Here is a 114,489-nt window from a genome sequence, read left to right as displayed (position 1 = left end):
CGGCCACGGATGCGCTCGCCGTCCTCGGGAGTGCCGGACCAGCCGTTGCCGATGCCCTCCTTCAGGGCACCCGCGGTGTTCTGCCACCCGAAGCTGAAGTTGCTGCCGTGCCGCAGGGTGATGTGGAAGTAGATGCTCACGGTGCCGCCGGAGCCTCCGCCGGTACGCAGGTTCATCTGCCCGGGCTGCGGGCTGGAACCCGGAGTGAGGGATGTGCCGGACGGGAAGAGCGCCGCGTCGCGCGGGTCGACGAGGATCTCGGTACGCGGTGGCGGGTACTGCGGGTCCTGCGGCACCGCGACCGAGTGCAGGTGCCGGAAGGCCACCACCTGGGCGTAGGGTTCGAGCACGTCGAGCCGGATCATCTCGGTGCCGGGAACGGAGTCGGCGCTGGTGACCGGCACGGTCCGGAGGACGGCGTCGGCGGGGATCCGGGTCTTCTGATCAGCGTTGACCAGCGGGTCAGCCTTCAGCCGGGCGAAGTCGGCGGCCAGCACGGCACAGGTCTCCTCCGAGGCGTAGATCGTCGCCCCGGTCATCGCCGCGATGTACGCCGCGTTGTCGGCGTGGTCGCCATGCCCATGACCGAGCAGGATGGCGTCCGGGCGGGCATCGATGAGGTCGGCGATCACCAGCGGCGTCCGGCCCCGTTCCACCTCCAGCCGGCTGATGAACGTGTCGAGGTAGACGAGCCGTCCGCCGACCGCCACGGCGAACGACGAGTTGGACAGCCAGGATGTGATGACGCGTTCCTGGGGAAAGGCGCCGGTCCGAGGATCGACGTTCTCCGGGCCGAACAGCCGCAACCGGGCGGCGATGCCGGCATCCGAGAGGCGTCTGCCGCCCTTCAGCGGTGCCCAACTGGTACCGAGGTGGGAGGCGAAACCCGGGGCGGCGGCGACTGTCGAACCGATGGCGACGCCGGACACCGCGGTGGCCGAGGCGAGGAACAACCTTCGTTTCATTGCTTCTCCTCATTGCCTGGTGCAGGCACGGAGTAGGGACGGGGAAGGTGAGGGTGCTCGCGGGTGGGGCTGAGATCGACTCACTCAACCAATGTGATCGCCGCCACGTCCAAGACCGGTGTCCTCTGGACGCGATAGCGCGCTCCTATGAGTCGTCGCGTCGCGCCTGATCAGCCGCGACGCTCGCAGCTACAGCACCGCCCGCCGACGTCACCCGGTGAGATGGTCCCGAGCGATCCGTCGTCCGATCTCGGTGAGCAGCTCGGCGGCGTTCGACTGGCATCGGTGGACGTCCGGTTCGACGCTGGTGAGCAGGTAGACACCGGCGAAGCCGGCGGCGGCGAGTTCGGCGGCGTCGAGCGTCGACTGACCGGCCACCGCGACGACCGGCACACCCGCGGAGCGTGCCGCGGCGGCCACCCCGACGGGAGCCTTGCCGGCGAGGCTCTGCCGGTCGAGCTGACCCTCGCCGGTGATCACGAGCCGTGCGGTGGCCAGGGCCGGGGCGAAGTCGGTCAACTCCAGGAGAAGCTCGATACCCGAGCGGACGCTCGCGCCGAGGGCCAGGGCGGCGAATCCGACCCCACCGGCGGCGCCGGCCGAGGGCGACGAGGCCAGTCGCGTACCGGTGCTCTGCTCCACCACGGTCGCCCACCGGGTCAGGGCGTGTTCGAGGTGGTGGACCTGCGCGGGGTCGGCACCCTTCTGCGGACCGTACGTCGCGGCTGCGCCCCGGGCACCGAGCAACGGGTTGTCCACGTCGGCGGCCACCGTCACGGAGACGCCCTGGAGCAGTTCGCGGGCCGGGTCCAGGTCGACGGAGGAGACGTCGGCGAGCCAGCGACCACCGCGCCGGACCTCCCGCTGATCGCCGTCGAGCAGCCGGGCGCCCAGTGCCTGGAGCAGGCCGGCGCCGCCGTCGGTGCTGGCGCTGCCCCCCAGACCGATGACGAGTTCCCGGCAGCCGTTGCGCACCGCTGCGGCGACGACCTGCCCGAGCCCGTACGACGAGGCGTCCAACGGCGCGGGAACGTTGTCGGGTAGCCGGCTGAGCCCGCATGTGTTGGCGAGTTCGACCACCGCGGTCGTGTCACGGGCCGCGTAGCTTGTCTGCACGGTGCAGCCGGTTGGCCCGTCGACCGTGACCGGGATCCGCTCGAAGCCGGCGGCAGTCAGGACCGCGAGTGTGCCATCCCCACCGTCGGCCATCGGCCGGCATCCGACGTCGAGTTCCGGACGTACGTCCTGCAGCCCGGCTCGTAGAGCCTGCGCGACCCCTGTCGCGTCCAGGGAGCCCTTGAACTTGTCCGGTGCCACAAGACATGTTGTCCTGCTGGTGGGCACGGTGCCTCCCGGGGTTGCTGCTGCACGATGGGCTGCCGGATCGGTAGCCCCATCAACCTTGGGTTGGCCCCGGTACGGCGTCCAACACGCTGGGTCTACCACTCCCATAGGTGGGGCCTATCGGACTGGCTCCGGCGAGATGGACCGGAGTCGGGTCGATTTGGTACGCGACCGACGAGGCCCGGCCCGGGTGCCGATCCGGTCTGTCAGGCGACCGGCCGATCACGTCTCTCGGCGCGGTACGCCTGGGCGACGTCGATGAACGCTCGGGCGGCGGGCGTCAGCTGGGTGCGGCGACTGACCATGACGACCCGGAGATGCGCCGTGGGGCGAATTGGCAGCACGTCAGCGCCAGCCCTGATGGCCAGATCTTTCCAGGCGGCGGGCAGGATCGCGTCGGCCACCCCGGCAAGGACGAGTGGCAGGATCGACGTACGGTGGGCGACCTCGGCGACCAGCCGGGCCTGGCTGCCCTGGGCCAGGATGTGATCGACGAGCTGCCGCATGAGGGAACCGGGCTGCGAAGCGATGAGCCGGTGACCGTCGAGATCGTCGGCGGTGACATGGTCACGCCCGTGAAAGGGGCCACCGGGAGCGGTGAAGAGCATCAGCGGCTGGTCCTCCAGGGCCACGATGTCGAGCTCCGCGACCCGGACGAGGTCAGGCGCACCGAGCAGGCCGATCTCGACGGCCCCGGTCCGCACGGCGTCGATGACCTCGTCGGGTACGAAGGCGGCGTTGACACTGACGGTGACGTCTGGATGGGCGGCGGCGAATCGTTGCATGATCGGTGCCAGCGGCTGGATGCCTGCGGAGGGCATCGAGGTGATCTCGACCCGGCCTCGGGCGACTCCCTTGATGGCGTCGATGGTCGCCTGGGCCGTGGCCAGGTCCCGGATGACCTGTCGGGCCGGGCCGATCAGTTGCTTGCCGGCGTCGCTGAGTACCACGCCGCGGCCGACCCGGTGGAACAGGGCAACGCCCAGCTCGCGTTCGAGGCCGGCGATGGCCTGCGACAGTGACGGTTGCGCGATGTAGAGCCGTTCGGCGGCCTTGCCGAAGCCCTCGGCATCGACGACGGCGAGAAAGTAGCGCAGCTGGCGGGCGTCCATCGCCGGTCAGTGCCGGGCACCGCTACGACGCCGCAGTGGTCGGTGGCGGCCGTCGTCGGATACAGCCATGGTGAACCTGCGGTGTGTCATGCGCGCACACCTTTCGCCGAAGTTCATGATCAGATCTTCCTGACCTGCCGACATGCAACCAGGCTGACGCCGATAGGTCCAGTGCCGGTTCGCGAGGGATCACATAGGTGACGCCTACTGGCGAGGATTCCTCGGCCGGACGGCTCTGCATCACCGACGTACGGACGAGTGGGCGCCCTCGGGTGGGCGTCAGCCCCGCAACTATAGGCACGACCTATCGGTTGGATCGATGCAGCGTCTTGGACGTCACTATGACCGCCGAGTTAACTGTTGTGCTGCAGGACACAGTCAGCTTGGAGACAGCAGATGCCGCGATCCCCGCCACCCCCACTGGACCTGTCGAAATGCAGGGCGACGTGCGAGCGTCAGGTGCCCTGAAGGTTGGATCGCCATGACCGGCTCGCTCCCGTGCCCGTCCGGTCGGTGACTCCGACGCAGCACGGCGTCGTCCGCGGAACCTGCGGCTAGGACGCAAGCGGCGCGAGACCTGTCCAGGTCGGCCCCGACTGGCGTGTCAGCGCGCCGACGAACGGACCCGACCGTTCCAACACCACGGCCACCAACCGGAGCCAGTCGCCTAGCCGACGAGTCCAAGGGAGTCCCTGCATGGTTCAACCGTCCCCGCCGCGTACCGAGCCGGAACGGAGCGTGCCGCACCCCGGCGAGCGACCGGACACGCTGCTCCGCGTGTCTCACGCGTCGATCGGCTATCGGGTCAACGGCGCCTTCACCCGAGCCGTGGCAGACGTGAGTTTCGACGTCGCCGCCGGCGAAACGATCATGTTGATCGGCCCGTCCGGATGCGGAAAGTCGACCCTCCTCAAGACCATCGCGGGATTCCTGGACCTCGCCGACGGCACGATCACCGTCGCCGGGCGACGCACACTCGCTCCCGGGCCGGACCGCGCGGTCGTGTTTCAGGAGTTCGACCAGCTGTTTCCCTGGCGTGACGTACTGGACAACGTGGCGTACCCGTTGCGCCGCAACGGCCGCACAAAGGCCGAAGCGGAGCAACAGGCTCGTCGCTATCTGGAGATGATGGGGCTGAGCCGTGCTCTCGACCGCCACCCGCACCAGCTCTCGGGTGGCATGAAGCAGCGGGTGGCGATCGCGCGTGCGTTCGCGCTGGAGCCCGTCATGCTGCTGATGGACGAGCCGTTCGGCGCCCTGGACGCCCTCACCCGCGCCCGCCTCCAGGCCGAACTCAACGCCATCGCGAAGCGTACCGGGGTGACCATCCTGTTCGTCACCCACAGTATCGAAGAGGCCATCGTCCTCGGCGATCGCGTGGTCGTGCTGACCGACCCGCCCTCGGTCGTCCGCGAGGTTGTGACGATCACCGAGGAGGCGAAGGTGGTCGGTTCAGAGCAGTACCGAAGCGTGCGGACACACTTGGGCAGCCTGCTGCACCGGGATGGTAAGGAGGCAGACGAGGATGTCGCTGAGTTCACCGACTGAACAACAGACGATCGCGCCGGCCGGGGGGACTCCGGCGCCGCCGACGACCACCACCGACGCCGCGCCGCGGCGGGTGCGGGACTGGCGGTGGGGATCGATGCCGGTATGGCTGCGACGGGTGCTCGTTGTCGTCCTGCTGCTGACCGGTTGGCAGCTCTACGTCACGGTGTCGGGCGTCAACCCCCTGCTGTTCTCCTCGCCCGCGGACGTGGGCAAGGCCCTGGTCGCCGGATTCCAGAACGGCGAGCTGCTCCGATCGACCGGCACCACGATGCGGGTCCTGCTGCTCGGCATGCTCTTCGGCAGTCTGATCGCGGTCGTGCTGACCACTCTCGCAGTGTGGACGCGTTTCGGGGAGGACGTGCTCGTCGTCTTCTCCTCGATGCTGAATCCATTGCCATCGATCGCTGTGCTGCCGCTGGCTATCCTGTGGTTCGGGCTGAGTGAAACGGCGCTGGTCTTCGTGGTCGCCAACGCGGTCATCTGGCCGATTGCCATCAATGTCAATACCGGTTTTCGGACGGCGAACCGCACGATTCTGGCGGTGGGGCGCAACATCGGCCTCAAGCGCTGGCGCATGATTTCCGAGGTGCTCTTTCCCGCCGCTCTCCCGCACACCATCTCGGGGGTGAAGACCGCCTGGGCGTTCGGCTGGCGCACCATCGTCGCCTCCGAACTCGTGTTCGGCGTTGCTGGCGGTGGGGGCGGCCTCGGCTACTTCATCAACAACAGCCGTTACTACCTCGACATCCCCGACGTTTTCGCCGGCCTGGTGACGATCGCTGTCATCGGTCTCCTGATTGACATGGTGTTCATTCTCATCGAGCGGCGTACCGTCGTGCGATGGGGCATGAAGACGTAGCCGGCTCGCCGACCCGTCGGCCTTCCGGTGACCACCACCGCAGGTGGAACGCAACTGTCCACCGCACACCCCCGTCCACTACCAGCAAGACAAGGTGGGGTTCACTTCATGACTTCAACCAAGCCTCGAACCGCTCGGCGATCCCGTTTCACCGCCGTCGCCGCACTTGCCGCGCTCCTGCTGACCTCGACCGCGTGCGGTTCGGACGAAGCCACCGAGCAGGCCAGTGACGGTATGCCGGCCAAGGTCACCATCGCGTACCAGCCGGGCCTGTCATACGCTCCGCTCATCCTGCTCAAGCAGAGCGGCACCCTGGAGAAGGAATTCCCCAACACAACGTTCGAGTGGACGGAGTTGTCGTCCAGCGCCGCAGTGCAGGACGGCATGATCTCCGGCGACATCCAGGTCGGCGCGGGTAGCGCGGCGCAGATGATTCTGGCCTGGGACAAGGGCGTCGACTGGCGGTACCTCGCCTCACTCAACGACGCGGAGCTGTGGCTGATGGCCAAGGACGAGCGTCTCAAGTCTCTCAGTGACTTCACCGGCTCCGACAAGATCGCAATGCCCTCGTTGACGTCTATCCAGGCGCTGGTCCTCCGCAAGGGAGCCCAGGCGCAGCTCGGTGACGCCAAGGCGCTCGACACCAACATCGTGCCGATGTCTCACCCGGACGGCTTGCAGAATCTGGTCAGTGGCCAGATCGCCGGGCACCTGACCTCACCGCCGTTCCAGTTCGACGAGCAGGATCAGGGCATGCGCGTCGTCCTGAAGAGCAGTGACCTCTTCGGGCCGATCATGTTCAACGGCGTGTTCATGATGAACGAGTACTACGAGCAGAACACCGAGTTCTCGACGAAGTTCTATTCGATCCTGGAGAAGCAGATCGGCGCGCTCGCGGACAACCCGGCCGCGGCGGCGAACGACCTCTCGACGAACTCCGGCGGAAAGACCTCGCCGGAGAGCTTCGAGAAGTACCTCACCAATCCGGCGATCACCTACACGACCGAACCGCACGGTCTCCAGGACATCGCCGGTTTCATGAAGGAGATCGGAATGATCTCGAAGACCCCGGGCAGCTGGAAGGACCTCACCTTCCCCACCGTCCACGAGAGTGCTGGCAGCTGACAGCACGACCCGTATATCCCGCGCGGTGACCTCGCCGTCGGCGGTCGCTTCCGGCGACCGCCGACGGCTCGTCGTGCCCCAGTGACCGGCAACGGACGGCGCTGCGGTCAGCGGCGCTCGTCGCGGTCCCGGCGGACGGTGGCCTTGCGACCCTTGATGGTGCTTCCCCGCAGCCCGGCGATGACCTCGTCGGCGACAGTGACAGGCACCTCCACCAGGGAGAATCGATCGGCGATCTCGATCGAGCCGATGTCCCGGCCCCGGACCCCGGTCTCCCCGGTGATCGCGCCCACCAGATCCTGCGGGCGCACCCCGGCCCGCCGGCCCACCCCGATGAAGACCTGGGTGGTGCCGGCGGTGCGGGGCCGCGCCGGTCGGCGCTCGCCCCGGCCCTCGTACCCCGCCGACCGGCCCTCCCGAGGCGGGCGGACCGCGACCTGCGGGATCTCCTCCTCGGCCTCGTCGGAACCGGGCAGCGTCGCCTCGTGGGCCAGCTTCACGGCGGCGAGCGCCACCTCCATCAGGTCGAACTCGTCGCTGAGCGTCTCGACGATCACCCGGAATGGGTCCAGGTCGTCCTCCAGCAGGCTTTCCCGCAGCGCGGCCTGGGTCAGCTCCAGCCGACGGGTCCGAAGATCGGCGACCGTGGGGATCTTGTCGATGGTGATCCGCTGCCCGGTGACCCGCTCGATGGTCTTGAGCATCCGGTGTTCCCGGGGCTCGGCCAGGGTGATCGCCACCCCCTCCCGGCCGGCTCGGCCCACCCGACCGATGCGGTGCACGTACGACTCAGGTGCCGACGGCACGTCGAAGTTGACCACGTGGCTGAGCTGCTCGACGTCGAGCCCACGGGCCGCCACGTCGGTGGCGACCAGCAGATCGGCGGTGCCGGCGCGCAGCCGCCCCATCACCCGGTCCCGCTGCTCCTGGCTCATGCCGCCGTGCAGCGCCTCCGCCCGGTAACCGCGACCGTTCATCGTCTCGGTGAGCCGGTCCACCTCCTCCCGGCTGCGGCAGAACACGATCGCCGCGGTGGGCGACTCGACGTCCAGCACCCGCCCCAGCGCCGCTGGTTTGTGCGCCCGCGCCACCAGGTACGCGCTCTGCCGTACCCGGGGCGCCTCACCGGCCACCGGCTGCTCGCGGGCGATCAGGATGCGCACCGGATCGGTCAGGTGCGCTCGGGCCATCCCGTCGATACGCGCCGGCATGGTGGCCGAGAACAGCACCGTCTGCCGCTGCTCGGGGGTGTGTTCCAGGATCGCCTCGATGTCCTCGGCGAAGCCCATGTCGAGCATCTCGTCGGCCTCGTCCAGCACGACCGTGGCGAGATTGCCCAGCCGCAGCGTGCCCCGGGCGATGTGGTCCAGAGCGCGACCGGGAGTGGCCACCACGACGTCGATGCCGGCGTCCAGCGCCCGCAACTGTCGACCGATCGGCTGCCCACCGTAGATAGGTAACACCCGCGCACCGAGGTCCTTGCCGTAGCGGTGGAACGCCTCGGAGACCTGCACCGCGAGTTCCCGGGTCGGCACCAGCACCAGCGCGTGCGGGTCGTCCCCCGCCCGGTCGTCGGGCATCCGCTGCAACAGCGGCAGGGCGAACGCCGCCGTCTTGCCCGTTCCCGTCGCCGCCTGCCCGAGCAGATCCCGGCCGCTCAGCAGCGGTGGGATTGCCTCCCGTTGGATCGGCGTGGGCTCCTCGTACCCGAGCCCGGCGAGCGCGGCGAGCAGTTCGGGTCGTAGGCCGAGTTCCGTGAAGGCGGGCGGCTCGGCGGACGGGTCGGGCAGTACGGACGTGGAACTCATGGGTCAAGCCTTTCATCACGCCCACCGGTCCGCTGCGGCGACCACCCGAAGATGTGCGCGGGGCCGCCGACGGCGGCCCCGCGCACCCGCCCGGTCCCCGTCACCCGGTGAGCAGCGCGAGCATGATGGTGATGCCCAACACGGCGTCGATGACCGCACAGCACTCGGCGTAGGCTCGCGGCACCACCTGCCGGGCGCGGTGATGGAGCAGGTCCCAGCCGGCGTGGGCCAACCAACCGAGCGCCACGAGCCAGTGCCCCACCGTGCCGCCCGCCAGCACGGCGACCAGGGCCAGGGCGGACCAGCCCGCCAGGCCGGCGAGTTGGAGCCGGAGGTTGCCGGGCACCCCCCACTGGCGGCGGACCGTCCCGATGACCAGGTAGCCCACCGGCAGCACCAGCAGCGTGTACGCGCCCAGCAGGGTCGGCGAGGCCCAGTTGTCGGCGGTGAGCAGCAACGCCAGCCCCGCGGGCCAGCGGTGTGCCAGCACCCGTGCCAGCGGGTGCCCAGCGGCAGGTCGGCCGTTCGGGTGCCGGGCGTACTCGGTGGGTCGTCGTAGCATCGCCGCCGTCATCGCCGGCACCATCAACAGGTGTGCGCCGACCAGCAGGAGGTCCGCGTCGAGCAGTCCGGCCCGGTGACCGACCAGCAGGAGCAGCACCGGCGCGTACATGGCCAGCACCATCTCGCCGATCGCGGCGGGGGAGTGCCCTCGGTACACCATCCACGCGGCCATGCCGATGCTCATGTCGGTGGCCATGAGCAGCGCACCGGCCCCCGGGGAGGCTGGGGCGAGCCCGAGCACCGTGCCGAGGGCGGCTCGCGCCGGACCGAGCACCAGCATGCCGGCCACCATGGCCAGCACCATCTCCAGCAGGTGCCGGGCCAGCGGCCGCAACCGCGCGGCACGACCCGGCCCGGTCGGTCGCCGGGACGCCGTGGTCTCGAAGGAGTCGGATTCAGGGATCGTCGATGTCGCCGCGGTGCTGAGCTCTGCCATGTCACCGAGCCTGGTGGCGGCGGTGCGGGGCAACCATCCCCGAGATGTCACCGGTCGGCCGGGTGGAACGCCCGGCAGACCCGGGCGGACCGGCGGGTCCACCGCTGCGGCGCAGCGCTCTACCCTGGCGACCGTGGTGACCGAGGTGTTGCTTGCGGGCGGCGGGCGGACGCTGTCCCGCGCCCGGGCCGCGACCCTGGCGTCGCTCACCTCGGGTATGGCCGCCACCCTGCTCCTGCCGGCGGTCGGGCTGACCAGGGAACCGGACGCCTGGCGGGCGGCGGCGGGCACGGTTGGGCTGTCCGCGTTCGCGCTGGTGCTGGCGGTGGCGCTGTACGCGGCGGTCACCCCGGCGCCGTCCGTCCGGCTGCGCCGGTGGTTGCTGGCCGGGTACGCCGCGGTGGCGGTGCTCAGCGTGCCGCTCGTCGCGCCGGTCGCCGGTGCCGCGTGGCCCACCTGGGCGTGGCTGGGCGCGGCGGTCGTCGGCGGGCTCGCGTTGCTCGCACCGCTACGGTCGGTACTGCCGGCGGCGTTGGCCATCGTGGCGATGTCCGGGGCGGTGGCCGTGTTCACCGGCACGTCCGTCGGCCGCTCGGCGCTGCTCACCGGCTCTGTCGGCGTCGGCATCGCGCTGGTGAACGGCTTCCAGGTCTGGTTCTGGCGGCTGCTGGTGCAGGCCGAACAGGGACGGGCGGCGCAGGCCCGGCTGGTCGCCGCGCAGGAGCGGTTGCGCTTCGCCGCCGACGTGCACGACCTGCTCGGACATCACCTGACCGTGATCGCCCTCAAGTCCGAGCTGGCCGCCCGGCTCGCGTCGGACGACCCGGTGCGCGCGGGCCGGGCGGCGGGCGAGGCGCAGCGGTTGGCCGCCACCGCCCTCAGCGAGCTGCGTCGTACGGTGCACGGCTACCGTCGGATCGACCTGACCGAGCAGCTCACCGCCGTGGCGGAGGTGCTGCGCTCGTCCGGGGTGCGGTGCACCGTCGTACCACCCGCCGGTGAGCTGCCGTCGGAGGTGGCGACCCAGCTCGCGGCGGTGCTTCGGGAGGCCGGCACCAATGTGCTCAGACACAGCCGGGCGGGCTGGTGCCGGATCGAGTTCACTCAGGAGGACCAGGTGACGCGGATGATCGTGACCAACGACGGTGCGCCCGACACGGCGACGTCGGACCGGCACAGCCACGGGCTCCGCGGGCTGGCCGAGCGACTGACCGGCACCGGTGGGCAGTTGCGTACCCGGTGCGCAGACGGTGTGTTCACCGTCGAGGCGACCGTACCGACCGTCGCATGATCCGGGTCCTGCTGGCCGACGACGAGGAGCTGATCCGCACCGCTCTCGCCGCGCTGCTCGATCTCGAAGAGGATCTGTCGGTTGTCGCCCAGGCGGCCGACGGAGAGGCGGCGGTGACCGCCGCTCTCGCCCATCGACCCGACGTGGCGGTGATCGACCTGACCATGCCCCGGCGGGACGGGTTCCAGGTCGCCACCGAGCTGGCCCGGGCGCTACCGGCGTGTGCGGTGGTCATCCTCACCGGCCAGGGCCGGCCGGCGCACCTGACCCGGGCGCTCGGCGCGGGCGCCCGGGGCTACCTGCCCAAGGGTGCGCCGGGTGGCGCGCTGGCAGACGTGATCCGTCGGGTGCATGCGGGCGGCCGGTACGTGGACCCGGCTCTCGCCGCCGACGCGCTCACCATTCCGCCCTGCCCGCTGACCCCGCGGGAACTGGAGACGCTGCGGCTCTCCGGCGACGACGCCCCGGTCGCCGCGATCGCCCGGCGGGCGCACCTGTCGCCCGGGACGGTGCGCAACTACCTGGCCCTGGCGGTGCAGAAGCTCGACGCGGGAAGCCGGGCGGAGGCGCTACGGATCGCGCGGGACAACGGCTGGTTGTGACCAGCCCGCCGGTGCTGGTCCGGAGCGGTGGATCGGCGCTGACCTAGCATCGGGTGGTGACAGTCACGGTGCCGGCCGGCGGTCCGCAGGAGGCTCTCCTGCAGCGGGTGATCGCGTACTTCGCGGCCAACGGCGTCGGCGACACGAGCCTGCGTACGCTCGCCGCGGAGATCGGCACCAGCCACCGGATGTTGATCTACCACTTCGGCTCCCGGGAGGGGCTGCTCACCGCGATGGTCGAGGCCGTCTGGCGGACCCAGCAGGAACTGCTCGAATCGCTGCTCCGCGAGGCGATGGACGATCCGTACGACGGTGCCTGGCGGTTCTGGGTCCGGCTCGCCGACGACCGGGCCTTCGCGCCGCTGTTCTTCGAGATGTCGGCGGCGGCGATGCAGGGGCACGGGTGGGCCGGTGCGCTGCGCACCTGGATCGCCGTCTGGACCGACCGGCTCGGTCGGTTCTTCGAGCGGGTGGGCCACCCGCCCGGGCGGGCACGGACGCAGGCGCGGATGGCGATGGCGATGACCCGGGGCGTGCTGTTCGAGTTGGCGCTCACCGGTGACCGGGCCACAGCCGACGCCACCATGGCGGCCTTCCTAAAGTCCACGCGTCCGACCAGCCGAGGCGGGTGACCTCTCGCCGCGGCCGGTGACCCGGTGACGCGTTCGGTCGCGGGCGGGCTCAGCGGCGCGGGCGGGGCAGCTCGGTGGTGACGAACCGGGCGAGTTCCGCCGCGAGCCGGCGAGGCTGGTCCTCGGGGATCAGCGTGTAACTGTCGTCGATCTCGACCAGCCGGCCCTGCCGAAACAGCGCCGCCAGCCGAGGCCCGTGCGACCGGGGCATGAGCCTGTCCTCGCGGGCCCAGACCACGAGGACCGGCCGGTCGAACGACGCCATCCGGCGCGTCAGGGCCCGCAGTTCCACCTTCGACGGGGTGGACAGCGCGAAGGTGCGCAGGTCCCGTCGGATCGCCCGGTCCTGCTGCGCGGGCCGGAACCAGGCGTCCATCACCTCGTCGGGAATCGGGTACTTGCTCATCCATCCCCAGGCACCGGGGGCGCGGCGGAACCAGCCGAACCGTTGCAGGTGCATCGACAGCCAGAGCGCACCGGGCAGTCGCGCGCTCATCGCCACCGCCTTGCCGGGTCTTCCCGGTGGGAAGTTGTCGAACGCCTCGCAGGCGACCAGCGCCAGAGCGGCGATCCGGTCGGTCGGACCGTCGGCCACGAGGAACTGCACGCCACCCCAGTCGTTGGCGACCAGGGTCACCTCGCGCAGGTCCAGCGCGTCGAGCAGTTCTCCCACGAGCGCGGCGACGCCGCGATGGGTGACCAGCTCCGGTCGGGCCATCGGTCGCCGGTGGCTGCCGAGCGGCAGCGTGGGACAGACGCAGCGCACGGTGGGACCGAGCTCGGCGACGACCCGACGCCACAGGCTCGCGTCCATGTTCACCCCGTGCAGCAGCACCAGCACCGGTCCGTCACCGCCGGTGTCGGTGTAGTCGATCGTCCCGGCGGTCAGGGTGATGGTCGGCATCGACCGGGCCTCCTGTCGATCGGCCGCACCGGCGCGGCACGGTCATGTACCGGATGGTACATGCCTGTGGTTGGTCGGGTCCGTTCTGTCCGACGCCGAGGCGGTGCCCGCCCGTCGGCGTGCTCTGCCACGCCTTAGGGGGATACGGGAGTATTGCTCGTACTCATCCGGATCGGTGACGTTACTTTGTGTTACGAGCGATCATCGCGGCGGCAGAGAGGACCGATCATGCGAGTGCCCAGCCGAAGCCCGGGACACTGGCCCGGTCCTGCCGTCACTCCGGCTCGCCGTCGCCCCCGGGGCGTCGTGCGCCCGCTCAGCGCGGCCCCGCCCGACCTGGCGGCCTACCGCGACGCCGTGGCCGAGCTGCTGGTCGAGGTGAGCGCGCTGGCCGGAGAGGGCAGCGCGAAAGCCCGTCAGGTGCTGATCGACCAGCGACTACGGGAGCCGGCCATCGTGCGGGTGCTCGACGCCACCTCCCAGGGCCTGATCGGAGCCCGCGAGACCCTGCTGCTGGAGATGGCCCGCTACCAGCCGAACGAGCGCAGCTCCGCCGCCGACCTGGCCACCCTCGTGCGGATCTACCTGCTGTCTCGGATCGACGTGATGTGGTGGCGCGACGCCGCCACGTTCCTCACCGACACGCAGGTGAACCACAGCACTGAGCTGGTGGACCTGGAATGGCTGCGGCGCCGGGGCCTGCTGCGCTTCCAGTACACCGAGCAGCCCCGCACGATCGTCGGCCGGGGCGTGCGAGCACTACGTCGCCGGGTGCTGCCCGACGCCACACCGCGTACCGCCGGGCTGTTGTTCCGCCGGGCCCGCCGCGAGGTGATCGCGCTGCTCAACGACATCGGGCGGGAGTTCGCCGCCGCCACCCCGGCGGGCGTCCCGCCGCTGTGGGTGACCAGCCTGGTCCGCAGCGCCGAACACCAGTACCGGTTGCGGCGCCTCGGGTACGCCGCGATGGTGCCCAGCGGCCACTGCCTGGGCTGGGCGGTGGACGTGGAGATGGACTGGTACCGCCGCTTCGGCGTGCGCGAGACCCTGGCCGGGCTGCTGCTGAACCGGCAGCGGGCCGGCGAGATCAACGTGGTCGACGAGGGGCAGGCGTGGCACATCTGCCTCGCGCCGTCGGCGGCGCTGCGGTTGCGCCGCGCGTACGAGGCCGAGATGGGGATCTGAGGATGTGCGGGATCATGCTCAGCATCGGCCCGGAGGCCGATCCGGCCATCTTCCGGCGGATGCTCGGCACGCTCGCGCCGCGGGGCGAGGTGACCGAGACCCGGCACGAGAGCGGACTGCTCGCCGGAACGCGGCGGCTGCGGGTGGTGGACCGGGAGCGCGCGGTGCAGCCCTGGGTCTCCGCCGACGAGCGTTGGCTGCTCTGTTACAACGGCGAGGTCTTCAACCACCACGAGCTGCGGACCGAGCTGACCGCTCTCGGCCACCGGTTCCGCAGTGCCAGCGACACCGAGGTGGTGCTCGCCGCGTTCGAACACTGGGGCGAGCGGATGGTGACCCGGTTGCGCGGCGAGTACGCCTTCGTCGTGGTGGAACGGGCCACCGGGCGCGCGTACCTGGTCCGGGATCCGCTCGGGGTCAAGCCGCTGTACTGGGCGCGGACACCGGGCTGCCTGCACCTCGCCAGTGAGATCAAGGCGCTGGTCCGGCTGGGCGCGCCGGTGGCCGAGGTGCCGCCGGGGCACCATGGCTGGGCCGACGTCGACGGTCGGGTTCAGCTACGACCGTACGTGGATCTGCTCGCCCTCGGTGCGGGCCGGCCGGTGGTGGCGGACCCGGACGAGGCCGCCCTGCTCGTCCGTGCCGCCCTCACCGACAGCCTCCGGGTGCGATTGGACACCGACCTCACGGTCGGTGTGGTGCTCTCCGGGGGCCTGGACAGCTCGCTGGCGCTGCTGCACGCGGCGCAACTGCACCCGGACTGCGTCGCGGTCACCGTCGGGGTGCCGGAGAGCCCGGACCTGGCGTACGCACGGCGGCTGGCGAAGGATCTCGGCGTCGCGCACGAGGTGGTGGAACTGCGCCCGCGCGACATCCGGCTGGCCGACGTGCGGGAGGCGATCCGGATCTCCGAGCTGACCGAGTACGGCGACATCATCAACGCGGTCGTCTCGGTGCCGATCTTCCGGCGGCTGCGGGAACTCGGCGTCAAGGTGGTGCTCACCGGCGACGGCTCGGACGAGCTGTTCGGTGGCTACCCCATGTACCACGAGGTCGGTCCGCAGGAGTCCCGGAGACTGTTCCTGCACAAGATCCGCAACCTGTGTCGGACCGAGTTGCAGCGGGTCGACCGGACCAGCATGGCCTTCGGTGTCGAGGCCCGGGTGCCCTTCCTCGACCTCGCGCTCGTCGAGTTGGCGATGCGGTTGCCGATCGAGTTGAAGATGCGTGACGGCCAGGAGAAGTGGATCGTCCGTCGGGCGTTCGCCGACGTGCTGCCCGACTACATCCGGCGTCGGCCGAAGAACCCCATGTCGTATTCCTCCGGGCTGCACGAGCGGGCCCGGCTGTACAAGCCGCTCTTCTCCCGGCTGCACCGCTCGTTCGGCTACCACCTGCTGGAGCCGGTCCGCCGCGACTTCGACAGCGTGCTGACGCGCTGCGGCAACGACCTGGACGCCGCGCTCGCCGCCGGCCGGGCGAGACCCGACTACACGGTGCTCGAACACGCCCGCGACCTGGTCGGCGCGGCGAAGTGGAACGCCACCCCGATCATGCGCCGGCTGGTGTCCCCACGACGTAACCGTGGCGACGAGGCCCCACTGCCCGGCTGAGCCGTTGCCAGCGTCCGGTGGCCCAGGCTTGACTCTGACACGGTGTCAGCGCCGACCGTGGAGGTGCCATGTTGACCATCGGAGACTTCGCCACCCTGGGCCGCGTGTCGGTACGGATGCTGCGGCACTACGACAGCCTCGGGCTGCTACCGCCGGCCGCCGTCGATCCGCACAGCGGCTACCGCTACTACACCGCCGCCCAGTTGGGTCGGCTCAACCGGGTGATCGCGCTGAAGGACCTCGGGCTGACCCTGGCCCAGGTGCGGGCGATCCTCGACGAGACCGTCGACCTCGGTGAGCTGCGGGGCATGCTCCGGCTGCGCCGGGCCCAGTTGGCGGCCCAGTTGGCGGCGGACACGGCGCGGCTGTCGAGCGTCGAGGCGAGGCTCCACATGATCGAGACGGAGGGTCGGATGACCAACCAGGATGTCGTGCTCAAGCAGGTGCCGCCGATCCGGGTCGCGGAGCTGAGTGCCGTCGCCCGCAGCTACGAGCCCGCGGACATCGGTCCGGTACTGACGCCGCTCTACCCGGAGCTGTTCCGCCGGCTGGAGGAGGCCGGGGTGAACCCGGTCGGACCGTCGGTGGCCTGGTACGACCAGGCCGCCGACGGTGAGAGCGTCGTCGTCCATGCCGGGGTGGGGATCGAAAGCGGAACGGCGACCGGTGGCGTCGCCGTGGTGGAGCTGCCGGCGATCACGGCGGCGACGACGATCCACCACGGCCCGATGGACACGGCCGACCGCAGCATGCAGGTGCTGGCCCGCTGGATCGAGGAGAACGACTGGCGGCCGGACGGCTACGCGCGCGAGTTCTACGTGGAGTACTGGCCGGAGGAGGCCGACAAGGGGGTCACCGAGCTGCAGCTACCGGTGCGTCGGGCCTGAACCGGGCGGCGACCGGCCGTCCGCCAGTCGCCCGCCGTCGATCGGGGGTGGGCCGGGTGCGGCGACGTCACCGTTGCCCGGCCCGAGGCGGTGACGGCGGGCACGGCCGGCGGTGACGGCGGAGCCACGACGGCGGCCTGCCGACCGCACCCGGAGTGGATGGTGTCGGCAGGCCGCCGCCGGTGTGGCCCGCTCAGCCGGCAGGCGGGTACGGGTCGTCCTGGTAGGTGTACTCGGTCTCGATCTTCCCGTCGGCGGTGTGCACGACGAGCTGGCTGGGCTCGTTGCCGTGCGCCGTCTCGCGCCCGACCTCGACCGCCCGCTGCTTCGTGTCGTACGTCCCGACGACGGTGCTGCCCTGCTCGACCTTCCAGCCGGTGCCGTCGGGCACCACGTGGTACTCGTTGCGCGTCATCTCCCACCCCTTCCCTGCGTGCCGGACGAGGTACCCGGGACGGGCGGGAGAAAACGTGACCGCTGTTGCGGCTGGTGGACGCGGTGCTGAACGGACCGGGCCCGGCCACCCCCGCGCGGGGGCGACCGGGCCCGGTCGGTGTGCCTGTCCTACCAGCTCAGGTAGCTGGGCTGGGTTTGCACGTTCAGCTCGCGGAAGTAGGCCAGCTTGGCCGTCCACGTCCGCCAGTCCTTGAGCTCGAGCACGTCGAGCCCCTTCTGGATGTCGGAGGAGTAGATGTGCCCGTTGTAGTAGTAGGCCGACCAGGAGCCGCCGATGATGAGCTGGCTGTCCGACAGCGGGCCGCGCTCCCAGTAGCCGATCTCCTTGGGCTTGCGGGAGTTGGTGAAGTCCCACACCGAGACGCCGCCCTGGTACCAGGCCTGGACCATGATGTCCTTGCCGAGCACCGGGATGAGCGAGCCGTTGTGGGCCACGCAGTTCTCGGTGTCGCCGTTGGTCCGCGGGATCTTGTAGTAGCTGCGGAACTCCAGCTCGCGCGCGTCACCCCGACCGGTGATGTCGTAGATGGCGTTGGCGCCGCGCTCCGGGCCCACGGCCTCGTTGCAGGTGGCGCCGCCGCCACCGCCCAGTTCGTCGGTGAAGACGACCTTGGTGCCGCGGTTGTTGAAGGTGGCCGAGTGCCAGAACGCGAAGTTGGTGGTGTCCCGCACGGTGTGCAGCACCCGGGGCGCCTCCCGCTTGCTGATGTCCAGCAGCACCCCGTCACCCATGCAGGCACCGGCGGCGAGGTCCTTGGACGGGTAGGCGGTGATGTCGTGGCAGCCGGAGGTCGCCGAGCCGCCGGTGCGACCCTCGTAGCCGCCGTCGGGGAAGAGGTTCGGCGTGGCGACCACGGCCGCGTCGGTCGGCTTCTTCAGCGGCACCTTGACGATGCTGATCGAGTCGTGCGGCGGCTGGCAGTCCGGGAAGGCGCCATTCGGGCTGTACGAGGAGACGTACAGGTAGACCGACTTCCGGTCCTTCGCCGGTACCAGCGTGTGGGTGTGCGAGCCGCAGGCCGTCTCGACCGCCTTGATGTACCGCGGGCTGGCCTTGTGACTGATGTCGAAGATCTTGATGCCCTCCCACGATTCCTTGATCGTGGCGGACTGGGAGGTGCTGCTGCACGAGTCGTCGTTGCGGGACGAGTCCGTCGACAGGAAGAGCAGGTCACCGTAGACGGAGACGTCGTTCTGCGCGCCCGGGCAGAGCACCTGCGAGACGATCGTCGGTCTGCTCGGCTTGGACACGTCGTAGATGACGAAGCCGTCGTAGTTGCCGACGAAGGCGTACCTGCCCTGGAAGGCGATGTCGGTGCCGAGCGCCGCGGTGGTGTTGAACGGCGCCTGCTTCGGCAGATTGGCGATCAGTTTGAGGTTGGGGCTGCTGGCAATCTCGTCGACACCGAGCGGTGCCTCGACGGCCGCGGCGGGTTCGTTTGCCGCTGACGAGACCGTCTGCGCGTTGCCGGGTGAGGCAACGGCGATGCTGGCGAGGAGGAGCCCGGTGGCGGCCACACTGACGATGCGCAGTTGCCGCCCCCGTGGCAGGGTCGATCCGACCATCGGCGACGCCCTTCGAAAGGGTAGTGACGTTGGTCGTACCCTACTCGCGGATGAGATCCGTCTATGTGATCCAGCTCACATTTGGCGTCCAATGTGAATGGGTGCGGTCGCGGCGACCTCGACTCGGGGAAGGTGGGGCATGACCGCCCGACGTGGACGCTCGCTCGCCACCGTCACATCAGAGGCGTTCCACGGTGGGGCCGGCGCAGCGGTTGCGGGTGTCGAAGACGTATCGGGCGTGGCGGACCACGAGGTCGTAGTCGAACACGTCGTGGTCGGTGACCACCACGACCCCGTCGGCCTCGCGCAGCTCATGCTCGGTCAGACTCACCGTCAGCACCCCGTCGGGCAGGTGGTGCGGCTCGGCGTACGGCTCGACCGCCCGGACCTCGGCGCCGAGTTCCCGTAGCCGCCGGGCCACCTCGACGGCCGGCGAGTCGCGCATGTCACCGGTGTTGCGCTTGTACGCCAACCCGAGCAGCAGCAGCCGGGCGTCCCGGACCGCCCGTCCGGACCGGTTCAATCCGGCCATCACCCGCTGGGCCACGTGCTCGGGCATCTCGTGGTTGACGTCATTCGCCAGTTCGATGAACCGGAACTGCCGGCCGAGCCGGCGCTTGACCTGCCAGGAGAGGTAGCAGGGGTCGATCGGCAGGCAGTGTCCGCCGACGCCGGGCCCGGGCCGGAACGGCATGAATCCGAACGGCTTCGTCTCGGCCGCCTCGATGGCCTGCCACACGTCGATGTCCAACTGGTGCGAGAGCATCGTCAGCTCGTTGACCAGAGCTATGTTGACCTGCCGGAAGGTGTTCTCGATGAGCTTGGTCAACTCGGCGACCCGGGTCGAGTCCACCGGCACCGTCCGCTGGACCAGCCGTCGGTAGAACGAGTCGACCCGCGCCAGCGCGGCGGCGTTTACCCCGGACACCACCTTCGGCGTGTTCGCCAGCTGCCACGTCGGGTTGCCGGGATCGATGCGTTCGGGGCTGTACCCGAGGTGGTAGTCCCCGGGACTGCGCAGCCCACTGGCCGCCTCCAACAGCGGGCGGAGCAGCTCCTCCGTGGTGCCGGGGTAGGTGGTCGACTCCAGGACCACCGTGCAGCCGGGCCGCAGGTACGGTCCGATCCCCGTACCGGCCTGTTCCACGAAGCTCAGGTCGGGGGTGCCGTCGCGCAGCGGAGTGGGCACGGTGATGACGCAGACGTCGAAGTCCTTCGCGTCGGCGTACTCGGTGCTGGGGTGGTAGCGACCGCTGGCCAGGGCCCGGCCGAGCCGGTCGGCCGGGATGTCCGACACGAACGACTCACCGGAGGCGAGTCGCTTGATCCGGTCGGCGTCGACGTCGAGGCCGACCACGTCCATGCCGGCTTCGACGGCCTGCATGGCCAGGGGCAGACCGACGTAACCCTGGCCGATGACGACCAACTTCTCCACGCTCACCCGAACTCCCGCACCGTAGGGGATAACTGCTGGTGAGGAGCCTAGAGCGCGGTGTGGTGCCGTACGTCCGTTTCGGGGATTTCGGGGCGGTTGAGGCCGGTGAGGTCAGCCCCCCTCGCCCTCGCCGGTGCCCGGCGGCTCCCCGGCGGCAGGCGTGGTGGGCGTGGACGGTGTGGTGGGCGTCGATGGTGCCGGGCTGCTGGGCGTATCCGTCGGCTCCGGATCGGGGCTGGAGCCCGTGGGATCCGGCGAGGCGGGCTCGCTCGGCTCGCTGGGCTGCGGGGAGGACGGCGAGGGCGACGGGGACTCGGTCGCCTGGGTCGTCGAGTTGGCCGGACGCAGCGACGGCACCTGCGCCGGCGCGCTCTCCTGCGGGCTCGGCGGTGCCTCGTTCTCGGCGCTGGACTCGACAGTCGGCGCGGTGGTCGGCAGCTTGACCGCCGGGGTGTTCGCCTCCTGCGTGGCGCCGAGCGCCGCACCGAGCGCCGTCATCCCGACAAGCACGGCGGTCAGCGCGCCAACCAGCTTGCCGCGCCGTCGTCGGCCCGGTGGCGGTGCGTCGAACACCGGGTTTCCGGTGCGGGTGTCCGGTCCCGCGTCGCGCAGCGCCGGGCCCATCGGGGTCACCGTGGTCGGCAGGCTGCCCTCCGAAACGGCGGCCCGGGCCGCCTCCGCCATCGCCGCACCGCTGCTGAACCGGTCGGCCGGATCCTTGGCGAGCGCCCGGTCGACAAGCACCCGGACCGCTTCGGGTATGTCGTGCGGCAGTTCTGGTGGCGGGTCGTCGAGATGCCGGACGGCGACCTGGAGGGGGTTGTCGCCGGTGAACGGCGGACTGCCGGTCAGGCAGCAGTAGGCGACCGCGCCGAGCGCGTACAGGTCGGTCGCCCCGGAGACCGGTCGCCCGGCGGCCTGCTCGGGAGCCATGTAGAGGGCGGTGCCCGGGACGGCGTTCGTGCTGGTGATGCTCGTGACGTTCGTCGAGCGGGCCACCCCGAAGTCGACCAGGACGACCGTGCCGTCCTCCTGCATCAGCAGGTTGCTCGGTTTGACGTCGCGGTGCACGATCCCGCCGAGGTGCGCGGCGTGCAACGCCTGCGCCGCCTGGGCCACCACCGACATGGCCACGCCCACGTCCAGGCGGCCCTCGGCCTCGATCCGCTTGGACAGCGGTTGACCGGTGACGAACTCCATGACCAGGTAGTCGGCTCGGCCACCGCCGGGCAGATCGTCCTCACCGCAGTCGTAGACCTGCACGATCCCCGGGTGCCGCAGCGCCGCCATGATCCGCGCCTCGGCGCGGAACCGGGCGATGAAGTCGGGATCGGAGACGAGCGCGGGTAGCAGCACCTTGACCGCGACCTGCCGGCCGAGGATCAAGTCGGTTGCCCGCCAGACGTCGCCCATGCCGCCAGTGGCGACACGCTCGTCCAAGCGGTACCGACCGCTGAGTACGACCTCCGAAGACAACACGGCACCACCGTACCCACCGCGGGCTCGACCGGCGCGTCGGCGGGTCGGGCCGTCCCGGTGTCGTGACCGACAGAGCCACCGGTGCCGCGCCACGGCCATCCCAGCTGGTGACCGCACCGGCACCGCGCGCCACATTGTCGTTCCGGCCGTCCGGTACGTCCGGGCCGACGGTGTCCCCGTAGCGTCGACGCCTTCCGCCGCGTTACGGCGAACCGCGGCGGCACGGGTAGACAATTCTCACTGCGGGTGCGCTCGTCGCCTCCGGCCCGGCGGCGCCCGCGGTCCCGACCCCGGCCCGGTTCCGGCCGTCCGCGAGCGCCGTGCGGTCAGGTTGTGGTCCTCGGCGATGTCGGCGAGAATCCGCTACCGGGCCGAACCGGCCCGGTTGATTCGGGCGTACGGGGTGGGGTGCGGATCCAGGTTCGGCGCGCGCAGCGGGCCGAGCCGCCGCGTGCCCCCGCCCGGCGGGCGTCGGGTCAGCGGCCGGCGGGTCGGCGGCGGTGCGACCGTGCCCGGTGAGCTGGACCAGCTGGTATCGGCCGCCCGGGCCGGTGACGAGGACGCCTTCCGGCACCTCTACCGCACCCTGCAACCGGGGTTGCTGCGCTATCTGACCGCCCTGGTCGGTGCGGACGCCGAAGACGTCGCGTCGGAGACCTGGTTGCAGGTCGCCCGCGATCTGCCCACCTTCACCGGGGGAGAGTTCCGGGCCTGGGCCGTCACCATCGCCAGGAACCGGGCCATGGATCACCTGCGCCGGCAGCGCCGTCGCCCCGCACTGTCAGTGCCGGTGCAGGAACTGAGCGAGTTGGCCGGAGACGCGGACACCGCCGAGCGGGCGGGGGAGACCCTCGGTACCGAGGCGGCACTCGCGCTGATCGCCAGCCTGCCGCCCCGGGAGGCCGAGGCGGTCCTGCTGCGTGCCGTGATCGGGCTCGACGCGGAGACCGCCGGACGCGTGCTCGGCCGTCGGGCCGGTGCGGTGCGTACCGCCGCCCACCGCGGCCTGCGCCGACTGGCCGTCCTACTCGACCAGCGAGGAGCGACCCCCGCCCCGGACGATGCCCGGACCGACACCCGGCCGCCCCGGCGCGCCGGCCTTCCGCCGCAGGCCGAACCGGTGGACGGCTGACATGCGCGGACTGCTGGTGATGCTGCGCCGATCGCGACGTGCCGACCACGAGCGGCTGCTGGACGCCGCCCCGGACACCCGGCCCACCCGGGCGGCGCCGGGCCCGACCGGCCCGCTGGCGGACCTGTTGCGGGCCGCCGCGGCTCCGGCCCGGGAGCGGGAACTGGCCGGCGAGGAGGCCGCCGTCGCGGCGTTCCGGGCCGCCCGCCAACCGGATGCGGCGGTACCGGCGGCCCGGCGACCACGGCACCGGTTCACCGCCGGGGCCGTGGTCTGGATCGCCGGGGTGGTGGCCACCGCCACCGCGGGCGCCGCCCTGGCCGGGGTCGGCCTGGACCGCGCCGGTCCGGACACGTCACCGATGGTCACCAGCCCGACCGCGCCGGCACCCCGCACCGACGACCGCGCGCCCACCGGCGAGGACACCGCGAGCCCGACCGGCGCGCCCACCGACACGGCGACGTCCGTGCCCGCTCGACCGCCGAGCGCCTCGGTGCCACCGCCGAGCGCCTCGGCGACGCCGAGCCCCGAGACCAGCGGGTACGTCGGTCCCGGCAACTCGGAGAACACCACGGACCGGGCGGGCCTCTGCCGGGCCTACCTGGCCAAGCCGGAACGGCAGCGGGAGAAGGCACTGCGCACGCCCGCGTTCAACGAACTGGTGGTCGCGGCCGGCGGCGCGGAACACGTCGAGGAGTACTGCCGGGAGCGGCCCGGTGCCGACGCGGAGCCGACCGCGAGCCCCGGCGGCTGAATCCGGCCGGACAGCCGCACGATTCCCACCCGGACCGAATGTGGCCGAGTCGTGAAATCCTTTCGACGCACGGTGTGCCCCTGCTACACAGATGGTGGCGACATCGTCCGGGCCGACATCGGACGAAGTTGCCTCGTCCCCTGCCACTCACGGCGACGTGCCGGGCGTTCGGGACCCGGCGCCGACCTCGTGTGGTTCAGGTTCAGCTGGGTTCGATGTCACCGGGGTGGGCTACCGTGGCGGCGGATCCGATCGGGAAGGGAGCCACGCATGGTGATGTCACCGGAGGTGGACCGGATCCCGGTGCTGCGGGACCGCGCCGCTGCTGCCCGGCACCTCGCCCGGATCTGCTTCAAAACCGGTCCACCCACCCTCACCGGGGTCGAGCTGGAATGGACGGTCCACGACGCCGTCGATCCGGCCCGCCCGGTCGACGCCGCGCGGCTGCGCGCGGCGCTGGGGCCTTACGCCCCCACCACGCTGGACCCGACCAGCCCGGCCCTGCGCCTGCTCCAGGGCGGCGCGATGACCGTCGAGCCGGGCGGACAACTGGAGATCTCCACCCCACCGCGAGCCCGCGTCACCGCGTTGATCGACGCCACCCAGTCCGACGTGGCGCAGGCAACCAGACTGTTGGACGCCGCCGGCCTTGCCCTCGGCCGGTCCGGCATCGATCCGTACCGACCTCCCCGGCCGGTGATCGACACCCCCCGCTACCGGGCGATGCGCCAGGTCTTCGACCGTCGCGGCCCGGACGGGCGGACGATGATGTACAGCACGGCCGGCCTGCAGATCTGCCTCGACGTCGGGCAGCCCGAGCACCTGCTGGCCCGGTGGCAACTGGTACACGCGGCCGGCCCACCCCTGCTCGCCACCTTCGCCAATGCCGGCCGGCACGCCGGCCGGGACACCGGCTGGGCGTCGGCCCGGATGGGCGCGTGGTGGCGCATCGACCCCGCCCGCACCGCCCCGGTCTGGACGCCCGCCCGGGCCGACCGGGATCCGGTGGCCGCCTGGACGGCCTACGTGCTGGCCGCGCCGCTGCTCTGCGTGCGGGGTGACGGTCCGGACTGGACCGCACCGCCGGATGTGACGTTCGCCGACTGGATCGACGGGGCGCTGCACCGGCCGCCCCGCGTCGACGACCTGGAGTACCACGTCAGCACGCTCTTCCCGCCGGTGCGTCCCCGGGGCTACCTGGAGATCCGATACCTCGACGCGCAACCGGGGCGGGGCTGGATCCTGCCGTTGGCGGTGTTCAGCGCGTTGCTCAGCGGCCCCGACACGATCGACGCGGCGATGGCGGTGACCGCGCCCGCCGCCGACGGCTGGCACCGCGCCGCGCGGTACGGCCTGCGGGACGCGACCCTGGCCCGCGCCGCCACCGGGCTGCTCGACCTGGCCCGGAGCGCGCTTCCGAGGCTGGAGCTGCCGCCGGCCCTGCACCGGGAGATCGACCACGGACTACGACGGCGGTGTGCCGCCGCGGAGAGGAGTCAGCCGTGACCGACACCAGCACCGACCGCGACACCGAGGGGTTGCGCGACCGGATCGCGGCGGAACTCGCCCGTACCCGTGCCCGGACCGCCCTGCTGACCGAGGCGGTGGACGACGCCGATCTGATGCGCCAGCACTCACCGCTGATGTCCCCGCTGGTCTGGGACCTGGCGCACGTGGGCAACCAGGAGGAGCTGTGGCTGGTGCGCGACGTCGGCGGGCGGGAGGCCGTCCGGTGCGACATCGACGACCTGTACGACGCGTTCAAGCAACCGCGTCGGGACCGCCCGTCGTTGCCGCTGCTGCCCCCGGCGGAGGCCCGGGCGTACGTGGCCACGGTTCGGGAGAAGGTCTACGACCTGCTGGACCGCGTCACCTTCGACAGTTCTCGGCTGGTCGCCGACGGGTTCGCCTTCGGCATGATCGTGCAGCACGAGCAGCAGCACGACGAGACCATGCTCGCCACCCACCAGTTGCGGTCCGGCCCGGTGGCGCTGCACGCGCCGCCGCCACCCGAGCCGACCGTACGGGTGCCCGCCGAGGTGCTGGTGCCCGCCGGTCCCTTCGTGATGGGCACCGACACGGACCCCTGGGCCCTGGACAACGAGCGGCCGGCCCACCGGGTGGAGCTGCCCGCGTACGTCATCGACGCCGCACCGGTGACCAACGGTGCGTACCGCGCCTTCATCGCCGACGGGGGATACGACGACCCGCGCTGGTGGACCGAGGCGGGCTGGCGGCATCGCCGGCAGGCCGGGTTGGTCGCGCCGATGCACTGGCGGCGGGACGGCGACGGCTGGTCCTACCTGCGCTTCGGCCGTTGGGACCGGGTCCGCGACGACGAGCCGGTGGTGCACGTCTGCTTTCACGAGGCGCAGGCGTACGCCACCTGGGCGGGCAAGCGGCTGCCCACCGAGGCGGAGTGGGAGAAGGCCGCCCGGTGGGATCCGGCGACCGGCCGGTCCCGACGCTATCCGTGGGGCGACGACGACCCCACCTCCGCGCACGCCAACCTGGGCCAACGGCACCTGTCGCCGGCACCGGTGGGCGCCTATCCGGCAGGCGTCTCGCCGCTGGGCGTGCATCAGCTCATCGGTGACGTGTGGGAATGGACCGCCACCCCCTTCCGGGGCTACCCGGGCTTCGCGGCCTTCCCCTACCGGGAGTACTCCGAGGTCTTCTTCGGCGACGACTACCAGGTGCTGCGGGGCGGTTCGTTCGGCACCGACCGGGCGGCCTGCCGCGGCACGTTCCGCAACTGGGACTATCCCATCCGGCGGCAGATCTTCAGCGGCTTCCGGTGCGCTCGCGACGCCCGGCCCGACGAGGCGCACCGGTGAGGGTCGGAAAGCCGGTCGTCTGATGTGCCGACACCTGGCCTATCTGGGGCCGCCGGTGACCCTGCGGGAACTGCTGTTCGACCCGCCGCACTCACTGCTGCGCCAGTCCTGGGCCCCACGCGACATGCGCGGCGGCGGGACGATCAACGCCGACGGCTTCGGCATCGGGTGGTACCCGGACGGCGCCGCGCCGGTGCGGTACCGCCGGGCACAGCCGATCTGGAGCGACCCGACCATCGCCGAGCTGGCGGCGGTCACCTCCGCCGGCGCGGTGCTGGCCGCCGTCCGCTCGGCCACGGTCGGCATGGCGATCGTCGACACCGCCGCCGCGCCCTTCACCGAGGGGCGGTGGCTGTTCAGCCACAACGGGGTGGTGCGCGGCTGGCCCGACTCGATGGTTCCGCTCGCCGCCGAGCTACCCGTGCGGGACCTGCTCACCCTGGACGCGACGACCGACTCGGCGCTGCTGTGGGCGCTGGTCCGTGACCGGTTGCGCGCCGGTGTCGCGCCGGCCCGGGCGGTCGCCGAGACGGTCACCTCGGTGGCCGCGGCGGCACCCGGCTCACGGCTCAACGTGCTGCTCACCGACGGGCACACGGTGGTCGCCAGCGCGGCCGGGCACGCCCTGTCGTTGCGGGCCACACCCGCGTCGGTGCTGCTGGTCTCCGAGCCGCACGACGACGAACCGGGGTGGCGCGAGGTGCCCGACGGGCAGCTCGTGCAGGCCACCGCGACCGAGCTACGCCAGCAGGCACTGGCCGCGTGGTGAGGCGGGCCGACGAGGCACCACCGGGCGTGCGCGGGATTGCACGCACCTGTCAGACACGACGGAAGGGGACAGCAGATGGGCGCTGAGCCGCTCGAGATCCACCTCGACGACCGGGACCTCAGCCGTAGCCTGCGACGGGACGTCCGCATCGGGTTGACCGCGGCGGCCAAGTGGCTGCCGCCGAAGTGGTTCTACGACGCCCGGGGCAGCGAACTCTTCGACGAGATCACCCGACTGCCCGAGTACTACCCGACCCGGGCCGAGCGGGCCGTGCTGGCCGAGCGGGCGGTGGAGATCGCCGAACTGACCGGCGCGAAGACCCTCATCGAGCTGGGTTCCGGTTCCTCGGAGAAGACCCGCCTGCTGCTGGACGCCTTCACCCGGCGCGGCGGTCTCGGCACCTTCGTGCCACTGGACGTCTCGGTCAGCGCGCTGGCCGGCTCCACGGCCGCCCTCGCCGCCGACTACCCGGGGCTGCGGGTGCGCGGCATCGTCGGGGACTTCACCCGCCACCTGGATCGACTGCCGACCGGCGGGCGGCGGCTGGTCATCTTCCTCGGTGGCACGATCGGCAACCTGCTGCCTGTCGAACGGGCCGAGTTCGTCGCCGCGATGCGCGCCGCGCTGGAGGCGGGCGACTGGCTGCTGGTCGGCACCGACCTGGTCAAGGACCCGGCGGTGATCGTGCCCGCGTACGACGACGCGGCCGGGGTGACCGCCGAGTTCAACCGCAACGTGCTGCGGGTGCTCAACCGGGAACTCGACGCCGACTTCGACCCGGCGGGGTTCGCTCATGTCGCGCTCTGGAACCCGGAGCAGGAGTGGATCGAGATGCGGCTGCGGGCGCGACGGTCGATGCGGGTGACGGTGCTCGACCTGGACGTCGACTTCGCCGCCGGTGAGGACCTGCGGACCGAGGTGTCGGCGAAGTTCCGCCCGGAAGGCATCTCGGGCGAACTGGCCGCCGCGGGTCTCCGGACCGAGCGGTTCTGGACCGACCCGGACGGCCTGTTCGGGGTGACCCTGGCCCGCGCCGTGTGAGCGGTCGTCGGCCGACCCGGATGATCCGCCGCCGGACGATCGGCTAGGCTGGGCGCAGCGAAGGGGAGTAGCCCATAACGTCGTGGTCGACATACTGGCGCGTCACGCGCCCGGCCACCCGGCCTCGTTCGGCGAGGCGGGCGAGACCTTCGACCCAGGCTGTTGCGGCCGGGTCGAGGGCGTCCCCACACCTTCCCCCGGCCTGATCCGGGAAGGACATCATGGACGGGTTCCTCGCCGCGCTGGTGATCAGCTTCGGTGTCATCTTCGTGGCCGAACTGGGAGACAAGTCCCAGCTCATGGCGCTGGCCTTCGCCACGAGGTACCGCACGTTGCCGGTGCTGATCGGCATCACCGTCGCCACCACCCTGGTGCACCTCGCCTCGGTGGCGATCGGCCACGGCCTCGGCGCGACCCTGCCGACCGGCTGGATCTCGCTGCTGGCGGGTCTGGCCTTCCTCGGCTTCGGCGCGTGGACGCTGCGGGGCGACCGGCTCACCGCCGACGACGAGCGTCGCGCCGCCCGCGGCGGCAGGTCGGCCGTGCTCACCGTCGGCGTCGCGTTCTTCCTCGCCGAACTGGGTGACAAGACGATGCTCGCCACCATCACGCTGGCCACCCAGTACGGCTGGTTCGGCACCTGGATCGGCTCGACCGTCGGCATGGTCGCGGCCGACGCGTTGGCGATCGTCGCCGGCCGGCTGCTCGGCCGGAAACTGCCGGAACGAACCATCAGGTACGGCGCCGCCACGCTCTTCGCCGTCAGCGGTGTCTGGCTCATCGTCGACGCGTTGATCCAGCTGCGCTGAGCGCCGTCGACACCCGCGCCGCGACCGCGCTGACCGGGTTCACTCGTGCGCCCCGGGCGTCGACTACCCGGATCCAGGCCGGGTAAGGCGCCGGGGTGGACGTCGAGGTCATCCTCCAACGGGGCCACCAGCTGCTGGTGACCGGGGTCGAGTTGGTGGGCGCGTTCGTCATCGTCGTCGGTGCGGCCCTGGCCGCGCTGCGGTTCGTGGTCGACGGGCTGCGCCACCGCGACGCCGCCGTGTTCACCCGGATCCGGCTGTCCCTGGGGCGGTTCCTGACCCTCGGCCTGGAGTTCCAGTTGGCGGCGGACATCCTGCGTACCGCGTTGTCGCCGACCTTCGCGCAGATCGGCCAACTGGCCGCCATCGCCGCCATCCGGACGGTGTTGAACTACGTGCTGGACCGGGAGATCGAACACGAGCAGCGGCAGGTCGACGACCGATGAGATCGCTGCTGTCCGCGCTCATCACGGCCTTCGGCGTGCTCGGCGCGACCGTGGCGCTGCTGACCACCGGCTCCCGCGCGACGGCCCTGGGGGTGCTGCTCGACATGCTGCTCGCCGCCGGCCTGCTGCGGCTGGCCGGGGAGCAGTCCTGGACGGAGATCGCCGTGCTGGTGGCGATCGTGGCGCTGCGCCTGCTGGTGCGTACCGCGCTGACTGCGGATTTCCGCCGGCGGTCGCGAGACGGGAAACGCCCGGCCGAGCGGGTCGACCGGGCGTTTCCCAGGTGAGTGAGCGGGCGCGGTCAGCCGGCCGGTTTCTGGTAGACGTCCGGCACGCCGTCCTGGTCCTGGTCGACCTGCTCCTTGAGGGCGATGGCCCGGTACACCTTGTTGCGCCGCCGTAGCACCACGGTGGCCAGCAGCGCCGAGATCAACGAGCCGGCCAGCACCGCCGCCTTGACGTTGTCGCCCTCGGTGCCGGCGGAGCCGAAGGCCAGCTCGCCGATGAGCAGCGACACGGTGAAGCCGATACCGGCCAGGAACGACACGCCGAGCAGGTCCGACCAGCTGATGTCCTCGTCCAGGCTGGCCCGGGTGAACCGGGCCAGCAGGAAGGTGGAGCCGAGGATGCCGACGCACTTGCCGACGACCAGGCCGAGGACGATGCCGAGGACGATCGGGTCGGTGACCACCGCGGCGAGGTCCGCGCCGCGCAGCGAGACGCCGGCGGCGAAGAACGCGAAGACCGGCACCGCGAAGCCGGCCGAGACCGGTCGCCACACGTGCTCCAGGTGCTCGGCGAGACCGGGCATCGGGCGACGTGCGTCGCCGCCCTTGCCGGCGAGCACCGGCACGGTGAAGCCCAGCAGTACGCCGGCCACGGTGGCGTGCACGCCGGAGGAGTGCACCAGGGTCCAGGCCACCACGGCGAGCGGGATGAGCGCCCACCACCAGGTGCGGCGGCGCTGCACCAGCAGGCCGAACAGGGCGATCGGCACCAGCGCGCCGAGCAGCGGGAGCACCGAGAAGTCGTCGGTGTAGAACACCGCGATGATGGTGATGGCCAGCAGGTCGTCGACCACTGCCAGGGTGAGCAGGAAGGCCCGCAGCCCCTGCGGGAGGTAGGCCCCGATCACGGCCAGCACCGCCAGCGCGAACGCGATGTCGGTGGCGGTGGGGATCGCCCAACCGCGCAGTCCGTCACCACCACCGGCGACGTTGACGGCCACGAAGATCAGCGCCGGCACGACCATTCCGCCGACCGCCGCCACCACAGGCAGCGCAGCCCGCCGCGGGTCACGCAATTCACCGGCGACGAACTCGCGCTTGAGCTCCAGCCCGACCACGAAGAAGAAGATGGCCAGCAGGCCGTCGGCGGCCCAGGTGGCGAGGTCGAGGTCGAGGTGCAGCGCCTCGCCGCCCGACCAGGGCACCCACCGCCCCAGCGCCGCGTAGGCGTCACCCCATGGTGAGTTCGCCCAGACCAGCGCGATCACGGCACCGAAGAGGAGCAGGGCGCCACCGACTGTCTCGGTGCGCAGCACGTCGGCCAGGAAGCGCGCCTCCGGCCAGGAGGTACGGGCGAACAGGCGGCTCACGCCGCGGCGCTCAGGGCGCGGGTTCTGGTCGGTCATACGTGGGGTCCACCTCGTCCGTCGGAGGGCAGCACGGCACCATCGCCGACCAGGCTTCCCGGCACACCCGTGCAAGACCCTATCCAGAGCCGACGGCCGTCGCGAGCGGAGCCGACGCGACTCTTCCCACAGGACGGAGCCGAGCCGCCCGGAGCGCTCGGCGACGACATCGCATTTTTTCCGGATCGGAGCGATTCCGACGGACCGTCGGTCCGGTTGGTCACTGCGGACGAGATCGGCTATTCAGAAAATACCTAACTCCGGACATAAGCCGCATGAGCCGCTTTAATGGTTTCACGAGATTGAGTCGACCTTGGGGGTTTTCGTGAAGTTCTTTGGCGTTACCGGCCCGGTACGGAGGCCCGCCTGATGGACCTGTACCGCCAACTACGCCTGGTGCGCCGGCACTGGTGGATCGTCCTGGTCACCCTCATGGTGGCGCTGGGCGTGACCGCGCTGGTCACCGTGCGGGCCCAGCCTCGTTACGTCGCTTCGGTCACCTTCTTCGTCACCACGCCGAGCCAGGGCGTCACCGACGCCTACCAGGGCGGGCTCTTCCTCCAGCAGCGGGTGAAGTCGTACGCGGAGCTGCTGACCAGTGACCGGTTGGCGCAGGCCGCGGTCTCCGACAGCCAGCTCGGGTTGACCGCCGAGGAGATTCAGCGCCGGGTCAGCACCTCCACCGAGACCGGTACCGTGCTGCTGCGGGCGTCGGTGACCGACACCGACCAGACCCGGGCGTTGCGGGTGACCGAGGCGCTCTCGGCGAAGTTCGTCGAACTCGTGCAGAAGGTCGAGACGCGACCGGACGGCAGCCCCGGGCCGATCAAGATCGAAGTGGTGAGTGGACCGCGGGTGACCCCCACGCCGGTGTCGCCGCAGCCGGTGCGCAACACCGCGATCGGCGCCCTGCTCGGCCTGCTGGGCGGCATCGGCCTGGCGCTCCTGCGCGGCATGGCCGACGTCCGGCTGCGCGACGCGGCCGGGCTGCAGCGGGTGACCGGCAGTCCGCTGCTCGGTGAGATCCCGATCGACACCAGCGCCCGGTCGGCCCCGCTGATCGTCGGCGAGGCCGCCACCTCGGCGCGCGCCGAGGCCATCCGCAAGCTGCGCACGAACCTGCGCTTCGTCGACGTGCACGAGCCGGCCCGGGTCATCGCCGTCACCAGTGCCCTGCAGGGCGAGGGCAAGACCACCCTGTCGTGCAACCTGGCGATCGCCCTGGCCGAGGCGGGTTGGCGGGTCCTGCTCGTCGACGCCGACCTGCGCCGACCGAAGGTCGGCGACTACCTGGGCATCGACCGGGGCGTGGGGCTCACCGACGTGCTCGTCGGCGACGTGCAGGTGGGCGACGTGGTCCAGCGCTGGGGGGACAAGTCGCTGCTCGTGCTGCCCAGCGGCTCCGCGCCACCCAACCCGAGCGAACTGCTCGGCTCCAAGGCCATGTCGGACCTGCTGCTCGCCCTTCGGGAGTCCGCCGACATCGTCATCATCGACACCGCGCCGCTGCTCGCGGTCACCGACGGTGTGGTGGTCGCGGTGCAGGCCGACGGCGCACTGCTGGTCACCCAGCAGGGACGCACCTCGCGCGCCCAGGTCGCCGCGGCCGCCCGGGCCCTGCACTCGGTGTCGGTGCGGCTGCTCGGCTGCGTGCTGAACATGGCCCGGGTGCCCAAGGCCGAGGCGTACCAGTACGAGGCGTACCGGGTGGTGGCCGCCGCGAGTGGTGGTCAGTCGGTGCCGACCGACCGGAGCAGGGCCGGCCGGCATGCCGAGCGGGCCCACGCCGGCGAGGTGAGCGACCACACGCAGGAACTCACCCGGCTGTCCCGATGAGCGTCGCCAGTGGCCGCAGCGCCCGGTCGATCTCCTCCGCGCAGCGGCGGAAGTCCTCCGGGGTGCCGCCCACCGGGTCCTGGAGTCGTCGGCGTCCCCGGGGCGGGTTGCAACCGTCCCCGGGCCAGGGCCGCGGCGGCCACCGCGGCCCGGACCGGATCGTCCTGCTCGGTCCCCGCCGGCTCGGCCGCCGCGGCGAGCCGGCCGAACTGGCGCAGCGTGAACGTCCGATGCAGCGCGGCCGGTGCCAGCGCGGTGCAGATCGAGCGCTGGCGCCGGGTGGCGGTGCACCAGCACCGCCCCGGTGAGGTGTTCCGGCAGCAGCCGTCGGCTGCGGAACGACGTCGGGTCGTCACCGGTCTCGGCGGCGATCGCCGCCGCGTACGGGTGCATGGCCAGGCCCTCGACGGCGTCGGTGCCGGCGCTGGCCACCGTCACCGGTTGCCCGGCGAGCAGGCGACGCGCGGCGAACTCGGCCATCGGTGACCGGCACAGGTTGGCGTGGCAGACGAACAGCACCCCGCTGAGCATGTGGAACCCCCTGGACGACGCGGTCGCGGGCGGTGGCGCCGCGACGACGGGCGGTCGCCGGCGGCGTCCACCCGATGAGGGGTTGCCGAGATCGTACGCAGTCGTCGCGTCCCCGGTCCCGGGCGGCGCGCCGAACCGGTACGCGGAGACGGGGGTGTCCCGGTGCGAATCGGGATCGTGACGTACCACTTCCCACCGGAGCCGGCGTTCATTCCCGGCAGCCTCGCCGAGGAACTGGCCGCGCGGGGACACGAGGTACGGGTGCTGACCGGCTTCCCCGACTATCCGGGCGGGCACGTCTACCCGGGCTGGCGGCAGCGCTGGCACCACGAGACCCGCAGCCGGGGGCTGACCGTGCGGCGGGTGCCCCGGTACAGCACCGGCGACGTCACGGTACGGGGCCGGATGGCCTCCTGGCTCACCTTCGCCGGCAGCGCGGCGCTCGTCGGCCGGCGCTTCCTGGCCGGAGTGGACGTGCTGTACGTGCATCAGCCGCCGGCCGCCGTTCGCCTCGGCGGCGCTGCTCCGCCTGCTCGGCCCGGTGCCGCTGGTGCTGCACGTGCCGGACGTCTGGGCCGAACAGCTCCCCGACTCCGTCGACGACGGCAGGTGGGCGGCGCGGGTCCGGGCGGCCACGCTCCGGACCGGCCGCCCGCCGGGTCGCAGTGACCTCCCCTCGCTGCGGGACGCGGTGCTGGCGGACGGGATCGACCCGGCGCGGATCGGGTGGTGCTCAACTGGACCGACGAGCGGCCTTCCGTCCGGTGCCGGCCAGTCCGGCCGCCCGACGGCTGGTCCGCCGGGACGAGCGAGTGCGTCGTGATGCACGCCGGCACCATCGGCGCGCGGCAGGGGCTGGACACGGCGGTACGGGCGGCGGCTGCCCTGGGCGACACCGTGGACCTGGTCCTGGTGGGCTCGGGTGCCGAGGAGCGGCGGGTCCGCGGCCTCGCCGCCGAACTGCGGGCCGACAACGTCCGGTTCGTGGACCGGCGCTCCCCGTTGGACATGCCGGAGCTGTACGCCGCCGCCGACTACCAGCTGGTGATGGTGCGTGATCTGCCGGAGTTGCGCGGCAGCGTGCCGGCCAAGCTCCAGGCGGTGCTGTCGTGCGGGGCACCGGTGGTCGTCTCGGCCGGCGGCGACACCGCGGCCCTCGTCGAACGGGCTCGGGCGGGGCTGTCCTGCCCGCCGGAGGACTGGGCCAGCCTGGCGGACCGGTTCTGGCTGGCGGCGCAGATCCCCGTGCCGGCGCGGGTCGAGATGGGGCGGCGTGGTCGGGAGGCATACCTGCGGGAGATGTCGCTGCCGTCGGGCGTCGACCGGATCGAGGAACTGCTGCGCGAGGCGGCGGCCGGCGACACCGGGCACGACACGAGAGCCGAGCGGATCTCTCGTAACGCCTGATTCCGTCATTAACGCACCCGAATCTCCGTTAGGTGCTAGGAACAATGTGGTCTTCTGTCCGTTTCGAGAAGGGGTATGACGTGACGCAGAGCGAGAGCCCTCGTCGGCGGCGTGGTCGGTCCCGCCGTCGTCGGCGCGCCCGACTGCGTCGCGTCCTGCTGACCACGTTGGTGGTCGGCTCGCTGCTGCTGGGCCTCGCCGGCTGGGTCGGCTTCCGGGGCTGGCAGGCCCGCGCCCACCTGGTCAACGCCGCCGGTCTGGCCGGTGAGCTGAGCGCCCATCTGGTCGGTGGCGACACCGCCGCGCCCAGCGGACCCTCGCCGCCCTGCAGGAGCGGTCCGGGGCGGCGCGGCGGGCCACCGCGGATCGGATGGTGGCTCGGCCGGCAGGCCCCGGTCGCCGGGGCGAACCTCACCGCGGTTCGGCAGATCGCCGTCGCCATCGACGACCTGGCGCGCCAGGCGTTCCGGCGTGCTGCGCGTCGACCTCGGCGGGCTGGTGCCGCAGGAGGGTCGGCTGGACCTGACCGGCCTGCGTGCCGTCACCGACGATCTGGTCGCGGTGCACGCCGAGGTGCAGCGGACCCGCACGGAACTGGCCGAGGTCTCCGACGACCGGCTGGTCGGGCAGGTCCGGCGCGCCCTGGCGGAGCTGCGCGGCGAGATCGACCGGTTGGCCGCGATGACCTCGGCGGCGGACCGGGCGAGCCGCCTGTTGCCGCCGCTGCTCGGCGTGGACGGGCCACGACGTTACCTGCTGGTGTCGCAGAACTCCGCGGAGCTGCGCGCGACCGGCGGCATGTTCGGCGCGTACGCGGTGATCGAGGCGAACAAGGGCCGGGTCAAGATGGGTGCCCAGGGCAGCAGCTCGAGCCTCGGCCGGTTCGCCGAGCCGCTGAAGATCCCGGCGGAGGTGCGTGCCCTCTGGGGTGAGCTACCCGGCATCTACCCGGCGGACGTCAACCTCAGTCCGCACTTTCCGACCGCCGCCGCGCTGTACCGGGAGATGTACCGGCGGCACACCGGGGAGAAGGTGGACGGCGTCCTCGCCGTCGACCCGGTGGTGCTGTCGTACCTGCTCAAGGCCACCGGGCCGGTGCGGGTGCCGGGCGGGGTGGCGTTGAGCGCGGAGAACGCGGTCCGGACCCTGCTCAGCGACACCTACCAGCGGATGAGCCCGGGAGAGCAGGACGGCTTCTTTGCCGGGGCGGCGGCCACGGTGTTCGACACGCTTTTCGCCCGTAACATCCATCCGAATGGGTTGTTGTCCGCATTCGACCGCTCTGTACAAGAACGTCGGATACTGTTCTGGAGTGCCCGACCGGAGGAACAACGGACACTCGGCGACAGCCGGATGGCCGGGGCGCTTCCGGAACAGGACAGCGTGCCGACTGTCGGCGTGTTCCTCAACGACGGCAGCGGCGCGAAGCTCGGCTACTACCTGCGGCAGACCGCCGACCTGAGGGTCGGCGACTGCCACGCCGACGGCCGCCGCGAGTTGAGCCTCCGGGTGACGCTCCGGTCCACCGCACCGGCCTCGGGGCTCAGCGAGTCGGTTCTCGGTCTCGGTCAGGCCGGGGATCCGTACACCGTCCGGACCCTGGTGTCGGTGTACGGCCCCACCGGCGGGGCGGTGCTCGACACCCGACTCGACGGTGCCGAGACCTCGGTGGGCAACGGCACCGAGCGGCGGCGGCAGGTCGCCACCGTGAACGTCGAGGTCGGACCGGGCGGGACCCGCACGTTGGAGGTCTCGCTGCTGACCGGCAAGACGGACCACGGTACGGCCGAGCTGTGGCTGACCCCGACCGCCACCCCATGGACCACCCATGTTGTCACCGCACCAAGCTGTTCTCAGTAGGAGGGAACGAACCATGCGGCTATCCCGCATCATCATGGCGCTCACGGTCGGTCTGGCCGTGGTGGCCGTGCCGGCTGCGGCGGGGGCGGCGCAACCGCAGCCGCAGCCGTCGCCGACAGTCACCGATCCGCCCCAGCCACCGCCGTATCCGCCGGTGCTGGCGTCGCTGACGGTGAGTCGACCCACCGTCTTCATCGGTGAGACCGTCATCCTCACCGGCCGCAACTTCGGGCCGAACGAGACGGTGGACATCGTCGTCTCGGTGTCGCCGCTGGCCGCGCCGGCCGCGGGTACGGCACGGCGCAGCGACGGCAGCACCGTCGCCATGGCACCGGTGGCCTTCCAGGCCAGCGCGCCGTTGAGCTTCACCGCCCGGACCAACTCCGACGGGGTCTTCACCCGGCGGTACACGCCCTCGGTGACCGGTCTGCTCACCTTCACCGCGACCGGCCGCGAATCCGGCCGTACCGCCTCGACCCAGCTGCGGGTGCTGCCCAAGAAGAAGCCGCATCTGCCGGTCACCGGCAGCAGCCTGGACACGCCGATGAAGGTCGGCGGCGGGCTCGTCGCCGCCGGTGCCGTTCTGCTGCTCGGCACGCTGGCCTGGCGGCGGCGCAACCGCTTCGGTGCGGGTGGCGCGAGCTGACCCACCATTCCGGGCAGGGCCCGGAGACCAAGGTACCGGTGCCCGCCGCTCCCTCCGACGGGCACCGGTACCGTTGCGCCCTCCAGGCTGTGCGCCAGCACCGCCTCGGAGACCCGGCGGAACCCGTCGATCTCCGCCCCGGCCCGGGTCTCGGTGGCGCCGCGCGCCCTCGGATACGGTCCGTCACCACCGTCCGGTGCACCGCGGTTCGTCGCCAGCTCGGGCCCGGGTTCGACGCCCGGTCGACTGATCCGTCCCGCCTCCTGGCGCGTACCCCTCGGTAGGGGACCGTGAAAGGGGAGACCGATGGCCGGATCGGTGCGGAACGGACAGGATCGAACACCAGCCGGGTCAACCCCGGTGTCGCAGGTCGAGGTGTCACCGCCGACGCCCGCCGACGTTCAAACGGCACCACCGAATCGGCCGAGCTGGTCGCCGGCTGCCCGGCTGCTGGTCGCCGCCGCGGTACTGGTGGTGGGTCTGGGAGCGGTCGCGGTCGTGGCGATCCTCTCCGACCCGCACCGGCTCGGCCTGGTCTTCTCCGGTGGAACGAACCCGGTGGCCGGCGCGACCGCCGCGCCGGACGACGCCAGCGGACTGGGCGGTGCCGCCCGGGCCGCGCGGGAAAGCCCCGAGCAGGTGCGGACCGCACCGTTGCACGATCGACGGCGGGCCAGCTTCGAGCTGGTCGACGGGCTGGACCGCGTCGACCTGCGGGTCATCGAGTTGGGGGAGGAGCTGTACCGCGTGGTCAGCCCCGCCGGGTCCGGCGCGCGGGCCCGTCCGGAACTGGTGGGCGATCGGATGGCACTGCGGATGGAGCGGGTCGGCGAGCAGCCGGGCACGGTCGAGGTGCTGCTCAACGCCCGGGTGTCCTGGCACCTGCGGCTCACCGGCGGGGCCGCCGAGCGACGAGTGGACCTGCGTGCCGCCCGGCTGTCCGGACTGGAGCTGGTGGGTGGTGCGACCCGGACCGACCTTCGACTGCCCAGCGTCGACGGACCGCTCGTGGTGCGGGTCACCGGTGGGGTCAACCAGCTCGACGTCACGGTCACCGACGGCGTGCCGGTACGCGTCCGGGCCGGCTCCGGTGCCGGAGCCGTCGAGGTGTACGGCGAGCGTCGCGACGGCGTCGCCCCGGGTACGGTGCTCGGCTCGGCGGGCTGGGACCGGGCCGCCGGACGGATCTTCCTGGACCTGGTGGCCGGTGCCAACGTGGTGACCGTACGCGGCGGCTGAGCCTGCTCTCCCGGGTGCGCCCGCTCGCCGACGAGCGGGCGGGCGACCGGGTCGGGCGTAGAGTCGAGTCGTGGAGCGTGCCGAAGCGATGCCAGCGCAGACCCGACCACCCGGCGTGGCGACGGTCGATCCCGGCAGCGTGTTGCTGCCCGGCCACGACGTGCCGCTGGGCCGCTACACCACGGTGCGCCGGCTCCTGCCGCAGCGCACCCGCCGGCTGGTCGGGGCCTGGTGCTTCGTCGACCATTTCGGACCCGACGACGTGGCCGAGCGGCCCGGCATGGAGGTGCCGCCGCACCCGCACACCGGCCTGCAGACCGTGACCTGGCTGCTCGACGGCGAGATCCTGCACCGCGACAGCCTCGGTAACCAGCAGCCGATCCGTCCCGGTCAACTGAACGTGATGACCTCGGGTCACGGCATCGCCCACTCCGAACGCTCACCGGTGCGGCATCCGCCCCTGATGCACGGGGTGCAGTTGTGGGTGGCGCTGCCGGACGGGGCCCGGGCCGGCGCTCCCGACTTCGCCCACCACGCCGAGCTGCCCCGGTGGCGCGACGGGGACCTCGACGTCACCCTGCTGGTCGGGGAACTCGCTGGGGAACGCTCACCGGCGCGGGTGCACACCCCGCTGCTCGGCGCGCAACTGGAACTGGCCGGGCCGGCGCCCGCCGGACTGCCGCTGCGGCGTGACTTCGAGTACGCGCTGCTGGTCCTCGACGGTGCCGGCGAGGTCGACGGCCTGCCGCTGAGCCCCGGTGCGCTGCTCTGGCTCGGCTCGGGACGGGACTCGCTGAGCCTGCGTGGTGAGCCGGGCAGCCGGTTGATGCTGCTCGGTGGCACACCGTTCGAGGAGCCGCTGGTGATGTGGTGGAACTTCGTCGGTCGGGACCACGACGAGATCGTCGCCGCCCGCGAGGACTGGATGGCCGGCCGGCGGTTCGGGGTCGTCGCCGACGACCCGGACCCGCCGCTGCCCGCACCGGCGCTGCCCACCGTCCGGCTCAAGGCCCGCGACCGTTCCGGCGGCTTCCACGGCTAGTGCGGTGTCAGCTCAGGCGGGGTGCTCGAGGTCGCGAACCAGGGGTGCGAGCAGCCTTTCGACGGACATCCGGGCGACGAGCCCGTTGCGGAGGCCCGCGAGCGTGCTGGACGAGGTGAAGAGCGCCCGGGCGAACTGCCGTGACTGCCGCTGTGCTCGCTCGACCCGCCGCTTCCGCCGCCGCTCGTAGAGGCGCAGCGCGGTGGGCACGTGGCCGGCGTCGCACCGGCTGAGCTCGTCGGCCGGTGCCGCCGCCGACTCCAGTGCCATCGAGGCACCCATTCCGGCGGTCGGCAGAAAGGCCGCGGCGGCGTCCCCGACCAGCGCCACCCGGCCGCGCACCCACCCGGTGGAGCGCACGTCGGTCATGGGCCACAGCCGACGCTCGTGATCCGCGCCGGGCAGCAGCCGGTCGGCGGGCAGGCCCGCTCCGGTGAGGGTCCGGTGCAGCCATGCCCTGGCCTGCGGGCCCCGCACGGTGTCCGAGGGGCCGCCGACGATCAGGCACACCCGACCCTGGCACGGGTAGCAGCCGACGAAGCTGCCGGCTCCCCAGAACTCCAGCGTCTCACCGGCGGTGCCCGGGTGGTCTGCCGACTCGATCCACCAGGTCGCGCAGGTCCATCCCGTGTCGTGCCGGGGCTGGGGCCCGAGGAGCGCGGTGCGCACCGCGGATCCGATGCCGTCGGCACCCACCAACAGGTCGGCCCCGATGGTGGTTCCGTCGTCGAGACGAGCATCGACGCCGGTGCGGCGCTGCTCCAGAGCCACGACGCGACCCGTTCGGTGCTCCACCTGATCGCAGACCGTGGCCAGCATCGCGACGAGGTCGCCGCGGGGCAGGATGCCCAGGTATCCGTGGCGGGCGATGCGGGGAGGCGGCCCGGAGGTGGTGAGCAGGGCCCCGGACCCCGACCGCGCCGTGTAGCGCCGCATCGGAAGCCCCCGCTCGACCAGCCGGTCGTGGACGCCGACCGCGTGTAGCACCCGGGTCCCGTGCGGCCACAGTGCGAGCGCGAAGCCGTCGTCGCCGCCGTGACCGGGATCGACCACGGTGATCTGGTGGCCCCGGGGACGCAGCAGCGCCGCGAGTGTCAGCCCGGCGACACCGCCGCCGGCGATCAGCACCTTCACGACGCCTCCAGGTGACGATCGCTGGGCCGGGCAAACGCCTCCGCCCGGCGCACCTCCGGTGGCGACGGGACGGCACCCGCTGATCGGCCGGTCGAGGTCCCTCCCGCTGCCACGCCGATGACGGCCAGCAGCGCGTCCAGGGTGTCCAGGACAGCGGTCAGCCGCCAGGAGGAGACGATGTCGAACGCGTGCTGGCCGCCGGGCAGTTCGAGGTGGACCACCGGCTGCGACGACTCGGCCCGCAGCTTCCCCGCCAGGGCACGCGCCGTGCCGGCGGAGGTGTAGTTGTCCAGGCTTCCGTGCGCGATCAGAAAAGGCGGTGCCTCGGATGCCGGCAGCGCGAACGGGGTCGACGTGACCGCCTCGTCGGCGCCGCGGCCGTAGTAACGGCCGTAGTAGCCGTAGAGGCAGACCGCCGCGGCAGGCCGTTCTTCGGGCTTCGCGCGCAGCGCGTAGAGAGAGGTCAGATGGGCCCCTGCGGAGCTACCCGCCAGCACGACCGTCGTAGCGTCCGCGCCGTGCTCTCCGGCGTGCGTACGCGCCCAGGCCATCGCGGCCTCGGCGTCGGCGAGGTGCTCCTCGAAACCCGCCCCGGGGCGCAGCCGGTACGTCGCGCTCACGCACACCCAGCCGCGTGCGGCGAGGTGGTGCAGCAGGCCTCGAGCCTCCCAGTTCTTGCTGCCCGAGAAGTAGCCGCCGCCGTGGAAGTAGACCAGAACCGGGCCACCCGTGGGTCGGTCCCGGCGGCGCAGGACGTCGAGGCGCTGACGCCGGTGGTCGCCGTAGCGCAGGTTGCGCAGGCGCCGCACGGAACGGGGTCGGATCGGAAGCGGGGTGAGGGCGGTCCGCCACCAGCTTCGCCGAGCCGGTGCGCGGTCCATGCCGGCCGCTCGCAGTGCGGCCTCGGCGACGGACCTCGAACGGGCGGCCCGGCGGGTCAACAGGATCAGCATCACCGCGGTCGCCACCGCGCCCGCCAGCAGGACGCCCGACAGCACGTCGGTGCGCAGGTCTCCGCTCCAGATCGCCGCGGCCGTCGAGGCCGCGAGCAGCGCCAGGACCAGGTGCGGCACCTCGTTCACGACCATCCCGGCCAGGAAGGCGGCCCGCGCCAGCAGCCGTGGTCGAGCGGGTGGGACCAACGCGGCGGTGGTGGCCAGGCCGAGCACGAGGACGTGCACCAGGTAGTCGTTCGACACAGGCTCCTCCTCTACAGATGTCGAGGCCTGCTACTCTACACCTGTAGAGCAACAGGAGGGGAAGCCCATGGTGACCGAGCGTCGGACCGTGATCGCGGATGCGGCGATCACCACGCTGGCCAGGGCAGGTGGACGTGGACTCACCCACCGGGCCGTGGACCGGCAGGCGGGGCTTCCGATGGGCTCCACCTCCTACTACTTCCGTACCCGGGCGGACCTGCTCCGGGCGGCCGTCGATCGGCTGGCCGAGCTGGACGAGGCGGCCATCGCCCCCGCCACGGCCGGTACGCTCGCCGCAGACCTCGCGCGCGTGCTCGACCGGCTGCTCGGTGCCGACCGGGAGCGGCTCCTCGCCCGCTACGAACTGGCACTCGAATCCGTACGACGCCCCGAGCTGCGTGGGTTCCTGGCGGCCGGCACGCACCGGGTGCGTGGTGCCGTCGAGCAGCGACTCCGCGAGCGGGGCGTGACGAGCCCACGGGAGGTGGCTGACGCCGCGCTCGCGCTCATCGACGGACTGCTCCTCGCCGAACTCACCGCGACCGAGGGACAGCAACGCGGCCGCGCCGAGCTGGAAGGCACCCTCGCGAGGCTGGTGGGCGCCGAGTGACCCCAGGCCGACCGGACCAGCCGACGACCACCGATTCGACAGTCGAGAATTCTGTACTGGAGGGCCCATGCGCCGACTCACCTACTACGTCGCGAGCACCCTCGACGGCTTCATCGCCGGCCCGGACGGCGGTGACCCGAGCGGGCAGAGCTACTTCCCGGTGCCAGCCGACCTGATCGACTACATGGTGACGAATTTTCCGGAGACGTTGCCCGCGCCCGCCCGTGCCGCACTGGGCGTCGAGGGGCCGGCGAAGGTCTTCGACACCGTGCTCGAGGGCCGGGCGTCCTATCAGCTCGGCTTGGACGCCGGGCTGGACGACGTCTACCCGCACCTGCGCCACCTGGTGTTCTCGACGACCCTGCCGGTGACCGAGGGCACCGCCGTCGAGATGGTCCGCACCGACGCCCTCGACCGGGTCCGCAGCCTCAAACAGGACGGCAGTGCGCTGGACATCTGGCTGGTCGGTGGCGGGACGTTGGCCCACAGTCTGCTGCCCGAGATCGACCGGCTCATCATCAAGCAGCACCCGTCCGTGATCGGGTCAGGCATCCCGATGTTCGCCGGGCCGTTCCAGCCCACCCTGTTCGTCCCCGTTGATGCCACGGCGCTCGATTCCGGGGTATGCGTACTGACGCTGGACCGCCGCTGAGGTCTGGGACCCGGCAGCCAGGTGCGGTCCGGCGAAACCCGGCCTACTCACCCTGGGCGCGGGTAACAGCCGCCCATGCCCACCACGGTTGCCACGATCGAGGACAGGAAGCGGTTGGCGCGCCGGCTCGCCGGCAGTGGCCGGGGCTTCGCCGAGCAGTACGGCTTCCGGGTCACCAACAACCCGTCCAGCCTGTTCCAGCTGCTCTGCCTGTCGGTGCTGCTGGCCCGCCGGGGGGATTTCCGGCGGGCCGTCGACGGTGCGCACGCGCTGCCCGACGCGGGCTGGGACAGCGCGGCCCGGTTGTCCAGTTCATCCCGCTCCGATCGGGTCAGGACGCTGCGCGACAGCGGCCAGCGCGGTGACGTCGAGGCGCTGGCCGACCTGCTGGGCGAGTTGGCCCGTGCGGTCGTCGGGCGCTACCGGGGTGACCTGCGGCGGTTGCGGTCGGCGGCGCGCCGTGACCCGGCCGGGAGCGGGCGCTGCTGACCGCCCTGCCGGGGGTCGACGACCGGGTCGCCGACCCGTTCCTGCGCAGTGCAGGCGTTGTGGGGCGAGGTCGCGCCGGTCGCCGACCGGCGGGCCCTGACGGCGGCCCGACGGCTCGGACTGGGGCGCTCGGCTGAGGATCTCGCCGGGCTGGCCGGCGGCCGCGAGTCGGAGCGGCTCGCCTGGCTGGTCGGCGCGCTGGCCCGGGTCGATCTGGAGGGCGATACGCCGAGCTGACAGGATGAGCCCCTTTGTCGGCACCCACTGTCCGTTCGGCTGATGGCGTGCGGTAAACTCGTCGCAGTAGCACGCAGCCACCCGGTTCGGGTGGCTGTCGGCCGCCTGGTGGCCGCGACCCGGTTCGGGCGCACACCGTCGCCAGGGCAGGCGGTTACGCAGGGGCGCCCCCGGCTGCGGTTCGCGGCCGGGGCGCCCCTGTCCACGGGCCCGGTGTGAGCCGCCGTTACCGGCGGGCAGCCCCCTAGATGCCGCGCAGATGCTGTGACACCCGCTGGTGCCGTTTGTCGCGCCCCTGGGCGCCGCGCTGCGCGTCGGTGATCTCGGGCGCCGCGTCGATGCCGGCCGACCGGGCCACCTGGTTGCCGTTGGCGTAATCCACCGGAGGCAGCGCCCGCAGGGCCCGCAGTACCTCCGGCGGCGCCCCTTCCCGCTCGGCCTCGCGCAGCACCTCGTCCTTCCCGGCGGGGTAGTCCAGGCTGGACAGGTACTGCAGGACGTCGGCGTAGCTCGCCATGGTGTCGACTCCTCCCGGGCCTCGATCCGGCCACGACCGGGCGCGGATACCCGACGCGGGGCAGCTCACGCGCCTGGTCCGACGAAAATGCGGTCGCCGTTTCCGTACCGGTCGGGTGGGTAAGCGCCGGCCGGAGGGGGTACGCGATGAACTACGACACGTTCGTCGACCAGGTCGCCCAGCGCACCGCCGCCTCGTCGTCGCGGGCGGCGGAGCTGATCCGGGCGACGCTGGAAACGCTGGCCGAGCGGCTGACCGGTGGCGAGGTGCTGGACCTGGCCGTTCAGCTACCGGCCCCGCTGCGGCTGCCGATGCGCCCGACACCGGACATCGAGGCGGCGGAACGGTTCGGTGCCGCCGAGTTCGTCGCCCGGGTGGCCGTGCGTGCCGGGGTGGCCGAGCCGGCCGCCCGGGACGCGGTCCGGGCCGTCTTCACGACGCTGCGGGAGGCGGTGACCGGCGGAGAGTTCGACGAACTGGTGGTCCAGCTGCCCCGCGACTACCGCGACATGGTCGAACCCGCCCTGGCCCCCGGCGCGACGCTGCGCCGTCGTTGAGCCGTCGTCGCGTTCCGGTCGGTGCCGATGTCAGCCGACCGCTCCGCTGGCGCGTAGCTGGGCGACCCGGTTCCGGTCGAAGCCGGCCTCGGTGAGCACCTCGTCGGTGTGCTCACCCGGCCAGGGCGGCGGCCGACGGATCGCGGTCGGGGTGGCGGAGAACCGGGGCGCCGGCGCCGGCTGGACGACCCCGTCGCGGAGCACGAACGTCCTGCGGGCGGCCAGGTGCGGGTGCTCCGACGCCTCCTGCCAGTCCAGTACCGGCGCGGCGCAGGCGTCGGAGGCGGTGAGCAGCGCCGCCCACTCGTCCCGGGTACGGGTGCGGAACAGGCGCGCCCAGGCGGCCCGCAACGCCGGCCAGTTCGCCGGGTCGGTCCGGTCGATCGGCTCGTCCGGCGGGAGTGGGAAACCGGTGCGCCGGACCAGTTCGTCGTAGAAGCGTGGCTCCAGTGCGCCGACGGCGAGGTACCGCCCGTCGGCGCATTCGTAGGTGTCGTAGAAGGGCGCACCGCCGTCGAGCAGGTTGACCCCGCGCGGGGTGCGCCACATGCCGAGCTGGTGCAGCGCGTGGATCTGGGTGCTGAGCACCGCGACGCCGTCCACGACGGCCGCGTCCACCACCTGGCCGGTGCCGCCGCCGCGGACCGCGTACAGCGCGGAGACGACACCGAGCGCGAGCATCATGCCGCCGCCGCCGAAGTCGCCGAGCAGGTTCATCGGCGGCACCGGAGGCTCGCCGGCCCGCCCGATGCCGTGCAGCGCGCCGGTAAGCGCCAGGTAGTCGATGTCGTGTCCGGCGTACGGGGCGTTCGGGCCGTCCTGACCCCATCCGGTCATCCGGCCGTAGACGAGGGCCGGGTTGACCGCCTGGCAGTCGGCCGGGCCGACGCCGAGCCGCTCGGTGACCCCGGGCCGGAACCCCTCGATGAGGGCGTCCGCGGCGCCGACCAGGGCCAGTACCACCTCGCGTCCGTCGGCGGACTTCAGGTCGACTCCGATCGAGCGGCGTCCCCGGTTGAGCAGATCGGGGTGCGGGGTGCCGAAGGCCGAGGCGTCCACCTCGGCGACCCGGTCGACCCGGATCACGTCGGCGCCCAGGTCGGCCAGCATCATGGCGGCGAACGGCCCGGGGCCGATCCCGGCCAGTTCCACCACGCGTACGCCGGCCAGCGGGCCGGTCGCCAGGTCTTCGCTCACCGGGTCACGATAGGCGCTCGGATCGCCACCGGCGGGCCGCTCGTCGTGAGCGGAGCCACTGCGGCGGGCAGCGCCCCGCGTGGCGGGCGGAATTCGGCTGCCCTAACCTTGGCGGCACGAGGGGAGTACTTCCCACGAACCATGCCGGTCAGTACGGCGCGCCCGGAGCGCGCCTCGGGTGGTTGCCCACGAAACGTGGGTGAAGGAGACCTCGAACATGACACGGTGTTCGAGGAGGCCCCATGTCCGATTTGTCTGTCGCGGCCGGTCTGGATTCGGTAGGCACGCCCTCGCTGTGGGCGATCACGATCCTTGGCGTGCTCGCCCTGCTGGTGCTCGACTTCCTGGTGACCAGGCGCCCGCACGAGGTGTCGCTCAAGGAGGCACTCGGCTGGAGCGCCTTCTACATAGCCCTGCCCCTGGCCTTCGGCGCCTGGGTCTGGCACCGGTACGGCTCCGAACGGGGCTTCGAGTACCTCACCGGTTACCTGGTCGAGAAGTCACTGTCGGTCGACAATCTCTTCGTCTTCATGCTGCTGCTGGCCGCCTTCGCGGTGCCCACCGAGCTCGCCCAACGGGTGCTGCTGTTCGGCATCACCGGAGCGCTGGTGCTGCGCGGCATCTTCATCGCCCTCGGCGCCGCGGCCCTGCAGACCCTGGACTTCGCCTTCCTGATCTTCGCGTTGATCCTGCTGTTCACCGCCGCCAAGCTGCTCCGCGACGCGTTCACCGGGCACGAGCAGTCAGTGGACATCGGCACCATGCGCTCGGTGCGACTGCTGCGCCGGTTCATGCCGGTGGTCCACGAGTACCACGGCACCAAGATGACCGTGCGGGTCGACGGACGCCGGGCGCTCACCCCGCTCGCGCTGGTGGTGGTGGCGGTGCTCGCCACCGACGTGGTCTTCGCCGTCGACTCGGTGCCGGCGGTGTACGGCATCACCGAGGACCCGTACCTCGTCTTCGCCACTAACGCCTTCGCCCTGTTGGGCCTGCGGGCGCTGTACTTCGTGCTGCACGCGGCGCTGAGCCGGCTGGTCCACCTCACCTACGGTCTGGCGATCATCCTGGCCTTCATCGGCATCAAGCTCGGCCTGCACTGGGCGCACGGCATCTGGGAGGGCGTCCCGGAGATCCCCACCGTGGTCTCGCTGCTGGTCATCCTCGGCGTGCTGACCGTGGTCACGATCACAAGCCTGCGGGCCACCCGCAACGTGGTGCCGGGATCCAAGGAGGTCGTCACCGAGCGGAAGTGAGAGTTCCCGGCCCGGTGCGCCCGGGCCGGTCGAACCCGCCCGTGGCGGTGTGCGCCGTGGTAGGACTGAGCGGTGGGTATCGTCACACCGGGCTTCCAGGGTCGGCCGCGCGCCGACGCCGCGGATCTGCCACCCGGCCAGTACCTGACGCCGGACTTTCCCGTGCTCTCCGCCGGCCCGACGCCTCGGGTCCCGCGCGAGCAGTGGGAGTTCGTGATCAGCACCGAGACCGGTACGGAGCATCGGTGGAGCTGGGCCGAGATGATGGCGCTGCCGCAGGAGACGCCGACCGTCGACATCCACTGTGTCACCCGGTGGTCAAAGCTCGGCACCACCTGGCGGGGAGTCTCGTTGGACACGCTGCTCGACGGCGTGGAAACCGCCGCCGACTACGCCCTGGCCCACTCCTACGGCGGATACACCACGAACCTCCCGCTGGAGGACCTGCGTGACGGGCAGGCCTGGCTCGTGCACAGCTACGACGGCGACGACCTGCCGGCCGAGCACGGCGGGCCGGCGCGGCTGCTGGTACCGCACCTCTACTTCTGGAAGTCGGCCAAGTGGGCGCGCGGCATCCGTCTCACCGTCGAGGACACCCCCGGTTTCTGGGAGACCGCCGGCTACCACGACTACGGCGACCCGTGGCGTGAGCAGCGGTACCAGGGCGATTGACCGGGCGGATGAGCTGGCGGGCAGCCCGGTTGGTGGCGGACCGGGCCGAGACACCGACAGCGAGAACCCTGGTGCTGGAGGTGCCGGGCTGGCCGGCCCACCTGCCCGGCCAGCACGTCGACATCCGGCTCACCGCGCCGGACGGATACCAGGCCGCCCGGTCGTACTCGCTCGCCGCGCCCGCCGACGGCGACCGGATCGAGGTGTGCGTCCAGCGGGTGACCGACGGCGAGGTGTCGCCGTTTCTGGTCGACGGCTACCGCGAGGGCGACCCGGTCGAGGTACGTGGCCCGATCGGCGGCTGGTTCGTGTGGCGGCCACAGCAGACCGAACCGGTGCTGCTGGTCGCCGGCGGATCGGGGGTGGTGCCGTTGATGGCCATGATCAGAGCCCGGCGGGCGGCCGGAAGCCGGGTCCCGTTCCGGCTGATCTACTCGGTGCGCACCCCCGACGACGCGTTCTACACCGAGGAACTGCGACGCCGGGTACGTGACGACGCCGGTCTCGACGTGGCCCACGTCTACACCCGGCAGGCGCCCGAGGGATGGCGCGGCGAGCCGCACCGGCTCGGCCTCGCCGATGTCAACAACAACGGCTGGCCGCCGGAGCTGGAGCCGCTGGTGTACGTGTGCGGACCCACCGGTTTCGTGGAGGCCGTCTCCGATCTGATCGTCGGGCTGGGGCATCCGGCGCGACGGGTACGCACCGAACGTTTCGGCCCGACCGGTTGAGAGGAGGCCGCGGATGACCGCGCTGCCCTACGTGGACGGCAACATGCTCGATGGTCCGTTGGGGGAGGTGTTCGCGGTCGACCTGAGCACCGCCACCGCCCGGTGCGCCAACTGCGGCACCCCCGGCCCGGTGGCCGGGCTGCGGGTCTACTCGCACGCGCCCGGCCTGGTGGGGCGCTGCCCGACCTGCGTCGAAGTGATGTTGCGGCTGGTCCGTGCCCCTGACCGTGCCTGGCTCGACCTGCGCGGCGCCACCTTCCTCCAGTTCCCGTTGCCGCCAGAACGCACCCGCTAGACCCGCCGACAGGGCGGTTGGACGTTTGCCGACGCGGATCACGGGAACCGGGCCGGAATGACGAAGCCTCGTGTAGTGATCGTGGGGGCCGGGTTCGCCGGGTACCACGCGGCGAAGACGTTGACCAGGTTGGCCCGCGGTCGAGCCGAGATCGTCCTGTTGAACTCGACCGACTACTTCCTGTACCTGCCGCTGCTGCCGGAGGTGGCGGCAGGGGTGGTGGAGCCGGGCCGGATCGCGGTGCCGCTGTCCGGCACGCTGGACGGCGTGCGGGTGGTCATCGGTGAGGCGGACAGCGTCGACCTGCAGAACCGGTGGGTCGGCTTCACCCAGCCGGAGGGTGACCGCAACCGGCTGGCGTACGACCGGTTGGTGCTGGCCGTCGGCAGCGTGAACAAGCTGCTGCCGATTCCCGGCGTGACCGAGTACGCACACGGCTTCCGCGGCCTGCCCGAGGCGCTCTACCTGCACGACCACGTGGTCCGGCAGATCGAACTCGCCGAGCAGGCCGAGGATCCGGCCGAGCAGCAGGCCCGCGCCACGTTCGTGGTGGTGGGTGCCGGATACACCGGTACCGAGGTGGCCGCGCACGGCATCCTGTTCACCGACGAACTGGCCGCCCAGCACCCTCGGCTGAAGATCCGGCCGAGGTGGCTGCTGCTGGACGTCGCCCCACGCGTGCTGCCCGAGCTGGACCGACGGATGTCGGTCACCGCCGACAAGGTGCTGCGACGCCGCGGGGTCGACGTGCGGATGGGCACCTCGGTGGCGGTCGCCACCTCCGACGGGGTCAAGCTCACCGACGGCGAGTACGTGCCCACCTGCTCACTGGTCTGGTGCGTCGGCGTACGCCCCGACCCGTTCGTGGCCGAACTGGGCCTGCGGACCGAGAAGGGGCGGCTGGTCGTCGACGAGTACCTGAACGTCCCCGGATTCCCCGAGGTCTACGCCTGCGGCGACGCCGCCGCGGTGCCCGACCTGACCCGGCCCGGCGAGATCTGCACGATGACCGCCCAGCACGCGCAGCGACAGGGCAAGCTGGCCGCGCACAACATCGCCGCCTCGTACGGGCAGGGACGCCGTCGACCGTACAAGCACCACGACCTCGGCTGGGTGGTCGACCTGGGCGGCAAGCAGGCTGCCGCGAACCCGTTGAAGGTGCCGCTGTCCGGCCTGCCCGCCAAGGCGGTCACCCGCGGTTACCACCTGCTCGCGATGCCCGGCAACCGGGCCAGGGTGAGCGCGGACTGGTTCCTCGACGCCGCGCTGCCGCGCTCGGCGGCGCAGCTCGGACTGATCTCCGCCACCGCCGTACCACTGGAGAGCTCGTCGCCCGAGATGCCGGCGCGGGTGCACTGACCACCGGCCCGACCGGCGTGCCGTGCGGTCGTGGGGTATCCACGACCGCACGGCTGGCATCTCGGCTGCTCAGCCGGCGGCCATGCCGGCCCCAGCCTCGTCGATGGCGTCGTCGACCGCGTGCGCCAGGTCGATGTCCATCGCGGTCACCGCCCCGGCGTTGCCCGAGGTGACGGTCAGCACGGCGGTCGTCGGGTCGGCGCGGCCGATCCGCGGCCCGCGGCCGGTCTGCTGGCGGAGCAGGTCGAGTCGGTCCAGCACCCGGTCCAGGTTGGCCGGCGGCAGCTCCAGGGTCCGGGACAGCGCGGTCCCGTCACCCGACCAGTACGGCAGGTCGGCCAGGGCCGCGCGCAGTTCGGCCGCGGACAACGGCGGCAGCGCGCTGACCGGACCGACCACGCCGCCGCCGACGGCCGGCGGCTCCAGCAACTGCCGCAGCTCGTCCGGTACGTGCAGTGATTCGATCAGATCACCGTCGTGCGCGGCGAGCGCGGCGAGGGTCGCCTCGGCCTGATAGCGCGCCTGTTCCGGAGGTCGACCGCTGATCCGACCCACCTCGGACAGGAAGCCGGCCAGATCCTGGCGTCGCTCGATGCCGTCCACCGGCACCACGTCGTGCAGCGAGGCGGGCACCGCCTCCAGCAGCCGTCGGCGTTCGCCGGCCTCCAGGGCCCAGGCCAGGACCAGCACCGTCGACTCGACCCCCACCTTGGCGGTACGGAAGTCGACGCCGGAGCGGCGCACGACGTCCTCGACCAGCTCGCGGTAACCCACCGTGGTGACCCCGGGCGCCGGCCCGCCCGGCTCCGGACGGGGCCGGGGGGTCTGCGGGGAACCGGCCGGTGGGGGAGCGGGTCCGCCGCGCGTGGCGTCTGGTTTGTGGCGGCTGCCGGCTGGCGGCGGGCCGGCCCGCTCGTGCTGGTCGAGGTGGGTCAGTTGTTTGGACGCGCTCAGGCTGGCACCGGTGTCGGCGGCCCGCATGCCCTGTTCCCGCGCCTGGCGGGCCAGTGCCCTCCGGCGCTGGTTGTCGCCCTCCATCTGCTTACGCATGGTGCACACCTCGCTTCCGCTGGTGGTGCCGGGCTTCGTCGATGGCCTTCCCGGCGGTCGCCGGGCGAAACGATCAGGTCGGTGCCGGCAGGGGGAGGGTTCGACCACGACGGCGAGGCTTCATCCGGCCGGGGTGAGGGCCGGTCACCCGGACGGGGCCGACGATCGCGGTGGACCGGAGATCTTCCGAGGCACGGCGGAAGGGAAGGTCGTGATGAAGCGGATAGTCGAGATCGTCCCCGCCCGACCCGGTTGGTACGCCCGGTGGCGGCTGGCACCCGAGCACACCCGCTGCTACCCGGTGAGCCTGTGGGCGTTGTTGGAAGAGGCCGACGGCGGCGGTCGCGAGGTGATCGGCGTCGACTGCGCCGGCCAGTGGCCCGGCGATCGGGACGACGGAAGTGGTGCGGAGTTCGTCCGTTACCTGTTTCAGACGCCTGATTCGGGCCTACCGGAGGACGCGGAGCCGACCACCCGGCCCCACCGCAGCGGCCCGTATCCGGTCCCGGCTCCCTGAGCCATCCTCCGGCCCCCGACCCCTGGTCCCAGGGTCGGGGGCCACCCCTTCGGTGGCCCGGGCGGTCAGCCGACCGCCCGCGTGTCCCGGTCCTCGACGGCCGGGGGAAGCTCCAGCAGTTCGGTGAGGCCGGTGCGGACCAGCAACTGGCGCAGCGAGGCGTTGACGCCGATCAGCCGCAGGGGGACGGAGCCGCCCCGGTGGGCGATCACGAACGCGCTCAACCCCGACGAGTCGCACATGCCCACACCGGTGAGGTCGATGACCAGGTGTTGGTAGCCGTCGCGGCGCAGGGCGGCCACGGCGTCGACGAGTTCGGGCGCGCTGTCGAAGTCGAGGTCACCGGTCAGCCGCAACTCGGCATGCCCCGTGTCCTGCCGGTCGACCTCGGTGACCAACAGCTGTGCCACCATGACTCCATGCTCCCAGTACGTCGGTCAAGCGCAAGTCGCGGGGGCCAGGTTCTCCGTCATCCGCTAAGAGTTCCTAACTCTTTGAGTGTTGGAGTCGGCGCCAGCAGATGATGGCGCAGGCGAGGGTGAGGAATGCTTCGTGGATGTCGTCGCGGATCTCCCAGCGGATGCGCAGGCGCCGGAACCAGTGCAGCAGGGCGATGGTCTGTTCGACGACCCATCGTCGGGTGCCGAGCCCTGTCCCGTGGCCGGTGCCGCGTCGGGCGATGACTGGGGTGATGCCCTTGGCGCGTAGGTCGCGGCGGTAGCAGTCGTAGTCGTAGCCGCGGTCGGCGTAGAGCTGGTCGGGTCGTTGCCGGGGCCTGCCGCGGATGCCTTTGATCCGGGGGATCTTGTCGACCAGGGGCAGTAGTTGGGTGACGTCGTGGCGGTTGCCGCCGGTCAGTGCTGTGGCGAGGGGGATGCCGCCCGCGTCGGTGATGACGTGGTGTTTCGAGCCTGGCTTGCGGCGGTCGACCGGGCTCGGACCGGTTTTGGGCCGCCCTTGAGCGCCCGGACGTGGGAGCCGTCGATCACCGCCCGGGACATGTCCAACTGCCCGGCGGCCCGCAGTCTGCCCAGCAGCACCTCGTGCAGCCGCTGCCAGACGCCGGCGTCGTTCCAGTCCCGCAACCGGCGCCAGCAGGTCATCCCCGACCCGAACCCGAGCTCTTGAGGCAGGTACTCCCACGGAATCGCCGTGTAGAGCACGAACAGGATCCCGCACAACACCCTGCGGTCGTCCAGGGGCTTACGACCGGGAAACCGGTGCCGCCGTGCCGGTCGAGGTGGCAGCAGCGGCACGATCTCGGCCCACAGCTCGTCCGAGACGATCCACGGCGGCTGCTCACCCCTCCTCACGTTCAGACAGAACGACCCTCACGTCCCGAGGACACGCCAACCTTCATTTCGTTAGGAGCTCTAAGCGGTGACCGGGGTCTGGCCGTCCGGTTCGGTGCTGGCGGGCTCGCGGGACAGCAGGCCGGTGACCCCCGTCATGTCGAGGATGGTTTCGAGAAATCGGGGGACCGCCCGTAACCGCAGTCGGACGCTCCGCTGCTGCGCCTCGCGCCAGGCGTGGACGATGACGCTGAGCCCGGTGCTGTCGATGAACTGCAGGCCACCGAAGTCGAGTACCAGGGTGGTGGGGTCGGTGCCCATCGTCCGGTCGATCTCGGCCCGCAGCGGCGCGGCGGTGGTGTAGGCGAGATCACCGACGACCCGGATCACCGGTGCGAGCGGAACGGACCGGTCGACGGACATGCTCAGCGGCGGCGTCGGGGGTCTGCGACCGTGGGACAGCAACGATCACGCCTTCCGCGGTGACGGGCGGGCAGGGGCGCTCGGATCGTAACAACCCGTGAGCGGGCCCGCCTCTCGGACGGCCCGCCGGTACGCGCCGCGACGCTCGCCCGGGTGGCGGCACCGGCAGAGCCGCGTAGGCTGGGCGTCAGGACGCGACCATGCACGCCGCTCGAAGCGGCTGCGGAACCGACAAGGAGCGAGGCTCAAGCTGGTGACAGGTGCCGACGTCAGGGACCTCGACCCCGGCGACGGACGGTCTGCCACGCCGAGCGTCGCCCGGGTTACCGCCTGGCGTTCGATCAACGCCGCGCCGGCCGCCGGGCTACCCGCCCTGGAGCCGTCACGGAATCAGCTCGCCGCCGACTGGCCGGAGATCGCCGAACATCTCCACGAGGGTGTGGTGGTGTGCGGTCCGGACGGGACCGTGCGGCACGTCAGCCCGACCGCCCGGCGCTTGCTGCCCGAGGTGGTCGTCGGCGGTACGCTGGCGGCGCTCGAGCAGCTGACCTCGGGCGATCCGCACCTGCGCCGGCACGGCCGACGGCTGCGGGTACGTCAGGTCCCGTTGTCCGCCGGGCGTAGCTGCTGGTACGTCGAGGATGTCAGCGACCACGAGAAGCGGACCGAGGAACTGGCGGCCGAGCGGACCAGATCGGCCTTCCTCACCACGGTCGGCGACAAGCTGGGCAATCCGCTGCACCCGGACCGGGCCGCTGCCGCGGTCGTCCGACTCGCCGTGCCGACCCTGGCCGACGTCGCGGTACTTGTGCTCGCGCCCCGATCCGGACGGGCCCGATGGTGGCGCGCCCGCCAGGACGCCGACGAGACACCAACTGTCGATCGCGGGGTGCTCGCCGCGACGGAGCTGCCTCCGGCGATCGTGGAGAGTCTGCGCGGCACGTCGCCGCACACCGTCGACTGGCTGGTCGAGCAGGCCATCGACGCGGGCTGGTTGCCCGGTGTCTCCGCCGCCGAGGTGGCCGCCCGCCTGGTGCCGTTGCCGGGCCGGGACGCGCCCGTCGGGGTGCTGCTCGTCGCGCGGGGTGCGGGCGGCCGGTACGGGGAGAACGACCTCGACCTGGTTCGCGCATTCGCCGCTCGGGCCGGTGCGGCGTTGACCACCGCGCTGCTCTACCGCGAACAGGCGGAGGTGGCCGACATGTTGCAGGCCAGCCTGCTGCCCGTCGAGCCGGCACCGGCACCGGGTGTGCAGTGGGGTACGGCGTACCGTCCGGCCCAGGCCGGCCTGCGCATCGGCGGCGACTTCTACGGTTCGCACCGGCTGCCCGACGGTGGCTCGGTGTTCTTCCTCGGCGATGTCTCCGGCAAGGGGGTCGAGGCGGCGGTCTTCACCGGGCAGCTGCGTCAGTGTCTGCACGCGCTGCACCGGGTCGAGCAGCAACCGGCCCGGCTGCTGCGGCTGCTCAACGACGCACTGCTGGAGACGACCCTGGCCCACGGACAGGGCCGGTTCGCCACCATGGTGCTGGGGGTGGTCCGTCCACACCGCGACGGTGGCCTCGGGCTGACGCTCGCCGGCGGCGGACACCTGCCGCCGCTGGTGCTGCGCGCCTCCGGCGAGGTGGAGCAGTTGCCGTTGAACGGCATGCTGATCGGTGTGGTGCCGGATCCGCGGATCGGTCAGGTCACCACGCGGCTCGCTCCCGGTGAGACGTGCCTGCTCTACAGCGACGGAGTCACCGAGGCGCGGGGCGGTCGGCGAGGTGAGGAACTGCTCGGCACCGATCGTCTGGTGCAGGCGCTCGGTGGGTGCCACCGAATGCCGGCGCCCGCGCTGGCGGAGCGGATCGAGCAGGTGACGTGCGAGTGGCTGGCCCAGCGTGACCACGACGACATCGCGGTGCTGGCGTTGCGCGCCACCGGCGTCGGTGGCCGCCCGCAGCGGCACCTGCACGCCGTGCCGGCCGTGACCGAACCGGCCCCGGAGGCGACGGACCGGTGACCGCCGCGACCCGGGACACCTCACCTGAGGCCGTCTATCCGGACTACCTGCACTGTCTCGCCGAGGCCGACGAGCACGCCGCCGTCGAGGTGGCGCGCGGGTTGCTCGACGCGGGTGTGGCCGCGGACCGGGTCCTGCTGGACCTGGTCGCGCCGGCGCAGGCCGAGGTGGGGGAACGGTGGGCGCGCAACGAGTGGAGCGTTGCCCAGGAGCACGCGGCGACACACGTGAGCGAGCGGGTGGTGGCGGCCGTCGCCGCGTACGCCGACGTGCGCCCGACGCGCGCCCGGATCGTGGTGGCCTGCATGGACGGTGAGTGGCACGCGCTGCCGGCCCGGCTGGTGGCCGAGGTGCTGCGGCTGCGTGGCTGGCAGGTCACCTTCCTGGGGGCGAGTGTTCCCGCCGCGCACCTGGTGTCGTACCTGCACCGGTACGACGCGTACGCCGTGGCGCTGGCCTCCGCGCTGCCGATGCGGCTACCCACGCACACCGGATGATCGAGGCGTGCCGGCGCGCGGACGTGCCGGTGCTGGTCGGCGGTCGGGGCTTCGGCGTGGACGGCCGGTGGGCGCGGCGACTCGGGTGGCCTGGGCCGCCGACGCGCCCGCCGCCGCCGACCTGCTCCGTGACGAGCGGGCCCTACGCGCCGTACCGCCGGCCGACCTGGCGCACCTGGCCGACGACGAGTACGCCACCCTGGTCAACCGACGCGGCGAGTTGATCGACAGCGCCCTGGCCGAGCTGGCCCAGCGGTTCCCGGCCACCCGCGACCAGACCCCGGCCCAGTTGGACTCGACGGTCAGCGACCTCGGATACATCCTGGACTTCCTGGGCGCCGCCCTCTACGTCGACGACAGCTCGCTGTTCACCGAGTTCGTCGGGTGGCTGGTGACTATTCTGAACAGTCGCGGCGTGCCGGCCGTGACGGTGGATGCGTCGCTGGCGCACTACGGCCGGCGGCTGCACGATTCTCCCCGGGCGGTGGACCATCTCCAGCGGGGACGCGCGGTACTGCCGGCGGTTGATCGGCAAGCCGCCTGACCGGAGGTGCCGTCGGGCCTGTCGAGGCCTCCCTATACTTGCCGGGCAGCAAACACCCGTCTCTCCGAGGGACGGGTGCGCACCCGGACCGTCTCGGACAGGCTGCTCGGGTACGGCTGTGACGTCGCGGAACCCGGCGGTCGTCGATCGTCCGATGATGGGCTACATTTCCGCCAGCACGGAGCCGGTAGGTTCCGTCCTGGCCGACCTGAGGCAGGTAGAGATGGGCGCACGAACCCTCGCTCCGGTTCGCATCCTGGTGGTGGACGACGACCCGGGCGACGTGCTCATGATCGAGGAGGCCCTGGCCACCTCGGACGTCGAGAAGGTGATCGACGTGGTCGGCGACGGCGAGGAGGCGATGGAGTTTCTCCGTCGCGAAGGCCGGCACGGCGACGCCCAACGTCCGGACGTGATCCTGCTCGACCTCAACATGCCCCGCAAGGACGGGCGTCAGGTGCTGGGCGAGGTGAAGAACGACGCGGACCTGCGGACCATCCCGATCGTCGTGCTGACCACCTCGAACGCGGACACCGACATCATCAGCAGTTACACCCTCCAGGCCAACGCCTACGTCACCAAGCCGATCGACCTCGACGACTTCAACGACGTGGTGCACCGGATCGACGAGTTCTTCGGCCGGGTGGTCGTGTTGCCCAAGCGGGTCTGACCCGCCGTCGCCGGCGAGCCGGACCCGACGGCCGGGTCCGGCTCAGGTCAGGGCCGCCACCACGGTCGCGGCCCGCTCCTCGTGCTGGGCGTAGGCGTAGGGGAAGGCGGAGATCTGCACCGCCTGGGCGGCCAGGGTCAGGCTCATCTGCTGCCATCCGGGCACCTGCAGCAGCGCCTCGTAGAACACGCGCGCCGCGTACGCCGGCCGCATCAGGTCCCGGACGCTGCCCCAACCGCTGCTGGGGCGTTGCTGGAACAGCCCGACGGAGTCGTGGTCCCAGCCGACGGCCTGGTGCGGGTAGTTCTGCGACTCGGGAAGCACACCACTGGCGTAGTTGAGCAGGGTGCTCTCCTGCATGGCGGTGGCGACCGCGATCACCAACCCCTGACGCGGGATCTTCATCTTGACGCCGACGTCCACGATCGCCTTGGCGTTGTCCATCTGTGCCTGGCTCAGCCCGGCGACGGGCCGGGGACGCGGTGGCTTGGTGGGGGTCTTCTTCTTGGGCTTGGGCTTCGCGGTGGGCGACGGCTTGGCGGTGGGGGAGGGGCTGGCGCTGGTGGGTGCGGGGGTGGGGCTGCGGTCCAGGGAGCGGGAGGCGGCCTTCTCCTGAGCCGCGAGAGCGCGGTCGGTGAGCGCCTCGGTCACCCGGGGCGGCGGTGCCTCGTCGTCGTGGCGGGCGGCCACGACGGCGGTGGCACCGAGGCAGCAGGTGACGCCGGTGGCCAGAGCCACCCGGACCGGGGTGGAGGCGAGTACCGCGCGGACGCCCCGGCGTGGTGCGGGTACGGCGCGATGCCGCCCCATCAACCTTTCGGGTGATGTCTCGTCGGCCGAGAGGCTCGCCGGTCGCCCGGGGGTCTGCTGCTGGTCGAAGTTGTCGTCGGGATGCACCCGCCGAGGCTAGAAAGTCGACGGCCGACTGCCATCGGCCCAGTTGGTGGCATGCGTCACAATTCGCGGCTATCCGCCCGATGATTCTCCGCACCGTTCGACAAAGCGGATCAGATACGCCTGTCCGTCCCGGAGTAAATGTCGGGAATCAACGTACAAAACAGGGCGGAAACGGGATCTTGCTGACGCCTATCGAACTGCTTCGCCGCATCCGCCGAACGGATGAGGCTGAGGTCGATCCAATCGGGCGGTGGGTAGGGCGGTCGGACCATGCGGCCCGTGCTGTTGACCCGGACCACCGCGGAAGCCACCGTGCCCGCCGCGCCGGGCCGGCCGGTTCACCACGCGGATCAGTGTCGGCCGTTCTCCGCCGGACTGACGGTGAGCCGGTGCCGGCCGCCGTCCTCGCTGGAGAACGGCCAGAGCCGGTCGGCGTGCTCGACCAGTTCGGTGAGCTGTTGTCGACTCAGCCCGACCGACGAGATGGAGGCGTGCACGTCGGCCCGGTAGCGGCCGTCGTCGTCGCGCCCCAGCTTCGCCTCCGCGCGTACCTGCACGGTGTGCGCCTCGTCGGTGATCCCGCCGGCCGCCTCCACCGCCGCGTGGTGCAGGCAGGACGCGAACGCCGCGGCGAGCAGCTGCGACGGGGTCAACCCGGTGCAGTGCGGCGCCAGCGGCGAGGCGAGGGCGGTCGACAGCGCCTCGTCGTCGGTGTGGATGTGACCGCCCTCGGCGGTCGCGGCGGCAACCTCGTTCAGCCAGGAACTCGGCATCGCGTTCCTCCCGTCACTCCCCGCCCGGCTACCCGGGCCCGGTCGCGCGAAACCGGGAAGTCACCCGCCGTGCCGGCTCCACTGGGCGACGGCGGCGGCCTCGGTGACCTCGGCGGCCGCCCGCTCCGTCCACGGGCTCACCGCCGCCGGCCGCTGCCGTGGCATCAGCGGCTCGTGCATCGGCACGTACACCCGGGCGTCGACCGCCTCGGCCAGCAGCAGCGCGGCCACCAGGCTGCTCGGCCGCCGGGTCGGGTCGTCGGCGAGGCAGCGTCGGCGCAGGTCGGCGACCTCGGCGGGCAGTCCGGGCAGCTCCGGCGGGGCCGCGGGACCCGGGGCCGCTGCGGTCCGAGCAGTTGGCTGACGCTGTCCGCCGGGTACGGCAGGCGTCCCGCCAGGCAGTAGTGGAGAAGGACGCCGAGGGCGTAGATGTCGGCCGCCGGGGTCGCCGGAGCCCGGTGCAGCTGCTCCGGCGCCAGGTACGCCGGCGTACCGACCACGACACCGTCGGGCGTGGTGTCGGCGGCGCCGGCCGGGGTGGCGATGCCGAAGTCCAGCACCTTCACCCCCGACGGGGTGAGCATCACGTTGGCCGGCTTGATGTCGCGGTGCACGATGCCGTGGGCGTGCGCGGCGGCCAGCGCGGCGCCGACCTCCGCGCAGACGCGCACCGCGATCCGCCAGTCCAACGGGCCGGTGCGCAGGTGCGCGGCGAGGGTCTGTCCCTCGGCCAGCTCCATCACGATGTACGGCAGCTGGTGCCCCGTCCCGGTGTCGCAGGTGCCGAAATCGTGCACGCTCGCCACGTTGGGGTGCACCAGGCGGGCCGCCGACCGCGCTTCGGAGCGGATCCGCTCCACCGAGGCCGCCCCGTCCGGCTGACCCGGCGAGACCAGCTTCACCGCGACCTGCCGGTCCAGCACGGTGTCGTACGCCCGCCACACCTCCGACATCCCGCCGATGCCGATGCGCTGGTCGAGCCGGTACCGCCCGTCCAGCGTGCGCATCGACCGCCTCCTACCCCTCGTGCCGCTCCGCCACGGCGTGCGAAACCGTGGCCTGCGCACGGTACCCCGGGCCCGATCAGGGCAAACCCGCCTCGGACGGCGGCTGGTGCGTTAGCGTGCGAGCCGGGACGCCCGACGCGCCGGGCGGGCTGGAGGCGGAACGTGATGAGTGAAGTGACCGTACGTTTCGTCGGCGGTCCGGCCCACGACCTGGTCCGGTCGTTGCCGGCCGGCCCGGACGGCGCCCCGCCACGACTGTGGGTGCTGCGCCGCCCCCAGGAGGCGCCCACGCCGGCGGCGGACCATCTCTACGTGCGGCAACGCCCCGACGGCTCGGGAACCTGGTCCATGCGTTTCGTCCGAACCGACCCGGTCGGCGTGACCGAGTGACCCGACACCGACCGCGCCCCGGCCGGACCGCACAGCTGGCACACAGCAGCCACCCAAGCGCCACCAAGTGCGCGGCAGCACCATGGCATCCATGAGGATCGGGGGCGAGGCCGGACTGGACCGGGTGGAGCTGCGTCGACCGGACGGTGAGCCGGTCCGGGTGCTGGTCGTCGACGACGAGCCGACCCTGACCGACCTGCTGTCGATGGCGCTGCGCTACGAGGGCTGGCAGGTGCGTACGGCGGCCGACGGCATGGCGGCGCTACGCGCCGCCCGGCAGTTCCGACCCGACGCGGTGGTGCTCGACGTGATGCTGCCCGACCTGGACGGTCTCCAGGTGCTGCGCAGGCTGCGGGCGGACAACGACAGCGTGCCGGTGCTCTTTCTCACCGCCCGGGACGCGGTCGAGGAGCGCGTCGCCGGGCTGACCGTCGGCGGCGACGACTACGTGACCAAGCCGTTCAGCCTCGAGGAGGTCATCGCCCGGCTGCGCGCGCTGCTGCGTCGCTCCGGCTTCGCGGTGGCCACCCGTGCGGAGGCGGTGCTCACCGTGGGCGACCTGACCCTCGACGAGGACAGCCACGAGGTACGCCGGGACGGGCAACTGATCACCCTCACCGCCACCGAGTTCGAGCTGCTGCGGTACCTGATGCGCAACCCCCGCCGGGTGCTGAGCAAGGCACAGATCCTCGACCGGGTGTGGAACTACGACTTCGGTGGCCAGGCCAACGTCGTCGAGCTGTACATCTCGTACCTGCGGAAGAAGATCGACGCCGGCCGCCGGCCGATGATCCACACACTGCGCGGGGCCGGGTACCTGCTCAAGCCGGCGGAGTGACCGGGGTGCGCCGGTGGCTGGCCGGCTGGTCGCTGCGGACCCGCCTGGTGCTGACCCTGGTGGCGCTGCTCGCCGTGGTCAGCCTGGCCATCGGTGGTCTCACCACCGTGGCGCTGCGGCAGTTCCTGATCTCCCGGGTGGACGAGCAGTTGCGCTTCACGCCCGGAGGGCGACCCACCGCCGCGTGGGAGCCCGGCCCCGGCACCGGCCCGTGGGGCGATGTGCGGGTGCCGCGCGGCTTCCCGCCCGGCACGATCAGCGCCCAGGTCGTCGACGGCCGGGTCACCGAGGCGTGGACGCTTGTCGGTCGACAGGAGCAGTCGGTACCGGTCGACCAGGTGCGGGCGCTGGCCGAGGTGCCCACCGACGGCCGGGCACACAGCGTCGGCCTGGGCGAGCGGGGCGGCTACCGGGTGGTGGCCCGGCGGTCGGCCACCGGGACCGTGCGGGTGCTGGGCGTGCCGCTGGCCGGCGTGCGGGAGACCGTCTGGGCGCTGGTCGCCGCGCAGGCCGGGGTCACCGTGGTCGGCCTGCTGGTCGCCGGCACCGCCGGGGCGCTGATCGTCCGGGCCACGCTGCGTCCGCTGCGCCGGGTCGCCGCCACCGCCGCCCGGGTCAGTGAGCTACCGCTCGACCGGGGCGAGGTGGCGCTCTCCGACCGGTGCCGGCCGCCGACACCGATCCGCGTACCGAGGTCGGTCAGGTCGGCGCCGCGCTCAACCGGATGCTCGGCCACGTCGCCGCCGCCCTCGCCGCCCGGCAGGCCAGCGAGACCCGGGTACGCCAGTTCGTCGCCGACGCCAGTCACGAACTGCGTACCCCCCTCGCGGCGATCCGTGGCTACGCCGAGGTGGCCCGCCGGGGCCGTGCCGAGGTGCCGACCGACGTGGCCCACGCGCTGCGCCGGGTCGAGTCGGAGAGCACCCGGATGACCAGCCTCGTCGACGACCTGCTGCTGCTGGCCCGGCTGGACTCCGGTCGACCTCTCGCGGTCGAACCGGTCGACCTCACCGCGCTGGTCGTGGATGCCGTCAGCGACGCGCACGTGGCCGGCCCCGAGCACCGCTGGCAGCTCGACCTGCCCGAGACGGTCATCCGGGTGCCCGGCGACCCCGCCCGGCTGCACCAGGTGCTGGCCAACCTGCTGACCAACGCCCGGGTGCACACGCCGCCCGGCAGCACCGTCACCACCAGCCTGCGCCGGACCGGCGACGCCGCCGAGCTCAGCGTGACCGACGACGGCCCCGGCGTACCCCCCGAGCTGCGGCCCGAGGTGTTCGAACGCTTCGCCCGCGGCGACAGCTCCCGATCCCGCGCGCACGGCAGCACCGGCCTCGGCCTGGCCATCGTCGCCGCGGTGGTGGAGGCCCACCACGGCACCGTCACCCTGCACTCCCGTCCAGGCCACACCATCTTCACCGTCCGCCTCCCCAACCCCACAACCGACGCCCCCGGCCCGCGTTGATCATGAGGTTAGCGGCACCTTCGAAGATCAAACTCACCGCCAACCTCATGATCAATGGGATGGGGTGGGGGAACTGGGCGGTTGTGCCCGACGCGGGGCAGTTGGCAGCGTACGGTGGCATAAGTCCGGCCAGGCCGCCGAAATCCGAAATGTGGGGTACGGCGGCGGTGTCGGTTTGTGACGGCAGAGGGAAGGAGCGGTCGGTGAACCACCTGGCCTACCTGGACGCGGGATCCGGCAGCCTCATCGTGCAGGCGGTGGTCGGCGGGATCGCCGGGATCGCGGTGGCGGCCAAGCTCTACTGGCGCAGGCTCGTCAGCCGGTTCCGCCGCCAGCCCACCGACCAGAGCTGACCCGACCCGATGGTGATGCCAGACCTGGGCCGGCCGCCGCGACCGGCCCCGCTCGACGTCGACCCTCGACCGGAGCCGGGATCCTTCCGCGACCCGGCCAACCGGATCTTCCACGCCGGCGACGACGTGCTGCGCGCGCTCGACCGGACCGCCGCCGCCGACTGGCGTGCCCTCGCCGCCAGCAGCTTCTTTCCGCCGTTGCTCACCGCCGGCAAGGTCTGCGGCACCGAGGAACTGCCGGCGGAGTCGCCGTTGCGGGAGCTGCCGACCGCTCCGGAGTCGCCGGGCTGGGTGACGGTGCTGCGGCACGAGCGCGTCCCGTTCGTCTCACACCCGTACGAATGGTCCTTCGCGATGCTGCGCGACGCCGCGCTGCTGCACCTGGAGATCCTCCGGGCCGCCCTGCCGGCGGGCTTCACCACCAAGGACGGCTCGGCGTACAACCTCCAGTGGCGCGGCACCGAGCCGGTCTTCATCGACGTGGGGTCGTTCACCCCGCTGCGCGACGGTGAACCCTGGGCCGGCTACCGACAGTTCTGTCAGACGCTGCTCTACCCGCTGATGCTCGGCGCCCACCTGGGGCTGGCCTTCCAGCCGTGGCTGCGGGCCCAGGTCGACGGCATCGAGCCGGAGCAGATGGGACCACTGTTCCGGGGCGTCCGTCGGCTGCTGCCCGGGGTGCTCACCCACGTCCACCTGCACGGCTCGGTGCAGCGCCGCAGCGCCGCCACCAGCACCGCCGACGTACGTGCCCAGTTGCGCGACGCCGGGTACACCCGTGAGCTGGCCGTGGCCACCGTGCGGGGGTTGGAGAAGCTCGTCCGCCGCCTGGACCATCAGCCGGCGGCCACCCACTGGGTCGACTACCAGCACACCTGCGGCTACTCCGGCGACGACCGGGCGGGCAAGGAGCGTTTCGTCGTCGCCGCGCTGAGCGCCGCCGGTCGGCGCCGGCTCGTGCTCGACCTGGGCGCCAACGACGGACGGTACGCCCGGCTCGCCGCCCGGCACGCCGACTACGTGGTCGCCGTCGAGCAGGACCCGGCGGTGGTCGACCGGCTGTACCGCACGCTGCGGGGCGAGGACGAACGGCACGTGCTGCCGCTGGTGATGGATCTGGCCGACCCGTCCCCCGGCGGTGGCTGGCGCGGGATCGAGCGGGCCTCGTTCGCCGCCCGGGCCAACGCGGACACGGTGCTCGCCCTGGCCCTGGTGCACCACCTGGCGATCGGGCGAAACGTGCCGCTGCCGGAGGTGCTGACCTGCCTCGCCGGCCTCGCCGCACCCGGCGGCCGGCTGGTGGTCGAGTTCGTCCACCCGGACGACCCGATGGCCGCCCGGCTGCTGGCCAACAAGCCGGACGGCATCTTCCCCGACTACCGGCGGGACGCCTTCGAGACGCTGCTCGCCGAACACGGCACCGTCGAGGACCGCCTGGAGTTGCCCTCGGGCACCCGCACCCTGTACCGGGTGGCGCTTCCGTGACCGACCGCCCCACCACCGGTGCCGGCCTACCCGACCCCGGTGCCGCACGTCCGGACACCGCGAGCGGTGACGATCCGGCGCCACGAGGATCCGTCCACGCCGGACCGATCGGAGCGCCGGTCAACCGCCGGCGAGGGTGGCGGGGCCGGGCCGGCTGGCGGGCCGAGGGCCGGCGGCTGCTGGAGGTCACCGCGCTGGTCGGATTGGTGGTCACCCAACCGCTGCTGGACATCCTCGGCCGCAGCCCGGACTTCTTCCTGTTCCACCGCGCCGACCGGGGTGAGATCCTGCTGCTGGTGGCCCTGGTCGCGGTGGTGCCGACGGTGGCGCTCGGGCTGGTGGGTCTGCTCGCCGGTCTGGCCGGAGCCGCGGCGCGCGCAGTGACGCACAGCCTGCTGCTCGGGCTGCTGGTCGCCGCGCTGGCGGTGCAGGTGGGCCGGCACACCACGCCGCTGCGGGGCGTACCGCTGCTGCTGGTGGCGGCGACGGTCGGTGCCGGCGCGGCCGTCGCCCACCGGCGCTGGACGGCCCTCGGCCGGGCGCTGCGCCTGGCGGCCGTCGGACCGCCGATCTTCGTCGGGCTGTTCCTGTTCGCCTCGCCGACCGGGCCGGTGGTGCTGCCGCTCGGCGACGGCGGCGTGGCGGGCACGGCGACCGGCAACCGGCACCCGCCGGTGGTCATGCTGATCCTCGACGAGCTTCCGCTGGTCTCCCTGCTCGACGCCGCCGGTGGCGTCGACGCGGCCCGGTTCCCGCACTTCGCCGAGCTGGCCGCCGCCTCGACCTGGTATCGCAACGCGACCGGAGTCAGCGGATGGACACCGTACGCGCTGCCGGCGATGCTGACCGGCCGCTACCCGGCGGAGCCGTTCGCCCCGCACTACTCGCACTACCCGGACAACCTCTTCACCGCCTTCGGCGGGCTCTACGACATCCGCGCGGAGGAGAGCATCACCCGGCTCTGCCCACCGAGCCGCTGCGAGCAGCCGGTCACGCCGGAGCAGGGGGTCGGTGTGCTGGTGCGGGAGACGGCAGGGCTGCTGCGTCAGCTGACCGCGCCGCACGACAGTCGGATCGACCCGGAGGACTCCTACCGCGAGCGCACCGCGGAGGAGGCCGGTATCGACGCCGCCGAGCCGGTGCCGACCGACCCGAAGTTCCGCTGGGACAGCCTCAACGTCAACCAGCCGGCCCGGTTCACCAGCTTTCTCAACGGACTGACCCCGTCGGCGCGACCGACGCTGCACTTCCTGCACCTGTTGATGCCCCACTCGCCGTGGGCGTTCCTGCCGTCCGGCGCGCGGTACGAGGCCCCGGAGGACTTCCCCAACGAGGGTGACGGCTGGGTGGACCTGGCCCGCGCCCGGCATCTCGCCCAGCTCGGCTACACCGACCGGCTGATCGGCGAGACGATGCGTACGCTGCGCGCCAGCGGCCTGTGGGACGAGGCGCTGGTGGTGGTCACCGCCGACCACGGGGTCAGCTTCACCAAGGGGGTGCAGGGGCGCGGCGAGGACGCGATCCGGGCCGCCGCCGACGAGGTGGCCTGGGTGCCGCTGTTCGTCAAGACACCCGGCCAGCGCGGTGGGCGGGTCGACGACCGCAACTGGCAACACGTCGACCTGCTGCCGACGGTCGCCGAGGAGGCCGCCATCAGGCTGCCCTGGCGGGTCGACGGTCGGTCCGCCCTGCAGGCGCCCCGCACCGACGCGGGCAAGGTCTTCTACGACCGGCCGTCGCAACCGATGCCGATCAGCGGCGGGGTGCCGGTCGCGCCGCCACCGGCACCCCGCACCGGCTGGTCGGCACCGCCGTGGGTGCGGCTCCGGCCGCCGGCAGCGCCCGGGTCGGCGGGCTGGGCGCCTTCCGCGCCGTCGATCCCGACGAGGGTGTGCTGCCCGGCATGATCTGGGGGACCGTCGGCGACGAGGTCACCGACGGCACCGAACTGGCGGTGGCCGTCAACGGTACGGTCGCGACGGTGGTGCCGGTGGTCGCCCCGGATCCGGGCGGCCGACGCTTCGCGGCCCTGCTCGCCGACGACCGTCTCTTCCGGGCCGGCGCCAACCGGCTCGATCTCTACCTGGTCGGCCCCGACGGTCGGTTGCGTCAGCTGTCGATCTCCTGACCGGCCGGACGGCGCGGCCGGTACGTGCCGTTTCGGTCCCGATCACGTCGCCTGGTTGCACATTACGTGTGCCTTTCGTGGCTTTCCGTCCCCGTCGTCCGGGTTTCCCAGCGCTTCGGTCGGGAATCGGGTGACGCATGCCTCACCGCCGAACCACGAGGGGCGGTGTTGCCGCAACCGCAATTACGGTAGAAGCGAAGGCAATTCAACGTAGATCTGCCGGCGAAGCGAGGAACCACATGACGGAAGTCAAGCTCGATCACCCCGGCGGGCAGCTGTCGATGCCGGTACATTCCGCGGTCGAGGGCCCCGGCGGGATCGGTGTGGGCAAGCTGCTGAAGGAAACCGGGCTGACGACGTACGACCCGGGGTTCGTCAACACCGCCGCCTGTTCGTCCGCGATCACCTACATCGACGGTGACGCGGGCATCCTGCGTTACCGGGGCTACCCGATCGAACAGCTGGCCGAGAAGAGCTCCTTCCTGGAGGTCTCCTACCTGCTGATCTACGGCGAGTTGCCGACCACCCAGGAACTGACCGAGTTCACCGAGCGGATCCGTCGGCACTCCCTGCTGCACGAGGAGATGCGGCGCTTCTTCGACGGCTTCCCCCGGGAGGCCCACCCGATGGCGGTGCTCTCCTCGGCCGTCAGCGCCATCTCCACCTTCTACCAGGACAGCCTCGACCCGTTCGACGCCGAGCACGTGGAGATGTCCACGGTCCGGCTGATGGCGAAGGTGCCCACCATCGCCTCGTACGCGTACAAGAAGGCGATCGGGCAGCCGCTGCTGTACCCGGAGAACTCCCTGGGTTACGTGGAGAACTTCCTGCGGATGACGTTCGGTGTGCCGGCGGAGCCGTACGAGGTGGACCCGGTGATCGCCCGGGTGCTGGACATGCTCTTCGTGCTGCACGCCGACCACGAGCAGAACTGCTCCACCTCGACGGTGCGGCTGGTGGGCTCCAGCAACGCCAACCTGTTCGCCTCGGTCTCGGCCGGCGTCAACGCGCTGTTCGGCCCGCTGCACGGCGGCGCCAACCAGGCGGTGCTGGAGATGCTGGAGCGCATCCAGGCCGACGGCGGTGACGTGCAGTCGTTCGTCCGCAAGGTGAAGGACCGCCAGGACGGCGTCAAGCTGATGGGCTTCGGCCACCGGGTCTACAAGAACTACGACCCGCGGGCCGCGATCGTGAAGCAGGCGGCGCAGGACGTGCTCGGCCGGATGGCCAAGCCGGATCCGCTGCTGGACATCGCGATGCAGCTGGAGGAGATCGCCCTCGCGGACGACTTCTTCGTCTCGCGCAAGCTCTACCCGAACGTCGACTTCTACACCGGCCTGATCTACAAGGCCATGGGCTTCCCGACGAAGATGTTCACCGTGCTGTTCGCCCTGGGTCGGCTGCCGGGCTGGATCGCCCAGTGGCGCGAGATGATCAACGACCCGGAGACCAAGATCGGCCGTCCGCGGCAGGTCTACACCGGTTCCGCCGAGCGGAACTACCTCCCCGTCGAGCAGCGCTGACCGCGAGCAACCCGACCCAGTCGCACAACGACGGCCGCCGCACCCGGATCACGGGTACGGCGGCCGTCGTCGTGCGGTGTTCAGTGCGCCGGATGACCGTCGTCGTCCTGACCGGCGGTGGTGGGCAGGTCGCCGAGCACCTCGTTGATGACGTGGATGCGGGCGGCGCCGGCCCGGTAGTCGGCGCACACCGTTTCGGCCTGGTCGCCGAGGCGGGCGCCCGGCCCGACACCGGTGACGGTGAGGCGGGTGCCGGCGACCGTGGTCACCGTGCCGGCGGCGACCAGCCCGGCCACCGGCAGCGCCCCGGCGACCAGATGATCGCGCAGCAACCCGCGCAGCTCGTCGGTGTCGCGCAGCAGCAGCTCGTCGAGATTGGTCCGGGAGAACTTGCCGGCGAACGCGTCGTCGGTGGGAGCCAGGATGGTCACCTCCCGCGTCAACTCCTCGGCGAGGCCGGTGGCGCGTACCGCCGCCTCGAAGGTGGTGAGCACGGGAATCCACCGCAGCGCCTCGCCGGCGGGCTGGTCGGCGAGCGAGGCGGGGTTGCCCGGTTCGGCGCCGGCGGGCAGCAGATCGCACAGCGGCCCGGTCACGGTGGTTCCGGTCGGCCCGGCTTCGGCCGCGCCGGTGCCGCCGTCGGCGGTGCCACCGACCACGACGAGCAGCACGGCGGCGAGGGCGGCACCGGCGATCGGCAGGGTCCGGCGCAATGCCGGCCTCGCGGTCGCGGAGTCGGTGTCGGTCATGGTGTCTCCACTCCTGCGTCGGGACGTACCGGCGGGCCGGGCGCGGGTCCGGCCCGCCGGTACGACAGGGGTCAGGCTCGACGGATCACAGCCGCGCGCACTGGTTGAACCGTGGGCCGCTGACCGCGTTGGCGACCTCGATGTTCACCGGGGCGGCGGTGTTGCCGGTGCAGCCCAGGGGACCGTTGACAGTGTTGCCGGCCAGCAGCGGGGCGACGCCCGCGCTGTTGACCACGTTGACCGGGCCGCTGATCCGATTGCCGACCAGCAGGACCGGACCGGTCGTGCCGGTGACGTTCACCGGGCCGTTGACGGTGCTGGCGGTCAGCACGAAACCGGCCGCGCCGCCGGCGTCCACCGGACCGTTGATCGAGCCACCGTTGACGATCAGGGTGGCGCCGGGCCGGACCCGGACCGGACCCCGGACGGTGGCGTCGGCGAGGCAGGCCACGCCGGTGACCGTCAGCGGGCCGTTGTGGGTGCCGGTGAGCGTGGGCGCGATCCGCTCTCCGGCCGCCAGGCCCTCGGCGGCCTGCTCGTCGAGCAGCAACGGCACCAGCCCCCGCTCCGGCTGGGACAGCGGTACGAGGTACCCGCCAGCCACCTTGACCACCCGCCAACCGTGCGCGGCGAGCCGCTCGGCCACCGTGGTCCGCCGGCCCGCCGGACCATCGGTACGCGCACCGTGGTACTGCTCCTCGGTGAGCTTGTACGCGCACGGCGGCTGCGCCAGGATCTGGTCCGCACTCGGTGCGTCCAGCGGCGGCGGTGTGTCACCCGGGTGCGGCGCCGGGTACGCCTCGATCGGGCGTGAGCCCCGGAAGACGATCCGGCCAGTGTTCGCCGACTGGAACCTGATCGCCTCGGCGCGGGCGGCGGTGATGGCACCGACGTTCGCCCCGTGATACGCGAGGAACTGGTGGAACGTCCACAGTGCCGAGTACGTCTTGCGCCGGCGGTTGTTGGCGGTGTTGCCCTCGTCCGGCCGCGTCGGCCCGCCCGAACTGCGCAGCTCCAGCAGGGAGTTGACCACGTTCTTCAGCCCGAGGGTGTTGCGCAGGATGGTCTCCTCGCCCAGACCGATGTTGGCCCCGGTGCACCCGTACGGGCAGGCCCACCAGCCATCCTGGGCGCCCTGGGTGTACATGTGTCCCTCGATCATGTGCTGCGACTGGTCGAAGATCCCCTGCGCGACGTTCTGGTGCCGGGGCGGCAGCATCGGCAGGTCACCGGTGTTGGAGTTGCCGTACTCGTGACCGTCGTAGCTGGCGATCGGCCGGTAGTCGCGGACCATCTCGACGAACGCCTGGGTCTCCGGCTGGCGGATCAGCGAGTAGTCCCGGTTGAGGTCCTGCCCGGTGGAGTTGCCCCGGCTGTTGGCCGCCCGACCGTCGCCGTTGATCGTCGGGACGATCAGCATGGTGGTCCTCGACAGCAGGCCGAGCGTGGTCGGGTCGTCGGTGAACGCCAACTGCCGCGCCATGATCAGGCATGCTTCGCGGTCACCGGGCTCGTTGCCGTGCACGTTGCAGTTGACCACCAGGGGGTTCGTCGCGGCCACCGCCTCCGGGGTGGCCGGTGGGGTGGGGTGACCGATGACGAACATGTTGATCGGCCGGTCCTGCACGGTGCGGCCGATCTCGACCACCCGCACCCGGTCGCTCAGCTCGTCGATCGCCGAGGTGTAGGCGTACTCGTCGACGTCGTCCGTGTACTGCGCGCCCAGCGTGGTCTCCCACTGGGTACGCAGGCCCTGGCCGGGCACGTCCGGGTCACCCCAGTGCCCCCGGGTGATGTCGCTGACCGGGGCCGAGTACGGCTGCGCGGTGCCGTCGAGGCGGGCGCGGACCCACCACTGGAACCGGTTGCCGGGGGCGAAGCCGGCGTCGGCGAAGGTCGGCTCCGAGTTGTTGATCTGCCGGTTGGGCCGCCAGACGCCGACGATCACCGGCGCTCCGGTGGCGGTACCGTCCTCGGCGACCGGGGTGCGCTCGATCTGGTAGTCGGTGGCCCCGTCGACCGGGGTCCAGGCCAGGGTCGCGTACCCGTCGCCCGGCACCACGGTCAGGCCCTGCACCTGGTTCGGCTCGGCGGCCGTCGTAGCCCGGGCGGGTTGCGCGGTCGCCGCGAGGGTGACGGCGAGGAGCGCGGAGAAGACACCGGCCGTTGTCCGTCTGTATCTCAAGGGGATCTCCAAACAGGAGGGATGGCTGGGTACGCACAGCACACCCGCCCCCACCCGGCCACGGGGTCGCGAGCTGGGATTCTTGAGGATGCTCTGAGGTTGCCGGCGACCGGTCGGCCAGTCAGGTGGCGCGCAGCCGGTAGCCGACGCCACGAACCGTCTCCACCAGACCCGGATCGTCCAGCTTGCCGCGCAGCGCGGCGACGTGGACGTCCAGGTTGTGCCGGGTGGCCCAGGTGGTCTGCCAGACGTCGAGCTGCAACCGGTCCCGGGGCACCACCGTGCCCGCCTGCCGGGCCAGGGCCACCAGCAGGTCGAACTCCTTACGGGACAGGCCGACCTCGCGATCACCGACCCGTATCCGCCGGGCGTCCACGTCGATGCGCAGCACGCCGACCCGCAACGTGGTCGCCGGCCGGACGGTACGGGCGGTGCGCCGCATCACCGCCTCGATGCGCGCCTGCAACTCGACCATCGAGAACGGCTTGACCACGTAGTCGTCGGCGCCGGCCCGCAGCCCGGCCACCCGGTCGTGCTCCTCCGCCCGGGCGGTCACCGCGATGATCGCGACCCCCTCGTCGTGCTGGCGGATCCACCGACACACCTCCAGACCGTCCCGGTCGGGCAGGCTCATGTCGAGCAGCACCAGGTCGACCGGATCGGCCTCGACCGCCTCGGCGGCCGTCACCGCCTGGACCACGTCGTGCCCCCGCCGCCGCAGCGCCGACGCGAGCCCCGCCGAGACGCGCAGGTCGTCTTCCACCAGGAGCACCCGCACCCGCGCCCTCCTCGGACCGCACCGCTGCTGGATGCCTGCGAGTGTGTCGGATGCGCAGCCGTGCCGACCAGTGTGGACACAAGATCGTAACGGCAGACTGAACTACCCGAACAGGTCTGGTGGCACCCGGCGGGTGCGGTCCCACGTGCCGCCCGGCGGTGTGCCCGCCGGGCGGGTCAGCCGACGGCGGCCTTCAGCACCCAGGACGTCACCCGGGGATGGCCGGCCAGCTCGGCCCGGCCGGTGCACCACAGCAGCACATCGACCGGATCCCCGGCCGGGGCCTGCGGAAAGAGCCGGGCGAGCACCGCCGCGCACAGCTCCGCCGGTGGCCGCCAGTCGATGCCGAGCCCCTGGGCGATGTCCCAGGTGTGCACGAGCGTCTCGTTGACCCCGAGTGCGGCGAAGCCACCCGGGTCGGTCGCCCCCCAGTGCCAGCCACGGGCGGCCGGATCCGCAGCGCCGACCGCGTCGCCCAACAGCCGCCCGCAGGCGGTGACCACGGCGAGAACATCGCGCGGCGCGGCGTCGTCCCGGACGACCAGGTCGAACGGCAGGTACGCCTCGTCCGGCCGGGCCGCGACCTGACCCGCGTACGCCAGCAGGTCGTGGGCGACGTGGGCCGCTGTCGTCCAGCAACTCCACTCCAGGGTGCCCGCCCGGTGCTCCCGCCAGTCCCGCGACACGTGCGGCGTGAGCGCCCGCACCATCTCGGCCACCGCCTGGTCGACTTCGCCACCGTCCATCCCCGTCATGTCCACCATGCTGCCAGTCGCCCTGCCGGCCGGCGGCCCCGTCTTCTCCGGGGCTGCCGCATCAACCGGATGGGCGGTACGGTGCCGCCCATGAGTCAGCAGCTGCGGGTCCGACCGGTCTCGCTCGGTGGGCGCGTGGTACTGGCGGCCCAACTGTTGATGCTGGCCACCGTGCTGATCGGCAGTCTCGGTGTGCTGCTCACGGCCGCCCTGCGCGTCGACGACCTGCCGGCGCTGCTGAGCCCGGGGGTGGAGCGGTTGGGTGATCCGAAGGACTCCCTCCCGCCGGTCGGCCCCGACTCGGCGTGGAATCCACTGCTCTGGGCCTTCGAACTCAGCCGCGTGGTGGCGATGTTCGTTCATCCGCTCGCCGCGATGGCTCTGCTCCTCGGGCTGGTGTCCCTCGTCCGCACCAGGCTGATCGGCGATCGGCCCACGTTCCGCTGGCTCGCCATCGGCACCGCCCTGTGGTGCGCGACAGCCGTCCTCTCGCTGACCCCGTACGGCATGCAACTGCACCACTGGCTGCTCGACTAGGCCCTGTTTCATAAGCCGGGTCGGAGCCATTCGTTGATCGTGGCGATGTGCACGGTGGCGTGGTAGCGGACGGCGAGCTTGTCGTAGCGGGTGGCCAGGGCCCGGTTGCGTTTGAGCTGGTTGATGCCGCACTCGACGGCGTGGCGTTGCCGGTAGGTGCCGGAATCGAAGGTGGGTGGCCGCCCGCCGTTCGAACCCTTCCTTCGTCGGCTCGCCGCTTGGTCGATCTTGATCGGGATGGTCGCGGCGATCCCTCTTCGGGCAAGGTGCTGCCGGTTGGCGCGGGAACTGTAGGCCTTGTCGGCCAGGACCCGGTCCGGTCGGGTGCGGGGCCGGCCACCGCCGGTCCTGGGCACCCGGATCCCCGCCAGCACGGGGACGAACTGCGGGCTGTCGCCGCGGTGTCCGGCGGTGAGCAGGGTCGACAACGGCTTTCGGCCCTGTTCACAGGCCAGGTGAAGCTTGGTGGTCAACCCACCTCGTGACCGGCCCAGGGCGTGATCGGCGGGTTCGTCATCGACACCGCCGGGCGGCTCGACCTGCACCTGGCCATGGTTACGGGCGCCGGCGGCGTGCTGATGAGCGCGGGCACTGGTGGAGTCGATGCTGACGTCCCACGTGATCATGCCCGCCGCGTCGGCCCGAGCCTGCAGCTCGGTGACCATGTCCCGCCACACTCCGGCCCGCTGCCACCTGCGGAACAACCCGTAGACGGTCTGCCAAGGCCCGTACGACGCAGGCACGTCCCGCCACGGCGAGCCGACCCGTGTCCGCCACCGGATCCCGTCGATCAACTGCCGTCTGCTCCACTTCGGCGGACGTCCTGACCCACGCGGCCTGGGCAACAGCGGCTCCAATACCGCCCACTGAGCGTCGGTCAGGTCGTGTCGCCTCGTCACCGCTAAGGTGGCCACGAGGTCTCCGGTATGAAAGTTCGTCTTGGTCGATGAACCCTCTACCGGAGACCTCGCCGTCTATCGATCACCGACACGCCGACGCCGGACCAACGCGGCCAACGGCAGGCGGTCAGACGGTTTCATTTTTGAAACAGGGCCTAGTAGTGCTTTGTTAGGTTCTGTGGCGTTTGTTGCGGTGTAGCGGTTTCACGGGTTGGTGGCAGGTGATGCAGGCGCCGGTCCAGGTCGCGAGGAGTCGTTGCAGCTCGCGGATGACTGTGTAGAGGGTCAGGCCGGCGCATCCGCTTTTGGGTCCAGACGCAGTTCGGTGATGAACAGGTGCGCGGCGGTGACCAGGGTGACGTGGCGGTGCCAGCCGGTCCAGGAGCGGCCTTCGAAGTGGTCCAGGCCGAGGGCGGTCTTCAGTTCGCGGTAGTCGTGTTCGATGCGCCAGCGGATCTTGCCGTAGCGGACAAGATCGGTGTGGCTGGTGGTGGCGGGCAGGCTGGACAGCCAGTACTTGACCGGCTCGGTCTCGTCGTCCGGCCACTGGGCGATCAGCCACCGCTCGGGCAGGAGACCGTCCGGGTCACGGGCGACGCGATGCCCGGCCGGCCGGACCCGTAGGAAGACGAACTGGGAACTCATCGTGCCCTTCGAGCCTTCCCGCCAGGTGATCGTCTCCGCAGCCTGGCGGCTGGCGGCGCGAATGTGCTCGACCAGGCTGACCGCCGTCTTGGGGTAGCGCGGGTCGGTGCGGATGGGTGGGCGACCACGCCCGGACCACACCCGCGGCACCGGTTGCACCTCTGGCTTGTGGGCGAGGGCGTCGCCTTTGACCTGCATGACGTAGCCGATTCCCCGCTGGTCCAGGGCGCTGCGGAACTGGCTGTTGTCTCCGTAGCCAGCGTCCGCTGCCAGCAGTGGCGGGCGCAGGCCGTGCTCGGCCAGTTCGTCGAGCATCCCCACGACCAGCGCCCACTTCGGGCGATGGCGCTCGTCCTCGGGTATCCCGCAGCGGGTCCGGCGAGTAGCCACCGCGGGCCGGTCAGCCTCGTCAACGGCTTGGTCGTCCCACGAGGTCGGCACGAAGAGCCGCCAGTCCAGAGGACACGAGGCGGTGTCGGTGACGGCGTGGACACTCACCCCGATCTGGCAGTTCGCCACCTTGCCCAACGTGCCGGAGTACTGCCTGGCCACACCCGGCGAACTCTTGCCGTCCTTCGGGAAGCCGGTGTCGTCGACCACCCACGCCACCGGCTCGACCACATCGACCGCCCGCGCGGCCAGCCGCATCCGCACCGCCGTGGTGTCCCAGGTCGACGCCGTCACGAACTGCTGCAACCCCTGATGATCCACCCCAAGCCGATCCGCCATCGGCTGCATCGACTTACGCCGCCCGTCCAACAGCAGCCCCCGCAGATACGTGCCACCCTTTGCCCGCTGATCCGACCGCACCAACGGGGTGAACACATCCGCGGCGAACGCCTCAAGCCGTTGCCGCACAACGGAAAGCTCGTCAGGGGTCACCGCAACATCGAACTACTCCGAACCGCCGCCGACGGCCAGCGACACGCCGACCTAACAAAGCACTACTAGGGGTTTGCCGACGGCGGTCGTGAACGAGTGCTGTCGGTCGGGATTGCTACCGGATGACAAGAGAGGGATGCACGGCATGGGTGACGAGGAGAAGAACGCGCTGTCGATGTTCCTGAAGGCGCAGCGGGTGAGCGTCCTCGCGATCATCGACGGGCTCGACGCGACGGCCCTGACCACCGCCGTGCTGCCCTCCGGGTGGACGCCGCTGGGTCTGGTGGAGCATCTCGGCTACGCCGAGCGGCACTGGTTCCAGGAAATCATGTTTGGCTCGGCCGAGCCGCTGACCTGGCCCGACGACGACCACGTGCCGCTGACCACGCCCCGACCGCGCTCGGTGGTGCTGGAGTTCTACCGGGCCCAGTGCGAGCGGTCCGACGCCGTCCTCGTCGGCACGCCGCTGTCCGCGCCGGTACGCGAGCGGCACCCCGGTCCGCTCGGAGAGGAGATCACCGACCTGCGGCGCGTCGTCCTGCACATGATCGAGGAAACCGCACGTCACGCGGGTCATCTCGACGCGGCGCGCGAGCTGCTCGACGGCAGGACCGGCCTCGGGCCCCGATAGCCGCCACCCGATCGCCGGTGGGTCAGCGCCCCGACCCGGTCGAGGTCCGGGTCGGGGCGCACGCAAGCGCGAGTGGTAGAAGGGGTCAGCGCAGGCCGGCGGCGGCGAGCAGGTTGCCGTCCGGGATCGCCGGCAGGGCCCGCCCGTGCGCCATCTGCCGTGCCGCGCGGTCGGCGGTGAACGCCGGTGCCTGGGCGATCGCCGAGGCGTACGTCGAGGCGGTACGGCTGGCGATGGCCGCCCAGCCGTACCGGTCGTGCACCATGGCCCGGGCCCGGCGGGCCAGCGTCCGGGCGCGTTCGGCGTCGGACAGCAGGGTGTGCACCGCGTCGGTGAGCGCGTCCGGGTCGTGCGGCCGGAAGGTGACCCCGGTGACGCCCGGCTCGACGATCTCGGCCAGCCCGCCGGTCTCGGCGACCGCCAGCGGCGCGCCGGCGGCGGCACCCTCCAGCGCGACCATGCCGAACGGCTCGTAGATGCTGGGCACGGCGAAGCAGTCCGAGGCGGCCATCACCGCGGGCAGGTCGGTGCCGCCGAGGAAGCCGGGCAGGCTGACCGTGCCGGCGAGGCCGAGCCGATGCACGTCGGCCTCCAGCTCACTCCGGTACGGTCCGTCGCCGACGATCACCGCGCGCAGCCCCGGGTGCCGCTCCCGCAGCCGGGGCAGCCCGGCGATGAGGTGCTGCACGCCCTTCTCGTACACCAGGCGGCCGGCGAACGTGACCAGCGGACCGTCCCCGGCGAACCGGGCCCGCGCCGCCGCCACGGCGGCGGCGGAGACCCGCCAGCGGTGCGGCTCGACCCCGTTGGGCACCACGTCGACCCGCCCGTTCGGCACGCCGAACAGGCCGGTCACCTCGTCGCGCATGTAGCCGGAGCAGACGATGACCCGGTTCGACTCGCCGCCCAGCCAGTGCTCCACCCCGTGGATGGTGCGGTTCATCTCCTCGGGCAGCCAACCCTGGTGCCGGCCCGCCTCGGTGGCGTGGATGGTGGTGACCAGCGGCAGGTCGAGGTGGTCGCGCAGGGTCATCGCGGTGTGCGCGACGAGCCAGTCGTGGGCGTGGATCACGTCGTAGCCGCCGGTGGCGGCGGCGCGCAGCGCGGCCCGGGTCAGGGTGTGGTTGAACGCCATCGTCCAGGCCAGCAGCGAGCTGGTGGCCAGTGGGAACGTCACCGGGTCCTCGGCGGCGCGCACGACGCGCACCCCGTCGACGTACTCCTCCAGCGGGGCGCCGTCGGTGTGGCGGGTGACGACGGTGACCTGGTGACCGGCGGCGGCCAGGGCCACCGACAGGGCGTGCACGTGTCGACCCAGCCCGCCGACGAGCACCGGCGGGTACTCCCACGACAGCATCAGGATGCGGCGGGGCTGCGACCCGACGGTGGGACCGGACGACGCCGGGACCTGGGGACGCGAGGTGAGCGTGGGGCGGTGGACGCGGTCCGGAGCGGTGGCGGTCCGTCCGCCGACCCGCAGGGTGGTCACATCAGTCTCCGTCCGTGCAGGAAGGAACGCGCCGACGTCGGTGGCGGCGAGCGGGCAGGGTTGGGTTTCGGACACGCGTGAGCGCGCCGGCGGTGCGAGGATCTGGTAGGCGCGCGGACGACGCGCCCGCGAACAAGGAAACGTCATGACGGCCGATCCCGCATCTCGAAGAGGGCCTCAGTGACCGACGACACCGCAGGGTTCATCTGCACTCGGTCGCGCGGACACCGGGCATTCACCCGATCGGATGGATTGGCGGTGGACCGTGCGGGGCATTACGGCCGCGCGCATCACCGGTGGCTCCGGCGGGTGCGCTCATGGTGCGGGCGCGCTCATGACATGTGGGCCGAAGGAGCGAGATGCAGGTCTGGCCGGGCGAGCGATACCCCCTCGGGGCGACCTACGACGGGATGGGCACCAACTTCGCGATCTTCTCCGAGGTGGCGGAGAAGATCGAACTCTGCCTCTTCGACGAGTGGGACGTGGGCCACGAGCGCCGGGTCGAGCTGCGGGAGGTCGACGCGTACGTCTGGCACGCGTACATCCCGGGGGTAGGGCCGGGCCAGCGCTACGGCTACCGGGTGCACGGCCCGTACGACCCGGCCAACGGGCTGCGTTGCAACCCGGCCAAGCTGCTCATCGATCCGTACGCCAAGGCCATCGACGGTGACGTGCGGTGGGATCCGGCGGTCTACGACTACGTCCACGGCGACCCCGAGCGGATCAACACCGACGACTCGGCGCCGTACATGCCGAAGTCGGTGGTGGTGAACCCCTACTTCGACTGGGGCAACGACGCGCCACCGCGTATCCCGTACCACCACTCGGTCATCTACGAGGCCCACGTCCGCGGGCTGACCATGCGGCTGCCCGGCATCCCCGAGGAGCTGCGCGGTACGTACGCCGGCATCGCCTCGCCCCCGATGATCGAACACCTGACCCGGCTCGGGATCACCGCCATCGAACTGATGCCGGTGCACCAGTTCGTCAACGACCACCGCCTGACCGACCTCGGGCTGCGCAACTACTGGGGCTACAACACCATCGGCTTCTTCGCCCCGCACCACGCGTACTCGGCCCTGGGGCACCTGGGCCAGCAGGTGCAGGAGTTCCGGGGCATGGTCAAGGCGTTGCACGCCGCCGGTATCGAGGTGATCCTCGACGTGGTCTACAACCACACCGCCGAGGGCAACCACCTGGGCCCCACGTTGAGCTTCAAGGGGGTCGACAACCCCAGCTACTACCGGCTGTCCGAGGAAGACCGACGTTACTACGTCGACTACACCGGCACCGGCAACAGCCTCAACGTCCGCAGCCCCCACTCCCTGCAACTGATCATGGATTCGTTGCGGTACTGGGTGACCGAGATGCACGTCGACGGCTTCCGCTTCGACCTGGCCGCCACCCTGGCCCGCGAGTTCTACGAGGTGGACCGACTCTCTACCTTCTTCGAGGTGGTGCAGCAGGACCCGGTGGTCAGCCGGGTGAAGCTGATCGCCGAGCCGTGGGACGTCGGCCCCGGCGGCTACCAGGTCGGCAACTTCCCGCCCCAGTGGACCGAGTGGAACGGCAAGTACCGGGACACCGTCCGCGACTTCTGGCGTGGTGAACCGGCCACCCTCGCCGAGTTCGCCTCCCGCATCTCCGGCTCCGCCGACCTCTACCAGGACGACGGCCGCCGCCCCTTCCACAGCATCAACTTCGTCACCTGCCACGACGGGTTCACCCTCAACGACCTGGTGTCGTACAACGACAAGCACAACGAGGCCAACGGCGAGGACAACCGCGACGGCGAGAGCCACAACCGCTCCTGGAACTGCGGCGTCGAGGGCGACACCGACGACCCCGGGGTGCTCGGCCTGCGCGCCCGGCAGCGCCGCAACTTCATCGCCACCCTGCTGCTGTCGCAGGGCGTACCGATGATCGGTCACGGCGACGAACTGGGCCGCACCCAGCGGGGCAACAACAACGCCTACTGCCAGGACAGCGAACTGGCCTGGATCGACTGGGACGACGCCGACACCGAGTTGCTCGACTTCACCCGCCGGCTCGTCGAGTTCCGCCGCCAGCACCAGGTGTTCCAGCGTCGCCGCTTCTTCACCGGCCTGCGGGTGCACGGCCGCGAGGTCGACGAGCCGCTGCCCGACCTGGCCTGGTACACCCCCGACGGTCGGGAGATGACCGGCGAGGACTGGGGCAACGACTTCGGTCGCTCGGTGGCGCTCTTCGTCAACGGCGAGGGCATCCGGGAACGCGGCCAGTACGGCCAACGCCACCACGACGCCTCGTTCTGGCTCTGCTTCAACGCCCACGACGCGCCGCTGGACTTCACCCTCCCGCCGGTCGAGTTCGGCCAGCGTTGGGAACTGGTGATCAGCACCGCCGAACCGGACCAGGACAAGAGGACCACCGTGGAGGCCGGCGGCACGCTCTGCGTACCGGACCGCTCCCTGCTGGTGCTGGAGAGGGTGGCCTGACATGCCCGCGAAGCCCGTCACCGCCACCTACCGGGTGCAGGTGCGCCCCGGCTTCGACCTGGACGCCACCGCCGACCTCGCCGGCTACCTCGCCGACCTCGGCGTCACCCACCTCTACAGCGCGCCGCTACTGGCCGCCGCCCCGGGCAGCGCGCACGGCTACGACGTCGTCGACCACCGGCAGGTCAACCCGGAACTCGGCGGCGAGGCCGGCCGGCAGCGGCTGCTGCGGGCGCTGCGCGACGCCGGTCTCGGTCTGGTCGTGGACATCGTGCCCAACCACGCCGGAGTGGCCGTGCCGGCAGCCAACCCGGCCTGGTGGGACCTGCTGCGCCGGGGCCGCGAGTCGGCGTACGCCGGCTGGTTCGACGTCGACTGGCAGCGGGGGCGGCTGCTGCTGCCGGTGCTCGCCGACACCCCCGACGCGCTCGACGACCTCAAGCTCGCCGACGGGGAGCTGCGCTACCACGAGCACCGCTTCCCGGTCGCCGACGGCACCGGCGACGGCACCGCCCGCGAGGTGCACGACCGGCAGCACTACGAGCTGGTGTCCTGGCGACGCGGCGACGCCGAACTGACCTACCGCCGGTTCTTCGCTGTCTCCAGCCTGGCCGGGCTGCGGGTGGAGGACCCGGACGTGTTCGCCGCCACCCACGAGCTGATCCTGGCCTGGGCGGCGGCCGGCGAGGTCGACGGCATCCGGGTCGACCACCCCGACGGGCTGCGAGACCCCGCCGGCTACCTGGCCCGGCTGCGGGAAGCCGCCCCCGACGCCTGGCTGATCGTGGAGAAGATCCTGGAGTACGGCGAGGAGCTGCCCGGCTGGCCGGTCGACGGCACCACCGGCTACGACGTACTGGACGCCGTCGGCGGGCTCTTCGTCGACGGCGACGCCGAGGCCGACTTCACCGCCCTGGACACCCGCCTCGCTGGCCGGGCCACCTCCTGGGCCGACCTGACCCACGACACGAAACTCGGTGCCGCCACCCGACTGCTGGCCGCCGAACTGACCCGGCTGGCCGCGCTCGCCCCCGACGTCGACCCCGACGTCGCCCGCGCCGCCCTCGCCGAACTCGCCGCCGCCTTCGCCGTCTACCGGGGCTACCCGCCCGACGGGGCCCGGCATCTGGCCAACGCCCGCGCCGAGGCCGGCCGCCGCCGCCCTGACCTGACCGGCGCGCTGGACGCGATCACCCGCCGGCTCCGCGACCCCGACGACGAACTGGCCCGCCGCTTCCCGCAGTTCACCGGCGCGGTGATGGCCAAGGGCGTCGAGGACACCGCGTACTACCGGTGGAGCCGGTTCATCGCGCTGAACGAGGTCGGCGGCAGCCCCACCTACTTCGGCACCCTGCCCGGGCGGTTCCACCGCTTCGCCGCCGCCCGCCACGAGCGCTGGCCGGCGAGCATGACCACCCTGTCCACCCACGACACCAAACGCGGCGAGGACGTCCGCGCCCGCCTCGCCGTCCTCGCCGAGCTGCCCCAGCGCTGGGCCGACGCGGTCACCGGCTGGATGGCCGCGGTGCCGCTGCCCGACGCCGCTCTGGCCCACCTGCTGTGGCAGACCGCCGTCGGTGCCTGGCCCATCGAACGCGAGCGCCTGCACGCGTACGCGGAGAAGGCCGCCCGGGAGGCGGCGGCCTCGACCAGTTGGACGGACCCCGACCCGGCCTTCGAGCGGGCCATGCACGCCCTGGTCGACGCCATGTACGACGACCCGGCCGTCACCGAGGGGCTGGCCGCCTTCGCCGCCGAGATCACCCCGCCCGGCTGGTCGAACTCGCTGGGGCAGAAGCTCGTGCAACTGGCCATGCCCGGGGTACCCGACACCTACCAGGGCACCGAGCTGTGGGACAACTCCCTGGTCGACCCGGACAACCGACGCCCGGTCGACTTCGCCGTACGCCGGGAACTGCTGGCCCGGCTCGACGCCGGCTGGCAGCCGGCGGTGGACGAAACCGGCGCGGCGAAGCTGCTCGTGGTGTCGCGGACCCTGCGGGCGCGTCGTGACCACCCGGAGCTGTTCGGCGACTACCAGCCGCTCATCGTGCACGGGCCGGCGGCCCGGCACGCCGTGGCCTTCGACCGGGGCGGCGCGGTCGCCGTGGCCACCCGGCTGCCGCTGCGGCTGGCGGCGGCCGGCGGCTGGCGGGACACCACCCTGTCACTACCCGTTAAAGAGATGTCGTGCCTGTTCACCGGTCGGGTCTACAGTGGCTCTCAGGTCCGTCTCGTGGACCTGTTGACCACCTATCCCGTCGCGCTGCTGGTGCCTACCACCTGACCCGGGAGGCTGCGTCATGACCGAGTTCACCGTCTGGGCACCCGAGGCGACCCGGGTACGGCTGCACCTGCCCGGTGTCGCCGACCACGAGATGCGGGCCGGCCGGGGCGGCTGGTGGCGCGTCGAGGTGCCCGACGCCGGCACCGACTACGCGTTCCTGCTCGACGACGACGACCAGCCGCTGCCCGACCCCCGGTCGGCCTGGCAGCCGTCCGGCGTGCACGGGCCCAGCCGGACCTACGACCACGGCGCGTTCGGCTGGACCGACGGTTCCTGGACCGGCCGGCAGCTGCCCGGCAGCATCCTGTACGAGCTGCACGTCGGCACCTTCACCCCGGAGGGCACCTTCGACGCGGCGATCGGCAAACTCGACCACCTGGTCGACCTGGGTGTCGACCTGGTCGAGCTGCTGCCGGTGAACGCGTTCAACGGGGAACACAACTGGGGCTACGACGGCGTCTGCTGGTACGCGCCGCACGAACCCTACGGCGGACCGGACGGACTGAAACGGTTCGTCGACGCCGCCCACGCTCGCGGTCTGGGGGTGATCCTCGACGTCGTCTACAACCATTTCGGGCCCTCCGGGGCCTACGCGCCGAAGTTCGCGCCGTACCTCGCCGAGCGCAACACCCCCTGGGGCAACGCGGTGAACCTGGACGGCCCGCACTCCGACGGGGTGCGCCGCTTCATCATCGACAGCGTGCTGATGTGGCTGCGCGACTACCACGTCGACGGGCTGCGCCTGGACGCCGTGCACGCCATGCCCGACACCCGCGCCGTGCACCTGCTCGAAGAGATCGCCGTCGAGGTCGAGAGCCTCTCGACCCACCTGGGCCGCCCGCTGTCCCTGATCGCCGAGTCCGACCTCAACGATCCCCGGCTCATCACCCCCCGCGAAGCCGGCGGCCACGGCCTGCACGCCCAGTGGAACGACGACGCCCACCACGCCCTGCACACCCTGCTCACCGGCGAACGGCAGGGCTACTACGGCGACTTCGGCACCATGGAATGCCTGGTGGAGGTGCTCACCGGCGGCTTCTTCCACACCGGCACCTGGTCCACCTTCCGCAGCCGCCAACACGGCCGCCCGGTCGACCAGCGCACGCCCGGCCACCGCTTCGTCGCGTACCTGCAGAACCACGACCAGATCGGCAACCGGGCCGTCGGTGATCGCCTCTCGGCCTCGCTCTCCCCGGCGTTGCTACGGGTGGGTGCGACCCTGCTGATGACCGCGCCGTTCACCCCGATGCTGTTCATGGGGGAGGAGTGGGCCGCCTCGACACCCTGGCAGTACTTCACCTCGCATCCGGAGCCGGAACTGGCCACCGCGGTCGTCTCCGGCCGCCGCGCGGAGTTCGCCGCCCACGGCTGGCCGCCCGGCGACGTGCCGGACCCGCAGGACCCGCAGACCTTCCTCCGGTCCCGGCTCGACTGGGCTGAGCTGGACAAACCCGAACACCGCGAGATGTACGACTTCCACCGCCGCCTGATCGCGCTGCGCAAGTCCCGCCCGGAACTGTCGGATCCACACCTGTTCGCGATGGAGGTACGCCACGGCGACCAGTTCCTGGTGATGCGCCGGGGTGGCTGCCTGGTCGCGGCGAACCTGGCCGGCAAGCCACAGCGGATCACCCTGCCCGGGGTGGCGCGTCGCGTCCTGCTGGCCACCGGCAACGGCGTCACGGTGCAACGCGACCGCATCGAGCTACCAGCCGAGACGGCAGCCATCGTGGCGCTCTGAGACAACCCTGCTGCGGAGTCGGTGGACCGATTTGTGGCAGTGCCGGTACCCGACACGCCGGGTCGGGACTTCCTGCACTGCCACAAATCCCTATGGCCGCCGAACCAGATCCGAGCAGGAAGCCACCTGTGGCGTGGCCGCCACACCACGCGTACGCGCGGCGGGACGGGTGGCGGCGGTTGCCGGTCGACTCATCGCGCTCGCCAGTCGGGGGGATCCTCGACGCCGTCCGCCAGCCGGATCGAGGCCGCCAGCCGTAGCATCATGTCTCGGCCCCCCAGCGCCTCGTTGCCGCGCCGGCTCATGATCCTTGTCTCCGCGACGCACTCAGCGCACCCACCGGGAAGCTGTTCCACCCGGTAGACCCCTACGCCAGTCCTGACCCAGTCGACCGCGGTGGCGGCACGGCCTGCCACGGTGACGTCGTCGGTGCCGCTGTGTCTGCCGCTGGCCAGGCTCTCGGTACTGATGCCGACCTGAATGTCGGGCCTCAGGGAGCCGCCGTAACCCTTGATGGGTTGCAACACGTACTGGGCGTGGGCGTAGTTCTTCAGTGGTTCGCCGTCGGCCCATAGCTCGTCGTCGGTCCATCGCAGGTCGGCACCGCCGAGCACGGCACCGTCGGGCAGCTCCATCGCCTGGACCGGCAAGGCTAGTGGCGTCGTCTCCCAACGAATGCCCTCGGCCACCTGACGCGTCATCTCATGTGGGTCATCACCAGACGCCGAAATTCGCATCCAAGCGTCCGGCGCGTACTCCCAGGACAGAACGCCGCCCTCGTTCTGAAAGGCGGGACGACCACGTACCGGCGCGACGGATTCACCCGGAACGCGCCATCCGGCCTCCTGGTCGTACTCCCGATCGTAACGATGGACATCGGTGTCCCGTGCCGCCATCAAGACCTCGACGCGCCAGGTCGATGCGGTCGACGTCTCGTCGCTCTTCCGGGGGGCATCGGGTCGTCCGGCCATGTTGATTATGTGCATGTCCGGCTCGGTCTGGTAGCGGATCTGGTGTACAGGGCCAGGTAGCAGGCTGAGGCGGAACAGTTGCTGGCCGGGGTCGAATCGGGTGGGCGCCGAACGGGGTGGATCACCTTGCGTAGCGGTCTCCGGTGCCCGTCGGATGGCCCAGACGGTCAGGCCCGCCACCACCGCCACCACGGTCGTCACGACCCCCAGGATCAGGATCCGGCGACTGCGCCTGCCACCCGGAGACCTCTCGGCGCCGGCGGCAGCTGATGCGCCGCCCGATTCGCTCACGTCACTCACCACGGACTTCCTTCCCGTGCCAATGCGCCGTGCCGCAGCGCGACCGGGGCAGTCTACGACCGGCCCCGTCCTCGCCGCTGCCCGTGGCCGGACCACGAGATCCTGTGCTGCCGGCCCGCACCTTCCTGAGCCGGCCTCCACCACATCCGTGACTGCGGCGGCGGAACTGTCCTACACACCGCGCCAGGACCACCTGCACCGCCACGGTGGGCATCGGGCCCGCGACACCCGGGGCGTGAGCATGCTGCCCCGGCAGCCGAGCTGTGGACGTCCGTGCTTCGGGGGCGATGGCCGCCCAGCCGTCCTGGCCAAGCGGTGCAGGCGCGGGCGGCAAACGATTGCAGTGCGTCGGGACGCACTGGCAAGATGCCTGTCGATGCGTCGCGTGGGAGTGGCAGCGATTGATGACCTGAGCCGAGGGCAACGGCCGGGCATCGGATGTTCCTGATCGACTTGTAGCTGGGGGCGACGGCAGGCGGCCGGTCGGCTGCCCGCTCGGGCTGGCCCCTGCCAGCTGCGCCGAAACGCCGCCACCTGCATCGCAGCGGCGGTAGAGAGGAAGCCCGATGAGGCTTGCCCATCCTGACACCGTCCCACCGTCCCGCCGCCGGGGAGCCATCGCGGTCGCCGTGCTCGCCGCGACGACCTCGCTGGTCACCGTGGCGGGGATCCTGACCGCGCCACCCTCGCTGGCCGCGACACCCGACATCACCGTCAACACCTCGTCGAGCTACCAGACGATCGACGGGTTCGGCGCCGCGACGCCGATCTTCGGTGGTTCCGGTGACCCGTGGACGACGAGCGAAACCCAGACCCTCGTCGGTACGGGGCCGGGACAGCTCGGTCTGTCGATCGTACGGACCGTGGTGTCGCCCGTGACGAGCGAATGGGGTCTGTACGCGGCCAGCCTGCAAACGGCGAAGTCCTACGGATCCGACGTGAAGATCCTCGCCTCGCCGTGGACGGCGCCGGCCCACTTCAAGACGAACAACAGCAGGGTCAACGGCGGCAAGCTGAGGACCGACTACTACGACGACTATGCCGAGCACCTCAACAGTTACGTGCAGTTCATGAAGGGCCGGGGGGTCACCGTCGACGTGACCTCGATCCAGAACGAGCCGGACTGGCACCCCGACTACGACTCGATGGACTGGACCGGCACCGAGATGCGCAACTTCGTCCGCGACCACGGTGCCCGGGTCAGGGACACCCAGCTCATGGTCGGCGAGTCCCTGCGGTTCGCGCGCCAGTACTCCGACCCCACCTTGCAGGACGCCACCGCGCGCAACAACATCGGTTACGTCGGCGGCCACCTGTACGACGCCGAGAACAGCGGGAACCTGTCGCCCTACCCGCTGGCCGCGCAGTACGGCAAGAACCAGTGGATGACCGAGTGGAATCTGCACGCCGCCGACGGAAACGGCGCGAACATCTGGGGAGACCCCGGCAACACGGCCGTCTGGAACGAGACCCTCGACGACATCATGCGGACCGTGCACCGGTCGATGGAGGCGAACTGGAGCGCCTACATCTGGTGGTACGGCCGCCGCTTCTACTCCTTCATCGGTGACGGCGACGCGCAGTACGGCACCACCAAGGGCGCGGTCCTCAAGCGCGGCCAGGCGTTCTCCCAGTACGCGAAGTACGTCCGTCCCGGTGACCGCCGGGTGGGCGTGTCGAAGAGTTCGCGGGCTTCCGGGCTGGAGGTCACCGCCTACCGTGGCCGGGGCAAGGTCGTGCTGGTGCTGCTCAACCGGTCGAACAACGCGGTCAACGACGCGGTCGTCCAGGTGCCGCAGAACATTTCGGCGGCCGGGTACACCGTCACCTCGCGGACCTCGGGCGCCCAGTCGCAGGCGGTGAACGTCAGTGGGGGCCAGGCGACCGTGAACGTGCCCGCCCGGAGCATCTCCACGATCGTCCTGACCGAGGGGTCCGCCTCGCCGACGCCGACGGCCACTGCGACGCCGACGCCAACGGTCAGCCCGACCCCGACCCCGACGCCCACCCCGACGCCGACCACCGGACCAACGGGGACGTGTCGGGTGACCAACGCGGTCAACGCGTGGAACAACGGTCTGGTCGACAACATCACCATCACCAACACCGGTACGAGCACCGTCAACGGCTGGTCGCTGAGATTCACCCTCGCCGCCGGGCAGACGATCACCTCCGGCTGGGGTGCCACGTACTCACCGACCAGCGGTCAGGTGACCGCGACGAACGTCAGCTACAACCCCGCCATACCGCCAGGAGCCTCCGTCACCATCGGCTTCCAGGCCACGCACAGCGGCAACGACGCCCCACCCACCGGCTTCACCCTCAACGGCGCCACCTGTAGCTGAGCAGCGCCTTTCCCGTCGAAGCGGTGCACGCCGGCCCAGCCGGCGTGCACCGCCCGACCGCTGGTTGCCCGCACACGACGCGAGTCGCCGACTCGCGTCGGCGGATGTCCGACCCCGTCAGCGGCGCGTCGCGAAGACCACGCCGGTCAGGCAGAGCGCGCCGCCCAGCAGGGCCAGCGGTGCCGGCACCTCGCCCAGCAGCGTCCAGGACAGCAGGACGGTGACCGGCGGGACCAGGTACGTGGCGGCGGTGGTGCGCCCCGCCGTCCACCGAGACAGCACGTAACCCCAGGTGAGGAACCCGATCGCGGTCGGGAACACGCCCAGGAACAGCACGCCGACGGTGGCCGGTGGCGGGGCTGCCGCGAGTTCCGCCAGCAGCGTGGGGGCGAACGGCAGCAGGGCCGCCGTCCCGGCCAGCGCGCCGAGCCAGGTCATCGTCGGCGCGGCCATCCGCGCCAGGAGGCGCTTCTGCAGCAGTACGGCGAAGGCGTACAGCAGGGCGGAGAGCACCGCCAGCGCGACGCCGACCTGGTCGGCGTGCCCGGTGAAGCCACTGGCCGCGATCAGGGCCACGCCCACGAAGGCGACCGCCACCCCGACACCGAGCCGGCGGGTGAGCCGCTCGCCCAGGACGAGGACCGCGGCCACCGCGACCAGGATGGGCGCGACCGCCACGAGCAGGGCCGCCGTCCCGGCGTCGACCAGCCGCTCGGCGGCGTTGAGCGCCACGTTGTACCCGCCGAACCAGGCCACGCCCCACAGTGCCACGAGTCCCAGCACCCCACCCCGGGGCAGGGTGCCCGGGCGGTTCCCCACGTGCGGCGTGCGGGCGCGCCGGCGGCCGGCGGTGAACGCGACGAACACGCTCAGCGCGGCCGAGGCCGCCACCATGCGGCCCAGGGCCATCGCGCCGGGGGAGTAGTCGTGCCCGGCGAACCGGATGCCCACGAACGCCGAGGCCCAGAGCACGACCGTGGTCCCGGCCGCGGCGACGATCGGCCAGGACCGGGGCCGGTCCTCCGGCCAGGTGTACGCGGGCACGGCTCGGATCGGGGCGGCGGGCTCGGTCATCGACGGGCTGCTCATGGGGTGATTCTCGGCCGCCCGACGATTCAGCACCAGCGACTGTTCCTTCACAACGATTAAGTCGCGCTTTATCGTTGGGCGGTGCTTGACGTTCACCGCCTCCGGGTCTTCCGTTCCGTCGTGGCGTCCGGGTCCGTCCAGGCCGCCGCCACCAACCTCGGCTACACCCCCTCCGCCGTCAGTCAGCACCTCACCGCACTGCAACGCGAGACGGGTCTCACCCTCCTCGCCAAGGCAGGGCGGGGGTTGCGGCCCACGGCCGCCGGGCACGCTCTCGCCGCCGAGGCCGACCGGGTGCTCGCCCGGGTCGGCGCGGCCGAGTCGCTCATCGCGGATCTGCGCACCGGCCGCACCGGCACACTGTCCATCGCGTACTTCGCGTCGGTGGGCGCGGCGTGGATGCCACACGTGGTGCGGTCCGTCCTCACCGGCTTCCCCGGCGTACGGCTCGACCTGCAACTGCGCGAACACATCCCGGACAGCCGGGAGGAGCGCGCCGACGTGCAGGTGGTCGTGGCGGGTGGCGGCTTCGACCCCGGGCCGGGCTTCACCGCCCATCACCTCCTCGACGATCCGTACGTCGCGGTGGTGCCGGTCGGGCACCGCCTCGCCGGCCGGACGGAGGCCGACCTGGTCGACCTCGCCGACGAGCGCTGGGTCGACAACGACTTCGCCCGGGGCTGGTGCCGCGCCAACCTGCTCGAAGCCTGCACCGCCGCCGGTTTCCGCCCGGCCTTCCGGGTCGAGGCGCACGACTACCGGACCGCGTTGGCCTTCGTCGCCGCCGGCATCGGCCTCACGGTGCTCCCCGCGCTCGGCGCGGCACACCTGCCCGAGGGCGTGACCTGTGTGCGGCTGCTCCGCCCGACGCCGACCCGGTCGATCCACGTGGTGGTGGACGACGCCGTCGAGCACACCCCGGCGGCCCGGACGGCGGTCGCCGCCCTGCGCGACGCCGCCCACTCCGCCCCACCGCTCGATGCTGATCATGCACTTGTCGCACCTGACGGAGCGGGGTGACTCCGGAGTTCCGGGTGCCGGAACCGCATGACCTCGTCGAGTTCAGGCGAGGGTACGCCGATGCTCCGAGGACAGGGTCTAGCGGTGCAGGTGGCGCTTCCAGTCGGCCGGCACCCGGTCGGCCGGGGCCGGTGCGCCCTGCTCCGGGGGACGGTGCGCCGGTGCCACCAGCGACGGACCCTGCTCGTACAGCACCTGCTCGTCGTAGTCCCAGAACCACTCCTCGCCGGGCTCGAAGCTGCGGACGAACCGGTGCCCGGTCGCGGCGTGGTGGGCGCTGGCGTGCTGGCTGGGCGAGGAGTCACAGCATCCGACGTGACCGCACTGGCCGCACCGCCGGAGATGGAACCACCAGCCCGGCGGGTCGGCCGCCATGCAGTCGGCGCAGCCCGGGCCGCTCGGCGGCACCTCCGGGTCGATGCCTTCCATGGCGTGTCCTCTCCGTCAAGCGGTCCGCCCGGTGGCGAGCACCGCGCGCCAGCAGCCGGCAACTCTACCCCCGGCCAGTCCGGGCGGGTCACCCCCTGGTTCCTCGCCGCACGGTCCCCGGTCGGGCAGCTCACCCGGGACGGGTGGCCCGCCACTCCTCGCGGGTGATGGCGTATTCGACCTCGCCCTGTTCCGTCCCGGGCAGCGGATCGTCCCAGGACGGGAAGAAGGTGCGGATGTAGCGCAGGCCGACCGCCTCCATCACCCGGCGGGATCCGGTGTTCACGGTCATGGTCTGCGCGATGACCCGACGCTGGCCGACCGTGTCGAAGGCGTGCCGCAGCAGTTCCCGGCTGGCCTCGCTGGCCAGACCCTTGCCCCAGTGCCGGCGCGGCAGGCGGTAGCCGAGATCGCTGACCGTCGGGTCGTCCGGCTGGTCGGGGCCGTGTGCCGGCGGCAGCATCATCAGCCCGACAAACTCGCCGTCGTCCTCGGCCGGCGGCGGCGTCGAACCGCGCGCCCCGCCGTCGGTGCCGAACGCCATCCAGTAGCCCAGGCCGTCCACCTTGTCGGCCAGTGCCATCCGGTTCGCGTGCGATCCGATCACCTCGTCCCTGGTGCGGGCCCGGCCGTAGAGGTAGCGCAGCACTTCGGGGTCGGAGTCCAGCTCGACCTCCAAATCGAGGTGCCGGTCGGCGAGCGGAACCAGCAGCAGACGATCGGTACGCAGAATCGGTTGCGGCATCGGGCCACGATCGCATGTCATCGGCACGCTGGACCGTGCGGGGATGGCCTACCGCGTCGGCAGCACGGCACGGCACAGCGCGCCCGGCCGAGGGCCGGGCGCGCCGTGACGGTGTCCGCCGATCAGATGAGGATGTTGAAGTTGTTCCAGCCGCTGCCGATCTGCCGGTACTGGCTGTACGGGACGCCATCGTCCCGGACGAAGTTGTTCGAGTAGAGCAGAAGCGTGCCGGTGGTGGTGCGGGCCACGAGGTCGGCGAAGCCGTCTCCGGTGACGTCGGCGCCGATGATCGTGTTGAAGTTGTTCCAGCCGCTGCCGATCTGGCGGGAGGCTGAGGTGCTGTAGGGGTCGCCGTCGTCGCGGACGAAGTTGTTGGAGTACAGCCAGAGGGTGCCGTCCGGCTTGCGGGCCACGAGGTCGGCGAAGCCGTCTCCGGTGACGTCGGCGCCGATGATCGTGTTGAAGTTGTTCCAGCCGCTGCCGATCTGGCGGGAGGCTGAGGTGCTGTAGGGGTCGCCGTCGTCGCGGACGAAGTTGTTGGAGTACAGCCAGAGGGTGCCGTCCGGCTTGCGGGCCACGAGGTCGGCGAAGCCGTCTCCGGTGACGTCGGCGCCGATGATCGTGTTGAAGTTGTTCCAGCCGCTGCCGATCTGGCGGGAGGCTGAGGTGCTGTAGGGGTCGCCGTCGTCGCGGACGAAGTTGTTGGAGTACAGCCAGAGGGTGCCGTCCGGCTTGCGGGCCACGAGGTCGGCGAAACCGTCCCCGGTGACGTCGGCGTGCACGACCGTGTTGAAGTTGCCCCAGCCGCTGCCGATCTCACGGGAGGCCGAGGTGCTGTACGGATCCCCGTCGTCGCGGACGAAGTTGTTCGAGTACAGCATCAGCGTTCCGTCGGTCGTCCGCCCCACCAGGTCGTGGAAGCCGTCACCCGTCACGTCGGCGACCCAGGGCTCGGGCTCGACTGGAGGGGTTTCCTGGGTGACTCCGACGGCCGTGGTGAAACCCTCGATCTGGGAATTGTTCTTGTAGTTGTAGTAGGTGTGCCGAGCGACCCGATCACTGGTGTTGCCCTCGATCGTGCGGAGGGTGGTTCCTGACAACGACGTCACGATGCCCACGTGGTCGATGTCGCCGTTGTTGCCCCAGTCGAAGGTGACCGCGTCACCGGGCTTCGGGACGTAGCTGCTGCCGCGGGAATGCCAGGTGCCCTGGTTCTGCCCGTACGTCTTGAAGGACCGGGCGTAGCCGTCGATCTGCGACATGCCGGAGGTGACGCCGGCTTCCCGCCACACGTACTTCGCGAACGCGGCGCACCAGGCGTACCAGTCACCCCCACCGCCCCAACCGGCCCGGCCTCCGCAGGACGGCCAGCCGAACATCACGCCGCCGTAGTAGCTGCAGTTGTTCCCGATCTCGTGGTTGCGGCTGGAGTTGTTCAGTTCGCGCGTCGCGATGCTGACGATGCCGGCCCTCGTCGGGGCGGCGTGGGCGGCCGGCGCGACGAGAGCCGACCCGCCGGCGACCCCGACCGCGATCGCGACCACAAGCAAGCGACGACCAATTCTTGTTCTATTCATTTGATTCCCATGGATTGTGCCCCTCGTCGAGTGACCAGAGGCTTGTCGAAAAATGACCCGCAGTGGATGGGTGCACGCAAAAATCAGCACCATCTGTTGCAGTGGTAATGCCCGTCTCGCTGGGCATGGTGCAGCCGACAGTCGTCACTGTCGCCGATTACTGTGACGTTCCGGAACTTCTCCCGGCGATGGTCAGCCGAAGTGGTCTCGGCTGTCGTAGAGGTGCCGGGAAGGACTCGCCGAGTGGTAGGGACCCGGGCTCATGATGGGTCCAGCGCCGACGTTTCCGAAACTGGTCTCGTGCAGATGGTCAACGCCGCTCGTCGTGTCTCGAGCCAAGCGAGCGGGTTAGCTTCTGCCCGGGAGCAGACGTCTAGCCGCCGTACCAGTCGTACGTCTCGGCCAGCCCAGACTTACCGGGCGCCGGTGCCGTTCACGCCGTCCCCCACGCACCGCCGTCCGCTTGGACACTCCCCGACGGCGGCCTGGGCCGGGACAGGTGGTGCGGCGACGAACATGACCGTCGGAAGGCCGAACACGGCCACGATCTGTCGGAACCTATTCATAAAATCCCCCGTTCGCGCGATGTGCCGATTCTTTACCTGCGCGGGCCATGCCTCCTTTCGTGTGCGCACGCATTTGCCGACGCGGCCCCTGCCGGGAAACGCGACGTTCTTTCGGCCTCGCCATCGCAGCATACGGTTCCGGTCGATGTCCTGTCAGCCCCGGAACCCCTTGCGGCTCGAAGTTTTTGGAACAAGTTCCGGTTGGCCTGGCGCGACGCCCAGAATTCTCGCCGGGCCTGGTCCCTTTTCCGCTCGGGGCAGTATCCGGAACACCGGGTATTCGGCGGCGATTCGCGCGAACTCCGCGAGCGGCGCCCCCCGGTGGACCGGCAGGTGCGGTCTCGCGCCCGGAGCCTTCTCCAGATAGTGGCGCAGGACCGGTGCCCGCCGCTCGACCGGCTCCTCCACCAGCAGCACCGGTCGGCGGTGGCCGTGTCGCAGCACCGCCCGCCCGGCGGCGGCCCGTACGTTGCGTACCCAGTTCGCCCGCTCGCCGAGCATCGACACCAGGTACCGCCGGCCGTCGTGGTCGACGGCGACCACGGGGAACGACACCGTCCGACCGCTACGCCGACCGGCCACCTCCAGGGTGACCCAGTTGCCGGGGGCGAGAAAGCCCGCCGAGAACTGCCACGCCGAGACGCGGTTCATCGACCGCGCCAACCAGTTCGGTCTGCCGCTGCGGTACATCCACCGCTTGAACCGGTGGAGCCGTCGGTCGCTGACCTGGTCCATGGTGGGTCCTTCCCGGCGTCGCGTCCCTCGCGTCGACGGTAGGACGGTGGCTGTCGGTTGCTAAGGGGCGGAAGTCCCGAGGCGGGTGGGGTGCGCCCGGCGGTGGACACGTCACCTTGCGTCGCGGCCGTCGACGCGGACGCTGAGCTGGGCGCCGAGTTCGCGGAAACCGAGCGCCCGCGCCACCCGACGGGAGGCTGCCGGTCGAGCCCGCCACTGGGGCAACAACCCCTTCGCCAGGCCGTCCGCCGTTGCCGCAGCGGCGACGGTGCGGGCGAAGCCGCGCCCACGCCGGCGCGGCGCGGTCAGCACGCTCAGGTGGGCCACCCGTCCCGGCCAGTGCCGGTAGCCGGCCGCCGCGACGATGGCCGTTCCGGCCCGGAGGACGTACGCGGCAGAGGTGATCTCGACCAGCCCGCACTCCGCCGCGTCCTCGGCCGGGACCGACGCCAGGAAGTCGACAAGATCAGGGTGGTGGACGGGTAGCTGCTCCGTGGCCTGCAGCCGGTGCGGTCGGTAGCTGTGGTCGTCGCAGTAGGCCAGGGCGGCCGGACCCAGCACCTCTGCGACTGGCAGCACGGCGGACAGTCGATCGGGGTCGGTCAGCGCATCGACCGGGAGTGTGCGGCAGGCGCGCGTCACCAGGCCCACCAGGTCATCCGTCGGTACCGTACAGATCGCGGCGTCACCCAGGGCGACGACGCCGACCCAGCCCGGCGGGCACATCGACGAGTTCGCCGAGGCCGCCACCGCGACCTGCCGGGCGGGAAAGCTGATCGGTGAGCCGGCCAGCCCGGTCCACACCTGCCGGGCCCGTGCCAGCAACGGGTCGACGTCCATGTCGGCAGCCTGCTGCCCATCGCGGGCGTCGGCCACTGATTTTCACCTCGCCTCAACCGCCCGTCCGGCCGTGTGACCCGTCCGCCCAGCCATGACCGGCTCAGCAGGCGGGCGCCGATCATGTCAGCGAGGTTGCGTGGCTCGGCTGGGCCAGGGGCGGTAGGCCACATGCCGCCGCCATGCCCTGCGCCTCGATGCCGAGCGCGACGTTCATCCGCGCGGCCAGGTTCGCGGCGGCGACGAACGCGGTGAGTTCGACCAGCGCCGGGGCCCCGAGTTGGTTGAGCAGTCGGGCGGAAAGGTCGTCGCTGACCGTGGGTGGGGTCTGCGACATCGCCTCCGCATACGCCAGGACGTCGCGTTCCAGCGCGGTGAAGACCTCCGATTCGCGCCACCGGGGCACCTCGCGGGCCTTGGCCAGGTCGAGCCCTTCGTTGTGCGCCTGGAAGTAGCCCAGGTCGAGGCAGAAGGAGCAGCCGATCAGGGAGACGGCCGCCATGTGGGCGTACGACTTGAGATCCTGGTCGCAGGCGTTCCACCGGGTGGCTGCCCGTCCCATGCCCATGCTGGTGCGCAACACCCGCCGGTTGTGCCCCATGACTCCGAGCGCGTCGGGCACCGCGCCGAACTTCTTCCTGATGATCCGCTTGAGCAGTGCGCCGTGTACGCCGGTGAGTTCCGCCGCGGGAATGCGGGCCATGTCTCCTCCTCGCCTGTCGGTCCTGCCCGTCCAGACACCGGGCGGTGAGGTGCTGTGACAGGCCAGCCGGAAACACCAACCGACCGTTTGCATGACCATACGCAATGGTGCATACTTTTCCTTGTGTCCAAGGTCCTGACCTCCCTGCCCAGTGGTGAACGTGTCGGCATCGCCTTCTCCGGCGGCCTCGACACCTCCGTCGCGGTCGCGTGGATGCGCGACAAGGGCGCCATCCCGTGCGCCTACACCGCCGACATCGGCCAGTACGACGAACCCGACATCGCCTCGGTGCCCGACCGGGCACTCAGCTACGGCGCCGAGGTCGCCCGGCTCGTCGACTGCCGCGCGGCCCTGGTGGAGGAGGGCCTTGCCGCGCTGACCTGCGGCGCCTTCCACATCCGCTCGGGCGGGCGGGCCTACTTCAACACCACGCCGCTGGGGCGCGCGGTCACCGGCACGCTGCTGGTGCGGGCGATGATCTCCGACGACGTGCAGATCTGGGGCGACGGCTCGACCTTCAAGGGCAACGACATCGAGCGGTTCTACCGCTACGGCCTGCTGGCCAACCCGCAGCTGCGCATCTACAAGCCGTGGCTGGACACCGACTTCGTCAGCGACCTGGGCGGCCGCAAGGAGATGTCGGAGTGGCTGCTGGCCCGGGACCTGCCGTACCGGGACAGCACCGAGAAGGCGTACTCCACCGACGCCAACATCTGGGGTGCCACGCACGAGGCGAAGACGCTCGAACACCTCGACACCGGCATCGAGACGGTCAACCCGATCATGGGCGTCCGGTTCTGGGATCCGTCGGTGGAGATACCCACCGAGGACGTGACGATCGGCTTCGACCAGGGCCGGCCGGTGACCATCAACGGCAAGGAGTTCGGCAGCGCGGTCGACCTGGTGCTGGAGGCCAACGCCATCGGCGGCCGGCACGGACTCGGCATGTCCGACCAGATCGAGAACCGGATCATCGAGGCCAAGAGCCGCGGCATCTACGAGGCCCCCGGCATGGCGCTGCTGCACGCCGCGTACGAGCGGCTGGTCAACGCCATCCACAACGAGGACACCCTGGCCAACTACCACAACGAGGGCCGTCGGCTGGGTCGGCTGATGTACGAGGGCCGGTGGTTGGACCCGCAGGCGCTGATGCTGCGTGAGTCGCTGCAGCGCTGGGTGGGCACGGCCGTCACCGGCGAGGTGACGCTGCGGCTGCGTCGGGGTGAGGACTACTCGATCCTGGACACCACCGGCCCGGCCTTCAGCTACCACCCGGACAAGCTGTCGATGGAGCGTACGACGGACTCCGCCTTCGGCCCGGCCGACCGCATCGGCCAGCTCACCATGCGCAACCTCGACATCGCCGACTCGCGGGCCAAGCTGGAGCAGTACGCGCACCTGGGCATGGTCGGCGGCGCTCCGCAGCGGGTGGTCGGTGCGGCCCAGGCGGCCTCGACCGGGCTGATCGGCGCGATGCCGGAAGGTGGCGCGGAGGCCATCGCCTCCCGGGGGGTCCCGTCGGCGGAGGACGAGGCGCTCGACCGGGCCGCGATGGAGTTCGGGGTCGACTGACCCGCCGGTCCTCGGCACGTCGACGAGCGACCGGACACGACGTACCGGGAGACCGTCAATACGGTGACTGGCGTGACGGGAACCGCGAGTCCGGGCCGGCCCGCGCGGGTTGGCCGCTGGCTCGGGATCGCCGCCGCCATCGGCGTCGCGGCGGCCGCCTGGACGGGTTACTGGTGGTTGGCCGTGCCCCGCTACACGTTCTGACGAGCCGGCCGGCTTCTGCACCCAGTTTTCCGCCACTCGCCCGGTCGCGGGCGGCACCCGGCCATCGATCGGTGACTGATCGACCGAGGTGACCTTCCCGGTAGTCCGATCTACTGTGCGTGGTCGACCTGTCGCGCACAGCTCACCGGGTGCGGGCGTCGATCCGTCATCGTTTCCCGAGGAGGACCCGTTGAGGTATCCCACCCGCCTGGCCGCCGTCGTGTCCGCGTCCGTGCTCGTCGTGTCCGCGCTGACCGTCCTGCCCGCCACCGCAGCCTCGGCTGCCCTGGCCTACCGTGCCGTCGACCTGGGAACCCTGGGCGGTGCCGCCAGCGCCGCCACCGCGACGAACGACCGGGGCACGGTCGTCGGCTGGAGTTTGACGGCCGACGGCGCCCGGCACGCGTTCGTCTGGCGCAACGGGGTGATGACCGACCTCGGTGTGTTGCCCGGGCACCTGGAGTCCACCGCGGTCGACGTCAACGAGCGCGGCGAGGTGGTCGGCACCTCGACCGGCCCTGAGCTGATCACCCGGGCCGTGCTCTGGCGAAATGGCCAGATGATCGACCTGGGTACCCTCGGCGGCGACTACAGCGAGGCGGTCGCCGTCAACGACCGGGGAGAGGTGCTCGGCCTGAGTAACCCGGCCACCGACATCCCGCACCGTGTGGTGTGGCGGGACGGTGCGATCACCGACCTGGGCCGGCAGGACTTCTACGAGCTGACCACCGGGTTCAACAACCGGGGCGACGTGGTGGGCACCTTCAACGTCCCGCCGTACGACTACCCGTGCACCTGTGTGGGAGGCCGGTTGCGGGACGGCGTCGTCACCCGCGTCGGCGACCAGGCGACGGCGATCAACAACCTCGGCCACGTGGTCGGCGTGGCCGGTGGCCGGGCCTTCCGCTGGCGTGCCGGGGTGCTGACCGACCTGGGCACTCTGGGCGGTGCGACGAGTCGGGCGATCGCCGTGAACGACCTGGGGGTGGTCCTGGGCGGCGCCGACACCGCCGCCGGTGTCCGACGACCCGTCCTGTGGTGGGCCGGGCAGGCCGTCGACCTGACCGCCCACGGGCTGGGTGCCACGGACGCGGTAAACGACCTGGACAGCCGGAATCGCCTGGTGGGCAGCCGGGCCGGGCGCGCCACGCTCTTTCGGTAGCGCTCCGGCCCAGCGGCGGTGGCCGTTCATGTCTGCGGTCCGGAGACGGTGACCACCACCTTGCCGGCCGGATGCCGGTCGGCGAGGTGGTGCAGCGCTTCGGCGGTCTCCGCGAGCGGATAGCTACGCTCGACCCGTGGGGTGAGCGCGCCGGACTCGGCGAGGTCGCGCAGCTCGTCGAGGTCATCGACGCGGTCCCGGGCGCTGACGGCGCGCAGCCGGTGACCGACCACCGTGGACAGCAGCGGCGCGCCGAACATCTGTCGGCCGTAGCCGCCGAGCAGCGCCCCCCGGGTCCAGTCGCCGCCGACCAGGGCCAGCGTCCCGCGTGGGGTGAGCGCGCGGCGCAGCAGCGACAGCGGACGGTTGCCGCCGGTGTCGATGACCACGTCGTACACCGGGCCGTCCCGGTCTATCTCCTCGTGGGTGTAGTCGAGCACGTCGTCGGCACCGAGGGAGCGGACGAAGTCGGTCTTCGTCGGGTGGCAGACGCCGGTGACCGTCGCACCGTACGCCTTGGCGATCTGCACGGCCTGGGAACCGACGCCGCCGGAGGCGCCGATGACCAGCACCCGGTGACCCGGTCGCACCTGGCCGGTGTCGCGGACCGCGCGCAGGGCGGTCATCCCGGAGACGGGCACGGCGGCGGCCTGCGCGAAGGTCAGGTTCGCCGGCTTGCCGGCCAGCCGCCGCTCGTGGGTGGCGGTGAACTCGGCGTACGACCCGCGCAGCGTGGTGCCGTACACCTCGTCGCCGGGCCGGAAGCGGGTCACCCGGGCGCCGACCTCGGCCACCACGCCGGCCACGTCCCGACCGAGGACCGGTATCCGGGGCCGGCGCAGCCCGGCGGCGAGTCGGACCAGGTAGGGGCGCCCCGCCAAGAAGATCAACACTCCCGGGTCGACACCGGCGGCGTGGACCCGCACCAGCACCTCGTGGTCGCCGACGCCGGGACGGTCGAGGTCGCGGAGATGAACTGTGGACGGCGGGCCGTAGTGGTCGTGCACGATCGCCTTCACGATGCCTCCTCGGGGTACTGGAACACCTCGTCGAGCCGTACGTCGAGCACGTGGGCGATCCGGAAGGCCATTTCCAACGAGGGGGAGTAGCGGCCCTGCTCGATGGCGATGACGGTCTGCCGGGTCACGCCGATCCGCTCGGCCAGCGCTGCCTGGGTCATCTCGTCGCGGGCGAAACGCAGCGCCCGGATGTTGTTGGTGACGCGGGTCGGTTTCACCACTGCGGCACGCCCCGGCGGTAGACGATCACCTTTGCCAGCGAGCCGACCAACGCGGACAGCACGAAGCAGAGGTAGACCACGTTGGCGATCCAGAACCAGTGCCACTGCGCCATCGCCATGAGCATCGCCGACACCGCGCCGATCACCACGAACGCCTGCCCGACGTGGTCGCCCAACCGCCCGATCTCCCGGTCGCGCACGTCGCTGACCCGTGAGGCGCGCGGATTCACCACGCCGAGTCCGATCTCGAGGAGCATGCTGGCGGCGATGGCGCCGCCGACCGTCCAGAGCAGGACGCCGGCGTACGGTGTCGCGGTCAGCCGCCCGTCGTCGACCCGGCTCAGGACCACGGCCACGTAGACGGCGTAGCCGACCACGCTGACCACCAGCATGATCCAGGCCCGCTTCTCCTGATGGGTCATGACGACTCCTCGATGTAAAAAATTCGTGACATCACGAGAGTAAGGCTTTCTAGACACCATGTCGAGAAATCTTTACATGCCGGGTCGTGCGGCCGGGTGGTCGGGACCCGTCGTCGGGGTCAGCGTCGGGCGGCGCGCAGGGCGTCGTGCAGCTCCCGTGCCACCTGCGCCAGCGCCGCCTCGGCCTGCGGCTGCACGGCCGCCGGCACCGCCGACTCGCTCAGCGCGGCCACCGCGTACGCCTGCCCGTCGGCGTGCTCCACCACGCCGACCTCGTGCCGCAGATTCAGCAGCGTGCCGGTCTTCGACGACCAGCGGGAGGCGTCGGAGCTGAAGTCCGGGGCGAGCCGCTGCCGCAGCAGGTTGTCACCCATCAGCTCGCGTACCCGGGCCGCCACCCCCGGCGGGATCCGCGACGGGCGCCACAGCGCGTGCAGCAGGTCGACGAAGGCCCGGGCCGAGCCGGCGTTGGCCCGGGCCACGTCCAACTGGGCGATCGGATGGCCCTGACCGGCGGTGGTCGCCGACGCGGCGAGGGCGTGCGCCAGGTGCACCTCCGGGGCGAGCCGCTCGGCCGGGGTGTCGGTGAGGTCGCGGGTGCGGTGCCGGACGCTGATCCCATCGATGCCGAACCGGCGCAGCGTGTCGGCGACCATCGGGGGCGGGGTGAGCGCGAACAGCGCGTCCGAGGCGCCCTCGTCGCTGATCGCCACGCTGAGGTAGAGCAGGTCGTCGATCGCCACGGTGGCCGGGTGCCGGAACCGGCTCAACCCGGTCGGTCCGGGGGTGCGGACCCGGCCGGGCGCCACGGTGACTCCGGTGGCACCGTCGAGTTCACCGCGTTCGATCCGGTCCACCGTGGCCACCGCCAGCGGCACCTTCACCAGCGACGCGACGGGCAGCGCCACGTCGACGTCGAGGCCCAGCTCGTCGCCGGTGTCGAGGTCGCGGACCAGCAGGCAGCCGCGCAGGCCGGCGTCGCGCAGCGTCTGCCGGGCGGTGCGGAGCAGTCGACCGACCGTCATGCCGCCTCCGGTACGCCCAGACAGCGGCCCACGGCGGCACCCAACGCGCCACGCAGCCGCTCGGCGTCCTCCCGGAGACCGGCCGTCACCTGGTAGCCGCGGACCGGCCGCGACTCGCCGAGGGGCCGCCAGTGCAGCCCGAGTTCGTCCGCCTCGACGGGGAGCAGAGCACCAGGTCGCTGCCGGCGAGCGCCTCGGCGGCGGCATCGACCACGGACGCCGCGACCGCCACCTGGGTCGGCTGCAACCCGACGGCGTCGCGTAGCCGGGTCAGCGGGTCGCGCACGTGCGGCACGTCGTCCTCCGGCGCGATCCAGACCCGACGCCGACGCCCCCGGCGGTCCGCCCGTGACGGACGCAACGTCTCCAGCCGGACCAGCTCCACACCCGGGTCGGTGCCGCCCGCGAGACCCAGCGGCACCCGCCACGCGGCCTCGTCCGCCGGTACGCAGACCAGCGCGGCCCGCACCTCGTGGCGCTCTCGCAGCCGGGCCCGCTCCGCCGGCTCGCCCCGGTGCAGCTCCAGGTGCAGGTCGTGCCGGCGAGCCTCGACGACCAGCCGAGCCAGCGACCGGGGCGCGCAGATCGCCGGCACGGCCAGCCGGAACGGGCGCAGCCGGGCCCGCTCGGCGTCGTGTTCCATGGCCTCCGCCAGGTCCACGATCCGCCGGGCCGAGGCGAGCATGTCCCGCCCGAACGGAGTGAGCGTGACGCTGCGCGAGGTGCGGTCGAACAGGCGCCCGCCGAGGTGACGCTCCAGCGCGGCCACCCGTCGGCTCGCCACCGACTGCGGGATGCGGGCCACCGAGGCGCCGATGGTGAAGCTGCCGTGGGTGCCGACCGACACGAACGCCCGGCAGGCCGCCACCAGATCCACCCCGGCATTCTATGCCGATTCGGCATCGGTGCCGTCCCTGGTGTCTTCGACAGCATGAGGGCGGCGCTGCGAACCTGGGTGCCGGCCGCCCGGACGACGTCCGGTTGACCGGTTGATCGAGGGAAGGAACCAGCCGTGACCAGTACCGACCGCCGTACCCGTGCCGTCGCGCTCGCCCTGACACTCGGCCTGCTCGCCGGCTGCTCCGCCGGCACCCCGTCCGCGCCGACACCGACGCCGGCGGCGTCGACCACGACGGCGTCCGCCGCGCCGGTCACCGTCGACTTCGCCCCGCTCGAGCGCGAGTTCGACGCCCGGCTCGGGGTGTACGCGATCGACACCGGCAGCGGCAGCACGGTGGCGCACCGGGCGGAGGAGCGCTTCGCGTACGCCTCGACCTTCAAGGCCCTCGCCGCCGGCGCGGTGCTCGCCGCGACCTCGGACGAGGAGCTGGACCGGGTGGTCAGCTACTCCCGTGACGACCTGGTCACCTATTCGCCGATCACCGAGCGGCACGTCGACACCGGCCTGTCGCTGCGGGCGATCGCCGACGCGGCGGTGCGCTACAGCGACAACACCGCCGGGAACCTGCTGCTCAAGCAGCTCGGCGGCCCCTCCGGCTTCAGGCAGGCGCTGCGCGAGGTCGGCGACGAGGTGACCGAGCCGGTGCGCTGGGAGACCGAGCTCAACGCGTACGTCCCGGGCGAGCGTCGCGACACCAGTACGCCCCGGGCCCTGGCCACCACGCTGCGGGCGTACGCGGTCGACGAGGCTCTCTCCCCGGCCGACCGGGCCGTGCTCGTGGACTGGCTCAAGCGCAACACCACCGGTGACAAGACCATCCGGGCCGGCGTGCCCGAGGGCTGGGCGGTGGGAGACAAGACCGGCTCGGCCGACCACGGCACCCGCAACGACATCGCGGTCATCTGGCCGCCGGAGCGGGCACCGATCGTGCTGGCCGTGCTCTCCGATCGGACCGAGCCCGACGCCGAGCGCGACGACGCCCTGCTCGCCCGGGCCGCCGAACTCACCCTCGACGCGCTGAGCTGAGTCGCCCCCTGGGCGGGTACCGGCCACCAGGTGACCATGACGGTCGTCCTGGTGGCCGGTTGCGGCCGCTGGCTCGGGTCCGGGTGTGCCCGGTTCCGGCCGCGCCGACGGGGGGCTCGCTGGCCGGAACCGGGCGACCGTCAGGGGGCCGGGTCCGTGGCGGGCCCGGTCAGGTCGAAGTCGGCGGTGACCGGGGTGTGCCCGATCCGCACTGGCTGCGCCTCGGACACCTGCTCCGCGTTGGGGTACCAGCGGCTGGGCACGTGGGCGCAGTCGCACCGCAGCAGCACCCGCTGCCCCGGCAGCAGCCGCAGCGTGTAGTCGGTACCGACGTCGACCACCCCCGTCACGTCGCCGGTACGCGCGTGGAAGGCGATCACCTGGGAGTAGTTCGGCATCTCGTCGACGGCGATGGTGCCGCTGACCACGGTGCCCGCGACGAGTTCCTGGTTGCTGGTGACTGTCGTGCCGGACCGGACCCGTACGGTGTCGGCCTTCCTGCGGTCGGCCACCCCGCCGGACCACTGACTGGCCAGTAGGTACCCGGTGTAGTACAACGGCCAGCGGTACGGTCCGAGACCGGTGAGTGTGTACCGGCCGTCGTCATCGGTGATAGCGCCGTAGTCGCTGTTCTTGGGATCCGGAACCACCGGCAGGGACATGACGTGTCCGGCGGAGACCGGATTGCCGTCCGCCGCGCGGGTGACCCGACCGGTGACGGCGCCCGGCGGATCGAAATGGACCGTCGGGGCGGTGACCGTCCGGCCCGGACGCACCTTGATGGTCACGCCGTGCTCCCGCTGGCCGGTGCCGCCGTGCCGACCAACCCACTGCAGACCGTGCTGATCGGTGTCATAGGGACGGGCCAGCAGGTGGTAGCGGCCGGGTGGCACGTTGCTGGCGAGCACGTCGCCACCGTCGACGCTGGTGCAGCCGCCGTGCCGGCCCTCCTGCACCTCGCCCTGAAACACGACGGTGAGCCGGTCGCGATCGACGGGGACCAGCGACACGCACCCTCGTACGGCAGCGCCGGTTGCCCTGTCGCGCAACGTGGTCCGCACCTCGCCCGCAGTGGTGTCGACGGTGGTCCGACCGGCTTCATGCCGGTGGGACGCGGTGGCGAACGTGGGCGTGGACGGCGCGGCGACGGTGGCGCGCGGGGCGGCGGCGGACCGGGCGAGCCCGGGACTCGCCGTGGCGGGCAGCGGCAGGCTGACGACGAGCAGGGCGACGGTGAGTGGGACGGCGTGACGTGGTGACCGCGGCATCGGCGGGATCCTCTCCACCCGGCGGACGAAACCCACTCACGGTAGCCGCCGTGACGGAGTCGTCACGCGTTGTGTCGGGAGGTGGTCAGGGGATCGGCCACTCGTGGACCGGGCGGTTGCTGTGCATCAGCTCCACGTAGTGCCGGACCACCTGGCGCAGGGCGTCCGGCCGGTCCAGCTGATCGGTCGACTCCAGCCGGTGCAGTGTGGCCACCTGCCAGGTGGCGCCGTTGCGGCCGGTCAGACAGCGTTGCTCGATGATGCCGAGCAGCCGGTCCCGCTCGTCCGGCTCGACACCCCAGCGGTCCAGACCGTGGTGGGCCAGCGGCAGCAGGCGGCGCAGCACCAGCTCGGCGACCGGCAGGTAGCCCAGGCCGGGCCAGAAGACGTGGGCGTCGATGCCGTGCCGGGCGCAGGTGTTGAAGTTCTCCTCGGCGGCGCTGAACGACATCTGGGACCACAGCGGCCGGTCGGCCTCGGCGAGCGCGCGGACGAGTCCGAAGTAGAACGCCCCGTTGGCGATGGTGTCCAGCACGGTCGGTCCGGCCGGCAGGACCCGGTTCTCCACCCGCAGGTGCGGGCGACCCCGCAGCACGTCGTAGACCGGCCGGTTCCACCGGTAGATGGTGCCGTTGTGCAGCCGCAACTCGGCCAGGGTCGGTACCCCTCCGGCGGCGAGCGTCTCCGACGGGTCCTCCGGTTCGCAGACCGGCAGCAGCGCCGGGAAGAAGCGCACGTTCTCCTCGAACAGGTCGAACACGGAGGTGATCCAGCGTTCACCGAACCAGACGCGGGGGCGTACGCCCTGGGTCTTGATCTCCTCGGGGCGGGTGTCGGTGGCCTGCTGGAACAGGGGGATGCGGGTCTCCCGCCACAGTTCGCGGCCGAAGAACAGCGGTGAGTTCGCGCCGAGCGCCACCTGGATCCCGGCGATGGCCTGGGCGGCGTTCCAGTAGTCGGCGAACTGGGCGGGGCCGACCTGGAGGTGGAACTGGGTGCTGGTGCACGCCGCCTCGGGCGTGATCGTGTCGGCGGTGACCGCCAGCCGTTCCACCCCGTTGATGGCGATCCGCAGGTCCTCTCCCCGGGCCGCGAAGATCTGCTCGTTGAGCAGCGCGTAACGGGGATTGGCCGACAGGGTGGCGGCGGTCAGGTGCTCCGGCAGTACGGTCGGCAGGATGCCGATCATCACCAGTTGGGCGTCGACCGTTCGGGCCCGCTGGTCGGCCGCGTTCAGGGCGGCGCGTACGTGTTCCTCGAACTCGGCGGTGCCGGTGCCGGCCAGCCGCCGTGGTGCGACGTTGATCTCGACGTTGAACTGGCCGAGCTCGGTCTGGAAGCTCGGGTCGGCCACCGCCCGCAACACGTCGGCGTTGCGCATCGCCGGCATCGAGTCGGCGTCGACCAGGTTCAGCTCGATCTCCAACCCGGTCATCGGCCGCTCGACGTCGAACCGGGACTCGCGCAGCATCTCGGCGAAGACGTCGAGACAGCGGCGCACCTTGTCCCGGTAGCGAGCCCGATCCTGGCGGCTGAAGGTCTGTACGCCGACTTCCTCGCCCATAGGTCACCACCTTGTCACCGCTGGTACCCCAAACGTCGCACGTCCATGCCACCTACGGAAGCCGGGACCGGTCGAGAAGGTCCGTACCATGGCGGGCGTGCGTGACAAGGTGACCCGACTGTTCGTGGTGGCGGCGATCGCCGAGGCGATCTCCTGGGCCGGGCTGTTGGCCGGCATGGTGGCCAAGTACGGCCCGCCCGGCAACGAGCTGGGGGTGCAGGTCTTCGGCCCGATCCACGGCGCGCTCTTCGTCGCGTACGGAGTGCTGGTGCTGGCGGTGGCCCGGGTGCGCCGGTGGAGCCTGCTGGTCACGTTCGTGGCGCTGGCCTGCGCGGTGCCGCCGTTCGCCACCGTCGTCTCGGAGCGTTGGGCGCGGCGGCGGGGATGCTCGGCCCCGTCGCGCCGGCCCGGGAGCCGGCTCCGGTCGGCTGACGCCGGGCGGCCAGGGCAGCCGGTCGACGTGCGTCGGCGGCGTCAGCCGGACGGCCGCCTCAACTCACCGCCGTGCAGGCGGCCACCGTGGCGAGGACCAGCACCCCCAGCATCGCCTGAAGCAGCAGCGGGGGGCCCAGGTGCGACCACATGGTGGCCGTGCGCGGCCGGAGCAACTGCCCCGTGGTGAGGTTGACGATCCGTTCGATCTTCGGTGCCAGGTCGGGATCGCCCTGGTCGCGCAGGGTCAGCTGCACGTGGTCGGCCGGATGCAGCGCACTCTGCGGCAGATGTCCGTGCAACTCCACCTCGTAGAGCCGCCCGTCACCGTCGCGGAGGCGGACCGGAGTGACCAGGTACTCAGGGCCCTTCTTCAGCTCCTTGAAACTGCGCCGGCCCGTGCCGGAACCGGCCGAGAGCAGGGCTCGCACCAGCCTGGCCAGCAGACCCGCCACGCCGGCCGCGGCGAGCACCACCACCAGCACCGGCTGCCCCACCCGCACCTCCCGGGGATAGCCGTCCATCAGGCGCACGATCTGCGCGGTGAGGATCCGCCCGGTGGGGTGCAGACTGCGCCGGGAGTACGATGTCGCGTCCATTCCACCACCCAGAGTCCGCCTACGCCTACAGATCGTATCGATCCTCGGGGTTGAATGACGTGAATGAAAACCGGTCACGCGGTTGCCGGCAGGTGACAAGCGCGGCGACGCGGGTAAGCGGTGGGTCGAGCTGGAAAGGGGTCGAGCATGCAGCTGTCCTTCCTGCGCCCGCTGTACCAGCGTCCGGGCCCGTGGTGCTCGGTCTACCTGGACGCCTCCCTGGACACCGAGGACGCGCACGCGGCACTCGATCTGCGTTGGCGTGGTCTGCAACGGCAACTGGCCGAACAGGGGGCGGACGAGCCGACGATCGCCGCGATCGACCGGGTGATCCGGGGACACGATCCGATGCCCGGCGACTACGGGTTGGCCGTGTTCGGTACCCAGGGACAGGTGGTGCTCTCCGAGTACCTGTCCGCCCCGCCGCGGCGGGATCTGGCCGCGTACGCCCCGCTGCCGCACGTGATGCCGCTGCTGGCTCAGCGCGGTGAGCAGGTGGCGTGGGTGCGGGTGCTCGCCGACCGCACCGGTGCCGACGCGATGTCGGTGAGCGCCGGCGGAGTGCCGCGCCGGGCACACGTGACCGGCCGGGAGAGCTACCAGCTGCGTCGGGTCAAGCCCGGCGGCTGGTCCCAGTCGCGCTACCAGCGGGCCGCGATGGAGGCATGGCATCACAACGCCGGTGACGTCACCGCCGCGACCGTCGAACTGGCCGAGCGGGTCGGTGCCGAGGTGGTGGTGGTGGCCGGCGACGTCCGTGCCACCGGGATGATCGCCGCCCAGATGCCGGACCGCTGGCAGGACCTGGTGGTACGCACCGACGCCGGTTCCCGGGCCGGCGGTGCCGACCAGACCCTGCTCGACGACCTGACCGTGCAGACCATCGCCGAGGTGGCCGACCAGCGGGTGCACGCGGCCCTGGACCGCTTCGGCACGCAGGAGGACGTCGGCGCCGGGCTCGACGCCGTGGTGGCCGCGTTGCAGCGCAACCAGGTCGACACGATGCTGATCGTCGACGACCCCTCGGCCGACGGCCAGCTCTGGATCGGCCCGGCGGCCACCGACATCGCCACCGAGCCGGGTCAGCTGACCGCGGTCGCCGAACCGGAGCGGGTCCGGGCCGACGCGGCGCTGGTGCGTGCCCTGGTGGGCACCGACGCCGAACTGACCGTGCTCGGCCCCGACGAGGCGCCGGAGCTGGTGGACGGGGTCGGCGCGGTGCTGCGCTACGTCGACCCGGTCACCCCGGGACGGGGCGGTGCCTGACCCGGGCGTCGCTGACGCGGTGGTCGACCGGCTGCTGGCCTGGCGGATTCCGCGAGTCTTCGGCCACCCGCAGGAGGCGGTCGCGGCACTTGTCGAGGCGCTCGACGCCACCGGGGACGACCCGGAGTTCGTACCCGTCCGCAACGCGGAGTGCGCCGCGGTCATGGCAGCCCGGGCACGCGCCCGCTTCACGGGCGGTCCGGGCGTCTGCCTCGCGGCCGGCGGGTGGCCGCCGCGGGCCTGTCGCGGGCCTCGACGCCGCCCGGGGCGCCGGCCTGCCGGTGCTCGCCGTCGTCGCCGAGCCGGTCGCCGACCCGTCCGCGCCGATGCCGTCCGCGCCGACCTCGTCCGCGCCGAGCCGGTCCGCGCCGACCCCGTCCGCGCCGAGACCGTTTTCGCCGATCCGAGGCCGCCCGGGTCGTCCACCGACAGCTCGCCGGGTGTTTCTACCGCCTCTGGTACGTCGCCGAGCGCGCGGGCGCGGAGCGGTGGACGGGCGCTGCGCGCCGCGACGCCACGGTCCGGTGGGCCTGGTCGTGCCGCACTCGGCGCCGCAACATGCGATGTGGGTCGCGGCGCCGGGCCCCGGCATCGACGTCCGGCTGGTGCTCGACGAACTGTCCGGTCGGCTGCCCCCAACAGCGTGGTGACCGTCGACGGCACCGGGCCGACGCTCGGGTTCGCCAACCCGGCGGGTTCGCCGAGGTCGTCATCGGCCCGGCCGGGCTGCCCGGGGCGCGCTGCCGTACGCCCTCCGCGGCGAAAGTGGCCGCGCCGACCGGCCGGTGATCGCTCTGGTCACCGACGACGGGATGCGCTCGCAGGGCTGTCCGAGCTGGTCACCATCGCGCGGCGGCGACCGGCGTGGCCCGACCCGCGTCTGGTGGTGCTGGTGCACAACACCCGGTCCGGTCACCCCCGGTGCCTGGACCCGGCCCGGCCGGTCACCGACGACGTTCCGTACGCCGGCTGGGCCCGGTTGCTCGGCCTGCACGGGGTGCGTGTCGACCGGCCGGAGCTGGTCGGCGCGGCCTGGGACGAGGCGCTGAACGCCGACCGCCCGTGCGTGCTGGAGATCGTGACGACCGCCCTGACCAGCAGCTCGTGGAACCGGCAGGGACTCGACAACATCGGGGATTCTGCTGCCCCAGGCGACGGCGACACAGCACCATCCCCGATGGTGCTGGACGGCGACGGTGCACCGGCGATGGCGGGCTGGTCGCTCTCGGCGGGAAGAGGCAAGATCCGCTGATTGATGCCGTCCGGTGGGGAGATGCCCTGTTTAAGCCGCATCGTGGCGGGAAGCCGGGCCGCGTGGTGAGCGATCGAGGGAAGGTGGGTCCGGTGCGCAAGGTGCGCCCGGGACTGACGGCGGCCGGTGCCGGCATGGCCGGTGACCGCGTCGTCGCGGCCGGCAGCACCGCCCGGATCCTGGTCGCGGCCATCGCCCGCGCCTGAGCGGCAGCGACTGCGCCGACCTCGGACACGCGGACCTGTCCCGGTTCGCCAGCACACCGACCCGGTGCGGCGGGCGGCGGCGATCCGTTCCGCCGGCCGGACCGCCCTCACCGCCGGGCAGGCCGCCGAGGTCGACGCGGGGCGGATCGCCCGATGGTTTCGTCGACCAGTACCCGACGCCGGTATCCGGGGGCGCTGCTGGAACTCGCCGCACGGCGGTGTCGCGCATCTTGCGGCGGCGCTGGGCATGCCCTGGCTGCCCGCCGGCTTGAGATGATCGCGCACTGGCCGCAGGGCGCGGTGGACCGGCCGCGCGTGCCGCCCTGGACCACGGGGCGCGCTCGCCGGCCGGGTGCTCGCCGGCAACCCCGACCTGCACGTGCGGCAGGTGCACTGCCCAGCCGGGGTGCGCTGGCCGGGGCGACCGTGGCGTTGACCGGCCGCTGGCAGGCGCTGCGGCGGCGTACCGCCTCCTGGCCGACCGGCTGGCCCCCGGCGCCCCGGTGCTGATGCTGCGCGACACCCGAACCTGGCCGGTGGTCGACGCCGCCGACGGACACAGCTTCCAGCTCGGCTGCCCGGCCAGCGGCCTGAACCCGGTGGATTTCCATCCCGACAGCCACGCGCTGCGGCAGGTGCTGCGCTCGGCCGGCGGTGACAGCGAACGCTGGGAACCTCCGGAGATCTCCGCCCCGCCGGCCGCCGCCGAGCACGGCGTGGAGTCCGGTTTCGACCGGGGCGTACGGGACTGGACCTCCCGGCACGGTCATCCGCTGCACCAGATCCTGGTGCCCACGCCCGCCGCGCTCAGCGCCGCCACGGCCGACCTGTACCGGCGCTGGCTGCGGGCCGCCGGCAAGACCGGTGACCGCCTGGTGGTGGAGTGCGGGCGGCTGCTCGACCCCTGGCAGGTGCTCCGGGCCGGGCTGGTGCCGTACTGGTGCGAGAACGCCACCCGGCGCAGCGTCGAGCAGGTGGAGTGGTGGTTGGCCGGCGGCGAGTCGTTCACCTCGGTCGACGTGCTGCCGGAGCCGCCCGGCGTACGCTCACCGGCGCTGGCCGGCCTGCCGCAGTGGCTGGCGGTCGCCGGCTTCGGTCGGCGGCGGCGCGCTCGACCACCGCGGCGCGCGGCTATCCGGTCACCTCGGTGCCCACCCGCAGAGCCACTGAGGTGCTCCGCGCCCAGCCGTACGATCTGCCCAGTCCGGCGCCGCTGGACACCGGCGAGGCACTGGCCGCGCTGCGCGACGGCGGCAGCCACCACGGCCTGCTGATCTGTTGAGACCGGGCTGACGAAACATCCTCGCGAACCCGCGATCCCGTGATTGAGTACCTACGGAGCGGGAACACCGCCGGCTGCGACAGGCTGATCACCTCGCGTGGCGCGGCGCCGTCGCCCGCTGGCATCCCAGTCACGTAACCCAGTCACAGGCCCGTGCGTGCCTACGCGCGTGCCCGGTGTCGGCGAATCCGGGCGGGGTCCTTCCCGAGGGAGGCGCGGATGTTCGGACAGACCACCACAACCACACCACCAACCACCGATCGGGGGCTTGAGGACCTCGACGCCGCGGCGTTGGCGTACGCGGCACGGATCGAGGGGCTACCGCCGGAGCGTCGCCAGGAGGCCCGCGACGACCTGGTCCGCTTCGCGTTGCCGTTCGCGGGTCGGTTGGCCCGCCGCTACCGGGGGCGTGGGGAGCCGTTGGAGGATCTGGAACAGGTGGCCCGCCTGGGGCTGGTCAACGCCGTCGACCGGTACGACCCGGAACGTGGTTCCTTCACCGCGTACGCGGCGATCACCATCGTGGGTGAGATCAAGCGGCATTTCCGGGACCGCACCTGGGGCGTGCACGTGCCGCGCCGGCTGCGCGACCTGATCCTGGAGGTCGGACAGGCGACGGCGGCGCTGACCAGTGAGCTGTCCCGGGCACCCACGGTGGCTGAACTGTCCAAACGCCTGGAGACGCCGGAGGAGGAGATCCTCGCCGCGCTGGAGTCGGCGGCCGGCTACAGCCCGGCGTCGCTCAACGCGCCGGTCGGCGGGGAGAGCTCCGCGGAGTTCGGCGACCTGGTCGGCGAGTCGGACATCGCGTTGGAGTCGGTGGACGACCGGGTGACCGTCAGCGGCCTGTTGCACCGGCTGCCCTGGCGGGAGCGGCGGATCCTGGCCATGCGGTTCTACGGCAATCAGACCCAGGCCGAGATCGCCGCCCGCTTCGGCATCTCCCAGATGCACGTCTCCCGGCTGTTGTCGAGGGCGCTGACCTGGCTGCGCCAGGCGATGCTCGCCGACGCGCCGCCGCCGTGGCAGAACGGTCCGGGCGAGTCCGAGGCGGCCAACCAGACGCGCGCCGTGGCTCCGGTACGCGGCCGCTGACCGGTCGGAGGAACGTCGTCGGGGCGGCACCGGTAGGTGCCGCCCCGAGTGGTGCCAGCCGACCGGTCAGTTCTCCGGGGTGTCACCGGGCCCACGCGGATGCCGCCACCGGTCGTTGGGTTGCGGGTCGCGCTGCGCGCCCAGCGGGTTCTCCTCCGGTTCGTCGGTCTCCTCGAAACTCGGCCGGCGTACCTGCTCCGGCTCCGGCACGTCGACCGGCCGGGCACCGGACTGCGGCGCGGGTTGGTACGCCTCCGCCTCGCGTGCGCCGTGCGCGCCCTCGGCGGCCGGCGACTCGGACACGTGCTTCTCCATGTGCAGTTCCTCGCGGAAGTCCTGGGGGGGTTTCGTGGTCCGTTGTGGAAGGTCGCGGCCCAGGTCGGAGACGAGTTCGCCGTACTTGGCGTCGAACGCGGGACGCTCGGAGCGGATCCGGGGCATCCGGTCGAAGTTGCGCAGCGGCGGCGGGCAGGTGGTGGCCCACTCCAGGGAGTTGCCGAAGCCCCAGGGATCGTCCACGGTCACCTCGGCGCCGTAACGCCAGGACTTCCAGGCGTTCCACATGAAGAACAGGGTGGACGCGCCCAGCACGAAGGCGAAGATGCTGGAGATCGTGTTCAGCGTGGTGAACCCGTCGCTGGGCAGATAGTCGGCGTACCTGCGGGGCATGCCCTCGTTGCCGAGCCAGTGGTGCACCAGGAAGGTGCCGTGGAAACCGATGAACATGGTCCAGAAGTGCAGCTTGCCGAGCCGCTCGTCGAGCAGGCGACCGGTCATTTTCGGCCACCAGAAGTAGAAGCCGCCGAAGAGCGCGAAGACCACGGTGCCGAAGACCACGTAGTGGAAGTGGGCGACGACGAAGTACGTGTCCGTGACGTGGAAGTCCACCGGCGGGCTGGCCAGCAGTACGCCGGTGAGCCCGCCGAGCAGGAAGGTGACCAGGAAGCCGATGGCGAACAGCATCGGCGTCTCGAAGGTCAGCTGACCCTTCCACATGGTGCCGATCCAGTTGAAGAACTTCACCCCGGTCGGCACCGCGATCAGGTAACTCAGGATGCTGAAGAACGGCAGCAGCACCTGACCGGTGGCGAACATGTGGTGCGCCCACACCGCCATGGACAGCACCGTGATGGCGATGGTGGCCAGCACCAGCCCGGTGTAACCGAAGATCGGCTTGCGGGAGAACACCGGGATGATCTCGGTGATGATCCCGAAGAACGGCAGCGCGATGATGTAGACCTCGGGGTGGCCGAAGAACCAGAACAGATGCTGCCACAGCATCGGCCCACCGGTGTCAGGGTTGTAGACCTGCGCGTCGAGCAGTCGGTCGGCGCTCAGCGCCAGCAGCGCGGCGGCCAGCAGCGGGAAGACCAGGATCACCAGCACGCTGGTGAACAGCATGTTCCAGGTGAAGACCGGCATCCGGAACATGGTCATGCCCGGCGCGCGCAGGGTCAGGATCGTCGTGATCAGGTTGACCGCGCCGAGGATGGTGCCCAGACCGGACACCACCAGGCCGATCACCCACATGTTCGCGCCGACCCCGGGGGAGTGCTCGACGGTGCTCAGCGGCGTGTACGCGGTCCAGCCGAAGTCCGCCGAGCCGCCGGGGGTGAGGAAACCGCCGACCACCATCAGCCCGCCGAACAGGTAGAGCCAGTAGGCCAGCGCGTTGAGCCGGGGGAACGACACGTCCGGGGCGCCGATCTGGATCGGCACGATGTAGTTGGCGAAGCCGAACGCCGCCGGGGTGGCGAACAGCAGCAGCATCACCGCCCCGTGCGAGGTGAACAGCTGGTTGTACTGCTCCGGGGCGAGAAACTGCAGACCCGGCCGGGCCAACTCGGCCCGGATCACCATGGCCTCGATCCCGGCCAGCACGAAGAAGCCGAACGAGGTCAGCAGGTACAGCAGGCCGATCTGCTTGTGGTCGGTGGTGGCCAGGAACCTGACCAGCTTTCCACCCGGGAGCGGCCTGCGCAGCGGTCCGGGATAGCCGCCGAAACGGGCCGGGGCGAGGATCGCCGGACCCCGGTCCTGTCC

The 114,489-nt window shown here is 71.7% G+C and carries 100 protein-coding genes and 9 pseudogenes (2 of these 109 only partly in view); 62 read left to right on the top strand and 47 right to left on the bottom strand.

Annotation, left to right across the window (positions count from 1 at the left end; all coding sequences use genetic code 11):
• The 3 genes from ENC19_RS12655 to ENC19_RS12645 form a co-directional block, all read right to left on the bottom strand.
• Positions 1–965, bottom strand: partial view of an MBL fold metallo-hydrolase gene (locus ENC19_RS12655; RefSeq protein WP_164447334.1) — the 5' portion only. 436 nt of this gene lie to the left of the window's left edge; the window shows 965 of its 1,401 coding nt (coding positions 1–965); it begins with the start codon at positions 963–965; its stop codon lies beyond the left edge, outside the window.
• A gap of 210 nt (positions 966–1,175) precedes the next feature.
• Positions 1,176–2,282, bottom strand: coding sequence for a glycerate kinase (locus ENC19_RS12650; RefSeq protein WP_208020873.1), 1,107 nt, complete (start codon positions 2,280–2,282; stop codon positions 1,176–1,178).
• Positions 2,283–2,515: 233 nt separating this feature from the next.
• Positions 2,516–3,421, bottom strand: a complete 906-nt coding sequence (locus tag ENC19_RS12645) for a LysR family transcriptional regulator (protein WP_164447332.1) — start codon at positions 3,419–3,421, stop codon at positions 2,516–2,518.
• 777 nt (positions 3,422–4,198) lie between these two features.
• Here ENC19_RS12645 and ENC19_RS12640 point away from each other — a divergent pair.
• The 3 genes from ENC19_RS12640 to ENC19_RS12630 are packed head-to-tail and all read left to right on the top strand — an operon-like array spanning position 4,199 to position 6,956.
• Positions 4,199–4,969, top strand: a complete 771-nt coding sequence (locus ENC19_RS12640) for an ABC transporter ATP-binding protein (RefSeq protein ID WP_208020872.1) — start codon at positions 4,199–4,201, stop codon at positions 4,967–4,969.
• Positions 4,947–5,831: an ABC transporter permease gene (locus ENC19_RS12635; protein WP_164447330.1), complete on the top strand. Its 885-nt coding sequence runs from the start codon at positions 4,947–4,949 to the stop codon at positions 5,829–5,831. The genes ENC19_RS12640 and ENC19_RS12635 overlap by 23 nt, the downstream gene beginning before the upstream one ends.
• A 27-nt stretch (positions 5,832–5,858) precedes the next feature.
• Positions 5,859–6,956: an ABC transporter substrate-binding protein gene (locus tag ENC19_RS12630; RefSeq protein ID WP_164447329.1), complete on the top strand. Its 1,098-nt coding sequence runs from the start codon at positions 5,859–5,861 to the stop codon at positions 6,954–6,956.
• 107 nt (positions 6,957–7,063) lie between these two features.
• Here the strand turns inward: ENC19_RS12630 and ENC19_RS12625 are convergent, their stop codons facing one another.
• Both ENC19_RS12625 and ENC19_RS12620 read right to left on the bottom strand, forming a co-directional pair.
• The gene (locus ENC19_RS12625) at positions 7,064–8,764 is read right to left on the bottom strand and encodes a DEAD/DEAH box helicase (RefSeq protein WP_164447328.1); all 1,701 of its coding nucleotides are present in this window, start codon (positions 8,762–8,764) and stop codon (positions 7,064–7,066) included.
• Between the two features lie 100 nt (positions 8,765–8,864).
• Positions 8,865–9,764 carry a hypothetical protein gene (locus ENC19_RS12620; protein WP_235944672.1) on the bottom strand — a complete coding sequence of 300 codons (900 nt, stop codon included), beginning with the start codon at positions 9,762–9,764 and terminating at the stop codon, positions 8,865–8,867.
• 133 nt (positions 9,765–9,897) lie between these two features.
• Between ENC19_RS12620 and ENC19_RS12615 the strand changes: the two genes are divergently transcribed.
• From ENC19_RS12615 to ENC19_RS12605, 3 genes are read left to right on the top strand one after another with little or no spacing between them, the layout of a single operon-like run.
• Positions 9,898–11,055 (top strand): histidine kinase, encoded by a 1,158-nt coding sequence (locus ENC19_RS12615; RefSeq protein WP_328824232.1) that lies wholly within the window; start codon positions 9,898–9,900, stop codon positions 11,053–11,055.
• Positions 11,052–11,657: a response regulator transcription factor gene (locus ENC19_RS12610; RefSeq protein ID WP_164447327.1), complete on the top strand. Its 606-nt coding sequence runs from the start codon at positions 11,052–11,054 to the stop codon at positions 11,655–11,657. The genes ENC19_RS12615 and ENC19_RS12610 overlap by 4 nt, the downstream gene beginning before the upstream one ends.
• Before the next feature lie 56 nt (positions 11,658–11,713).
• A complete protein-coding gene (locus tag ENC19_RS12605; RefSeq protein WP_164447326.1) occupies positions 11,714–12,289 on the top strand; it encodes a TetR/AcrR family transcriptional regulator in 576 nt (191 codons plus the stop codon).
• A gap of 49 nt (positions 12,290–12,338) precedes the next feature.
• Here the strand turns inward: ENC19_RS12605 and ENC19_RS12600 are convergent, their stop codons facing one another.
• Positions 12,339–13,193, bottom strand: coding sequence for an alpha/beta fold hydrolase (locus ENC19_RS12600; RefSeq protein ID WP_164447325.1), 855 nt, complete (start codon positions 13,191–13,193; stop codon positions 12,339–12,341).
• A gap of 228 nt (positions 13,194–13,421) precedes the next feature.
• Between ENC19_RS12600 and ENC19_RS12595 the strand changes: the two genes are divergently transcribed.
• From ENC19_RS12595 to ENC19_RS12585, 3 genes are all read left to right on the top strand, one after another.
• Positions 13,422–14,378, top strand: coding sequence for a DUF5715 family protein (locus ENC19_RS12595; RefSeq protein ID WP_164447324.1), 957 nt, complete (start codon positions 13,422–13,424; stop codon positions 14,376–14,378).
• A gap of 2 nt (positions 14,379–14,380) precedes the next feature.
• Positions 14,381–15,991: an asparagine synthetase B family protein gene (locus ENC19_RS12590; protein ID WP_164447323.1), complete on the top strand. Its 1,611-nt coding sequence runs from the start codon at positions 14,381–14,383 to the stop codon at positions 15,989–15,991.
• Positions 15,992–16,059: 68 nt separating this feature from the next.
• A complete protein-coding gene (locus ENC19_RS12585; RefSeq protein WP_164447322.1) occupies positions 16,060–16,878 on the top strand; it encodes a MerR family transcriptional regulator in 819 nt (272 codons plus the stop codon).
• A 193-nt stretch (positions 16,879–17,071) separates the two neighbouring features.
• Here the strand turns inward: ENC19_RS12585 and ENC19_RS12580 are convergent, their stop codons facing one another.
• From ENC19_RS12580 to ENC19_RS12565, 4 genes are all read right to left on the bottom strand, one after another.
• Positions 17,072–17,293: a DUF2188 domain-containing protein gene (locus tag ENC19_RS12580; protein WP_164447321.1), complete on the bottom strand. Its 222-nt coding sequence runs from the start codon at positions 17,291–17,293 to the stop codon at positions 17,072–17,074.
• Between the two features lie 149 nt (positions 17,294–17,442).
• Complete coding sequence (locus tag ENC19_RS12575) at positions 17,443–18,900, bottom strand: LVIVD repeat-containing protein (protein ID WP_164447320.1); 1,458 nt, start codon at positions 18,898–18,900, stop codon at positions 17,443–17,445.
• A gap of 178 nt (positions 18,901–19,078) precedes the next feature.
• Positions 19,079–20,341 (bottom strand): nucleotide sugar dehydrogenase, encoded by a 1,263-nt coding sequence (locus tag ENC19_RS12570; protein ID WP_164447319.1) that lies wholly within the window; start codon positions 20,339–20,341, stop codon positions 19,079–19,081.
• Positions 20,342–20,446: 105 nt separating this feature from the next.
• Positions 20,447–21,814: a serine/threonine-protein kinase gene (locus ENC19_RS12565; RefSeq protein ID WP_164447318.1), complete on the bottom strand. Its 1,368-nt coding sequence runs from the start codon at positions 21,812–21,814 to the stop codon at positions 20,447–20,449.
• A 346-nt stretch (positions 21,815–22,160) separates the two neighbouring features.
• Between ENC19_RS12565 and ENC19_RS12560 the strand changes: the two genes are divergently transcribed.
• The 9 genes from ENC19_RS12560 (at position 22,161) to ENC19_RS12520 (ending at position 29,889) form a co-directional block, all read left to right on the top strand.
• Positions 22,161–22,946: an RNA polymerase sigma factor gene (locus ENC19_RS12560; protein WP_166458408.1), complete on the top strand. Its 786-nt coding sequence runs from the start codon at positions 22,161–22,163 to the stop codon at positions 22,944–22,946.
• Between the two features lies 1 nt (position 22,947).
• The gene (locus tag ENC19_RS12555; RefSeq protein WP_164447317.1) at positions 22,948–23,700 is read left to right on the top strand and encodes a hypothetical protein; all 753 of its coding nucleotides are present in this window, start codon (positions 22,948–22,950) and stop codon (positions 23,698–23,700) included.
• A 270-nt stretch (positions 23,701–23,970) separates the two neighbouring features.
• Entirely contained in the window at positions 23,971–25,206 is a 1,236-nt protein-coding gene (egtA, locus tag ENC19_RS12550) for an ergothioneine biosynthesis glutamate--cysteine ligase EgtA (RefSeq protein WP_164447316.1), read from the top strand.
• On the top strand, positions 25,203–26,537 hold the full coding sequence (egtB, locus tag ENC19_RS12545; RefSeq protein ID WP_164447315.1) for an ergothioneine biosynthesis protein EgtB: 1,335 nt from the start codon (positions 25,203–25,205) through the stop codon (positions 26,535–26,537). Before egtA ends, egtB begins: the two co-directional genes overlap by 4 nt.
• 22 nt (positions 26,538–26,559) lie before the next feature.
• Positions 26,560–27,306, top strand: a complete 747-nt coding sequence (egtC, locus tag ENC19_RS12540; protein ID WP_164447314.1) for an ergothioneine biosynthesis protein EgtC — start codon at positions 26,560–26,562, stop codon at positions 27,304–27,306.
• Between the two features lie 75 nt (positions 27,307–27,381).
• Complete coding sequence (gene egtD, locus ENC19_RS12535; protein WP_164447313.1) at positions 27,382–28,347, top strand: L-histidine N(alpha)-methyltransferase; 966 nt, start codon at positions 27,382–27,384, stop codon at positions 28,345–28,347.
• 221 nt (positions 28,348–28,568) lie between these two features.
• On the top strand, positions 28,569–29,156 hold the full coding sequence (locus ENC19_RS12530; RefSeq protein WP_164447312.1) for a TMEM165/GDT1 family protein: 588 nt from the start codon (positions 28,569–28,571) through the stop codon (positions 29,154–29,156).
• Positions 29,157–29,251: 95 nt separating this feature from the next.
• Positions 29,252–29,602, top strand: a complete 351-nt coding sequence (locus ENC19_RS12525) for a DUF1622 domain-containing protein (protein ID WP_164447311.1) — start codon at positions 29,252–29,254, stop codon at positions 29,600–29,602.
• Positions 29,599–29,889, top strand: coding sequence for a DUF1622 domain-containing protein (locus ENC19_RS12520; RefSeq protein WP_164447310.1), 291 nt, complete (start codon positions 29,599–29,601; stop codon positions 29,887–29,889). Before ENC19_RS12525 ends, ENC19_RS12520 begins: the two co-directional genes overlap by 4 nt.
• A gap of 14 nt (positions 29,890–29,903) precedes the next feature.
• Here ENC19_RS12520 and nhaA read toward each other — a convergent pair whose 3' ends face one another.
• Positions 29,904–31,235, bottom strand: a complete 1,332-nt coding sequence (gene nhaA / locus ENC19_RS12515) for a Na+/H+ antiporter NhaA (RefSeq protein ID WP_164447309.1) — start codon at positions 31,233–31,235, stop codon at positions 29,904–29,906.
• Between the two features lie 369 nt (positions 31,236–31,604).
• Between nhaA and ENC19_RS12510 the strand changes: the two genes are divergently transcribed.
• Positions 31,605–33,071 (top strand): polysaccharide biosynthesis tyrosine autokinase, encoded by a 1,467-nt coding sequence (locus ENC19_RS12510; protein WP_164447308.1) that lies wholly within the window; start codon positions 31,605–31,607, stop codon positions 33,069–33,071.
• Positions 33,072–33,437: 366 nt separating this feature from the next.
• On the opposite strand, the pseudogene ENC19_RS30220 reads toward ENC19_RS12510, so the two are convergent.
• A pseudogene (locus tag ENC19_RS30220) lies at positions 33,438–33,551 on the bottom strand (low molecular weight phosphatase family protein); the annotation flags it as partial.
• A gap of 213 nt (positions 33,552–33,764) precedes the next feature.
• Between ENC19_RS30220 and ENC19_RS12500 the strand changes: the two are divergent.
• The 5 genes and pseudogenes from ENC19_RS12500 to ENC19_RS12480 all read left to right on the top strand — a co-directional run bounded on the left by ENC19_RS12500 (position 33,765) and on the right by ENC19_RS12480 (position 39,796).
• Positions 33,765–35,009 (top strand): annotated as a pseudogene (locus tag ENC19_RS12500) (glycosyltransferase family 4 protein).
• Between the two features lie 471 nt (positions 35,010–35,480).
• Positions 35,481–36,869 carry a DUF4012 domain-containing protein gene (locus ENC19_RS12495; RefSeq protein ID WP_328824231.1) on the top strand — a complete coding sequence of 463 codons (1,389 nt, stop codon included), beginning with the start codon at positions 35,481–35,483 and terminating at the stop codon, positions 36,867–36,869.
• Positions 36,870–36,882: 13 nt separating this feature from the next.
• Complete coding sequence (locus tag ENC19_RS12490; protein ID WP_164447307.1) at positions 36,883–37,515, top strand: hypothetical protein; 633 nt, start codon at positions 36,883–36,885, stop codon at positions 37,513–37,515.
• Positions 37,516–37,875: 360 nt separating this feature from the next.
• Entirely contained in the window at positions 37,876–38,754 is an 879-nt protein-coding gene (locus tag ENC19_RS12485; protein ID WP_281604344.1) for a hypothetical protein, read from the top strand.
• Between the two features lie 88 nt (positions 38,755–38,842).
• Positions 38,843–39,796 carry a pirin family protein gene (locus ENC19_RS12480; protein ID WP_166458544.1) on the top strand — a complete coding sequence of 318 codons (954 nt, stop codon included), beginning with the start codon at positions 38,843–38,845 and terminating at the stop codon, positions 39,794–39,796.
• A 12-nt stretch (positions 39,797–39,808) separates the two neighbouring features.
• On the opposite strand, the gene ENC19_RS12475 is transcribed toward ENC19_RS12480, so the two are convergent.
• Together ENC19_RS12475 and ENC19_RS12470 are read right to left on the bottom strand one after the other, a co-directional pair.
• Positions 39,809–40,930, bottom strand: a complete 1,122-nt coding sequence (locus tag ENC19_RS12475) for an FAD-dependent oxidoreductase (protein WP_164447305.1) — start codon at positions 40,928–40,930, stop codon at positions 39,809–39,811.
• A complete protein-coding gene (locus tag ENC19_RS12470; RefSeq protein WP_208020871.1) occupies positions 40,927–42,129 on the bottom strand; it encodes an alpha/beta hydrolase in 1,203 nt (400 codons plus the stop codon). Before ENC19_RS12470 ends, ENC19_RS12475 begins: the two co-directional genes overlap by 4 nt.
• 67 nt (positions 42,130–42,196) lie before the next feature.
• On the opposite strand from ENC19_RS12470, the gene ENC19_RS12465 reads away from it, so the two are divergent.
• From ENC19_RS12465 to ENC19_RS12455, 3 genes and pseudogenes are all read left to right on the top strand, one after another.
• Positions 42,197–42,739 carry a TetR/AcrR family transcriptional regulator gene (locus ENC19_RS12465; protein ID WP_164447304.1) on the top strand — a complete coding sequence of 181 codons (543 nt, stop codon included), beginning with the start codon at positions 42,197–42,199 and terminating at the stop codon, positions 42,737–42,739.
• Positions 42,740–42,806: 67 nt separating this feature from the next.
• Complete coding sequence (locus tag ENC19_RS12460) at positions 42,807–43,391, top strand: dihydrofolate reductase family protein (protein WP_164447303.1); 585 nt, start codon at positions 42,807–42,809, stop codon at positions 43,389–43,391.
• 75 nt (positions 43,392–43,466) lie between these two features.
• A pseudogene (locus ENC19_RS12455) lies at positions 43,467–44,117 on the top strand (hypothetical protein).
• Between the two features lie 244 nt (positions 44,118–44,361).
• Here the strand turns inward: ENC19_RS12455 and ENC19_RS12450 are convergent.
• Positions 44,362–44,634: a DUF2795 domain-containing protein gene (locus tag ENC19_RS12450; RefSeq protein WP_164447302.1), complete on the bottom strand. Its 273-nt coding sequence runs from the start codon at positions 44,632–44,634 to the stop codon at positions 44,362–44,364.
• Positions 44,635–44,780: 146 nt separating this feature from the next.
• Between ENC19_RS12450 and ENC19_RS12445 the strand changes: the two genes are divergently transcribed.
• The gene (locus tag ENC19_RS12445) at positions 44,781–45,191 is read left to right on the top strand and encodes a DUF2267 domain-containing protein (RefSeq protein WP_164447301.1); all 411 of its coding nucleotides are present in this window, start codon (positions 44,781–44,783) and stop codon (positions 45,189–45,191) included.
• 30 nt (positions 45,192–45,221) lie between these two features.
• On the opposite strand, the gene ENC19_RS12440 is transcribed toward ENC19_RS12445, so the two are convergent.
• Positions 45,222–46,388 (bottom strand): CaiB/BaiF CoA transferase family protein, encoded by a 1,167-nt coding sequence (locus ENC19_RS12440; RefSeq protein ID WP_164447300.1) that lies wholly within the window; start codon positions 46,386–46,388, stop codon positions 45,222–45,224.
• Positions 46,389–46,630: 242 nt separating this feature from the next.
• Between ENC19_RS12440 and ENC19_RS12435 the strand changes: the two genes are divergently transcribed.
• The 5 genes from ENC19_RS12435 (at position 46,631) to ENC19_RS12415 (ending at position 50,701) form a co-directional block, all read left to right on the top strand.
• Positions 46,631–47,644 carry a TerC/Alx family metal homeostasis membrane protein gene (locus ENC19_RS12435; protein WP_164447299.1) on the top strand — a complete coding sequence of 338 codons (1,014 nt, stop codon included), beginning with the start codon at positions 46,631–46,633 and terminating at the stop codon, positions 47,642–47,644.
• Positions 47,645–47,716: 72 nt separating this feature from the next.
• Positions 47,717–48,316, top strand: coding sequence for a sulfite oxidase-like oxidoreductase (locus ENC19_RS12430; protein WP_164447298.1), 600 nt, complete (start codon positions 47,717–47,719; stop codon positions 48,314–48,316).
• Positions 48,317–48,324: 8 nt separating this feature from the next.
• The gene (locus ENC19_RS12425; protein WP_164447297.1) at positions 48,325–49,047 is read left to right on the top strand and encodes a ferredoxin reductase; all 723 of its coding nucleotides are present in this window, start codon (positions 48,325–48,327) and stop codon (positions 49,045–49,047) included.
• A gap of 13 nt (positions 49,048–49,060) precedes the next feature.
• Positions 49,061–49,342, top strand: coding sequence for a DUF6510 family protein (locus ENC19_RS12420; protein WP_164447296.1), 282 nt, complete (start codon positions 49,061–49,063; stop codon positions 49,340–49,342).
• A 57-nt stretch (positions 49,343–49,399) separates the two neighbouring features.
• A complete protein-coding gene (locus ENC19_RS12415) occupies positions 49,400–50,701 on the top strand; it encodes an NAD(P)/FAD-dependent oxidoreductase (protein WP_164447295.1) in 1,302 nt (433 codons plus the stop codon).
• Between the two features lie 69 nt (positions 50,702–50,770).
• Here ENC19_RS12415 and ENC19_RS12410 read toward each other — a convergent pair whose 3' ends face one another.
• Positions 50,771–51,751: a DUF2267 domain-containing protein gene (locus ENC19_RS12410; protein ID WP_164447294.1), complete on the bottom strand. Its 981-nt coding sequence runs from the start codon at positions 51,749–51,751 to the stop codon at positions 50,771–50,773.
• A gap of 214 nt (positions 51,752–51,965) precedes the next feature.
• Between ENC19_RS12410 and ENC19_RS12405 the strand changes: the two genes are divergently transcribed.
• Positions 51,966–52,268 carry a hypothetical protein gene (locus ENC19_RS12405; protein ID WP_164447293.1) on the top strand — a complete coding sequence of 101 codons (303 nt, stop codon included), beginning with the start codon at positions 51,966–51,968 and terminating at the stop codon, positions 52,266–52,268.
• Between the two features lie 65 nt (positions 52,269–52,333).
• On the opposite strand, the gene ENC19_RS12400 is transcribed toward ENC19_RS12405, so the two are convergent.
• The 3 genes from ENC19_RS12400 to ENC19_RS12390 form a co-directional block, all read right to left on the bottom strand.
• Positions 52,334–52,681 carry an STAS domain-containing protein gene (locus ENC19_RS12400; RefSeq protein WP_164447292.1) on the bottom strand — a complete coding sequence of 116 codons (348 nt, stop codon included), beginning with the start codon at positions 52,679–52,681 and terminating at the stop codon, positions 52,334–52,336.
• Between the two features lie 73 nt (positions 52,682–52,754).
• Positions 52,755–53,554 (bottom strand): IS5 family transposase gene (locus tag ENC19_RS12395; RefSeq protein WP_164447411.1). Its coding sequence is split into 2 segments (ribosomal slippage): positions 52,755–53,218 and positions 53,218–53,554, totalling 801 coding nucleotides; the frame shifts between segments, so codons are not numbered across the junction.
• An 87-nt stretch (positions 53,555–53,641) separates the two neighbouring features.
• Entirely contained in the window at positions 53,642–53,950 is a 309-nt protein-coding gene (locus tag ENC19_RS12390) for an STAS domain-containing protein (RefSeq protein WP_281604335.1), read from the bottom strand.
• Positions 53,951–54,236: 286 nt separating this feature from the next.
• On the opposite strand from ENC19_RS12390, the gene ENC19_RS12385 reads away from it, so the two are divergent.
• From ENC19_RS12385 to ENC19_RS12375, 4 genes are all read left to right on the top strand, one after another.
• Complete coding sequence (locus tag ENC19_RS12385; protein WP_164447290.1) at positions 54,237–55,988, top strand: SpoIIE family protein phosphatase; 1,752 nt, start codon at positions 54,237–54,239, stop codon at positions 55,986–55,988.
• Positions 55,985–56,485, top strand: coding sequence for a cobalamin B12-binding domain-containing protein (locus ENC19_RS30215; RefSeq protein WP_328824230.1), 501 nt, complete (start codon positions 55,985–55,987; stop codon positions 56,483–56,485). The genes ENC19_RS12385 and ENC19_RS30215 overlap by 4 nt, the downstream gene beginning before the upstream one ends.
• A gap of 67 nt (positions 56,486–56,552) precedes the next feature.
• Positions 56,553–57,029 (top strand): hypothetical protein, encoded by a 477-nt coding sequence (locus ENC19_RS30210; RefSeq protein ID WP_235944671.1) that lies wholly within the window; start codon positions 56,553–56,555, stop codon positions 57,027–57,029.
• Positions 57,030–57,252: 223 nt separating this feature from the next.
• Complete coding sequence (locus tag ENC19_RS12375; protein ID WP_164447289.1) at positions 57,253–57,699, top strand: response regulator; 447 nt, start codon at positions 57,253–57,255, stop codon at positions 57,697–57,699.
• Positions 57,700–57,741: 42 nt separating this feature from the next.
• On the opposite strand, the gene ENC19_RS12370 is transcribed toward ENC19_RS12375, so the two are convergent.
• The 3 genes and pseudogenes from ENC19_RS12370 to ENC19_RS12360 form a co-directional block, all read right to left on the bottom strand.
• Entirely contained in the window at positions 57,742–58,596 is an 855-nt protein-coding gene (locus ENC19_RS12370; RefSeq protein WP_164447288.1) for a hypothetical protein, read from the bottom strand.
• Between the two features lie 350 nt (positions 58,597–58,946).
• Positions 58,947–59,369: an OsmC family protein gene (locus ENC19_RS12365; protein ID WP_164447287.1), complete on the bottom strand. Its 423-nt coding sequence runs from the start codon at positions 59,367–59,369 to the stop codon at positions 58,947–58,949.
• Positions 59,370–59,429: 60 nt separating this feature from the next.
• A pseudogene (locus ENC19_RS12360) lies at positions 59,430–60,376 on the bottom strand (serine/threonine-protein kinase).
• A gap of 165 nt (positions 60,377–60,541) precedes the next feature.
• Between ENC19_RS12360 and ENC19_RS12355 the strand changes: the two are divergent.
• From ENC19_RS12355 to ENC19_RS12330, 7 genes and pseudogenes are all read left to right on the top strand, one after another.
• Positions 60,542–60,766, top strand: coding sequence for a hypothetical protein (locus ENC19_RS12355; protein ID WP_093402733.1), 225 nt, complete (start codon positions 60,542–60,544; stop codon positions 60,764–60,766).
• Positions 60,767–60,857: 91 nt separating this feature from the next.
• On the top strand, positions 60,858–61,604 hold the full coding sequence (locus tag ENC19_RS12350; protein ID WP_164447286.1) for a response regulator transcription factor: 747 nt from the start codon (positions 60,858–60,860) through the stop codon (positions 61,602–61,604).
• A gap of 17 nt (positions 61,605–61,621) precedes the next feature.
• Positions 61,622–63,069: pseudogene (locus ENC19_RS12345) on the top strand (HAMP domain-containing sensor histidine kinase).
• Positions 63,070–63,272: 203 nt separating this feature from the next.
• Positions 63,273–63,422 (top strand): hypothetical protein, encoded by a 150-nt coding sequence (locus ENC19_RS29305; RefSeq protein WP_216592457.1) that lies wholly within the window; start codon positions 63,273–63,275, stop codon positions 63,420–63,422.
• 15 nt (positions 63,423–63,437) lie between these two features.
• Positions 63,438–64,907 carry a class I SAM-dependent methyltransferase gene (locus ENC19_RS12340; protein WP_164447410.1) on the top strand — a complete coding sequence of 490 codons (1,470 nt, stop codon included), beginning with the start codon at positions 63,438–63,440 and terminating at the stop codon, positions 64,905–64,907.
• A gap of 107 nt (positions 64,908–65,014) precedes the next feature.
• Positions 65,015–67,035 (top strand): annotated as a pseudogene (locus ENC19_RS12335) (sulfatase-like hydrolase/transferase).
• 239 nt (positions 67,036–67,274) lie between these two features.
• Positions 67,275–68,558, top strand: coding sequence for a citrate synthase (locus ENC19_RS12330; protein WP_164447285.1), 1,284 nt, complete (start codon positions 67,275–67,277; stop codon positions 68,556–68,558).
• Positions 68,559–68,638: 80 nt separating this feature from the next.
• Here the strand turns inward: ENC19_RS12330 and ENC19_RS12325 are convergent, their stop codons facing one another.
• The 4 genes from ENC19_RS12325 to ENC19_RS12310 all read right to left on the bottom strand — a co-directional run bounded on the left by ENC19_RS12325 (position 68,639) and on the right by ENC19_RS12310 (position 73,016).
• The gene (locus ENC19_RS12325) at positions 68,639–69,307 is read right to left on the bottom strand and encodes a fasciclin domain-containing protein (RefSeq protein ID WP_164447284.1); all 669 of its coding nucleotides are present in this window, start codon (positions 69,305–69,307) and stop codon (positions 68,639–68,641) included.
• Between the two features lie 85 nt (positions 69,308–69,392).
• Positions 69,393–71,492, bottom strand: coding sequence for a M14 family zinc carboxypeptidase (locus ENC19_RS12320; protein WP_164447283.1), 2,100 nt, complete (start codon positions 71,490–71,492; stop codon positions 69,393–69,395).
• A gap of 121 nt (positions 71,493–71,613) precedes the next feature.
• Complete coding sequence (locus ENC19_RS12315) at positions 71,614–72,270, bottom strand: response regulator transcription factor (protein ID WP_164447282.1); 657 nt, start codon at positions 72,268–72,270, stop codon at positions 71,614–71,616.
• Between the two features lie 176 nt (positions 72,271–72,446).
• Positions 72,447–73,016 carry a DinB family protein gene (locus tag ENC19_RS12310; protein WP_164447409.1) on the bottom strand — a complete coding sequence of 190 codons (570 nt, stop codon included), beginning with the start codon at positions 73,014–73,016 and terminating at the stop codon, positions 72,447–72,449.
• Between the two features lie 99 nt (positions 73,017–73,115).
• Between ENC19_RS12310 and ENC19_RS12305 the strand changes: the two genes are divergently transcribed.
• Positions 73,116–73,562, top strand: a complete 447-nt coding sequence (locus tag ENC19_RS12305) for a hypothetical protein (protein WP_164447281.1) — start codon at positions 73,116–73,118, stop codon at positions 73,560–73,562.
• An 8-nt stretch (positions 73,563–73,570) separates the two neighbouring features.
• Here ENC19_RS12305 and ENC19_RS12300 read toward each other — a convergent pair whose 3' ends face one another.
• Entirely contained in the window at positions 73,571–74,476 is a 906-nt protein-coding gene (locus tag ENC19_RS12300; RefSeq protein ID WP_164447280.1) for an IS5 family transposase, read from the bottom strand.
• Between the two features lie 270 nt (positions 74,477–74,746).
• Complete coding sequence (locus tag ENC19_RS12295; RefSeq protein ID WP_216592455.1) at positions 74,747–75,988, bottom strand: IS701 family transposase; 1,242 nt, start codon at positions 75,986–75,988, stop codon at positions 74,747–74,749.
• A gap of 145 nt (positions 75,989–76,133) precedes the next feature.
• On the opposite strand from ENC19_RS12295, the gene ENC19_RS12290 reads away from it, so the two are divergent.
• On the top strand, positions 76,134–76,619 hold the full coding sequence (locus ENC19_RS12290; protein WP_208020870.1) for a DinB family protein: 486 nt from the start codon (positions 76,134–76,136) through the stop codon (positions 76,617–76,619).
• Between the two features lie 85 nt (positions 76,620–76,704).
• On the opposite strand, the gene ENC19_RS12285 is transcribed toward ENC19_RS12290, so the two are convergent.
• On the bottom strand, positions 76,705–78,108 hold the full coding sequence (locus tag ENC19_RS12285) for a glycosyltransferase family 4 protein (protein WP_164447279.1): 1,404 nt from the start codon (positions 78,106–78,108) through the stop codon (positions 76,705–76,707).
• A 359-nt stretch (positions 78,109–78,467) separates the two neighbouring features.
• Between ENC19_RS12285 and glgX the strand changes: the two genes are divergently transcribed.
• From glgX to treZ, 3 genes are read left to right on the top strand one after another with little or no spacing between them, the layout of a single operon-like run.
• A complete protein-coding gene (glgX, locus tag ENC19_RS12280) occupies positions 78,468–80,585 on the top strand; it encodes a glycogen debranching protein GlgX (RefSeq protein WP_164447278.1) in 2,118 nt (705 codons plus the stop codon).
• Between the two features lies 1 nt (position 80,586).
• Entirely contained in the window at positions 80,587–82,872 is a 2,286-nt protein-coding gene (gene treY / locus ENC19_RS12275) for a malto-oligosyltrehalose synthase (protein WP_164447277.1), read from the top strand.
• Between the two features lie 16 nt (positions 82,873–82,888).
• Positions 82,889–84,613 (top strand): malto-oligosyltrehalose trehalohydrolase, encoded by a 1,725-nt coding sequence (treZ, locus tag ENC19_RS12270; RefSeq protein WP_164447276.1) that lies wholly within the window; start codon positions 82,889–82,891, stop codon positions 84,611–84,613.
• A gap of 191 nt (positions 84,614–84,804) precedes the next feature.
• Here treZ and ENC19_RS12265 read toward each other — a convergent pair whose 3' ends face one another.
• On the bottom strand, positions 84,805–85,884 hold the full coding sequence (locus ENC19_RS12265; protein WP_164447275.1) for a hypothetical protein: 1,080 nt from the start codon (positions 85,882–85,884) through the stop codon (positions 84,805–84,807).
• 566 nt (positions 85,885–86,450) lie between these two features.
• Between ENC19_RS12265 and ENC19_RS12260 the strand changes: the two genes are divergently transcribed.
• Positions 86,451–88,229, top strand: a complete 1,779-nt coding sequence (locus ENC19_RS12260) for a cellulose binding domain-containing protein (protein ID WP_164447274.1) — start codon at positions 86,451–86,453, stop codon at positions 88,227–88,229.
• A 117-nt stretch (positions 88,230–88,346) separates the two neighbouring features.
• Here the strand turns inward: ENC19_RS12260 and ENC19_RS12255 are convergent, their stop codons facing one another.
• The gene (locus tag ENC19_RS12255; protein ID WP_164447273.1) at positions 88,347–89,318 is read right to left on the bottom strand and encodes a DMT family transporter; all 972 of its coding nucleotides are present in this window, start codon (positions 89,316–89,318) and stop codon (positions 88,347–88,349) included.
• Positions 89,319–89,399: 81 nt separating this feature from the next.
• Between ENC19_RS12255 and ENC19_RS12250 the strand changes: the two genes are divergently transcribed.
• Positions 89,400–90,338, top strand: a complete 939-nt coding sequence (locus ENC19_RS12250; RefSeq protein WP_164447272.1) for a LysR family transcriptional regulator — start codon at positions 89,400–89,402, stop codon at positions 90,336–90,338.
• A gap of 78 nt (positions 90,339–90,416) precedes the next feature.
• Here ENC19_RS12250 and ENC19_RS12245 read toward each other — a convergent pair whose 3' ends face one another.
• The 6 genes from ENC19_RS12245 to ENC19_RS12220 all read right to left on the bottom strand — a co-directional run bounded on the left by ENC19_RS12245 (position 90,417) and on the right by ENC19_RS12220 (position 95,930).
• The gene (locus ENC19_RS12245; protein ID WP_164447271.1) at positions 90,417–90,767 is read right to left on the bottom strand and encodes a UBP-type zinc finger domain-containing protein; all 351 of its coding nucleotides are present in this window, start codon (positions 90,765–90,767) and stop codon (positions 90,417–90,419) included.
• A 130-nt stretch (positions 90,768–90,897) separates the two neighbouring features.
• Complete coding sequence (locus ENC19_RS12240; protein ID WP_164447270.1) at positions 90,898–91,512, bottom strand: GNAT family N-acetyltransferase; 615 nt, start codon at positions 91,510–91,512, stop codon at positions 90,898–90,900.
• Between the two features lie 122 nt (positions 91,513–91,634).
• The gene (locus tag ENC19_RS12235) at positions 91,635–93,056 is read right to left on the bottom strand and encodes a CHAP domain-containing protein (protein WP_309246091.1); all 1,422 of its coding nucleotides are present in this window, start codon (positions 93,054–93,056) and stop codon (positions 91,635–91,637) included.
• 752 nt (positions 93,057–93,808) lie between these two features.
• Positions 93,809–94,390 (bottom strand): nitroreductase/quinone reductase family protein, encoded by a 582-nt coding sequence (locus ENC19_RS12230; RefSeq protein WP_235944669.1) that lies wholly within the window; start codon positions 94,388–94,390, stop codon positions 93,809–93,811.
• 111 nt (positions 94,391–94,501) lie between these two features.
• Complete coding sequence (locus ENC19_RS12225; protein ID WP_208020869.1) at positions 94,502–95,266, bottom strand: GNAT family N-acetyltransferase; 765 nt, start codon at positions 95,264–95,266, stop codon at positions 94,502–94,504.
• Positions 95,267–95,348: 82 nt separating this feature from the next.
• Positions 95,349–95,930 (bottom strand): carboxymuconolactone decarboxylase family protein, encoded by a 582-nt coding sequence (locus ENC19_RS12220; protein ID WP_164447269.1) that lies wholly within the window; start codon positions 95,928–95,930, stop codon positions 95,349–95,351.
• A gap of 123 nt (positions 95,931–96,053) precedes the next feature.
• Between ENC19_RS12220 and argG the strand changes: the two genes are divergently transcribed.
• The 3 genes from argG (at position 96,054) to ENC19_RS12210 (ending at position 98,868) form a co-directional block, all read left to right on the top strand.
• Positions 96,054–97,502: an argininosuccinate synthase gene (gene argG, locus ENC19_RS12215; protein WP_164447268.1), complete on the top strand. Its 1,449-nt coding sequence runs from the start codon at positions 96,054–96,056 to the stop codon at positions 97,500–97,502.
• 72 nt (positions 97,503–97,574) lie between these two features.
• A complete protein-coding gene (locus tag ENC19_RS30975; protein ID WP_268968012.1) occupies positions 97,575–97,706 on the top strand; it encodes a hypothetical protein in 132 nt (43 codons plus the stop codon).
• 190 nt (positions 97,707–97,896) lie between these two features.
• Entirely contained in the window at positions 97,897–98,868 is a 972-nt protein-coding gene (locus tag ENC19_RS12210; RefSeq protein WP_164447267.1) for a hypothetical protein, read from the top strand.
• A gap of 26 nt (positions 98,869–98,894) precedes the next feature.
• Here ENC19_RS12210 and ENC19_RS12205 read toward each other — a convergent pair whose 3' ends face one another.
• The 5 genes from ENC19_RS12205 to ENC19_RS12185 form a co-directional block, all read right to left on the bottom strand.
• A complete protein-coding gene (locus ENC19_RS12205; RefSeq protein WP_164447266.1) occupies positions 98,895–99,887 on the bottom strand; it encodes an NAD(P)-dependent alcohol dehydrogenase in 993 nt (330 codons plus the stop codon).
• Positions 99,884–100,108 (bottom strand): helix-turn-helix transcriptional regulator, encoded by a 225-nt coding sequence (locus tag ENC19_RS12200; RefSeq protein ID WP_164447265.1) that lies wholly within the window; start codon positions 100,106–100,108, stop codon positions 99,884–99,886. Before ENC19_RS12200 ends, ENC19_RS12205 begins: the two co-directional genes overlap by 4 nt.
• Positions 100,102–100,530: a hypothetical protein gene (locus ENC19_RS12195; protein ID WP_164447264.1), complete on the bottom strand. Its 429-nt coding sequence runs from the start codon at positions 100,528–100,530 to the stop codon at positions 100,102–100,104. Before ENC19_RS12195 ends, ENC19_RS12200 begins: the two co-directional genes overlap by 7 nt.
• Before the next feature lie 119 nt (positions 100,531–100,649).
• Positions 100,650–101,555 carry a serine hydrolase gene (locus tag ENC19_RS12190; RefSeq protein ID WP_164447263.1) on the bottom strand — a complete coding sequence of 302 codons (906 nt, stop codon included), beginning with the start codon at positions 101,553–101,555 and terminating at the stop codon, positions 100,650–100,652.
• Between the two features lie 85 nt (positions 101,556–101,640).
• The gene (locus ENC19_RS12185) at positions 101,641–102,432 is read right to left on the bottom strand and encodes a LysR family transcriptional regulator (protein WP_328824229.1); all 792 of its coding nucleotides are present in this window, start codon (positions 102,430–102,432) and stop codon (positions 101,641–101,643) included.
• Positions 102,433–102,567: 135 nt separating this feature from the next.
• On the opposite strand from ENC19_RS12185, the gene bla reads away from it, so the two are divergent.
• Positions 102,568–103,482: a class A beta-lactamase gene (gene bla / locus ENC19_RS12180; protein ID WP_164447262.1), complete on the top strand. Its 915-nt coding sequence runs from the start codon at positions 102,568–102,570 to the stop codon at positions 103,480–103,482.
• A 140-nt stretch (positions 103,483–103,622) separates the two neighbouring features.
• Here the strand turns inward: bla and ENC19_RS12175 are convergent, their stop codons facing one another.
• Positions 103,623–104,750 carry a carboxypeptidase-like regulatory domain-containing protein gene (locus tag ENC19_RS12175; protein ID WP_164447261.1) on the bottom strand — a complete coding sequence of 376 codons (1,128 nt, stop codon included), beginning with the start codon at positions 104,748–104,750 and terminating at the stop codon, positions 103,623–103,625.
• Positions 104,751–104,835: 85 nt separating this feature from the next.
• Complete coding sequence (locus ENC19_RS12170) at positions 104,836–106,314, bottom strand: glutamate--cysteine ligase family protein (protein WP_164447260.1); 1,479 nt, start codon at positions 106,312–106,314, stop codon at positions 104,836–104,838.
• Positions 106,315–106,402: 88 nt separating this feature from the next.
• Between ENC19_RS12170 and ENC19_RS12165 the strand changes: the two are divergent.
• A pseudogene (locus tag ENC19_RS12165) lies at positions 106,403–106,633 on the top strand (DUF3817 domain-containing protein); the annotation flags it as partial.
• A 172-nt stretch (positions 106,634–106,805) separates the two neighbouring features.
• On the opposite strand, the gene ENC19_RS12160 reads toward ENC19_RS12165, so the two are convergent.
• A complete protein-coding gene (locus ENC19_RS12160) occupies positions 106,806–107,345 on the bottom strand; it encodes a hypothetical protein (protein ID WP_164447259.1) in 540 nt (179 codons plus the stop codon).
• Between the two features lie 147 nt (positions 107,346–107,492).
• Between ENC19_RS12160 and ENC19_RS12155 the strand changes: the two genes are divergently transcribed.
• From ENC19_RS12155 to ENC19_RS12135, 5 genes and pseudogenes are all read left to right on the top strand, one after another.
• On the top strand, positions 107,493–108,611 hold the full coding sequence (locus ENC19_RS12155; RefSeq protein ID WP_164447258.1) for a baeRF2 domain-containing protein: 1,119 nt from the start codon (positions 107,493–107,495) through the stop codon (positions 108,609–108,611).
• A pseudogene (locus ENC19_RS31400) lies at positions 108,604–108,825 on the top strand (thiamine pyrophosphate-binding protein); the annotation flags it as partial. The gene ENC19_RS12155 and the pseudogene ENC19_RS31400, both read left to right, overlap by 8 nt.
• Before the next feature lie 669 nt (positions 108,826–109,494).
• On the top strand, positions 109,495–109,863 hold the full coding sequence (locus ENC19_RS30200) for a hypothetical protein (protein WP_164446805.1): 369 nt from the start codon (positions 109,495–109,497) through the stop codon (positions 109,861–109,863).
• Between the two features lie 134 nt (positions 109,864–109,997).
• Positions 109,998–111,351, top strand: a pseudogene (locus ENC19_RS12140) (hypothetical protein).
• A 219-nt stretch (positions 111,352–111,570) separates the two neighbouring features.
• Positions 111,571–112,446 (top strand): SigB/SigF/SigG family RNA polymerase sigma factor, encoded by an 876-nt coding sequence (locus ENC19_RS12135; protein WP_164447257.1) that lies wholly within the window; start codon positions 111,571–111,573, stop codon positions 112,444–112,446.
• 66 nt (positions 112,447–112,512) lie between these two features.
• Here the strand turns inward: ENC19_RS12135 and ctaD are convergent, their stop codons facing one another.
• Positions 112,513–114,489: the 3' portion of an aa3-type cytochrome oxidase subunit I gene (ctaD, locus tag ENC19_RS12130; RefSeq protein ID WP_164447256.1), read on the bottom strand. The gene runs 27 nt beyond the window's last position; 1,977 of the gene's 2,004 nt are visible here — the last part of the coding sequence; the start codon falls outside the window, past its right edge — the gene reads right to left on this strand; its stop codon occupies positions 112,513–112,515.

The sequence above is a fragment of the Verrucosispora sioxanthis genome (assembly GCF_010560025.1).
Lineage (GTDB): Bacteria > Actinomycetota > Actinomycetes > Mycobacteriales > Micromonosporaceae > Micromonospora > Micromonospora palythoicola.
The sequence above is the reverse complement of the archived record's forward strand: the minus strand, read 5'-3'. Positions and strand labels throughout refer to the sequence as shown.

What these genes read in the sequence shown, in the direction of transcription:
- ENC19_RS12240 (WP_164447270.1), bottom strand. Translation starts at nt 91,512, where the DNA reads ATGCCGCAACCGATTCTGCGTACCGATCGTCTGCTGCTGGTTCCGCTC.
- ENC19_RS12405 (WP_164447293.1), top strand. Translation starts at nt 51,966, where the DNA reads ATGAAGCGGATAGTCGAGATCGTCCCCGCCCGACCCGGTTGGTACGCC.
- ENC19_RS12445 (WP_164447301.1), top strand. Translation starts at nt 44,781, where the DNA reads ATGAACTACGACACGTTCGTCGACCAGGTCGCCCAGCGCACCGCCGCC.
- ENC19_RS12620 (WP_235944672.1), bottom strand. Translation starts at nt 9,764, where the DNA reads ATGGCAGAGCTCAGCACCGCGGCGACATCGACGATCCCTGAATCCGAC.
- ENC19_RS12410 (WP_164447294.1), bottom strand. Translation starts at nt 51,751, where the DNA reads ATGCGTAAGCAGATGGAGGGCGACAACCAGCGCCGGAGGGCACTGGCC.
- ENC19_RS12415 (WP_164447295.1), top strand. Translation starts at nt 49,400, where the DNA reads ATGACGAAGCCTCGTGTAGTGATCGTGGGGGCCGGGTTCGCCGGGTAC.
- ENC19_RS12460 (WP_164447303.1), top strand. Translation starts at nt 42,807, where the DNA reads ATGCGCCGACTCACCTACTACGTCGCGAGCACCCTCGACGGCTTCATC.
- ENC19_RS12560 (WP_166458408.1), top strand. Translation starts at nt 22,161, where the DNA reads ATGTCGGCGAGAATCCGCTACCGGGCCGAACCGGCCCGGTTGATTCGG.
- ENC19_RS12590 (WP_164447323.1), top strand. Translation starts at nt 14,381, where the DNA reads ATGTGCGGGATCATGCTCAGCATCGGCCCGGAGGCCGATCCGGCCATC.
- glgX (WP_164447278.1), top strand. Translation starts at nt 78,468, where the DNA reads ATGCAGGTCTGGCCGGGCGAGCGATACCCCCTCGGGGCGACCTACGAC.
- ENC19_RS12245 (WP_164447271.1), bottom strand. Translation starts at nt 90,767, where the DNA reads ATGGAAGGCATCGACCCGGAGGTGCCGCCGAGCGGCCCGGGCTGCGCC.
- ENC19_RS12425 (WP_164447297.1), top strand. Translation starts at nt 48,325, where the DNA reads ATGAGCTGGCGGGCAGCCCGGTTGGTGGCGGACCGGGCCGAGACACCG.
- ENC19_RS12610 (WP_164447327.1), top strand. Translation starts at nt 11,052, where the DNA reads ATGATCCGGGTCCTGCTGGCCGACGACGAGGAGCTGATCCGCACCGCT.
- ENC19_RS12310 (WP_164447409.1), bottom strand. Translation starts at nt 73,016, where the DNA reads ATGGACGGTGGCGAAGTCGACCAGGCGGTGGCCGAGATGGTGCGGGCG.
- ENC19_RS12520 (WP_164447310.1), top strand. Translation starts at nt 29,599, where the DNA reads ATGAGATCGCTGCTGTCCGCGCTCATCACGGCCTTCGGCGTGCTCGGC.
- ENC19_RS12585 (WP_164447322.1), top strand. Translation starts at nt 16,060, where the DNA reads ATGTTGACCATCGGAGACTTCGCCACCCTGGGCCGCGTGTCGGTACGG.
- ENC19_RS12255 (WP_164447273.1), bottom strand. Translation starts at nt 89,318, where the DNA reads ATGAGCAGCCCGTCGATGACCGAGCCCGCCGCCCCGATCCGAGCCGTG.
- ENC19_RS12595 (WP_164447324.1), top strand. Translation starts at nt 13,422, where the DNA reads ATGCGAGTGCCCAGCCGAAGCCCGGGACACTGGCCCGGTCCTGCCGTC.
- egtA (WP_164447316.1), top strand. Translation starts at nt 23,971, where the DNA reads ATGGTGATGTCACCGGAGGTGGACCGGATCCCGGTGCTGCGGGACCGC.
- egtD (WP_164447313.1), top strand. Translation starts at nt 27,382, where the DNA reads ATGGGCGCTGAGCCGCTCGAGATCCACCTCGACGACCGGGACCTCAGC.
- nhaA (WP_164447309.1), bottom strand. Translation starts at nt 31,235, where the DNA reads ATGACCGACCAGAACCCGCGCCCTGAGCGCCGCGGCGTGAGCCGCCTG.
- ENC19_RS12465 (WP_164447304.1), top strand. Translation starts at nt 42,197, where the DNA reads ATGGTGACCGAGCGTCGGACCGTGATCGCGGATGCGGCGATCACCACG.
- egtC (WP_164447314.1), top strand. Translation starts at nt 26,560, where the DNA reads ATGTGCCGACACCTGGCCTATCTGGGGCCGCCGGTGACCCTGCGGGAA.
- ENC19_RS12290 (WP_208020870.1), top strand. Translation starts at nt 76,134, where the DNA reads ATGGGTGACGAGGAGAAGAACGCGCTGTCGATGTTCCTGAAGGCGCAG.
- ENC19_RS12340 (WP_164447410.1), top strand. Translation starts at nt 63,438, where the DNA reads ATGCCAGACCTGGGCCGGCCGCCGCGACCGGCCCCGCTCGACGTCGAC.
- ENC19_RS12305 (WP_164447281.1), top strand. Translation starts at nt 73,116, where the DNA reads ATGAGTCAGCAGCTGCGGGTCCGACCGGTCTCGCTCGGTGGGCGCGTG.
- ENC19_RS12635 (WP_164447330.1), top strand. Translation starts at nt 4,947, where the DNA reads ATGTCGCTGAGTTCACCGACTGAACAACAGACGATCGCGCCGGCCGGG.
- treZ (WP_164447276.1), top strand. Translation starts at nt 82,889, where the DNA reads ATGACCGAGTTCACCGTCTGGGCACCCGAGGCGACCCGGGTACGGCTG.
- ENC19_RS12330 (WP_164447285.1), top strand. Translation starts at nt 67,275, where the DNA reads ATGACGGAAGTCAAGCTCGATCACCCCGGCGGGCAGCTGTCGATGCCG.
- ENC19_RS12510 (WP_164447308.1), top strand. Translation starts at nt 31,605, where the DNA reads ATGGACCTGTACCGCCAACTACGCCTGGTGCGCCGGCACTGGTGGATC.
- ENC19_RS12355 (WP_093402733.1), top strand. Translation starts at nt 60,542, where the DNA reads ATGAGTGAAGTGACCGTACGTTTCGTCGGCGGTCCGGCCCACGACCTG.
- ENC19_RS12365 (WP_164447287.1), bottom strand. Translation starts at nt 59,369, where the DNA reads ATGCCGAGTTCCTGGCTGAACGAGGTTGCCGCCGCGACCGCCGAGGGC.
- ENC19_RS12195 (WP_164447264.1), bottom strand. Translation starts at nt 100,530, where the DNA reads ATGACCCATCAGGAGAAGCGGGCCTGGATCATGCTGGTGGTCAGCGTG.
- ENC19_RS12600 (WP_164447325.1), bottom strand. Translation starts at nt 13,193, where the DNA reads ATGCCGACCATCACCCTGACCGCCGGGACGATCGACTACACCGACACC.
- ENC19_RS12575 (WP_164447320.1), bottom strand. Translation starts at nt 18,900, where the DNA reads ATGGTCGGATCGACCCTGCCACGGGGGCGGCAACTGCGCATCGTCAGT.
- ENC19_RS12190 (WP_164447263.1), bottom strand. Translation starts at nt 101,555, where the DNA reads ATGACGGTCGGTCGACTGCTCCGCACCGCCCGGCAGACGCTGCGCGAC.
- ENC19_RS12645 (WP_164447332.1), bottom strand. Translation starts at nt 3,421, where the DNA reads ATGGACGCCCGCCAGCTGCGCTACTTTCTCGCCGTCGTCGATGCCGAG.
- ENC19_RS12155 (WP_164447258.1), top strand. Translation starts at nt 107,493, where the DNA reads ATGCAGCTGTCCTTCCTGCGCCCGCTGTACCAGCGTCCGGGCCCGTGG.
- treY (WP_164447277.1), top strand. Translation starts at nt 80,587, where the DNA reads ATGCCCGCGAAGCCCGTCACCGCCACCTACCGGGTGCAGGTGCGCCCC.
- ENC19_RS12260 (WP_164447274.1), top strand. Translation starts at nt 86,451, where the DNA reads ATGAGGCTTGCCCATCCTGACACCGTCCCACCGTCCCGCCGCCGGGGA.
- ENC19_RS12350 (WP_164447286.1), top strand. Translation starts at nt 60,858, where the DNA reads ATGAGGATCGGGGGCGAGGCCGGACTGGACCGGGTGGAGCTGCGTCGA.
- ENC19_RS12480 (WP_166458544.1), top strand. Translation starts at nt 38,843, where the DNA reads ATGCCAGCGCAGACCCGACCACCCGGCGTGGCGACGGTCGATCCCGGC.
- ENC19_RS12175 (WP_164447261.1), bottom strand. Translation starts at nt 104,750, where the DNA reads ATGCCGCGGTCACCACGTCACGCCGTCCCACTCACCGTCGCCCTGCTC.
- ENC19_RS12555 (WP_164447317.1), top strand. Translation starts at nt 22,948, where the DNA reads ATGCGCGGACTGCTGGTGATGCTGCGCCGATCGCGACGTGCCGACCAC.
- ENC19_RS12625 (WP_164447328.1), bottom strand. Translation starts at nt 8,764, where the DNA reads ATGAGTTCCACGTCCGTACTGCCCGACCCGTCCGCCGAGCCGCCCGCC.
- ENC19_RS12450 (WP_164447302.1), bottom strand. Translation starts at nt 44,634, where the DNA reads ATGGCGAGCTACGCCGACGTCCTGCAGTACCTGTCCAGCCTGGACTAC.
- ENC19_RS12325 (WP_164447284.1), bottom strand. Translation starts at nt 69,307, where the DNA reads ATGACCGACACCGACTCCGCGACCGCGAGGCCGGCATTGCGCCGGACC.
- ENC19_RS12220 (WP_164447269.1), bottom strand. Translation starts at nt 95,930, where the DNA reads ATGGCCCGCATTCCCGCGGCGGAACTCACCGGCGTACACGGCGCACTG.
- ENC19_RS12490 (WP_164447307.1), top strand. Translation starts at nt 36,883, where the DNA reads ATGCGGCTATCCCGCATCATCATGGCGCTCACGGTCGGTCTGGCCGTG.
- ENC19_RS12580 (WP_164447321.1), bottom strand. Translation starts at nt 17,293, where the DNA reads ATGACGCGCAACGAGTACCACGTGGTGCCCGACGGCACCGGCTGGAAG.
- ENC19_RS12530 (WP_164447312.1), top strand. Translation starts at nt 28,569, where the DNA reads ATGGACGGGTTCCTCGCCGCGCTGGTGATCAGCTTCGGTGTCATCTTC.
- ENC19_RS12135 (WP_164447257.1), top strand. Translation starts at nt 111,571, where the DNA reads ATGTTCGGACAGACCACCACAACCACACCACCAACCACCGATCGGGGG.
- ENC19_RS12435 (WP_164447299.1), top strand. Translation starts at nt 46,631, where the DNA reads ATGTCCGATTTGTCTGTCGCGGCCGGTCTGGATTCGGTAGGCACGCCC.
- ENC19_RS12400 (WP_164447292.1), bottom strand. Translation starts at nt 52,681, where the DNA reads ATGGTGGCACAGCTGTTGGTCACCGAGGTCGACCGGCAGGACACGGGG.
- ENC19_RS12160 (WP_164447259.1), bottom strand. Translation starts at nt 107,345, where the DNA reads ATGGACGCGACATCGTACTCCCGGCGCAGTCTGCACCCCACCGGGCGG.
- ENC19_RS12170 (WP_164447260.1), bottom strand. Translation starts at nt 106,314, where the DNA reads ATGGGCGAGGAAGTCGGCGTACAGACCTTCAGCCGCCAGGATCGGGCT.
- ENC19_RS12230 (WP_235944669.1), bottom strand. Translation starts at nt 94,390, where the DNA reads ATGGACCAGGTCAGCGACCGACGGCTCCACCGGTTCAAGCGGTGGATG.
- ENC19_RS12375 (WP_164447289.1), top strand. Translation starts at nt 57,253, where the DNA reads ATGGGCGCACGAACCCTCGCTCCGGTTCGCATCCTGGTGGTGGACGAC.
- ENC19_RS12420 (WP_164447296.1), top strand. Translation starts at nt 49,061, where the DNA reads ATGACCGCGCTGCCCTACGTGGACGGCAACATGCTCGATGGTCCGTTG.